Below are 115,343 nucleotides of genomic sequence, written 5' to 3'. Positions count from 1 at the left end.
ATGAGCTTTTGTCGCAGCATCCCTTAAATCGTCGGTTGCTAATAGTCAGTGGAGTTGTAGGAGGACTGGCCGCGATCGTGACAGCTTCAACGCAACTGGTTGAAAGTCTGAAAGACTTATTGAGTGCCACCCATGATCCGATCTCTCAAGCCCAACTGAAAATATTGATGCCTGCGAATAATAGCGAAGTGCCCATTCAGGTGAAGTTTCAAGGCACGTTTCACTCCCTGCCCGATCGCTACAGTCCTTGGTTGTGCATCTATGCTCCTGCCATCAAACGCTATTACTACGAGGAAATCATTCCTCCCGTAGGCCCCAAAAAAGGGGCTTGGCAATCGGGGCCGTTTCCGATCGGCGATCAATCCTCTAAAGGCATTGGATTTACGATCGAGGCGCGATTACTCGATCCTAAAGATTCTGAAATGATTCGTACCTTTCAAGAAGCAGTGGCCCGTCGCCAAGTTGAGAACGGTCGTAAAGAACCGTGCTTGGGTACCCCTTTAGATGCTGTGAACGTAATGCGGCAAAAGAACTGAGCGGCTGTTGGCGGATTCCTTCGGTGGCCTAGGGCGGGCTATTCTTGGTTGTACTCAGGGAACGCTTTCAAGCTAGCCGTTGCATCCCAAAATTCTTCGGCCATAATGGACAAGCATCATAGAAGACATCGGTATGGGACGAATCTTTCTTTCCGCAGCCCACGGGGGATTAGAAAATGGCAAATCCGATCCAGGCTCGATCGCTGGAGGCACCACAGAAGCGCGGGAAATGATTTTGCTGCGGGATACGGTCTTGACGGAGCTACGATCGCGCAAATTGGAAGTGTTGGCTGTCCCCGATGACTTGAGCTTGCAGCAAACCCTGGATTGGATTAACCTGCGGGGCCGCAATGATGATGTCTCCCTAGAAATTCATGCCGATTCGGCTAGCAATCCTTTGGTGCGGGGATGTAGCGCCTTTTACATCAACCAAAATGATCAACGTAAGCGCCACGGGGAATTGTTGTTGCTGGCGTTGACCAAACGGGTACCGCAGTTGCCCAATCGTGGAGCCAAGCCAGATACCACCGTAGGCGTGGGTAATCTTGCTTTTTGTCGTCAGTTGGTGACGCCTTCGCTGTTACTGCAAATTGGCTTTTTGACCAATCCCGACGATCGCTTCATTATCCAAAATCAACGGCGGGCTCTGGCTTTAGGTATTGCTGACGGGCTGCAAGCTTGGCTCAAGGATGTGGAATCCTCCCAACCGCCGCAACCCGCCTACCCGCCGATCACGATCAACATGAACGGCCAGAGTTATGGTGAACAGGGAATTTTGGTCAATGGCAATTCCTATATTCCCATCGACTTGGCCGATCGTCTAGGGATTGATCTGTCCCAGGTGCCAGTGGTGCGCCGGATTACCTATCGCAATGTGGTGTTTGTCAAAGCGATCGAACTGCGGGATTACAACGTTTCTGTAGGTTGGGATGCCCAAACCCGCACGGTCATCCTGAAATCGATTCTGAAGATTTGCCCCGGTTCCTTCGATCTCATCATGGAGCACGGCAAAACCACGGAACTGCAAATGATGATGTTCCTCAAGACGAATAATGAATTGGCGGTGCGCGATTACCCTGACATTGCCAAACTGTATCGCGAAGAAGGATCGATCGAAGGGGTGGATTATGACATTGCCTTCACACAGATGTGTTTGGAAACGAACTATCTGCGATTTGGGGGAGACATTAAGGCGAGTCAAAATAATTTTGGGGCGTTGGGCACTGTAGGCGGCGGGACGGAGGGGGCGTCCTTTCCCAGTGCACGGCTTGGGGTGCGGGCGCATATTCAACACCTGAAAGCCTATGCCAGTACGGAGCCCTTGGTGCAGGAAAATGTCGATCCGCGTTTTCGCTTTGTGACGCGGGGCATTGCGCCGTTGGTCGGTCAACTCAGCGGGCGCTGGCGGGAAGACCAGGACTATGGCGATAAAATCTTAGGAATTCTCCGCCGACTATATGAAACCGCAGGGTTGTTGTAGGTCGAACTGCGCACAAGACGCGATGAGAATTGAAGACAAGGACTATGGGGAGATCGATCGCTGAAGAGGGGTGTTTGCATCCGGCTTCAACCGAGCAATTCCCCCTCATCCTTGATGATTAGCCGTTGGGGATTTTGTCGAAGACTAGCTCAATGTCTAATCCTTCGATACCTGGCTATTATTCAGATGCGTCAGGCAAGCTGGGATTCTTGGTTCGATCGAGCCTCAAGATCACCGTTGCCAGTGGGGGTAAACAGAGGTCTAACGAATAGGGCCGGTTATGGTAGCCCCAATCCTCCGTCCATTTGCCGCCGAGATTGCCCATATTGCTGCCGCCGAATTCCCGAGAATCGCTGTTAAAGACTTCTTGGAAGAACCCTGCATCGGGAACCCCGACCCGGTAATGGGCATGGGGTTGGGGCGTAAAGTTACATACCACCACCACGTATTCATCGGAATCCTTGGCCCGACGGATAAACGACACTACACTGTGGCGATTGTCACTGCAATCGATCCATTCAAACCCAGGCTCCGCAAAGTCTTGGCTATAGAGGGCCGGTTCGCTGCGGTAGACCTGGTTCAGTGCGGACATGAAGGAAAGCAATTTCTTGTGCGGTTCGAACTGCAAGAGCTGCCACTCCAGATCTGCCCACACATTCCACTCGCTCCACTGGCCAAACTCCATGCTCATGAACAGGGTTTTCTTGCCGGGATGGGAAAACATGTAAGTATAGAGGCAGCGCATGTTGGCAAATTTTTGCCATTCATCCCCCGGCATTTTTCCGGGCATGTTGCTCTTGCCATGCACCACTTCATCGTGGGACAGCGCCAGCATGAAGTTTTCGCTGTGGTTGTACCACATGCTGAAGGTGATGTTGTTTTGGTGGAACTGGCGGAACCAGGGATCCATGCTGAAGTAGTCCAGCATGTCATGCATCCAGCCCATATTCCACTTCAGGTTAAAGCCCAGTCCCCCCACGTAGGTGGGCCAGGAAACCATCGGCCAGGAGGTGGACTCTTCCGCGATCGACAAAATGCCAGGGAAATAACTGAAGATCACATGGTTCATCTGCCGCAGAAAATCTGCTGCTTCAATGTTTTCCCGTCCGCCGTATTGGTTGGCGACCCACTCGCCGGGTTTGCGGTTGTAGTCCAGGTAGAGCATGGAGGCCACGGCATCTACCCGAATTCCATCGATGTGGTACTTGTCAAACCAGAACAGCGCATTGGCGACCAAGTAGTTGCGCACTTCATGGCGGGCATAGTTAAACACCAAGGTGCCCCATTCCTTGTGCTCGCCCTTGCGGGGGTCAGCGTGTTCATACAAATGGGTGCCATCGAAGAAGGCGAGTCCGTGACCGTCCTTGGGGAAGTGACCCGGAACCCAATCCACAATGATGCCGATGCCGTTTTGGTGGCACTGATCCACGAAGTACATGAAGTCTTGGGGGGTGCCAAAGCGGGAGGTGCAGGCGTAGTGGCCCACGACTTGATAGCCCCAGGAACCATCGAAGGGATGTTCCGCGATCGGCAGGAGTTCAATATGGGTAAAGCCTGCGTCCTTGACGTAGGGGATCAGCTTGTCGGCCAATTCTCGATAGGTGAGGAACCGTGCACCGGGCTTTAGGTCAGACACCACGACTACGGGTTCTGGGGTGCCATCGGGTAATACAGCGGGTTCGGACGAAGCGGCATGGAGCCAGGATCCCAGGTGAACTTCGTAGACGGAGATGGGCTCGTGCATGGGTTCCGAGTGCCGTCGTTGCTCCATCCATGCGGCATCATTCCATTGGTAGGTGTCGAGATCAGCCACGATTGAGGCCGTTTTAGGCCGCACTTCCTGCTGGAACCCGTAGGGATCGGACTTCTCGTAAATGTGGCCGTCTTGGTTTTTTACCTCATATTTATAGGCCGTCCCAACGGTCAGACTGGGGATGAAAAGTTCCCAAATGCCCGTGGGGCCTCTGCGCATCTGATGTTGCCGCCCATCCCAACTGTTAAAGTCTCCTAGAACGGAAACGTTGCGGGCATTGGGGGCCCAAACGGCAAAATACACCCCCTTAATGCCGCTCACCTCGGCCAGGTGCGCCCCCAGCTTTTCATAGATGCGGTGGTGGTTGCCTTCCCCAAACAGGTGGAGGTCAAAGTCAGTGAGGCAGGGCGATCGAAAGGCGTAGGGATCGTAAATGACGCGCTCGTGACTGCCTTCCTGAATCCGCAGTTGATAGTTACTGAGTTCCGGCAGATCCACTACACATTCAAAGAAATGGGGATTGTGCAGTGGTTGCATGGGGTATTCCGTCCGCTCTTCTGGACAGATGACCCAAACCTTGTCGGCAGTAGGCTGATAGGCCCGAATGACCCAGACGAGTCTGCCATTGTGTTCAATTTGATGAGCGCCGAGAACCTCGAACGGATCCTGATGCTGGTTACCAATAATACGTGCGACCTGTTCGGGGCTGAGGGTGCTTGTCATGCGGATCTACCTTACCAACGGAATTATCTCAAAGAACTCAAAAAAATCCGGATTCGGGGGAAACCCATCCTCCTTCAATTCGCTATGGAAATTAACTTAATCAGAATTGCTTATCGGATCGGTGCCATACCCCAACCTAGTTCTGTTGAATAGGTTGACCTCAAACTTACCAGGCTGAGTTGACATCAAACCTACCAAATCCTCTTGAAAGTTGAAAGTCTTAATGATTTCCTCCCCAGGATTCCGATTGAACTGCCGATCGATCTAACGGATTTTTTTCAAGTGGACTGTTCATAGGGAACGGAACGCTTCCCTTCAGATCGATCGATTGGGTGACATGGATAACCCGAAATGGGATCTGGCACTCTTAGATTACTTGGATTACGGGTCAGTGTCTTGGATGACTGGCCAATTCTATCGATCTGTTGTTCTTTTGCAGTCTGCCTTTAGTCAGTTTGGGGGGCGTTGTCACTGCTATGGCTAGCAAAATTGGGGCTAACAGAATTGGGGTCAATAAAATTGCTACAAGTGAAGCCAGTGTCGCGATCGTGGGCAGTGCCAAGCTCCGCCTCAAGCGCCAGACCCTGCCTCCAGTGCTTAAAAAACAAAGCCCCAACTCCAGCGGAATCAGGACTTTGCGACCCCTTGATTAAGTGAACTTTGGGTTGGTGAACCTCTCAGTTCAAAGGGGGGCAGTTCAATTTTGAATGCAATGGGGAGGCTCTTCAGCGTTTCAGTTGAGCGTTAGGCAGCAGAATTAGGCGCTACCGCTGAACATGACATCGGGGAATTTAGACTGAGCTTCCGTCACAGGGCGGCTCTTGCCCTCTTCTTGCCAGTAGTTGATGACTTCTGTTGCTTTGTTGAGCAATTCCACGCGATCGACTTCAGAAATCCAGTGCTTGGATTCCAATTCAGTCTTCATTTGTTCCCACGCATCATTGCGTGGCCAGAAGAAATAGCAGGTCAGCGGGCTAGAACCCTTTCCAACGACCTGATCAACGGCAAGTGCCACATCTTTATCGAGCCAAAGAACCTTTAAGATAAACTTCGACAAACCTAGCCTCCAGCGCAGTCCCAAGCTTTAAATAAGTACAGCCCATAATTGTACCAGGAATTTGCATGCTTGAATGTTCTAGAGACTGGAGTCGATCGAGGAATGGGCAATGATTTTAGTGTTTGATATTGATGGTGTGATTCGGGATGTGGCGGGTTCCTATCGGCGGGCCTTGGCAGACACGGTGGAACAGTTTACCCAGGGTGCCTACCGACCCACTCCCCAGGATATTGACGCCCTCAAGGGGGAAGGACTGTGGAATAACGATTGGGAAGCCTCCCAGGAGTTGATCTACCGCTATTTTGAGCAGCAGGGGCAAGCCCGATCGCAGGTGGATTTCAGCTATGAGACGATCGTTGCCTTTTTCCAGAGCAAATATCGCGGGGAGCAGCCGGATGGCACTTGGACGGGCTACATCACCCAGGAACCGCTGTTGGTGGATGCGGCCTACTTTGACGCCTTGACGGCGGCGGCGGTGAAGTGGGGCTTCTTTAGTGGGGCGACGACGGCTTCGGCGACGTTTGTGCTGACCCAACGGGTGGGGCTGCGATCGCCGTTGCTGGTGGCGATGGAAGATGCGCCAGGTAAGCCGGATCCCACAGGATTATTCGCAGCACTGACGCAATTGGGAGAGCATCCGGGCGATCGTCCAGTGGCCTACGTGGGGGATACGGTGGCGGATATGCACACGGTGGTTAAGGCGCGGCAACTCCAGCCCGATCGTCGCTGGCTTGGGCTTGGGGTGTTGCCGCCCCACATTGCCGCCGATGCCGATCGTCGAGAGGCTTACAGTGAGGGATTACGCCAAGCCGGAGCCGATCGGGTGGTGAGTTCTGTGCGGGAGATTACGCCGGACTGGTTAGCGGGAATTGTTTAGGACAACTTGAGGAACTTTTCTAGGGCGACGGTGATGTCATTGGGCCAACGGCGGACGGTTTTCACCCAATCGAGATCTTTGTACCGGGCATCCAGTTCGATCGCAGAGGCCCAGTTGCTTTCGGCCTCATCCCGTTGCCCGATCGCCCACAGGGCTGCCGTATAGGCCGCTCGCATATCGGCAAACCGGGGATACTTGCGAATAATATTGCGCATTTCCCGAATCGAATCTTTGATGTCGCCCATTTGATACATGGCGAGGGCGGCATTGGCGCGGGCGATCGCGAAGTCCGGGGCCAGCAATGATGCTTTGCGGTAGTCGGTCAGGGCTTCTCCCCAGCGCCGCAGCCCGCCCTTGGCGTTGCCCCGATTGTTGTAAGCAGCGGCATCATTGGGATCCAGTTCCAGCACATGGTCATAGTCGGCGATCGCGGCTTCGTACTGGCCTAATCCTTCCAACGCTGCCCCTCGGTTCAGATAGGGATCGGGGGCATTGGGCGAGAGGGCGATCGCGGCGTTGAAGTCTTCGATTGCGGCTTCTAGCTTGCCTTGGCTAACCCTTGCATTGCCACGATTACTGAGCAGTGCGGCATTGTTGGGCAGTTTTTGCACAAGGGTGGTCCAATAGTCCTCGGCTTGGGCAAATTTCCCCTCGTTGGTGGCAGTAAAGGCTTTTTCCCGCAGGTCGGCAATCTGCTTGAAAAACTCCTGGGGCGAAGCTTGCTCCAGCCCCTCCTCAGCCGCTTCTGCTTGGGCCGGAGCCGGACTGGGAGTTGCGGTTACCGCAGCGATCGAGGGCAGGGGGTGACTCCAGAATCCAACGATCCCCACCCACAATCCAAGAATCCAAGACAATAAACGACGCATGATCAAATTCCCCCACGGTGAACAAATCGGTAAACCAGTCAATTTGATATCACTGCCCCAACTCATGGGCGATCGCTAGAACCGCTGAGTCGATCTTTACAAATCTTTAAGATAGCAGGGTTAGTTGGCTGCTGGGGGGTTCGTAGCCCAGATGTTTCCAGGCGGCGGCGGTGGCGACTCGGCCTCGGGGCGTACGGCTGAGGTAGCCGATTTGCATTAGGTAGGGTTCGTAGACCTCTTCGATCGTTTGGGCATCTTCCCCGGTGGAGGCCGCCATGGTTTCCAAGCCAACTGGCCCGCCGTTGAACCGTTCGATCATTACCGTCAACATGCGGCGATCGGTCCAATCCAAACCGCAGGGATCAACGTTAAATAGTTCCAAGGCTTCCGCTGCGATCGCGTCATCGATCGGGCCACTGCTTTTGACTTGCACGTAGTCCCGTACCCGTTTGAGCAGGCGATTGGCAATCCGAGGGGTGCCCCGCGATCGACGGGCGATTTCCTCGGCTCCCGGTGGCGTGATGGGCGTTTCCAGTAAAGTCGAAGTGCGCAGAACAATTTCCGTCAGTTCATCCAGTTCATAGAACCGTAGACGCTGGATCAGGCCAAAGCGATCGCGCAGGGGCGAAGTCAAGGCACCCACGCGGGTGGTGGCTCCGACTAACGTAAATGGAGGCAGTTTGAGCGATCGGGTGCGGGCGCTCTGGCCTTTGCCGATCGTCACATCGATGCGAAAGTCCTCCATGGCGGGATAGAGAATTTCTTCGGTGACGCGGGGTAGGCGGTGGATTTCGTCAATAAATAGCACGTCCCCCGGTTGCAGGTTCATCAACAGTCCCACGATGTCCCGAGGTCGCTCCAACGACGGTGCACTGCTGATTTTGCAATTGACGCCCATTTCTGTGGCCAGGATCAGGGACATGGTGGTTTTGCCTAATCCCGGTGGGCCGTAGAGCAGCAGGTGATCGAGGGACTCGCCCCGCCCCTTCGCTGCTTGGATGGCAATATCCAGTACGTCTTTCAAATCCCGCTGACCCACGTATTCCCGAATGCTTTGGGGCCGAATCTTTTCCTCTTGCCGCAGGGTTTCCTCTGGAGCAGATTCTGGCTGTAATAGCTCGTTTTTCGATCGCTCAGAGGGCTGCGGGCGATCGACTTCCTGACGGGCAGGGCTAACGGTGCGCGATCGTTGCTCCGGTGCGATCGTAGACTCTGCTAGCGGTAATCGTCCCTGTTCAGGGGGATCGGCATCGGGGTGGGGTTGCTTGGAGGAGATGATCGCCATAGAGCCGGATCGCCGTAGAGTAAAAGGTCAGTGAGAGGGTTGCGCGGGAAAGGCCATAGTAGGATTAGGACAGACCTACTAATACCCTACACCACCGGACTCAAACTAGACTGCCGACTGGACTCCTGCCGATGCTGCCCCTTTGGAGAGAATTGAGCTGATAGCCATGGCCGATATTGACCTCACCTTTACCATTCCCCCGGATGTGACCTTTGAGCAGGCGATCGCGCTTTCCCAGGATCTCCTAGCAGCCCAGCCCTCGGATGATGTGCTGACAGCGGCGATTACGGCGCTGGTGGCCACGCCCAACGGTGCACGGGGCTTTTTAGTGACTTTTTTATCGGGAGAATTTGCCCTCGCCGATCGACCTACGGAGTCGGTGGCCCAGGGGTTACGCACAAATCCAGAACTGATTGCCGACTTGATGGCGAAAAACCTGGCCATGTCCACAGCTATGGAACTGACCCATCGGCGCAACGGCAATCTGGAGATGGCGGCGGGATCCCAGCAGACTCAACAGCGATCGCGGCAATTGATCCAATTACTTAACTTGCAGCGGCTGAACGATCGCCTGCGATCTATCCAACAGACTGTTATTCAAGGCGCTGGAGACGATACCGATTTCCTAGCGCGGTGGGGCTATGATGACGAACAGAAGGCTGCGATCGTGGCGGCGATTGAGCCATTAATCTCTCCGTAGCTTCTAAATCAGGGGGTGAAACGATGACGATCGCGACTCCACGACGGATGAGCCTTGAGGATTATCTAAATTACGATGACGGGACGGATACCCGCTATGAGTTGGTAGATGGGGTATTGGTCGCAATGGGTGCTGAAAGTCCAATTAACAACACGATTGTCATGGTTTTGCTGGGAGCCTTAGGGGCATTGGGGATTCCGTTCTATCGGTTTGCCACGGGCCATCAAATTCAGGTTGATTCCAACAAAGCCACCGCCCGACAACCTGACCTAATAGTTCACACGGAGGAGTCCATTCAAGCGATCCTGGGAGGAGGCAAGATTCTGCGATCGGAGATGCCTGCTCCGCTGTTGGTGGTTGAAGTGGTGTCCAATAGCGACAATGATCGCAGCAGCCGAGATCGGGATTACTGCGACAAATGGACGGAATATGCAGTACGGCAGATTCCAGAATACTGGATCGTGGATCCAAGTGCAGGATTGGTGATGGTCTGCGTTCTAGGCGGGGATGCTTACCAGAACGTTGAGTTTCGGGGCAGTGAGGCGATCGTTTCCCCCACGTTTCCAGCACTGAACCTAACGGCTAGCCAAATCCTGAATGCAGGGCAGGATAGGGAGGTGAAACCATGACGATCGCAACTCCGCGACGGATGAGCCTTGAGGATTATCTGCACTATGACGACGGGACGGATACCCGCTATGAGTTGGTAGATGGGGTATTGGTCGCAATGGGTGCTGAAAGCACTTTGAATAACTGGATTGCAGGTTTTTTATATGCTTACTTCCTGCAACACATGGGTATTCCCTTCTACCGCCTTGGGGTGAAACAAAAAATTCAGGTCAATAGCCGCTTTGCGAGTGCCCGTGAACCGGATTTAATTGTACATTCACCGGAATCAGCAGCGGCGATCGAAGGCTTATCCGAGGTCTACCTGAAGCTGACAAATGGAGTCAATCCTTGGGTTGTGATAGAAATCGGTTCCCCCGGTGACGAATCCAGTGATAACTACCAACGGGACTACGTTCAAAAGCCGATCGAGTACGCAGCGCGAGGCATTCCCGAGTATTGGATCATCGATCCGGAGCGGGCCGTGGTTTTAATCGGTCTTTTGCAGGAGGGCACCTACCCATTGCAGGCGTTTAGGGATAGTGAGGCGATCGTCTCCCCGATGTTTCCAGCCCTGACCCTGACGGCTAACCAAATCCTGAAGGCAGGTCGTTAAACCATCGTTAAATCAATGTGAGCCGATCGCAGGCGACTGATTTCTTGCTTACCTTCTTCTTACCCGATCGGCCTGAGCCATGAGCCTTGATGTCTTGATTATTCAGCTAGTGGCCTTTTCCTGTCTGGTGATTATTGCGCGGGCTGGACGGCGGCAAAGTTGGGCCTGGATTGCGTTGGTGATCCTGGCAGTGCTGGCGATCGGGCTGCTGCAACAGGCTCCGTGGACGGCAGCGGTGAGCGGTACATTGTGGGGATTAGCCATTGTGCTCCCAGGGCAGGGACTGCGCTATTTCAACCGGTTGCGCTTGCAGGAGCGCTATCAACCGGCACGCAACTGGGCTAGGGTGTTGCGCTGGTTGCACCCGTTCGATGGGTGGTGGCACTTTCCGGCCATTATGCAGGCCCAGGCATTTGCCCAGGCTGGCGATCGGGATTCGGCGCTGGCTCTACTGAAACGCTACCAAAACGATCGCTCGCCCACGGGCCGTTGGGTCACCGCGATTGTCTATCCCCTAGAAGGTCGCTGGGCCGATGCAGTGACCTGGGCACCCCGCTGTTTGTCGGAGGCCCAAATGTTGCGGGAATCGGCGGTGTTGGGGCTGTACCTGCGGGCCTTGGGGGAAACGGGGGATCTGAATCAACTGGTGCGGCTGGTCGATCGCTGTGCCCAGCAACGTCAGCGCCTTGGGGGAGCCCTTGCTCTGGAAGTCGCTTGCCTGTATGCCTTTGCTTTTGCGGGGCAACCGGAACCTGTGGCTTACCTGTTCAAAACTTCGTTAAAAACCTACAGTCCGCAAATCCAACAATTTTGGCAGGTGACGGCGGACTGGTTTGCAGGGCAGAGATCGGCGGCAAAATCGAGCTTTCAGGGATTACAAACTTGGCCCGATGCAGGATTACAACAAGCGATCGCCGATCGCCTGAATTCGCCCTATCGTGCCCCAGAAAGGATCCTGACCCTGGCCTCCTACGAACTGCTCAACCGCCTGCGCCAGGAACTCGACCAGGACAGGAAGTATAACCTCCGCCAAGTGGTGGCCTTTCAACAAGCCCCCGTCACCTATACGCTGGTTGGTCTGAATGTCCTGATTTATGGACTCCCGATGTTGCTGGCATTGCTATGGGACTTGGAACGGGATTTATCCCGCTGGCTCGATCGAGTTCAGGATCCCAGCTTATTCCCTTGGATGTTTCAGCCCGTTTGGATGATTTATCGATCGGGGGTGATGGTGCCGGAACTGGTGCAACAGGGCGAATGGTGGCGACTGCTGACCTCGACGTTTTTGCACATCGACCTGCTGCACCTCGGGATGAACATGCTGGGGCTGTGGTTTGTGGGAACGTTTGTGGAAACTCGCCTGTCGTCGTGGAAATTTTTGGCGGCTTATTTAATCTGCGGCGTGGGGTCTATGGCGATCGTGGCGTGGGGCGCGATTCTCTCAGGAGAGGCGGATATTTCAGCTCTGGGCGCGTCGGGGGCCATTATGGGGGTTTTAGGCATGATGGGCACGATTTTTTTCCAGGAATGGCGACGTCATCGTGCATCCCTGGCGGCCCGCTGGTTGCGAACGTTTGGTGTGGTTATCGTTCTCCAAACGGTTTTTGATGTGCTGAATCCTCGGGTGAGTTTGTTGGGGCACCTGTCCGGCCTCGTCTTGGGTGGATTCATTGGGTTACTAATGTTTCGCCGATTGCCCGCGCGATCGCCCCAGTCCCTCTAACAAACATCTACCAGTATTCGATGCCTAGTTGTCATTGATAGAACCTTGTGATAACTGTGGATAGGCTATTTCTACTGTCTTCAGTAACTTGTGACCTGCATGTCCCGAAAATTGGTTCAGCTTTTGCCCCATTCCAGTCAGCTGTGGGTCAAGATTGATTTGCTCAAAACGTTGGTACAGAGAGATCTGGCCGCTCGCTACAAAGGCTCGGTGCTGGGGAATTTCTGGACGCTGATCAATCAGCTTACCCAGTTGCTGATCTACACCTACGTTTTTTCGGTGGTTCTGCAAATCAAGTTGCAACAGAAGGGAGGATTGCCCCATACTGCCCTATCGAATAACAATTTGCTATTTGCTCTCTGGTTGTTTGCAGGGCTGGTGCCTTGGACGGCGGTGACCGGAAGTTTGATGGCGGCGGCGACCTCCGTGACTAATCAGCCGAACCTGGTCAAAAAAGTAGTTTTTCCGTTAACGCTTCTACCCTTAGTCCCGATCGTTTCCACCTTCGTAGACAGTGCGATCGGGTTAGTTGTGCTGATTGCCTTTCTTGGTTTTGCCACCCAAACCGTGCATGGGACGCTTTTGTTACTTCCGTTGGTCTGGATTCCGCAACTGATGTTGACCGCAGGTTTGGGCTACTTAGTGGCTGGTTTGACGGTGTTTCTGCGGGATATTCCCCAAACGATCGGCATTGTGATTAATCTGCTGTTCTACCTGACGCCGATTATGTACCCCGCTGACCTGATTCCCCAACCCTTTCGGGCTTGGGCCCTATGGAATCCCTTTACGGTGATTGCGGAGGTTTACCGAGACTTGGTGCTCTGGGGAACGGTACAGCATCTTGGGGAATGGGCCTATCTCTGGGCCGTTGCGACGATCGTCTTTGGCTTGGGTGCCTGGATGTATCGTCGCTTAACCCCAGCTTTTGCGGATGTGCTTTAGGGCAGGAGGACAGCAACCATGACAGACGATATTGCCATTTCCCTATCGCGGGTGTCTAAATGCTTCAAGCGTTACCCTCGCCCCGTCGATCGCCTGAAGGAGATTTTGCTACCTGGAAAATCTCGAGCGGAAGAATTTTGGGCGTTGCAGGAAATGAGCTTAGACATTCCCAAGGGGGACACCTTTGGCATCATTGGCCGCAATGGGTCTGGTAAAAGTACCCTGCTGCAAATTATTGCCGGAACCCTGCAACCAACCACGGGCGAAGTCAAAACCAAAGGCCGCATTTCTGCGCTGTTGGAACTAGGGAGTGGGTTTAATCCGGAATTTACGGGTCGCCAAAATGTGTTTTTTAATGGCCGTATTTTGGGCATGTCCCAGGTCGAAATTGAAGAACGGTTGGCCGCGATCGAAGCCTTTGCTGAAATTGGCGAATTTATTGACCAGCCCGTTAAAACATACTCCAGCGGGATGTTTGTCCGCCTTGCCTTTGCCGTCGCCATCAATGTTAATCCCGAAATTTTGATTGTTGATGAGGCCCTGGCAGTGGGAGATATCTTTTTCCAGGCCAAATGTCTCAAGCGACTGAAACAGCTACAGGACATTGGAACCACCATTCTGTTTGTCTCCCACGATCTGACATCGGTCCATGCCCTCTGCCGGGAAGCGATTTTGCTGAATCACGGCCAATTAATCCTGCGAGATACGCCCAAACAGGTAGGTAACTTCTATCACAAAATGGCACGGCTGGAATATGAGCTGACCGCAGACTCTGCCCAGCCGCAGGGGTCGGAAAATCTGGGGCAGGAGTCGGAATTGGTGGCGCTGCTTGCTGAACCCAATGCCGATCGGGGGGCCACCTTAGAAGGAGATCGGCCCTCCCCAAAAAATTCACAGGATCTGTCCCAAGTTGGCGTGGTTGATCTACGCAACACCCATCGGGTCAGCAATGGCCAAGCCACCATTCGCCAAGTGCGTGTTACCGATGGAGCTGGGCAACCCGCGCTGGCCTTCTCCGTGGGAGATTGGATGCAAGTGTCTATGGTGATGGATTTCCACGAAGATTGTCAGCATGTCAATGCTGGAGTAGGACTACAGGATCGCTATGGCCGTGTCATGGCGGGTAAGCATACCTACTATGGTGACGCCCCCGGCCCGATCGACCACATTGCCCAAGGGGAGCGGATAGAATTTGTCTTTCGGATTCATCTCACCCTGCAGCCGGGAGAATATCTAATCATCATGGGAGCCACCGCCAATCAACGGGAAGTGGAGGCAGACTATGACTCTCTGGATGTCATGTATGATGCTTTTGCAATCAATATCTTGGGCATATCGGGCAAATATGGCCATTGGGGCTTAGCAAAGGTCGATGGCGAGATTCAAGTAAAACGTGAGGCGAAGTGCAATGGGTGAGCCAGTTGATCTGGATTTGACATGGGAACGTCATATTCCTGCCTATGAAGGCCAAGGGTTGTTGCTCGCTCGGGTCAATGTTGATCATATGTTGCGCTATGCCCTAGTGGCTCCCTTTGTGCCGGGGCAGCGAGTGCTCGATATTTCCTGTGGGGCGGGCTATGGTTCCCAGTATCTTGCGATCCAAGGGGCACGAGAAGTGGTGGGCGCTGATAATTCGGAAGAGTCCATTCAGTTTGCAGCGCAATACTATCCGCATCCCAATGTGGCTTATCAGGTGGCCGATGCCCACGCCCTCACGACCTTTGAAGAGGCATCCTTTGATGTGATTGTCTCGTTTGAAACCATTGAGCACCTAGCCCGCCCCCGAATTTTTTTGGCAGAACTGCGACGCTTACTGAAACCGGATGGCAAACTCTTTTTGTCTTGCCCGAATGACTACCGCATTGCCCCTGCAAATTGGGTCAGTCCCTACCATCTCCATCGCTTTCGGTTTGAAGAATTTCGTAACTTATTCCTCAGCGTGTTTGGAGAAGGCGTTTTTCTGGGTCAACATTTTATGGTGGCGAGTTGCTTGGTTAAGCCCCAAGCTCCCGCTGCGGCGACGACTCACCAAGCGGCCTATTTAGCGCCGTTGTCTCCCCCGTTGGTTCAGCGCCAATACCTCGAAGATATTGCTGCGATCGAAAATGCCGATGGCTATTTCGCGGTCTATGGAGTCGCGGAATCCGAGATTGAAGCCCCTATGGCATTTTCCTGCAATGCCTACCAGTTCTTTGGAGACTACATTACCCAAGAACAGGCTGCCCACCAAGCCCTGCAACAAGAAGCTGCAACGCTACAACAGCAACTGGCCACTAACCATGCCCAGGGGAATTCCCAGCAGAATGATCTGGTTCAGGAAGTGACAGCGCTGCGGTTAAGAATTGAGGCGATGGAAACCAGTAAGTTTTGGAAATTGCGGCAACTCTGGATCAGCTTGAAACGATTGCTCGGCAGCAATGCTGAATAGTGGGTAAACCGCTGAATAGTGGGTAAACCATAGTCTGCAGTCCTGAAGGTGGAGCGATCGAAGAAGGTGGAGCTATCGAAGGTTGAAATCATGTCAGATTGGGCTGTCTGTACGATCGTCACCAAAAGCTATTTATGTTATGCGCGGGCCCTTACTGAATCGGTCAAACGCCATAACTCGGATGTATCCGTTTATGTGTTGCTTGCGGATCGTTTAGATGATGGTATTGATCCAGCCCAGGAAGACTTTCATCTCATTTCCTTAGAACAGGTGATTCCGGATCCCCTAAGGGAGCCGATGTGTTTTTATTACACCGCCTATGAACTCTGTTGTGCGTTGCGTGGCCATTTGCATGAATATCTGCTGAACAACACCTCAGTCCAGCGCTGGTTGTTTTTGGATGGTGACGTTTGGGTGACCCATTCCCTTGCGCCCATTTTTCAGCAGCTTGACCATGCAGATATTTTGCTCAATCCCCAAAACTACACCGCATCAACCACCTTGCCCGATCGTCTGTATGAACGCTCTCAATTGAAGTATGGGTTGTACAACGGGGGCTGTGTGGGGCTGAAGCGATCGCCCACGGCCCAGCAATTCATCCAGTGGTTTAAGGCAAGGCTCCAGACCGATTGTTTTGATGACATTGCGATCGCGGATTCTCGGGGACTGTTTCTAGACCAAAAATGGCTAGATCTTGTACCTATTTATTTTTCCAATGTGGGGTTGCTGCGCCATCCTGGGGCCAATGTTGCCCACTGGAACTTAATTGAGCGATCGCTGACGTTGGATGAGCAGGGTCAACTCTGGGTCAATCAGCAGCCCTTGATCTTTTTCCACCTAAGCGGGTGGGATATTGAACAGCCCGATCGCATCTCCCGTCATGCTTCCCAGAATCACATCACGGTGCCTGCTTGGTCTGCCATTGGTCAGTCCTATCGGGAAGCGTTGATTCGCCATGGCTATTTTGACTGCTTGCAATGGCCCTATGGCTTTGCAACCTTTACGAATGGTCAACCCATTACCCTAGCAATGAGGCGGTATTACTTTGAGTACTATTTGAAGGACGTCAATTCTAAAACGTCGCCCTTCGATCGTTGGGATGACTTTCCCAGGGATGTCGGTTTGCCTCAAAGTTTACAATGGCTGGAAGCTGAAGTACAGCGGTTGCAAGCGACTCTTGTCAATGTGCAACAAGAGATCCAGTCGGTACCTATAGGCCCGCCCGCTAACGAAATTGCTGAACTCAAGGCAGAATGCAAGCAACTCCTGCACCAACGCAATGAACTTCTGGCGCAGGTGGTCGCTATGAAAAACAGTAAATTTTGGTGGTTGCGTGGCCAATGGCTCAAAGCAAAAAGCAAGTTTGGGTTTGCGGGTTCTCCCCACGGTATTGATTAACTGCTTATGACAAAAACGCTGGTTTGTACCATTGTCACTAAAAATTACCTCGCCTACGCTCGAGCACTAGCTGTTAGTCTGGCAGCTCATAATCCGGGCTTAGAATTGTATGTGTTGTTAGCCGATCGTAACGATGGCGAAATTGATCCAGACCAAGAATCCTTTCACTTAATTCCCTTAGAAGCCCTAGCCGATCAGGCATCCGTGCAGCGCATGTGTTTTTACTACACTGCCTTTGAACTCTGTTGTGCCTTGCGAGGTCTGCTGCATGAATATATCTTGAACCACACGGATGCGGAGCGTTGGATTTTTTTAGATTCCGATATCTATGTGTGTGGTTCCCTAGAACCAGTGTTTGAACAACTGCGATCAGCCGCAATTCTGTTAACGCCCCATAGCCAAACACCCGCCTCGATCGAACAATCCGTCGTCTGTGAAGTGAATAATCTCATCCGGTGCGGTTTGTACAATGCGGGATTCCTGGGACTCCGCCGCTGTGAGACCACCCGTCAGTTTATTGCCTGGTGGAAAACTCGCTTAGAACATTTCTGCTTTGATGATGTTACTTACCAAAACCTGCGCGGGTTATTTGTGGATCAGCTATGGTTGAATCTTGTTCCCCTATACTTTGTAGGGGTTCAGTACTTATCAAATTTAGGGTGTAACCTAGGGTACTGGAATCTTTGGGAACGCCCCCTAAATGTCAAGACGAATGGGGCTATGTTTGTTGGCTCCGAGCCACTTCGATTTATTCATTTTAGCGGTTGGAATTTTGACGACCCTCAACGGGTATCGAAGCATAGTTTCTTGGACGACAATCTTGATCAACCTATCTGGGGCAAGCTAGGGTTAGCCTATCGAGATCTACTAGTATCCCAGGGTTATAAAACGCTGTGCAATCTCCCCTATAGCTTTACTAATTTTGCGACGGGTGAAACGATTACCCAGGCAATGCGGCGAGCTTACTACGACGATTGGCAATCTGGACAGGCGATCGATCAACCCTTTTCCCAAGCCTCCTTTTTTCTTTCCCGAACCTATGAGCCAGGGAATAGCGTTCGTCTGCTATGGCAAAAAATTGTGGAGATCCAGCAACAAGTTAGTCAAGCACAAACTGCAGAGGCCCAAGCTTGGCAAGAAGCGAGTCGCGCCCAGCAAAGTGAAAGTCAGGCATGGCAGCAGGTTGTGGAACTCCAACAACAGAGTACTGTTCAACAGCAGCAGCAACAAGAGGCTCTTTTGTTAACCCAGAAGGCATTGCAGGAATGTGAAAAGCAACTGTACGAAATGAGGTTTGCGATCGCGATTTTCCAAAAAGTAAAGTCTCTGTCCAATCTGCATCAGGTTTGGTTACAATTGCGGCGTTTGCTAGGCTTCGAGGCGAAATAGGTCCCAGGTTCCTGCTCGTTGTGATGGAACGAAATCAAATGGGCGGATCTTAGGTCATTGAGATGAATGACTAGAAGGTAATCACAATCCCGAGGATGGAGAGGTAAATCATGTCAGATTCTCAAACTCAGTCTGTCAATGTTGACCAAATTATTCAGCGGATTCGAGAGGAGGCTGCCCAACGCAGCAGTCAACCCATGCTGCGTAATGGTCAGATGAATGGGGTTTCTCGATCGACCTTCATGGCCTTGGCCAATGAAGTAGAACTGTTAACTAGCAATGCTGAACTGCGAGCCCATGTCAGAGCTAAGTGGCCTGATAAACTCAATCGCTTTCCCTTTAGTCTGAGTAAAAACTTCCAAAAGGGAATTTTGAAAATCCTCGATTTGGCCTTTCGAGATCAACGAGAAGTGAATTTGAATCTTGTGTATGCATTACGCAAGTCGTTGATCTTGCAACGGGCGTTGCTAAGCCAGTTGGAGGCTGCTCAAGCCCAGAACCAAACCCAAATGATGGTTCTGGAACAGCAGCTTTATCCAAGCCAGAGTCAGCCTATACAGAACCAGCCTGAATCCTAATGAAGATAGCCATTGCCACTGTCCAAGTTCCCTTTATTCGAGGAGGTGCGGAAAACTTAGCGGGAGGATTAGGGCAAGCTTTGCAAGCCGCAGGTCATGAAGTCGATCAAATCACCATGCCCTTCCAGTTTGCTCCGGTTCAAGCAGTTGAGCGTAGTATGGCTCAGTGGACTCAAGAAGATTGGACTCAGTTAAATGGCCATGTGCCCGATCGAGTAATCTGCCTCAAGTTTCCCACCTTCTACCTCAATCATCCTAATAAAGTTACCTGGATTCTCCATCAGCACCGCGCGGTCTATGACTTGTGGAATACCCCCTATACCCAAGGCTTTTCTAACTTACCGGAAGCCACCCGCTTAAAGCAGGCTATTACCCAGCAAGATACAGAGGCTCTAGGGGCTTGTCGCCATAACTTTACGATCGCTAAAAATGTCTCTAAACGGCTGCAACGGTTTAATGGTTTGGCGTCTACAGCGCTTTACCATCCGCCCAAGCTGGCTGATCACCTCTATACAGCAGAGGCTGAGCCTTACATTTTCTTTCCCAGTCGCTTAGAGCAACTGAAGCGGCAGGATTTGCTGATTCAAGCCTTTCGCTATGTGAAATCGCCTGTGGTGGGATTAATTGCAGGGGAAGGGGGACAAAAAGGAACTTTGCAACAACTGATTGCAGATTATGATCTGAGCCAACGTGTCCGATTGTTGGGACAAATTACCGAAGCTGAAATGCTGGCTTTCTATGCCCATGCCTTAGGTGTATTTTTCGGCCCCTACGATGAAGACTATGGCTACGTGACCTTGGAAGCGATGCTCTCCCAAAAGCCGGTGATTACCTGTCAAGATTCCGGTGAGCCTGCTGAATTTGTCGTCGATCAGGAAACAGGGTACATTGTGGATCCAGATCCTCAGTCGATCGCTGCAGCCATTGATCAACTCTACGCCAATGCCTCGCAAGCCCGTCAGATGGGACAAGCGGGGCTGGAGCGTTATCGGGCTTTAAATATTTCCTGGGACTTTGTTGTGGAGCAATTGTTAGGGTAGCTTTTCTCAGATCGGCACGATTTGCACGACTGGTTTACAATACCTGTCTAAAACACTTGTCTGAACTAAACCCGTCTAAACTCGCAGTCGTTCTAAATTCACGGTTGTATTGTGGTCAGACCTATTTTCCACGGCAGTATAGATGCAATTTGCAGAACTAATGGATACAAGGAACAGTTTTAGTGAGAAACTAGCCGGAACATCATCCTTGATCATCATTCGATCGCAGTACTGTGATTACATTGATCTATCGATGATGTATTGGTGATGTATTCTGTGATGTGTCTGTAAGGACTGGGTAGACGCAGGGAGCTTTTCAGTATTCTAGGAAACTATTTAAGGAGTGGCTATGAGTTATTTCCAACGGATTTTGAAATGGGTGAATAAAGCGCCTAGGGATAGTGGAACGGCAACCCTGGTTTCGCCTGCTTCAACTCCTCCAAATTCCGTTGCCACCAAGACACCTGACCCTTATATCTATCAGCCTCAGGTTGCACGGGTGAGCTTTGCTGAAGGCGTGACTGCGCTGCAATCTCAAGGCTATCGAGTTGTGCCCAGTCCTGTGGATAACACCTCTACCCAGTCAATTGCCGATATACAATCCCTAGCGGAAACGGTGGGTATTCACTTTACGCCCTACACCATTGACATTGAGGCGTATCGTACTTACTTTCAACAGGCTGGGTACGACTCGCAGTACGGGGATTACTATCGTGGCAATCAACCGGAAAAATCCTTAGAGCATTATCTGGCTCTGCAATGGTTGGGGTTGACAGCGGAGGATGTGTTTATTGACTTGGCCAGTGAACATTCTCCAGTGCCAGCGATCTATGCCAAGCTGACGGGGGCAACGACCTACAGCCAAGATATCATGTACGCGCCTGGAATCCAGGGCAATCAAATTGGCGGGGATGCTTGTGCTATGCCTGTTCCCGATGGTTTTGCGACCAAGGCAACCTTAACTTGTTCGATCGAACACTTTGAAGGCGATGGCGACACGCGGTTATTCCAAGAACTGGCTCGCGTGCTGCGGCCCGGTGGGCAGGTCTGTGTTGTTCCCTTCTACATCTACCGAGAAGCTGCGGCCCAAACTGATCCAACCATTAGTGTGCCTGCAGCAGTACAATTTGATGCGGATGCAACCCTCTATTGTGCCCAAGGGTGGAATAATCGCCATGGTCGGTTTTATAGTCCCCAATCCTTTTTGGAACGAATTTTGAATCCGGTGAGCGATCGCTTTAAATTTGATTTCTACTATTTGCAAAATCCGACCGAAGTTGATGCTTCTGTCTATGTGCGATTTGCCTTTGTGGCAACCCGGATCTAGAGGAAGGTTCCTAGTGGGCGTATCTCTGGGCGCATCTCTATGATCAATCGGGGTGCTCAATCTAGGGGCTGTATCACAGCACTCTATTAGAAATGGCTCGTGGCTGTGGTAGTAGCCCTTTGGGTTGGAGGTCTAGCTGACTGGTTATTTATAAAGCCTATCGTTCTTCAACTATTGAGACTGTCCCATGCGAATCGCGATCGTTGCGCCGAGCGGTGTGCCCTTTTGTATTGGAGGGGCGGAAAAATTGTGGTGGGGGCTGTTGGACGCCATTAACCAGCACACTTCTCACCAAGCGGAACTGATCAAAGTTCCCAGCCCAGAAATGACCGTTCCCGATTTGTTCTCCAGCTACAAAAAATTTTCCCAGCTAGACCTGAGTCATTTTGACGCGGTTATTTCCGGCAAGTATCCCGCCTGGATGGTGCGCCATCCCCATCACACTTGCTACATGTTGCACCGCTTGCGGGGTTTGTACGATACCTATCACTTGACAGGTTTGCCGGAAGCCTACCACAGCAACCATCGGTCGATTTCCGCGTTGCAAGCCTTTATGCGGGCTAACCCTGGTAATCCGCAGGCATTGGAAACAGTTTTTACCAAAGTCGAGCGGCTGCTCAAGGATTCCCATTGTCCCAAGGGTGCCCTCCAATTTCCGGGGCCATTGTTACGGGAAATCATCCATTTTCTCGATGATGTTGGTCTCTCTCCCCACCAAATTCAGCGCTACACCGCGATTTCCAAGAATCTGACGACACGATCGGGCTATTTCCCTGCCCATTGCCCAGTCGAGGTCATTTATCCTCCCTCCAGCTTACCTTTCTTTGAACAGGGGGATTACGACTACCTGTTTACGGTCAGTCGCTTGGATGGAGCCAAGCGGGTAAGGATGCTCATCGAGGCGATGCAGCATGTCCAGTCTCCTATTCATCTCAAAATTGCGGGGACGGGGCCCGATGAAGTGGCTCTCAAGGCGTTAGCGGCGGGGGACGATCGCATTGAATTTCTTGGTTTTGTTAACGATCGGGATGTTATTCCCCTCTATGCCAATGCTCTCGTTGTACCCTTCCTCCCCTACGACGAAGATTATGGGTTAGTCACGATCGAGGCCATGATGAGTGGTAAGCCCGTTCTGACCACAACGGATTCCGGTGGCCCTAACGAATTTGTCATTAACGGCGAAACAGGCTATTCCGTCGATCCCAATCCCCTGGCCTTGGCGGAACGCATTGATTACCTCTATCACCATCGTGGAGAAGCCCAAGCCATGGGCCAGAATGCCCGTCAACTCGTCTCAGGCATTACGTGGGAAAATACTGTCACACAACTTCTGCAACCTATGGCCTCTAGCTCAGCAGCCAGTTTCTCGAAGCCCAAGCTAGTTGCCCAGCCCCGTTCCCAGCGCATGACGGTGGCCCTGACCTATCCCATTTACCCACCCCGAGGCGGGGGACAGAGCCGAGTCTTTCACCTGTATCGCAATCTGACTCAGCGGTTTGAAATTGATTTAGTGGCTTTTACTGGGGTTGACCAGCCTGCATTTGAAGGAGAAATTGCGCCGAAATTACATGAAATTCGGATTCCTAAATCCGCAGAACATCAGCAACAGGAATCGTTAATTGAACAGAAAGTTGGCGTACCGATTACCGATGTGGTGATGCCGCAGCTCTACCCGTTGACGCCGGCCTATGTAGAAGCGTTGCAGCGATCGGTCGCGAGATCGGATGTGTTGGTGGCCTGCCATCCCTACCTTTACCCTGCCCTGCGGGCTTTAGCTCCCCATAAGCCAATTTGGTACGAGGCGCAGGATGTGGAAGTGGATTTGAAAGAAGGGATTTTGCCGGATAATCTAACTGCGCGGGAACTCCTAGCCGCCATTCGAACTGTGGAACAAGCTTGTTGTGATGGCAGTGACTTGATTTTTACCTGTGCTGAACAGGATTCTAAATTGCTCCATCGCCTGTATCACGTTCCGCCTTCCAAGATTGTGGAAGTGCCCAATGGGGTGGATGTTGAAGCAATCACCTACCTCAGTCAGCAGCAACGTCGGAGCAAAAAACAAGCGCTAGGGTTGGACAATACCTTTACGGTGTTCTTTTTAGGCAGTTGGCACGGCCCGAATCTAGAGGCGGTGGAGCACATTTTTCAAATGGCTCAGAAGTTACCCCAGGTGCAGTTTTTAGTTGTGGGTAGTGTGGGACTTGCGTTTCAGAATCAGCCCCATCCACCTAATGTTGGATTTATGGGCGTGGTGGATGACTCTGTGAAAGATGTGGTGTTGGAAGTTGTAGATGTGGCCCTTAATCCCATTACCTACGGGTCGGGCACTAATTTAAAAATGCTGGAGTACTTTGCGGCGGGCATTCCAGTGATTTCTACGCCCTTTGGGGTGAGAGGATTGGGAGTTCACAATCAAGAGCATTGTATGATTGCGGATCTGAATAACTTTCCCGCTGCGATCGCCCATCTGCAAACGGAAGCGATTGAACAACGCCAAAAGCGGGTTAGATTGGCTCATCAGCATGTAGAGACAGCCTTTGATTGGGCAATCATTGCGGATCAATTTCTGGCCCACATTGCTCAACGAGTGTAGGCAATGCCTGTTAGACTGCTCTAGAACAAGTTTTTCTCCTACCCCGGAACTGATTAGTTAACGGCTATGGCTAAACGCGCACTGATCACTGGACTGACTGGACAAGACGGCTCCTACTTAGCAGAATTGCTTCTGGAGAAGGACTATAACGTCTATGGATTAGTGCGTCGATCGAGTTCCGGTAACCTCGATCGCATTTCCCATCTCTGCGATCGGGTCAAGATTCTCTCAGGCGACTTACTGGATCAATGCTCTTTGATGGACGTGATCACAGAAGCGCAGCCCGACGAAATTTACAATCTAGCGTCCCAAAGCTATGTCCCGCTCTCTTGGACACAACCTGCTCTCACCGCAGAATATACGGCCCTCGGGGTGTCCCGCTTATTAGAATCCATCCGGCGCTGCAAACCCGATGCACGGTTTTATCAAGCGTCCAGTAGCGAAGTTTTTGGCCAGCCAGACGAGTCACCTCAAACAGAGCGCACAGCCTTTCGTCCCCGTAATCCCTACGGCGTGGCCAAAGCCTATGCCCACTGGATGACAATTAATTATCGCCAGCAATATAATCTCTACGCCTGCTGCGGGATCACCTACACCCATGAATCTCCCCGTCGCGGTGCGGAATTCGTTTTTCGCAAGATTACTCGAGGGGCGGCGATGGCGAAGCTGGGGTTACTTCAGGAGTTAAAACTGGGGAACCTGGATGCTAAGCGGGATTGGTGTTATGCCAAAGATGCAGTGTATGCCATGTGGCTGATGCTGCAACAGGACGTCCCGGATGATTACATTATTGCCAGTGGCGAAGTGCATTCAGTGAGAGATCTGATTGAACATGCCTTCGGTTTTGTCGGATTGAATTGGCAGGATTTTGTCTCTGTGGATCCCGCATTTTATCGCCCCGATGAAGCGGTGCAGCTCGTGGGTTCGATCGATCGAATCCACCATGATTTGCAATGGCAGCCTCAGTATTCCTTTAAGCAGTTGGTTGAGTTAATGGTGGAGTACGATCTGCAATTGCTTCAGGAGCAGTTTTCTCAGTCCGCTAATAGCTTAGGTCAAGTGCGGAGCGTGTCCTAGGGGAAGCAGAACCCCATTGAAAGTTTCGGTATCGCTAGCGGGACGGTTCAGAATTTGCTCAGCAAGGGAGTCCAATTCGGATTACATTGATTCAGGGAACAGGCTGATACAAGTTCTAGTTGATATTCAAGGCTTGAGCAAGTTACGTCGATCGTCCTCAGCGAAATATTTACAGCGTTTGCGAGACCATGGAAAACTTTAGCTGGACTGGAAAACAGGTTTTAGTCACCGGGGCAGGCGGTTTTATTGGCAGTCATCTATGTGAAGCATTGGTTGAAGCAGGGGCTGAAGTCACAGCCATGATTCACTATAGTTCTCGGAGCGACTGGGGGAATCTGGAGTTTTTGCCGCAGGACTATAGAAAATCACTTCAAGTCGTGGCTGGGAATATCGAAGACAGTGATTTTGTCATGCGCCAGGTCAAAGGTAAAGCCATCGTCTTCCACTTGGCAGCTTTGATTGGGATTCCCTACTCCTACGTCGCGCCCCGCAGCTATCTCAAGACCAACATTGAAGGAACGCTGAATGTAGTGGAAGCAGCGCGCCATTTTGATTTGGAGCGGATTGTCCATACTTCAACGTCAGAAACCTACGGGACGGCAATTTATACCCCGATCGATGAACAGCATCCCCTCCAAGGCCAATCGCCCTACTCCGCCTCAAAAATTGCAGCGGATAAAATGGCCGAAAGCTATCATCTAGCGTTTGGCCTTCCGGTATCAACCATTCGTCCGTTTAATACCTATGGCCCCCGTCAATCGGCTCGGGCGGTGATTCCGACTATTATCAGTCAAGCCTTTACCCAGCCTAGTATTCGACTCGGTTCCCTTGATCCGGTGCGCGACTTAAACTTTGTCAAAGACACCGTGTCCGGTTTTATCAAAGTGGCGGAGTCGGAAGACTGCATTGGTCAAGTGACGAATGTGGGCTATGGCAAAGGCATCACGATCGGGGAACTGGCCCAAACGATTTTGGCCTTGATGGGGGTTGATAAACCGATTGAAGCCGATCAAGCGCGGGTTCGCCCCAGCAATAGTGAAGTTTTTACCTTAATCTGTAATAATTCCAAAGCTGCGGAGATTGCAAACTGGCAACCACAATATTCCTTAGAACAGGGTCTTCAAGCGACGATCGACTTTGTGCAAGCCAATTTAAACTTCTTCAAAACCGATCAATATAGCGTGTGAGGTGCAGGATGCAGGCGTTAGTGTTGGCCGGGGGGAAAGGTACTCGGCTCTATCCCTATACCACGGTGCTGCCTAAGCCCTTGATGCCGGTTGGAGATTATCCAATTTTAGAAATTTTGCTGCGCCAATTGAAAGCAGCAGGCATTACTGAGGTGATTTTGGCCGTAGGCTATCTCAGTCACTTGATTGAGGCATTCTTCCAAAATGGTGAACGGTTGGGCCTCAAAATTAGCTATTCCCTGGAAGAGAAGCCCTTAGGAACAGCAGGGCCGATCTCCTTGGTGCTCGATCGATTGGAGCAAGACTTTTTAATCCTAAATGGCGATCTGCTGACGACCATGAGATTTGGTAACCTGATTCAGTATCACAAAGCGAACCAGGCTGCTGCCACGATCGGCCTTTACCAACGGGAAGTCAAAATTGATTTTGGGGTGATTGAAACCAACGATCAATCCCAACTCCTCTGCTATCGAGAGAAGCCGGTCTACCATTTTGATGTCAGCATGGGGGTCAATGTTTTAAATAAACAAAAAATCCTCCCCTATCTAAAGCCCGGTGAATATTTGGATATTCCCGAACTGATGATGCAACTGTCTCAGAATCAGCATCCCGTTTATTGCTATCGCGAGCCTTGCTATTGGTTGGACATTGGCCGAGTGGATGACTATCAGGTCGCGGTGAGCCGATTTGTCGAAAATCCCGAAGAATTTATTCCATCCGGCCTATGACGGCTCCAGCGATGACTCAAGCCACAACAACTCAAGCCACTATGACTCAAGCCACAACAAAGGTATTGATGACGGGGGCCGGTGGTTTCTGTGGCAAGCATTTAGCCACCTACCTGAAGTCTCAGGGCGTCACTGTCTACACGATGGGGACGCATCCACCGGAGCCATCCGACGAGACTGTCCAGCAGCACTTTGCGATCGCCGATATCACCAATTCCCAGGAACTCGCTAGCATTTTCGATCGAGTACAGCCGGACTATTGCATTCATCTAGCGGGGGTTGCTAGTTCGACAAATCCCGTAGACTTTTATCGGGTGAATGTCTCCTATGCGGCGGCCTTGCTCCATGCCCTAGACTTGAGCGGGCTATCAGCCAACTGTCCAACCCTACTGGTAGGAACCTCGGCGGAATACGGGGTGATTACGCCCGAACAGGTGCCGATTCATGAAAATAGTCCAGTGTCTCCCTACCACCACTACGGCATCAGTAAGCTGGCCCAGACTCATTTGGGAATGGCCGCTGCGAGAATGGGAAAACCCCTCGTGATGGTGCGCCCCTTTAATATCATTGGCCCTGGGATGCCCCGCCATTTATCGGTGCAGAGCTTTGCGACCCAAGTTGTCAAGATTGGGCTGGGGCAACAACCGCCGGTGATTGAGGTGGGGAATCTGGGCAGTTCTCGCGATTTTATTGACGTGGAATCCACGGTTCGGATCTACTGGCAGCTGATTCAAAATCCCCAAGCCCATGGAGAAGTGATCAATATCTGTTCCGGGCAGGGGGTGGTAATGGCGGACTTGTTGCAGCGCTTGATTCAGCTATCGGGGGTCGCGGTGGAAGTCAAGGTTGATCCCGATCGCTTTAAAAGCCTGGATATTCCAGTGCATTATGGCTGTACGCAAAAGCTCGAACGGTTTATCAAGGATGTGCCCCACCTGGATCTAGACGGGACGCTGCAGCGAGTATTAGACTACCTAACGGTCAACCCCTGCTTTGCCCTATGACCTGCTTTACTCTATGAAAACCCTAACAGTAATTAGCCCCATTTATAACGAAGAAAGTGTCATTGAGGCTTTTTACACGGAGCTTTCGGCGGTGCTGTCTAGACTGACAGGGTATCATTCAACGATACTCTTTGTGGTCGATCGCTGTACGGATCAAACCCTACCCATTCTGCGGCGCATTGCCCAGAAAGATCCCACGGTTCAAGTGTTGGCATTATCCAATCGGTTTGGTCATCAAATGTCTTTGCTGGCTGGGATTGACCACTGTAATGCGGATGTGGTGGTGATGATGGATGGGGATTTGCAACACCCCCCGGAACTCATTCCAGTCATGCTAGAAAAATATGAACAGGGCTACGAGATTGTCTATACGATACGGGAAGATGCAAGGCAAAGTAGCCTCTTTAAACGCTGGACCTCGCGATTATTCTATCGCTTCATTAATTGGATTTCTGAGATTCCTATTTCAGAAAGTGCGGCAGATTTCCGGCTGGTGTCTCGATCGGTGATTGAAGCCTTTCAGACACAAATTCGAGAACGCAATCAGTTTATGCGAGGGTTATTTAGCTGGGTGGGTTTCAATAGTGTGGGTGTAGGATTTCGTGCCCGCGATCGCTTTGCAGGAACCACCAAGTATTCTTTGCGGAGAATGGTGCGTTTCGGATTGCACGGAATTGTTGCTTTTAGCAAACGTCCGTTGCAGCTTTCAATTCTGGCGGGTACGATATTTGCATTTTTTAGTTTGATCTACGCAGTCATTGCGTTTGTTCAATACTTTTTTTATGCTTCGTTGCCCTCAGGGTGGACAACCCTGGTGATTATGATTGCCCTATCTACGGGGATCCAACTCATTTGTCTAGGGTTTATTGGCGAGTACATTGGCGCTATCTTTGACGAAGTCAAGGGTAGACCTCACTACCTTGTGTCGGAGAAGATTAACTTTAACCATGAGTAACTGTATTGTTTGTGGTCAAGATAACCCAGTCCCTCTGTATCGAGGCATTAACAAATGTCTGAGCTGTGGTCATGTGGCTGCGGATTTGTCGATTTCCAGCGAAGAATTGTTCAAGCTTTACCAGAAAGATTACTTCTTTGGTGAGGAATATAGTGACTACGTTGCCGATAAGCGAATTGCTCAAAAAAACTTTGCCTTACGTTTGAAGACATTGCAGCAATTCCTGAAGCCAGAACGTCATCGCAAATTGTTTGAGATTGGCTGCGCCTACGGTTTCTTTTTGGAAAAAGCCCAAGCATTATTTGGCCAGGTGCAGGGGATTGATATTACTGAAGATGGAATTCGGTATGCCCTGAATGAATTGCATCTGGATGTGGTACAAGCAGATTTTTTGAATCACGATTTGGGCGATCGCACCTTTGATGTAGCCTGCATGTGGGATACGATCGAGCACTTACCCAACCCCCACCTCTACATCGAAAAGTTGAGTCCGCACATGGAAAAGGGCTCACTCATTGCAATTACGACGGGGGATATCGACAGTTTCAACGCCCGGATGCGGAAAGAGAATTGGCGCTTGATCCATCCGCCCACCCACATTCATTACTTCTCCCAGAAAAGCCTCGCTCAAATGCTGAATAATTACGGCTTTGATGTGGTTTACAGTCGCCATTGTGGTTTTTATCGGAGTCTCGATAATGTTGCTTATAACATCCTGGTACTTCGCTGGAAGCAACCTAAGCTGTATCACTTTTTGAAAAAACTCCGGCTGACGGAACTGGATTTTTATCTCAATCTCTATGACATCATGTATGTCATTGCTCGTAAACGTTATTAATGGGAAGCACGACCCAAGAACCCATGCGTTTGGAATGCGGTTAGCGGCCTGTGACTGAATGCAATTTCTCCAGCCTAGTTTTTTGCGATTAGTTGACCAGCGCTAGAGTCACGATTAGAGCTTGCATAGACAGTAGTGTCTGTTTTTTTGGAGAAATATAGCATGCAGAGTACTAATGAGCACGACCAGACTCCTCGGCAGTCTGGCGTGAGAATTGCAATTCTTCATAGCTTGTTGGTTATTCTAGCGTTCTCATTACTATTTACGATTTTCTTTTCTCCTTCGTTGTTTTCTGGAAAATTATTGGCTCCTGGCGACGGAATTGGGTATTACTTACCTGCCTTCTATACACCTCTATCATTCTGGACTAATCAAGTCTTCGCAGGATATCCCTTGGTAGGTGATCCGCAGAATATGACGTGGTATCCGCCAGCGATGCTAATGCGGCTCATTCCAAATTCTTGGAATGCATATGTTGTGTTGGCCTATGTGCTAGCAGGTAGCTTTGCTTATTGCTATACCTATACCTTAACGCGCTTGAAGTTGGCTGCAGCAGTGACTGGACTGGTTTACAGTTTATGTGGATTTATGATGGCTCATTTACCACATACGACAATTATTCATGCTGCTGCCTGGATGCCCTTGCTGTTGTGTGCAGTAGAGAAATTGCGGCATCGCTTCGATCGATTGTGGTTTGTCATCGGTATTGCATCAGTGGCTTGTTGTTTTTTGGCGGGTCATCCTCAAATTGCTGTATACAGCTTGGGTTTAGTTTTTTTCTATACCTTGTTTTTGGGGGGAACGTCTCCCGATGGCCGTTGGAAATACTACCGTCGTGCCAGTCTCATGATCGTCCTCGGTCTCAGTCTCTGCGCGATTCAAATTTTGCCAACGATCGAATTCAGTCGTCTGAGTCTGCGATCGGCAATGACATTTGAAGAATTTTCTAGCTTTTCATTACCTCTCTGGCAAACCTTAAAGCTCCTGTTTCCCTACTTCTTTGGTCGATCTTTCATGCCCTCTGACGCTTTGTTCAATACGTACTGGGGCAAATATAATCAAGCCGAAGTAACAGGTTATGTTGGCTTAATGCCGATTATGCTTGCTGTAGTGGGTACTATTGTCTATCGTAATCGCCCAGTTGTTCGGTTTTGGTTTTTGACTGGATTGATTACCTTGTTGCTAGCGTTTGGCCCAGATTTAGGGCTGGGTGGTTTACTTTACTATGTTCCTATCTACAATAAATTCCGAGCGCAGGGACGGCATTTTATTGAATTTGCTTTGGCGATTAGCATATTGGCTGGCATAGGTGTGGCGGCAGTTCAGCGCCAGAAGGTTGATTCGCGGCTGATTGGGAAAACCTTGTCTACCAGTCTGCTGGTGATTCTAATATGCTTGATCAGTATGGTGGTTCTGCGTCCCAGTTTTCAGGAAAAAGCCCGCCCATTTGGGATTGAGACAATCCACTTGCTACCCTGGAAGAATTTAGCGATCGGCATTCCATTGGTGGTATTTGCTTTGGGATGTTTTGTTTTATTGCTCTGGAGTAAATTTGGGCATCGCCGCTGGAGTACTGGGATTTTATTGGTGATGCTTATTGTGGACTTATCCAGCTTTGGCTGGTTTTTAGGATGGGAAAGCCTTTCTCCGGTGGCCAAACAGCTCGAACCGAGCCCCCTTGTCCAGCAATATCGTTCCTTGTTGGCGTCGAATTATCAGCGGTTGTTTAGTCCCCTTGGAACTCCCATTTTTCCCAACTTGACCCGTTTGTGGGACTTGCCGAATGCGAGTGGTTATTCCCCATTAATGCTGTCTCGGTATAGTGAGATGATGGGTATGGCTTCCACTGGTATCTTGATCAGTCTGCCTGTGAAGATAGAAGAGCGGCAGTTAGATCTGATGGCGGTGCGTTATTTGTTAGACCTACAGTCAGAAATGACCGAGGTCCCGGGTGTGGCATGGGGAAGTCAGGAGTTGGGACTGACCCTAGGGGAGAATCGTTGTGGCCCCGCCAGTCTCCAGCCTTCCATAGATCTGTCGTTACCGGAACTTGCGCGATCGGTGAGTGAGATTGGCTTTGTAACAACCTTAGGCTGTGCAGTCACTATCCCAGAAGGGAAATCAGTCTTACAGGTTAAGGTGACAGATGTGGATGGCAATGTAGAGAGCCATTCTTTATTGGCAGGGCGCGATACGTCTGAGAATGTTTACGACTGCCCTCAGGTAAAACCGGAGGTGAAACATGGTCGAGCGCCGCTATTTAAGAGCATTGCGGTAACGGGATGTGACGTGCATGATTATGTCAGTACGGTGGCGTTAACCCGATCTCAGCGAGTCAAGAAGCTGGAGTTGGCGTGGAGCGATCGTGGTTTGGGTGGCGTCATCGCGATCAAGCATATCAGCCTGCGGAATCGGGCCCAGAGTATTTCAATGCCCGTAACAGCAATGAGTATTTCACCCAAGTGGAAGAAGGTGGAGCAGACGGAAGTAGGCACTATTTACGAAAATCAGGATGTAATGCCGAGAACTTGGTTGGTTTCACAAACGCTTCAACTATCGCCGCCGGAGATTTTGGCTGCTATTCAAACGTCGAACTTACCCGATGGGCGGAAGTACGACCCCAAGGAGATAGCGTTAGTTGAAAATAAAAGGGCTCGTTTCCAGTCATCTGCCTTGCAGCCGAGGGATCGGGCAACTGTGCTCAAGATGGCGGATACCCAGATGGAGGTGCAAACCCAAACGGCTGCTCCTGCATTTTTAGTGCTGAGTGATGTGTATTATCCGGGTTGGCAAGCGACGATCGATGGGAAGCCGACTCGTATTTTTCAAACCAACTACATTCAAAGGGGAGTCAAGGTTCCCGCGGGAGAACATGTGGTTCGGTTTGAATTCCACCCTTTGAGTTTCAAGATCGGCGTTGGAATTACGACCGCAACGTTAGTGGTCGGAGGGTATGGATTGTGGCGGCTGGGCAGGAAGCCATCGTCCCTGAAGGAAATGGACTCGGGGATGCCCCTCTAGATGTTGAGTCATCGTGAACGCAAAACAAGGGTATGTAAAAATAGAGGGTTAATGTTTGCGGTAGGCCGTCGATCGCTGAGATTGACGACCCATTGTGCTGATTCCCGTTGGGTGTCACTACCTTGTACCAAAACATACCCCATTGCTTCAGTAACCGCAGGACAATATCCAGGAAATCCATCGTAGGAAGCGCCATGACTGTTCCCGCCAAGATTGTTTACACCTTTACCGACGAAGCTCCAGCTTTGGCGACCTACTCGTTTTTGCCGATCGTCCAGGCATTCACAAAGGCGGCCAATGTGACGATCGAAACGAGCGATATTTCCCTGGCGGGTCGCATCATCGCCAACTTTCCAGAAACCCTACGGGAGGATCAGCGGCAGCCGGATGCGCTGACTTTGTTGGGGGAACTGGCAAAAACGCCGGAAGCCAATATCATCAAACTGCCGAACATCAGTGCTTCGGTTCCCCAGTTGGTTGCCGCGATCGCGGAGTTACAGTCCCAGGGTTATGACATTCCTGACTACCCAGCGGAACCGAAGGACGAGGCGGAAAAAGCCATCAAAGCCCGCTATGCCAAGGTGCTGGGCAGTGCGGTGAATCCGGTGTTGCGGGAAGGAAATTCCGATCGACGGGTTGCAGCGGCGGTGAAGCAATACGCCCAAAAGCATCCCCACAAGGTCGGGGCTTGGACGGCGGATTCGCGATCCCACGTGGCTCATATGCAGAGTGGCGATTTCTACGGCAGTGAGCAGTCCGTGGTTGTGGAGCAGGCGGGCAATGTTCGGATTGAGTTAGTGGCAGCGGACGGGGCTGTTACGGTGCTGAAGGAAAAAACGGCAGTCCTGGCGGGCGAGGTCATCGATGCGGCAGTTATGAGCGTCAAGGCGCTGCGATCGTTCTACGAACAGGAAATTAAGGCCGCCAAAGCTGATGACATTCTGCTCTCCCTGCATGTCAAAGCCACGATGATGAAGGTGTCTGATCCCATCCTGTTTGGCCATGCGGTGACAGTGTACTACCAGGATGTGTTTGCTAAGTATGGGGAAACCTTTGCCAAACTGGGCGTGAATCCCAACAACGGTATTGGAGACGTGTACGCCAAGATCCAAGCCCTGCCCGAAGCGGAACAGGCGGCGATCGTTGCCGATATTAATGCTGTGTATGCCCAGCAGCCTCGGTTGGCGATGGTGAATTCCGATCAGGGCATTACCAACCTGCATGTCCCCAGCGATGTGATCATTGATGCCTCCATGGCCGCTGCGATTCGTAATTCCGGCAAGATGTGGGGCGCGGATGGTCAGGCCCACGATACCAAGGCGATGATCCCCGATCGCTGCTATGCCACGATATACCAAGCTTGCATTGAATTTTGCCAAACCCATGGGGCGTTTGATGTGACGACGATGGGTAATGTCTCCAACGTGGGGCTGATGGCGCAGAAGGCTGAAGAATATGGCTCCCACGATAAGACCTTTGAAATTCCTGCCGACGGCACGGTACGGGTGGTGGACGAGCAGGGGCAGACCTTGCTGGAACACGCGGTGGAACGGGGCGATATCTGGCGGATGTGCCAAACCAAGGATCTGCCGATTCAGGATTGGGTCAAGTTGGCGGTCAACCGGGCTCGCTTAACGGGGAATCCGGCGGTGTTTTGGTTGGATGCCGATCGTGCCCATGATGCCAATTTGATCTCTAAGGTGAACGCTTATTTGCTGAACCACGACACGTCGGGCTTAGACATTCGCATTCTGTCTCCCGTGGATGCCATGACGTTTACCTGTGAGCAGATCAAGGTGGGGAAAGATGTGATTTCTGTGACCGGGAACGTATTGCGGGATTATCTGACGGATTTATTCCCCATTTTGGAGTTGGGCACCAGTGCCAAAATGCTGTCGATCGTGCCGTTGCTGGCGGGCGGTGGCCTGTTTGAAACCGGGGCGGGGGGATCGGCTCCGAAGCATGTGCAGCAGTTCCTGAGCGAAGGGCATCTACGGTGGGATTCCCTCGGGGAGTTCTTGGCCTTGGCGGTGTCATTGGAAGATTTGGGCCAGAAGACGAATAATGCCGATGCGTTAATTTTGGCGGCGACCCTCGATCGGGCCAATGGCCAGTATTTGGAACAGGCCAAATCTCCTTCGGCAAAGGTGAATGAGTTAGACAACCGGGGCAGTCATTTTTATCTGGCGATGTATTGGGCGCAGGCATTGGCGGATCAGGATCAAAATCCGACCTTGGCGGCGAAGTTTGCGCCCTTGGCCCAGCAGTTAAGGGCACAGGAGTCTCAAATTTTGGTGGAGTTAAATGGAGTTCAGGGGCAACCTGTGGATATTGGCGGCTACTATCATGGGGATTCTGTGAAAACGAGTCAAGCCATGCGACCTAGTGCCACGTTAAATGCAGCGATCGCGGCGCTAGGATAGCCTACTGGGAGAGGTTACTGAGATCCAGGAGTTCATTGGGGGGAAGGTGGTCGGGCGATCGGCTTCCCCGCGAGGATCAGCGATAAAGTTCCTCTATAAACCACTAGGAAACCGCGTGACAGTTCAAGAACAGGAACAATTCCCATGCGCTGCTGTAATTAATTCGCTGATACTAAAAACATCAGCTCACAAGATTCGCATCCTCAAGATTCACACATCCGAAGATTCGTCTATCCCAGATTTGTAGAGTCAAGATTCGCGTAATCTCAAGCGATATTCCGTATATTCCACTTAGTAAAGACTGCCCCGGGGGTGGTTTTGGTGAAAAAAATTCTAGTTTGGACATTAGCTCTCACATCGCTTGTTGGCGTGGTTCACCCAGGACTGGCTCAGAATCAAGATCAGGTGATTCGGATTGCACCAAATAGTCCGGTGCAAACTCGTACTGGTAGTTCAGTCAGCGCCCATAAAGACTCCAGCTGTGCTGGGTTTATTCCCGAACAGCCGAACTACGAAGTAACCTTGACAGAAGACATGGATCGCCGCTTCACCGTTCAAGGCAATTCGAATATCACGCTGCTAGTCATCAACAGCAAAGGGAAAAAGTTCTGCGTGCAAGCTGACAGTACTTCTAACGGTAAAGCTGAAATTCCGGGTCGCTGGGCGAAAGATACCTATCAGGTATTTATTGGAACTCGATCCCAGGGACAAAATCCCTATAAGTTGACGATCGAACCTGTCAACTAATCTAGCTTAAACGGGTGCGATTACCTGCGATGACTTTACATCCGATTACGATCGGTAGACTAAACCTGCGTTAGCTAAACCTGCATCAGCCAGTGTAGTTGGGCTACTCCATCTATGCTGGCTTTGCTGATTGTTGCCATCTGCTAGGTGGTAATCTGCTCGGTTGCAATCAGAACTGTTTGAGTACAGTTGTTAGCTGTAGTATTAGTTGTAAGTAATGAGCTGCAATGGATTTAGAGTAGTTGCAGCTAATGAGATCGGTTTAATTTAAACTCTCTAGAGAGGGTAAATTAAAAAACGGGATATTCCACAAGAGGCTGGCTCAGGAGTTTTGCCTTTGACAGAATTTCTGTCATAGCCGTGTCTTTACGACAGAAAATATCGATCGTGCCGTCCTGGATTAATCGCTCAATCCGAGGTTCTTCCAATGAGGAATAGGCCATGATCTGAACCGATGGTGCGATCGTTTTAATTTGTGCTGCCGCACCGGGCCCATCTAAAAGGGGCATTTGCATGTCTAAAATCACGACGTCAGGATGGTGGCGTTTCACCATCTCGACCGCTTGAACTCCATTCTCAGCCACATCAACAAGCTCTATCCCCGGTTGCCCCTTGAGCGCAAGCTTGAGGGTGAACCGAGTCAGTTCATGGTCATCAGCAATAAGAATCCGCAACACTGATCGCTCACAAGAACGCATTTCAACCTGATCAATTTGATGGAACACTTACGTCGAGTGTAGGCCGCAGATCTGAGATTGGTCGTCTACCCAGAGGCTTAAGCAACCTAAGAGTTTTCTGCTTCTCAATCAGGGGAATCACACACCTCGGTGAAATAGTGGCAGGAATTTGAGGTAAATAACTAGCGCAAATTTACGGAAGTCTAAATCCCATGCCCGTCTCATTCCGATCTTTGGATGCGCTTAAGCCCTTCTGTCTTCCGTAAGGTCTCTTACAATTGCCAAAAACCATCCCCGTAGTGATACAGAGATGGTAAAACGCTGATTTACATTTTTTGAGTTAATTTTTCAAATAAGTGAACTTTGTAAGTAAGCGAACTTTTCAAGTGATGGCCTGAGGGCGTTTATCCAGCAGGAGAGGGTTGGCTGATGAAAATCAACGGTGGCAGTCCCGTTGCATGAGAAATCGTGCCTCTGTTCTGAGTTAGACCCAATCCTTAAGCAGTGCTTGGCGGCGGGGGTGACGTAACTTTCGCATCGCTTTGGCTTGAATTTGGCGTACCCGCTCCCGCGAAAGGTCATAGATTTTGCCAATTTCAGTCAGGGTATAGTGCTGCCCATCTTCTAACCCGTAGCGTAGACGAATGATTTCTCGCTCTCGATCGCTTAGATGTTCTAGAACGGAATTCAAGCGATCACTCAGAAGTTTACGATCGAGATTTTCGTTGGGTGCAATGTTGTCGGCATCTTCGATCAGCTGCATAAGCTCAGTGTCTTCGTCCTTGCCCACCCATGCATGGAGAGACAGCGTTCGTTGGCTGACATCCAGCACCTGATCTAGTTTGTCCTCTTCCATATCTAGCGCCGTCGCCAATTCCTGTTTTGTAGGACGCCGCCCTAGCTCCTGGGAGAGGGTCTGACGAACCTTACGCACTTGGTTTAGCTTTTCCACCATATGGACGGGTAGGCGAACGGTGCGGGATTGGGAGGCGATCGCCCGCGTAATTCCCTGCCGAATCCACCAGTAGGCATAGGTGGAAAACTTATAGCCGCGCTCGTAGTCAAACTTTTCTGCCGCCCGCATGAGGCCCATCGATCCTTCCTGGATGAGATCAAGGAAGGGGACACCCCGATTGAGGTACTTTTTCGCGATCGACACGACAAGACGGAGATTGGCCCGCACTAGCTTACGTTTGGCTCGTTCCCCCACAACGCCACCTTTGGCGATTTCCCGTGCCAGTTCAATTTCTTCGGCTTGATTCAGAAGGGGATAGCGAGCCATTTCCCGCAAAAACATGCCCACGGAGTCATCGGATAACCCCAAATAGTCACTTGAGTTTTTGGGGAGTGCCTTGGCGATCGCTTCGGGAGTCAGCTCTTCATCGCTGAGAACTTCAATTTCATTCTCGTCGATGGGAAAGTCGTTGGGGATAGCCTCGGGCACTGGATCTTTCTTTTTGGAATACTTAGATGCCATAACTCAAGTCACACAATGGTTTCAGCGTTTTTTAGAAAATTTTGCCTCCAACTTTAGCGCAAGTTGTGAAAAAAATGACACCAATGTTGGAAAAATTTCATTCTTTTTACAGTTGATCTTTTCGGGAGTCTAGGATTTGCTGTCTAGCATCACAGAAGAAACTGGCTCTAAACCAGGATTTCTGCTAGTTGTCTGCAAATGGGCTCTGCGAATAGGAGAGCAGCTTGCGAACATTTGTATGCAAACATTAATCTGCCAAGACGGAGCCTTTCAGCCAGTGCCGCTGAGCAGTAGATCAGGGCTCATTCTGCTACTCAAGCAACGATCGCTGCTTTTAGAAACCCGTAGCCGCACCACAAAGGAACTACGACACTAGATATAGCGTTTTTCTGGATTTGTCAACACCAGAGTTCAGAAAAATTCAAGTTTATTGGCCACATCCTCGTTGGCTGATGGTGGCCAAAGCCAGATGGAGCAAGGATTATTGCTCAATGGGTAGCCGTTTGGTGCTGTTAAAATCTTGGTGTCTAATTCATGCCTCTCCAGCCCAGGATTGGTCTAGTGATTTATCCGCCAGGGTTATCTCCTGGTTGGGGCTGGTTTGCGGCTCAGGACTTAGTTGGGCCTAGGGGCTTGGTTGGGGCTAGGCAATCTGTTGGCTAGGAATTTGCTTGTTGCGCCATTTCACAAAACAGTTTTTGGGAGGGCTGTTCATGACTGCCGTTACTGGGCCGACGCTGGACATAGCGTCCGTCAGATTGCAACTCCCAAGCTTGCCGATTGTCCGCCAACATGACCCCCAGCATTTCCTGCAAATCCAAGATTAACTCCGGATCTTCCACTGGAACCACTGCTTCCACCCGCCGATCGAGGTTGCGGGGCATCCAATCTGCACTGCCGATCAAAATTTCTTCTTCGCCGTTGTTCCGAAAATAGAAAATTCGGGAATGCTCTAGGAATCGTCCAATGATGCTGATAACCCGTATGTTTTCGCTGACCCCCGCTATGCCTGGTTTCAAGCAGCAAATCCCCCGAATAATCAAATCGATGCTGACGCCTGCTTGGGAGGCTTCGTACAGGGCCCGAATGATGCGGGGATCGACGAGGGCGTTCATTTTGGCGACGATGCGGCCCTGATTGCCGGCCCGTTGATGGTCAATTTCGCGCTGAATCAAGGTCAAAATGTGATCGCGCAAATTCACTGGAGCAACCACCAGCTTGCGGTAATCCCTTTGGCGAGAATAGCCCGTCAGGTAATTAAACAAATCCGTCAAATCTGCGCCAATGTCCTCTCGGCAGCTAAAAAGGCCCAAATCTGTATACAGACTGGCGGTTTTAGGATTGTAATTCCCCGTGCCGACGTGGGCGTAGCGGCGGATTTTGCCCGCTTCCCGGCGCACTACTAAGACCAACTTAGTATGGGTTTTTAGCCCTACCAGTCCATAAACAACGTGGACACCAGAACTTTCTAACTTCTTGGCCCAAAGAATATTGTTCTCCTCGTCAAATCGCGCTTTGAGTTCGACCAGGACGGCGACCTGTTTACCATTTTCTGCGGCTGTAATCAGCGCTTGAATGATGGGAGAATCACCCGAAGTGCGGTAGAGGGTCATTTTAATCGCAAGTACATCGGGATCGTGGGCGGCTTCTTCAATAAATCGCTGTACGCTGCAAGTAAAGGAATGATAGGGGTGATGTACTAGCAGATCCTGTTTACGCACAACTGCGAAAAAGTCTTCTTCTTTACTGCTGGACGGATCAGTGACATCACTTTCTACGACTCGGCGCAAGCGAGGATGAACTACGGATTTCCATGGGGCATCTTTTAAATCTGGTACGGGCAGTGACAGAAAGTTCATTAAGTCCCGCAGACTCAGTAACCCGTCAATTTCATAGACGTCTTCTGGCACCACGTCCATTTCTTCCATGAGCAGCGATCGCAGGGCATTGGGCATAGCTGAAGGCGTTTCTAACCGAACCACCGATCCGCTGACCCGCCGCTTGCGCAGTTCCTGTTCGATCGCGAGCATCAGGTCGTCAGCTTCATCTTCTTCCACTTCTAGATCGGCGTTGCGCGTGACCCGGAAGGGATAGTATTCCTGGATTTGCATGCCTGGAAAGAGGTTTTCCAAATTGTGGGCAATCACCTGTTCTAGTGGCACTCCGGCCCACACTGTGGGTTTGGTTTTGGTTCCAGTTGGCCCATTGGTTTCGATCGGCAGTTGAATGAAGCGAGGTAAAACTTTGGGGGCTTTTACACGAGCGTAGAGTTCTTCCCCAGTTTCACTATCTTTAATCACCACGGCCAGGTTCAAACTGAGATTAGAAATGTAGGGAAAAGGATGGCTCGGGTCGATCGCTAGCGGGGTCAGAACGGGAAAAACCTGCTCATCAAAATAGTTTTTTAGATAAGCCCGTTGCTCCTGATTGAGATCCATATAATCCAACAGGAAAATGCCATGGCCTGCCAATTGGGGACGCAGAGCTTGCTCAAAATGGCGATGTTGCTTGGTGACTAACGGATGAAGCCGTTTGCGAATCAGGCCAAGTTGTTCCTGGGGTGTTTTCCCATCGGCACTCAGCTTGCGCACCTCCGCCTCGATCTGTTGCTTAAGGGCGGCGACGCGCACCATGAAATATTCATCGAGGTTCGAGCTAAAAATGGCGAGAAACTTGAGCCGTTCCAGCAAAGGGGTTCTGGGATCAAACGCTTCATGGAGCACGCGACTATTGAATTCAATCCAACTTAATTCGCGATTGAAGTAGTATTGTGGATCCGTTAGATCAATTTCAATGGGTGTTTTTCGCCGCCGTCGCATCATAAACCTACAGTCCTTGGCCGAAGACCTCGTGCTCCCGTCCAACCCACCATTCTCCCAGATTCATCAAGTCTTGGTGAATGTCGGCTAAAGTCTCCTCATACTCTTCCGGCGTCATTGCGTCCCGTTGTTCCTGAAGTTTGACGAGGCGCAGTTGCACCAATAGCCAAGGCTTAGTGATTCCGTTGGTGGATTCCAGATATTTTGCGAAGTCATGACTATTCATAGCGTACTGGACCACAAAAGGTGAGTGATGCACAAAACAGTTGCGATCGAGTTTGGAAGATTCCCTACGATCGCAACTGCTAGGAAAGGTTAATTGAGCGCCGATCTACCCATCAACGGCGAAAGGTAGATAGCAATGCAATGGGATAGGGATCCACTAGGGTCTGACTAAGCAGCCAAGTTGGCGGCTACAAAGTCCCAATTCACCAGCTTGTCCAAGAAGTTGGCAATATAGCCAGGACGGGCATTACGGAAGTCAATGTAATAAGCATGTTCCCACACGTCCAAGGTTAGCAGGGGCTTTTGACCCTTGGTCAGCGGGTTGTCTGCATTGGCTGTTTTGGTGATTTTGAGGGTGCCAGCGTCTTCAACCAGCCAAGCCCAGCCGCTGCCGAATTGGGTGGCTGCTGCATTGGCGAATTCAGTTTTGAAGTTGTCATAACTGCCGAAAGCTGCATCAATTTTTGCGGCCAAGTCACCGGTAGGTGCACCACCGCCACCTGCTTTGAGGCTATTCCAGAAGAAGGTGTGGTTCCACACTTGGGCTGCGTTGTTGAAGATGCCAGCCTTATCTGCATCACCCGCCGTCATGCGAATGATATCTTCGAGGGATTTCCCTTCGTATTCCGCCTTACCTTCGATCAACTTATTCAGATTATCCACATAGGCTTTGTGGTGTTTCCCATAGTGATACTCAAAGGTTTCAGCCTTCATCCCAGATGCTTCTAGGGCATCCGCTGCAAAGGGCAGAGGGGGTTGTTCAAATGCCATGTTTGTTCTCTCTCCAGTCAGGACGGTCGGACTAGGATCCTAGCGCCAAAAGTTTAACTTGCGGTTGATAACTGCTTAGCGCTGCTTTCAGTCACACGCTCTAATTGTCCCACCAAGTTGAGGATATATTACAGAGCGTAGCCATATCCAGTTCAACTTAGGGGGCTGTTTGCATGGTAGCAGATACCTTTTGAATTCGGGTGCAACGCAGCAAACTTTACTGGGGGCATCAGGGAGCGGTCGATGGTCAGCGATCGCGAGATTGGCGGTAGCGGTGGCAGAGTCGGTTGCTGGATCGGATGTAGATAGGCCGACTTAATTGACTGCCTAGAATCCTTCATAATTCGTTATTATTTTTAGAATTGAAGTGTAATTTTTCAGAATTAAAGTGTGACTGACGAATTGCTTGTTCTATCGTGTAGATCGGTTGCTAACTTGCCCGAGAATAGTATTTCTTCCTGGATCGGCGCTAGGATTAAGTCTGACTTGTGGTTGCTTTCCTCCTCTGCCTATGCATCTGCTGTGTTTTTTCAAGGAGTTTAAGCGTTGAATCCCAATCCATTGATGAACCCTTCTGGTGCAAGGCTAGTTCTGATTGTTTCAGCGGTTGCAGTGGCGATCGCGGGCATCGGCACTTCCATCGTTTTGATGAAGCCCAATCAACCCACCCCGGCGGAAACGACCAACGCAGCAAAGGCGGAAGAGAATAAAGATGCGATCGGAGCGTTGGGGCGTCTAGAGCCCGCTGGAGAAATTTATAAAGTGGCTGCCCCTGCGACGGGCTTTAGCTCCCGGATCGAGAAACTCTTGGTGAAGGAAGGGGATAAGGTCAAAGCGGGGCAGCCTTTGGCGGTGATGGATAATTACCCGTCCCTCGTGGCCGCTGCTCGGCAAGCTGAAGCCCAGTTGATTGAAGCGCAAACCCGTCTGGATCAGGTTCGGGCCGGGGCGAAACAGGGCGACATTAGAGCGCAGCGGGCGGAAGTGTTGCAGGCAGGGACGGATTTGGAGCGATCGCGGGCGGATTTGAGCACCGCAGAGCTCGAGCGACAAAAGGCGATTTTTGAAGCAAATAAATGGGAGGCAGAGTTTAAAAAAGCGGAGTGGGATTACGAACGCTACAGCCAATTGCGTAAGGAAGAAGCTATTTCTGAAGCGGAGTTAAAAAGTCGCGAACTGAATTACATTACAACCAAGCGACAGTTTGACCAAGCCCAGAAGGCCGTGGGCCAAGCGGAACAAACCGTGCAGCAGCGGCAGCAGGCAATTGCTCGGGCCAATCTGGCGATCGCCAAGGAAGATCAGCGGCTCAGTAGTGTGGCGGAGGTTCGCCCAACGGATCTTAAGCAAGCAGAAGCACAAGTCTTGGTGGCCAGAACCAATTTTGAAAAAGCCAAGGTGGAACTGGAAACGGCGGTGGTGAAGTCGCGCATTGATGGTCAGGTTTTGGTTGTGCATGCCAAGGACGGAGAAACGGTTGGCACCAGCGGCATCATGGAAGTGGGTCGCACGGATCAAATGTTTGTGGTAGCGGAGGTCGATGAAAATTACATTGGCAAGGTGGCCTTAGGGAACAAAGCTAGGGTTAAGAGTGATGCGTTTCAGGGCGAGATTAGTGGTACTGTGACGGAAATTGGCCGACAAGTTCGTCAAAATGCGGTGACTAGTGCCGATCCTGCGGAAAAACAGGATTCTCGGATTGTGGAAGTCAAAATTCGGCTAGATGACAGTAAGCCGGTGGCAGGGTTAACCAATCTTCAAGTCAAAGTTGCAATTAATCCCTAGTCACGTCTGCTGGGCAATTGCCTAAATTAGTTGACTCATAGACTTACCAATCGGTTTATCAATTAGTTTGCTAGTTGCTTTGCGAGTGGATTGGCTAACGGTTTGACGAGTCCGCTTACCGATCGCTGGATCAACAAATGTACTCAGGGAAGAGCGTATCAATCAAATCCCAAGTGGATGGGTCTGGGGGTGGATGGGTCGATGGGTCGGTGCGTGGATCGGGGATATTGTTTCTTAGACAATCCCTAGTTGGTTCAGAGTGTACTCATCAGTGAGTTTTCCTGTGTGCTTGCTAGCATTATTTGTCAGTCTGTTTGTCAGTCAGTCTGTTTGTCAGCGAATTGATCAGTGAGTTTACTAATAGTTTCCCCGTATGTTTGCAATTCCCCTTGCCTGGCTTCAGTTGAAACGTGAAACGATCCGTCTTTTGGTCGCGATCGCGGGTATCAGTTTTGCGGTTATTTTGATGTTTCTGCAACTGGGATTCCAGGATGCGTTATTTGAAAGTGCAATCACCTTTCACAAAAACTTGAAAGGGGACATTTTTATCATCAGTTCCCAATCCACTGCATTGATTGCAATGGAAAATTTTCCAGAACGCCGACTGTATCAAACCTATGGAGTTCCTGGAATCAAAAATGTGAGTCCCATGTATATTGGCTTTGGGACTTGGAAGAATCCATTTTGGGAAGGCTTGCCGAAATCTCAGACGCGTCAGTTGATGGTGACCGGGGTTAATCCTAGTGATGATGTGCTGGAGATCCCAGGATTTACGGTACAGGCTCGTAATGAAATTCGCTTAGAAGATCGGTTGCTGTTTGATAGTAAGTCACGGGAAGAGTTTGGACCGATCGCGCAAAAATTTCCTGAATATCAAGCGAAAGGTGAACTGATTCGCACTGAGATTTCTAATAAGCAAGTGAAGATTGCTGGTTTGGTTGAACTTGGTGCGTCCTTTGGTGCCGATGGTAACGTGATCACCAGTGATGATAATTTCCGTCGAATTTTTGATCAACGGGAAAAGGGTGATATCAATGTTGGGATTATTCAGTTGGAACCGGGAACGGATGTTCTCAAGACGCTAGATACGCTGAAAGCCACGATGCCGGGTTCTTTAAGAGTGAACCCTAAATTAACCCCAGAACAGGCGCGGGAAGATTTTATCATTGGGGATGTGCGAGTTCTGTCAAAGAAAGGCTTCATCAATGTTGAACTGAAATATTGGCAAGAAGGGACTGCGATCGGCTTCATTTTTGGTTTGGGTGTCGCGATCGGATTCATTGTAGGGATCGTGATTGTGTATCAGATCCTCTACACTGATGTAACGGATCACTTAGCAGAATATGCAACGTTAAAAGCAATGGGCTACAAAAACCGCTATTTGCTGAAAGTTGTGTTTCAAGAAGCAATGATTTTGGCAGTTATGGGCTTCATTCCCGGTTATCTACTTAGCAGCGGTATGTACGTTTTGACCAGAAATGCCACCGCATTACCCGTTGGTATGACCACCAATCGTGGTGTTTTTGTATTTTGCCTTGCGGTGATTATGTGCTTAATTTCTGGCGTTATTGCAGTGCGCAAAGTGCAAGATGCTGATCCGGCTGATATTTTCTAAGCGATCGCTGCTTTCTAGCCGATCTTATTGCCGATCTTATTGAGTGGTTAGTCCGTTTCTAATAATTGCGATTGTTCTTAATCCATCATCCTTGTTTGTAACCCATGGCTCACCCTAATCTGTGGTATCCCTACACCCAGGCAAAAACAGCTCCCGATCCACTTAAGGTTGTTGCGGGCCAAGGGGCTTGGCTGGAGCTAGAGGGTGGCCAACGGATTTTAGATTGCATTTCCAGTTGGTGGGTTAACTTGTATGGCCATGCCCATTCCCACATTGCAGAAGCGATCTACAACCAAGCTCGTACCTTGGAACAAGTGATTTTCTCGGGCTTTACCCACCAGCCAGCGGAAACCTTAGCGGAACGGTTGACTACGCTGTTGCCAGAACCCTTGACGCGAGTGTTTTATTCCGACAATGGTTCTACGGCGGTGGAAGTAGCGCTGAAAATGGCCTATCAGTATTGGCTGAATCAAAAACAGCAACGCCGTACGTTTATCGCCTTTGAAGGTGCTTACCACGGGGATACCTTTGGGGCGATGGCGGTCTGTGCTCGATCGACCTATTCCGATGCCTTTGCGCCAATGCTGTTTGACGTGGAGTTTATTCCCTTTCCCGATACGTTTTTGGGAGATACGGCGATTGAAACCAAGGAAGCCGCAGCCTTGGCAATTCTACAGGAAAAACTCCAGCAGAACCCCGATCTCTATGCTGGGGTAATTGTGGAGCCGTTAGTGCAGGGAGCCTACGGAATGCGCATGGGGCGGCCTCAGTTTTTGCAGCAGGTACAGCAATGTTTACAGGAATGGGGTGTGCTACTGATCTTCGATGAGGTCATGACGGGGTTTGGGCGTCTAGGCACAAAATTCGCCTGCGAAAGGGTGGGAATTAGTCCCGATATTATTTGTTTATCTAAAGGGATTACAGGGGGCTTTTTGCCGTTTTCCGCTACGGTTTGCACAGAGGCAATTTACGAAGCCTTTTACAGCGAAGATCTCAGTAAGACGCTGTACCATGGCCACAGCTATGCGGGGAATCCGTTAGGTTGTGCCGCCGCGATCGCGGGGTTGGATCTGTTGCCACAGTATGAACCCAGATTTGCCGCGATGGAAGCCCAGCATTTGGCGCATCTCCAAGTCCTGCAAGACCATCCCAAAGTCCAACGGTTGCGGGTGACAGGCACGATCGCTGCCATGGACATTACCACCGTGCCCGAGGGATATCTCAATTCGGTTTCGGTTGCGGTGCGGCAGTTGGCGATCGAGCACCATCTCCTCCTGCGGCCCTTGGGTAATGTGCTGTATCTCCTACCGCCCTACTGCATCACTGATGGGGAATTGGCGTTTATCTATGATAGTATCCAGGCAATTTTAGACAAACTTGCTTAAAATTGAACATATCTCTTGATCGGTGGTTTGTCTTAGGCGAGGGATGCTAGTCGATTTATTCAGACACTTTATTCAGACCCCTTGTTTAAATACTTTCTTTAGACCTTTGTTTCAGACGTTATTGTTCAGAATTGTTCAGATCTTCTACACCCTCTGGATATTGGCTTGCAATTTTTTCTTGCTGTTTTCTAAACCGGATTGAATTCCATGACTGAGCCTATTATCGCGATCGACAAAGTGAATCATTACTTTGGTAAGGGAAATCTTCGTAAACAGATTCTCTTTGAAGTAACGACAACGGTTGATCCGGGGGAAGTGGTGATTATGACGGGGCCATCGGGTTCAGGGAAAACTACGCTTTTGACGCTGATTGGTGCCCTGCGATCGACCCAGGAAGGCAGTATGAAGGTGCTAGGTCAGGAGTTGCGGAATGCATCGGAGGTTCAATTGGTGTCACTGCGGCGAAATGTGGGCTATATCTTCCAGGCCCATAATTTGCTCAATTCCCTGACGGCTAAACAGAATGTGATGATGTCGTTGGAACTCCACGACCAAATTACGCCTACCGAAGCTAAGGAGATGGCCGAAGGCATGTTGGAAGCGGTGGGATTGCAGGAACGAATGAATTACTATCCCGATGAATTATCCGGCGGACAAAAGCAACGGGTGGCGATCGCGCGGGCGTTAGTCTCCAACCCGAAGTTAGTCCTAGCCGATGAACCCACTGCAGCGCTGGATAAAAAATCTGGACGGGATGTGGTGGAAATTATGCGTAATTTGGCCAAGGAGCGGGGATCTGCTGTCGTACTAGTGACCCACGATAACCGGATTTTGGATGTGGCCGATCGCTTGATCCACATGGAAGACGGACGGTTGGAATCCTACGACTTGGATCAGGAACCCGCGCCCGAAAAAGCGATCTCGTTGGGCTAACCCAATGAATCATCTAGACCGTAGAAACTCCTTTGTCTGTGTTAATACAACTAGCAATCATAAATGGATAGCTACGTTAATCCTGGACTGTATTGATTAAAAGTTGCTGTGCACTTGGGCCTACAATCAGTTATGGTTACTAGTGGATATGTGACAAAGATCACATGTCACCCAGTAGGATGAATCGATCGGATGATGTTAAATCACCGACTTGGATGAAGCAAGGTAGCCGGGTGAAAGCTTAATGTAGAGGGGTATAGAGCACAAGACTTCGGGCTAGCTGGGCGGGGCTTTCCAGTTGACCCGAAGTTTTTCCCGTATTGGCCCCGGTGGCACCAAAAAAGCATTTTGAACGGGGATATGCAACGGAAGATGTTACTAGGTGAGTTATGCCAAACTCATGGCCATTAACTCATCACTAATTTCAAAATTAGCGGTTACCGTTTGCACATCATCTAAGTCTTCTAAGGCATCAATGAGTTTCAAGAGCGATCGGGTTTGATCGGCATCCTCCAATTCCATGGTTGTGGTTGGGATCCAGCGGAATTCTGCCTGGGAGACGATATAGCCCTGCTTTTGCAACGTCTGACTGAGATTTTCTAGATTGGTAATATCCGTGAAGACTTCCGCGAGTTTCCCGATCTCCATGTCCTCGGATTCCGACAGGTCGCTTAACTCATAGGTGTCTGCCCCCGCTTCTAGACAAGCCTCCAGTAGGGCTTCTTCGTCCAGGGTGGCAGGAATGCGGTTGCGGCCTCGTCCGATCGGGGTGAGATCAAAAGTGAGCGAAACCACGCCTTTTTGTTCAAACATCCAGCCCACGCAGCCCGTTTCCCCCAGGTTGCCCCCGTTTTTGCTGAAGGCCGCTCGCAAATCGGCGGCGGTTCGGTTGCGGTTGTCGGTCAGGGCTTCGATTAAAATTGCTACCCCCCCAGGCCCGTAGCCTTCATAGCGAATGGCTTCCAATGCATTTCCATCGGCTTCCAAGGTGCCGGAGCCCTTCGCGATCGCTCGATCAATATTGTCATTGGGAATCCCGGCTGCCTTGGCTTTGTCGATCGCGGTGCGCAATTGAAAATTTCCTGCGGGATCGGCTCCGGCACGGGCGGCAACAATAATTTCCCGCGAGATTTTAGTAAAGACATTGGCACGTTTTGCATCCACTCGGGCTTTTTGTCGTTTAATGTTAGCCCACTTACTATGTCCTGCCATTACTATGTCCTGCCATAGGTTCAGTGCTTGTTCAACAGTTTTCTAGGATAGACGATGAACTGTATCCCTGAGGAGCACTTGACGGGGAGTCGGGTCGCCTGAATGGAAAGAAATGTAAAACCTCGCAACCATTTTCTAGAAACCTGAGTCACGATCGAAGGGAATAGGATAAGGAACACTAATTATTTCCGGAATTAAAATTAAGGAATCCCTATCCTAGGAGGATCGATCTTGCACGGCTCAATTTCCTAATCAGTGGGAGCAACTGTACGCCGCTATTGTGACTTGTGAGGGATGCTTCTATGAAACTTTTAAGCTTAATCCAAGCGGGTGTTACGACGGTTAGTGTGGTTCTCTTGTCGGCGGTGGCCGCGTTGGCAAGACCGGCCTATGTGGTGAATGTGCAGCCGGGAAATATTGTGAATGTGCGATCGCAGCCAACGACCCATTCGGAAGCGTTGACCTATGCAACCTTGGGGCAAAAGTTGGAAATTATGGATGGGCAACGTGGCCAACAGGGATACATCTGGTACATGGTGCGAATTAATCCCGACGATCGGGGTTGGATTCGGGAGGATTTTCTGCAATTTCCAGGGGTAGGTGGCGAATTTTTCCCATCCCTAGCGATTTTGGATGCAGGCTTGCCTGGAGAACGGTTGAATGTCCGATCGGGGCCAGACACTCGCTACAATGCGCTATTTGCTGGCCTCCATGGCGATAAAGTGTTTGTTAATGAAATGACGACCGATCGAACGAGTCAATACACCTGGTATCACGTTCAATATTTGGGGCAATCCCACCGTCAGGGATGGGTGCGAGGTGATTTGGTGCAATTGCTGTTTTGATGCACTGGTTGATAATGTACCTGTATTTGAATGTGCTTCTGTGATAAAGCACCTATGTTAACCTAACTGTATTGACGTGTTTGCATGGAAGATTTGCATTAATGCTGTATGTGAGGTGATGAGCGAGTTGTTTTTAATGTGTTGCTAGCTGTAGTTTTGCGTGTTTTTTTACCTGTAGTTTTGGGATCAGATAGTTGGGTGGCTGAGCGGCGATCGCTGGGCTGACCGGGCTGGCAGCGGGGGCAATAGTGGGCCGATCGACCCGCTAGCTTAATTCGTTCGATCGTCGTTCCGCAAACCCGACAAGCTTCCCCATCTCGGCCATACACCCACGCTTGTCCACCATAGTTACCATTCACCCCTTCCACGGTGCGATAATCCCGTAGGGTGGTACCCTTGGCAGCGATGCTGTCTTCTAGGACTTGAATGACATGGCGACGTAACGTGTCTAGTTGCTGGGGTTGCAGATCAGCGCAATGGGTCGTCGGATGCAGATTGCTTAAAAACAATGATTCATCGGCGTAAATGTTGCCCACCCCAGCGACTAACGTTTGATCGAGTAAGGCATTTTTAATGGGACGTTTGCGATCGCGGCACCAATCAGCTAAATAATCGGTGGAAAAGGCGGCATCAAAGGGTTCTGGCCCCAGATTTTGCAAGCCGTGCACGATATCTTGGGGCAAGCGATCGGGCGGCACCCACCAAATTTGTCCAAAGGTGCGTGTATCGATGAATCGCAATTCCCGATCGTTCTGGAAAAAGAAGCGAACTCGGGTATGTTTTTCTACGGGCCGATCGGATGGTACCCAGAGCAATTGTCCCGTCATGCGCAAATGCACACCTAAATAGCCCTGGCAGCCGGCCTCTCCTAATTCTGCCAGTAAATATTTACCCCGGCGCTGCCACTGGGTAATCGTGCAATTGACTAATTTGTGGGGAAAATCTGTGGGATCCGGATAGGCGATCGTGCGAGGCAACAACACCTCAGCGCCAGTCAGGATCTGGTTCAGGGTCGTCTCATTCAATCCCCGACGCACGGTTTCCACTTCAGGCAACTCAGGCACGATCGTTGTCCTCACAAAGCAACTGGGCAGCGCAATGGCGTCTCTTGTAACCCACGGAAAAAAAAGTCATGTTCTCATACCAAACACCTCGCTCAGTTGCTTGTGCCTCAATATCCTCAACATAACTCGCTATCAAGATATTCAACTGCTCAAATGTCAAGGCCGAAAGTGGATTCTCAGTCGGATGAAACCAGCCTCCATTCCACTGTCTAGCTTGCTCAACAGATTTATAGAATCCCATTTGCTCGGATTTTACTTTGATATCTTTACATCCAACATCTTCTAATAACTGTTGGCATCGTTCCGGGGTTCCGGTTGGCTCGTTGATATTGGGTACAGTGACTCCATGCCTAGCAGCAACTTCAATGATAAGGGGTGCTTCACACGACTGATTCGAGCAAGATGAAAAGCCAATAATACCGCCACCTTTGAGCCAACGATACCAGTTTTGTAATGTTGTCTGAATGTCCTTAAAGTAGACAATAGCTGACGAACAAAGAATTACATCAAAGCTTTCATCCTCAAAATCGATAGTCTCGGCATCTGCCTCAATTAGCTGCACGTTTTGCAAACCTAATTCTTGAATTTTTCGCTGGGCTTGACTGAGCATTCCGCTAGAAAAATCGACTCCGATGACTTGACCTTCCCTGCCTACTGCCTGCGCCGCCGCGATCGCGATAATTCCTGTACCTGTTGCAATATCTAGCACCCGTTGTCCAGGTTGAAACGGAATCAAATCGAGAATTGGAAGGGAACGGCGAATTGTGTAGTCATTGTCATAGCTTGTTCTGCCGTTAAAGAAATCAATCACAGTTTGTTTGTATTGCGTTTCGTACTCAGCACTTTGCATGACTACAATCTTCTGCTCGAATCTCTACCTCTCAATATACTGCTGTAACCAACAATGGAAAGCTGCATAACTCAAGCTGCATAACTAATGTATTGGTGCGGTTAGTGAGAGATCTGGATACTGAGTTCATCATCCTAGCCCATGAATACAAAAATGGAGTAGATCAATTGATCTACTCCAGATGGCTTGTGACTGCTGAAATATCTTCCAAGAGTTGGCTTGAGTAAACCTCAAACACAATCTCTAAGAGAATAAACCTTAGCCCTCTTTCTTAGCCTTAGCGGGAGGAGCTTCAACTTCCACCAATTCGCTCACCGCAAAGTTGTTGGTGTTGACGCCACTGGCACTACCGCTGAAGCCGGTATAATTCACTTTGTCAAAGCGCACCACTACGTTGTACTTAATGCCGCTTTGGTCAATGGATGCCACGGTACCAATATCATTGTACCAATAGGATTCTGGACGCAGGATGCGAACTTTTGAACCACGCTGAACCATGAGTGTTTTTCCCTCTTTTTATCAAAGCTAAACTCATACAGCTTTATTGATTCCCACTTTACTATGGGAGGGAAAGGTTGCTACGGAACTCACCAAGGGTTGCAACAAACTGAAACATAACCGCAACTTTTGTCATTGATTTGGCATTGATAAGGGTTCGATCGCCCAATTACCGATCGAACCTGTCTTGACCACTACAAATTCAGCCAGCGCTGTAAATCCTGCCCCGCCACTGGGTTGGTGTGCGGCTAGAGGACAGCCAAATTCGCCAGACAGCTAAGGGATCCGCTAAGGGGGATAGCCAAAACCAAAGTTTCCCCTGGGCTTGACTGAAATCGTAGGACGGCGCGATCGCGAATCCTAGGGCAAATCGCATGAGCACTAAAATGCTATTGCCAACCAAGCTGCCAAGCACAGGTAACGAGGTATTGCCCGCGAAATAGCAAATTGCACTGAATAGAAGTAGTGAGATCGGGAGTCCCTGGGTCATGGTGAGAAACCAGAGATCACCCCAAACTTGCTCTGGGGAAGCGGCATCTTTGAGATCCAACGATCGGCCCCATTCTTCCCAGGTTTCCCGCCAGCCTTCATACATCCGTACTTTCAGCACCTTGGCCCCATCTAAAAATCCCACCTTGGCCCCCAAGGCTGCTGCATTTCGCGCCAGTGTCACATCATCACAAAAGGATTGGCGAGCGCTACTGTAACCGCCCAGATCCGCCAGCAGCGATCGACGACAGAGGAAGCATTGGCCATTGGCCATGACCCGATCGGCCTGGTTACCTGTTTCTCCCGCTGCCCCAAAGCGGTAGACCAAGGTCATCAGCAGGGCGGGTTGTAGCCACAGTTCCCCAGCGGATTTCAAGATGAACCGAGGGGATAGGGAAATCAGGTCATAGCCTTCCGCTTCCGCAGTGGCGAGTAAGCTGGCGACTAGGCCGGGTTGGGGTTGGGTATCGGCATCCACCCCCAAAATCCATTCACTCTGCTCGGAACTAGCGAGAAATCCGCTGTGCAGTGCCCAGGGGCGTCCCACCCAGCCGTTGGGTAGGGGATCGTCCTGCATTAGTTGAACGCGGGGATCGTTCATGGATGCGGCTTTGACCAGATCGGGGGTGCCATCCGTCGATCGGCTATCCACGACCACGACTTCCCGCACTTCCGGCCCTTGGCGGGTCAATCCATCCAAACAGGGTTGCAGCCTTGCCGCCTCGTTCAGGGTGGGAACCACGACGCTGACTTTGCCAATTTGGCTGGGATCTGCCGATCGGGGTTGCAGGGGAGGATGGCGGAAAGGCCCGCGCAGCAACCGGGAGAGCAAAATCGCGATCGCGGGCAGTTGCAGTAACAGAATCAGGGCAAAGGTGGCATCTAACACAGGCAAAACCGTAACGGAAAGGGCGGACGAAAATTAGCTAGCGGCGATCGATTTAGCCACAGGTTCAGTGGGATCCGGAGCAACGGTGGGCGTCTCAACCGGAACCTTGCGCCAGAGAACGATCGCGGGGACGACGCCAAAAATGACCGAAATGGCCATCATGACCCAGAACCGTTGATCCAGTTGCGCCAACGTAATCAAGGCCCCAAAGGCAAAATTGATCAGGTAAATGGCCAAGGGGGTATTCAATTGATCGCGACGTAGACCGATCGTGCCCTTGCCCCAAAACAAAGAGGCGGCAGTCATGAAGACAATTCCGGTTCCTAGCCATCCGGTAATGTTGCGATAGGGCATCCCGAAAAATTCACCGACATCTTGGAATTGCCAGAAGGGATAGGGGGTTTGGCTCATGGCGGGATCGAGCACAAAGTCCCAGGCGGTCAGGAGGCCAGCGCCAATGATAATGCTGCCGATGATTCTAGCCCAGGTGGGAAGTTTCAGTTGTTCCAGGCCCGATCTCGCGATGACATAGCAGGACAGCCCGACGTAAAACCAAGACAATGGAATGGTGAAGGGGACTAAGCCCGCAATTTTGTAGCCCAATCCATCCAGATAGCTATAGGCTCCGAAGGGAAACCCTGTACTAGTGCCCAGCAGTTCGCTACAAAGGGACAACCCCACCGCAGGAATCATGAAGGTGAGCCAGCGCTGATACCCCAGTACCCGATAGGCATAGAGGGAAACGGCGATCGCCCCTAGCACAATGTAAACCACGCCTCCGCCCGCCATGCTGTAGGCAAAGGCTCGTTGTCCAAAGGCGGGTAAGAGGGCAATAAATTCGGGATTAGGCAGCACGAGGAGCAAGCCCGCTAACCCAAAGGCGAGGGACAAACAGTGACCCAATAGACAAGCCCGCTCTGCGATCGCAATTCGTCCCATAGCTTTCTCCATAGATGTACTCAACGGATGGACTTAGATAAATGGACTTCAAGAAATGGACCAAGGTCATCAGACAAAGATAATCAGATAAAAAGTATAAATTTATAGACTGATTCTTAGTTTACGAATCTTTATGAAAAAAAGTAACAAAACTGACGACGGTTCCTGAAATTCTCCCCTAAATCGATCGAACTCGGTTGTTGGGAAGCGAAGGATGATCCACAGGCATGATCCAGCCAATAGCTCGCGGCAGGGGAAGGGATAAATCCTTAGAATAGGATCTACTGGCTCCGTGTAACCGTTCATTACGCTCAGTTTGCTGAGTAACCCCGATGTCTCAACCCAATCCCTTGGAAAATTTAGGTCGCTTGGTCAAGACGCTGGATTACTTTGAAGTCATTCCGATCGTCAGTTGGATGCAAAAAATGTTTCAACCCAATTTACCCGTTCCCCAACCGCAAGTGACCCGCGTGACCTCCGGGCAGGCTGTGGTGTTTGATTTCACGACGATCGACAATCTGCCGCAAACTTGGGGCCCGGTGGATGATGTGGTGATGGGGGGTGTCAGCGCTAGTTCGTTGATTCGGACGATCGAGGGAGCGCTGTTTACGGGCAATGTTTCCACAGCCAATTCCGGTGGGTTTGCTTCGGTGCGCACGCGCAACTTTGAGGCTCCGTTGAATTTGGCTAATTATCAAGGGCTAGAACTGCGGTTAAAGGGTGATGGCAATCGTTACAAATTCCTTGCCCGTAGTGATATGGGCTGGGACACGATCGCCTATGCCTATGCTTTTGATACCCAGCCCAACGAATGGATGACAATCCGCATTCCCTTTGCAGAAATGATTCCGGTATTTCGGGCTAAGACGCTGCAAAATACAGCCCCGATCGACCCGAGTCAAATTCGATCGTTGCAATTGATGCTGAGTAAATTTGAATATGACGGCCAACTCAATCCAAAATTTACTCCCGGACAGTTTCATTTAGTGATTTCTTCTATTACTGCCTATTGAGGCGCGATCAGTCATTTCACAATCAAATGATATTGGGTGGTGTCACTTGTTTTCGGGTGGCACTTCTTTTGTTTTTGCAACAGTTGTCTTTACAACAGTTGTCTTTACAACAGTTGTCTTTGCAATAGTGGATAGCTGTGACCAAAGCTGGATGATGATGGGGGAAGACTGGCCCTGTGACTGTCTGCCGACTGAAGGGCTGATATTGAGATTCATCAAGATTTAGATAGTTTTGCCTCCCATCAGGGCACTCTGGCAATATATGGTGTTTCTTGCTCTACCTTCCCTATTAGGTGTCTCCCCACCGTTGTTGCAAGTCCATCGATCGACCGTTGGGCTAGGGATAACTGGTTCTATGCAACACTTAACCAGAGTAGATATGTTCCATTTAGTGGAATTTGACTAGTTAATATTTTGCCTGGGGCATTGGTTTTATCACCTATGAAATTTCGGCATTTGCACTTCGAAGGTAGGGAGAAGGCAGCGGCCATGTCTCTCCAGAAAAAGTTGCTGGTCACCTTTTTACCCATGAGCCTCCTACCGATCGGACTTGCAGGAATGATGGTGTGGGGCTTGACCTACCAGCGGGCAGCCCAACAAGCGGAGACCAGACTCAAATCCCTATCCGGTACAATCTCAGAATTAACCCATCGAGATTTAGAAAGTAAACTAGCTTTACTGAAGACAATTACGGCGAATCCCTTAGTGATGGATAGTGTAAAATCGGGGGCTTTGCAGACGGAAGCGATGGATCTTCCCAAGTTACCCATTGCACAGGTTGAAACCCAATTTCGCCAGACAAAGTTAATCCAGCCGAATCTATCCCTAAACCAGTACTTAAAAGATAGTGCTGAGAGTAGTCAATTTGCTGAAATTTTTATTACAGAGCGCAATGGCTTCAATGTGGCCTATAGCCAGCCAACTAGCGACTTTGTGCAAAGTGATGAAGCTTGGTGGCAGAACGGCAAGCACAAAGAACATTGGATAGGGATTCCTAAATTTGATCAGTCCAGCCAAAAGGTGACGATCGAAATCGTGACAGCTATCTATGATCCACAAACCAAAGTTTTCTCGGGCATTCTGAAGGGAGGCTATGATGCAGCTCAATTGGAATATTTGAAAAAGGATGTCCAAAATCTTCAACTGCTAGGTTCTGAGCAGCTTCAACTGATTGCGATTGGAGCGCAGCCTACGGTCATTGCAACGGTGCGGCCTAAGGGGATTAGTAGTTCTCAAGAGATTCCTGACCAAGCGGAACTGCTTAAACAGGTGCGTCATTTAGCAAATGGGGCTGTTCTATCCGATCGGTTGTCCTTTGAAGATCATTATTCAGTGTATTGGGCTGCGGGCGATCGTCAATATGCGCTGACGACCATTCCGGATACCAATTGGGTGACGGTGACCTCGGTGAAACTGACGCAAACTCAGGCCGCCGGGTATCAAGTCGCTTCCATGTTTACCTGGTTTTTCCTGGGGCTAAGCATTGCTGTGACGGCTGGAATTGTTCAGTTTTCCCGAACGATCGCGGCTCCGTTAAATCACTTGGCCTCCGTAGCCCAACAAGCTACAGAAAAAGCAGATTTCACCCTCCAAGCTGCGGCTGCAAACAATACCCATGAAGTCGGGGTGTTATCCCAATCTTTTAATCAATTACTTCAACGGGTACAGGAATTACTACAGGAACAACATAATGCCCGGAATGCTCTTGAGGACTATAATCAAACGCTAGAACAGAAAGTTCAAGAACGAACGCAACAACTTGAAAAATATAGTCAAACCTTAGAACAAAAGGTTGAGGAACGCACTCAAGCTTTACAGGAAAAGACTATTCATCTAGAGCACACCCTACAAGAATTGCAAAGCACACAGACTCAAATGGTGCAGGCAGAAAAAATGTCAAGTTTGGGGCAACTGGTTGCGGGGATTGCCCATGAGATTAATAATCCTGTTAACTTTATCCATGGGAACCTGATTCATGCCCATCATTACGTGCAGAATTTACTTGAGGTGTTGGCTGTATATGAAGCACAATATCCGAATCCCACAGTATCGATCGTAGAGACCAGAATAGACAATGATTTAGATTTTCTGAGGGATGATTTGCCGAAGTTATTAACGTCGATGCGAACCGGCACCGAAAGAATTCGCGAAATTGTCCAATCCCTCCGCAGCTTTTCGCGGTTGGATGAAGCGGATGTGAAAACCGTAGATATTCACGACGGAATTGACAGCACACTGATGATTTTAAGCCATCGCCTCAAGCCCCAAGGCCAACGTAAAGGAATTGAGGTGGTACGGGACTACGGGATATTGCCTCCTGTGGAATGCTATGCGGGGCAACTTAATCAGGTTTTTATGAATGTGATTGCGAATGCGATCGATGCGATCGAAGATAAACCGCTGCAGAATTTTGCAATCATGGGGCGGATTACAATCCGTACATCAGTGATTCGATCGAACTGGGTAGAAATTGCGATCTCGGATACAGGCAGCGGCATTCCCAACGAGATTCAGCAACGTATTTTCGATCCCTTCTTTACGACTAAACCCGTGGGCCGGGGGACTGGCATGGGGATGTCCATCAGCTATCAAATTGTCACAGAAAAGCACAAAGGGTATCTCAAATGCTGCTCAACGCCTGGGGTGGGTACTGAGTTTGTGATTCAAATTCCGATCCATGCAGAGATTTGAGGGTGGGGCGGAGGCTGGCGGCTTGCAGAAAATAGCGGCTTGCAGATTGCAGAAAATAGTGGCTTGAGAAAATAGCGGCTTGCAGAAAATAATGGACTGCGGCCCCCGTAATTGTGCGAGGGTTTGAAAATTTTGCGATCGCCTGTTCGGTGGTTTCCCTCATTGGGCATCCTAGGCCAAGCAGGGTTGCCTCTCTAAGGCTTCGTCATCTACATCTCACTACCGTTCTTTTGTTCCGCGTATCGTCATGCCTTCCTAGTTCGACTAGTTCAATCACGCTTGAAAGTGGATCCACCGATCAAGAGTTACTCTGTCTGGGGACCCTGGCATGCTGGTTGTGGGTAGCCATTAGGATGGACTCCAGTTTTTAGAGGGCACCCTGCTAAACGTTTTTTCCTCACAACGTTGATTTTCCTGCGGGTGCTATGGCTACTTCCAATCTGCGATCGCTATTCTGGGTAATGCAACTGAGTGCCTGGTGCATCATGCCCATTGCGCTGGTGACTTCGCCCCCGGCCTGGGCCAGTGCCCGACTGGTGGCAGAGGTGCAAAAACTGACGAATGAGGCTAAGCGGGACAAAGCCGTACAAATGTTGCAACAAGCGGGTTCTGCTGCCATTGAGCCACTGCTGGAAGTGATCGAGAATCGCAAAGCCCCCCTGAAAAATCGCCTAGCGGCGATCGCAACGCTCTCCGAACTAGGCTCCGACGCAGAATTAGCCGTTCCGGCCCTCAGCGAAGCTCTCAGCGATCGCAATGCAGAAATTCGGAGTCAAGCTGCGCGCACCTTGGGTGAGATTGGCCCAAAAGCTAAGGCATCCATTCCTGAATTGATTGTGGTTCTGAAGGATCCCAACGAAGGGGTTCGGATTAGTGCAGCCAATGCCCTCAGCCGCATGGGATCCGCAGCTAAGTCTGCCGTACCGGCCTTGCTTGAGGCGTTGGAAGATTCCAGTCAAGGGGTCAAGTCTAATGCGATCGCGGCCCTGTCTGGCCTAGGCAGTGACGCTAAGAATGCAGTTCCTAAATTGGTTGAAGCCCTCGCTGATGATGATGAAGGGGTCAGGCAAAGTGCCATTACTGCCTTGGGGCGTCTGGGGCCTGAGGCCAAGACTGCTGTACCTGCCCTCAGCCAAGCGTTGCACGATCCCGATAAGGACATTCGCCTTAGTGCCATTACCGCCCTAGGCCGTATTGGGGAAGAAGCAGGCGGCTCGGTGGAAGAGCTGGTCAAGTTGTTGCAGGGCAACGATCGAGAATTGCGATCCTTTGCGGCTCTCTCCTTAGGTCGCATGAGGGAAGCCGCAGCCCCCGCTGTCCCCGACTTGATGAAAGTTTTGGCCGATGCAGATAAAGACGTGCGGTTAAATGCTGCTGCTGCTTTGGGACGGATTGGCTATGAATCCCAGTTGGCAGTGCCCGCCCTGACCGAGACGCTCAAAGATACTAATATGGGCGTGCGGTTGAGTGCGGCGGCAGCGCTGGCCAGAATTGCTGGGGGGTTACAGGATCAGGCAACGCAGCTTTCCCGCGCAGATCTCACTGATGCCATGGAGTCGTTGGAAAAGACCTTGCCGATTTTGGAGGATCCCAGTAACGGCTTCAATGATGAAGTCATCGTCGCGGTGAAACGATCGCTCACCGTGTTGAAATCCACTAAAGATTCGCAACTGTTTGAGCGCACGTTGGATTGGTCTAAGGACAATCCCGCGATCGCCCTAATTGGGCTGTATGTGCTAGCGACCCCTGCCTTTTGGGTCTTCATTTTACTGGTGCGTCCGCTGTGGCTACTCAAGCTCAATGATTTGCTCAAACCCTATACGGATTTTGAACTGCCCACGCCCCTCGGCAATACGATTAAAGTCCCCCTGCGGTTTGTCATGTTCATGGGTTGGTTTCATTACCATCCTCGGGTTCTGGATGCTTGGGTCGAACAACAAGTGCCGATCGCACGGGATGCCTTTGCCCACAAGACGACCGTCAGCGATCGCGCGGTTTACATTCCCATCCCAGTCGTCATGCAAGGGAATACGTTCGCAGAACTGACTAGTCAGGATATGCATTCTACTTTTTGGGATGGGCGGCAGTGCTTGCTGATTTGGGGGGAAGGGGGGATTGGCAAAACCAGTTTGGCTTGCAATATGGCGAAGTGGGCCATGGCTGAGCAAAAAGAGCAGCGCCTCTGCCGCCATCGCATGATTCCAGTATTGCTGGAACAGGAACTAGATTTTAAAGTGCCGGAGGATAAGGATCCCTTCCGGGAGGCGATTCGGGGGCAGTTGCAGGCGCTGGTGGATTCGGCGGAACCCCTGTCCGATGAGTTTATTGAAAAGTTATTGCGCCAACGCCGAATTTTAGTGATTGTCGATCGCCTGTCGGAACTGAGTGAGGCGACGCGGCAGGAGATTCGTCCCGGCCATCCTGATTTTCCGGCCAATGCGCTGATTGTGACGTCGCGGGTAGAGGAAACGCTGGATGGCGTGCCGAAGACGATCGTACGTCCAATGCGGATTGAAGGCAATCGCCTCTCGTCTTTCCTAGAAGCCTATCTGACCCAATGTAATAAACGGGAATTGTTTAAGGATTCAGAATACTTCGATGCCTGTAGCCAATTGTCCAAAATGGTGGGGCAGCGCAATATCACCGTCTTGCTGGCGAAACTCTACGCTGAGCAAATGATTTCGACTAAAGATCACGATCGGGAAGAAAATCTGCCGGATAATATTCCCGATTTAATGCTGAGTTACTTAAACGAACTCAACCGTAACCACAACGAAGATGAACCGGATAATCCCACCATTCACCAAGACAGCAAAATTATTGCTTGGGAATGCTTAAAGCAATCCTTCCGTCCGGCTCCTGCAAGGCGAGAAACCATTTTGATGGAATTGGAAACGCAGTTAGGGGTGGATAGTGAAACGGCCAAAGCTCGGCTCAAACATTTGGAAAAACGCTTACGCATTCTACACACCGTTGGCCCAGCCCAGGATCAAATCTGCTTTGCCCTTGATCCCTTAGCGGAATGTTTGGCTGCATTACATTTAGTCGAATTGTATGGCAACGAAGCCTATTTATGGGCTGACTTATTGCTGCAAGCAGACGCGATGCCCGGTGCGCCAGAAAGTATCCAAGGATTTCTCTTAGCGTTGCGGGATTGTTGTCTCTCCCGTGGTGTGGATATGGATATCCCAGAGTTTATTCTGGATGAATTGGGTCGGCGTGTGGGCTTGAGTGCGGAGTTGTTGCGGCGGGCGCAGGTGGAGCAACGGCTGGCACGACTCGCGCCTAGATTGCAGGATGAATTATTAGACAGTCGGTTACGGGCGATTCGCGAACTGAGTGATTTGGGGGGGGCGGCGAAACCGGTGTTGCCGGGATTGGTCAAAGCCTTCCAGGATGATCATTGGCAAGTGCGCCAGGAAGCGATTAGAGCCGTAGGTCAGATTGGTGCTGAAGCTCGCAGTGCAATCCCGGCGTTGGTGGAGCGGATTCGGGATTCCGATCGCCGCATTTCCGGAGAAGCGATCGCGGCGCTTGGAAAAATTGGGACTGTTGCGATTCCTGCATTGATTAGTGCGTTGGAATCCAAGGTGCCCCATGTGCGCAGTAGTGCCGCTTGGGTGCTGGCCAGTTTTGAATCCAATGCCAAAATTGCGGTACCAGCCCTGACCCGCTGTTTGCAGGATGAGGATTGGCAGGTGCGGTGGGTGGCAGCCTATGCCCTAGGCGCGATCGGGGCAGAGGCGAAGGAAGCGGTTCCGGCATTGATTGCAGCGTGCAAAGGGGAATTATCCCTCGTGCGGCAGGAGGCCAGTCGAGCGTTGTGGCGGATCAATGGTGAGGAGGCTTCGGCGATCGTAACTGCGCTGAGTTAGTAGTGAAAATGAGCTAGTAGTCGCAATGAATATCTCTAGTGCATAGGGTTTATCCCGGTGTACTAGGGATTCATCGAGGGCAGAAGGGTGGTAGTTGGATCATATAGGAGTTGGATCATACAGAAGTTGGATTATACAATAGGCAGCTGAATTACAAAGGTTGATCCTTGCCCTACCTGAGATTCTACGGCTAGCAGCCCCCCATGCTTTTCTTCCACAATTTGCCGCGCTATCGCCAAACCTAGACCCGTTCCTTGGCCCACACCCTTGGTGGTAAATAAATGGTCGAAAATTCTGGCTTTCACGTCTTCATTCATGCCTTTGCCATTGTCCTGAATTCGAATTTCTACAGTATTTTGTCCTTCTAGTTTCGTTTGAATCGTAATCTGTTGTGGATTGAGTTGTAAGTCACTGTAGGTGGTTTTCTGTGCCATTTCATCGAACATGTCGATCGCGTTAGCAATAATGTTCATAAAAACTTGGTTGATTTGTCCTGGAAAGCATTGAATCTCAGGAATATCTCCATAGTTTTGAAGGACTTCGATCGCAGGACGGTGCTCGTTGGCCTTCAGGCGGTATTTAAGAATGAGGATCGTACTATCAATGCCTTCATGCAGGTTAGCACTAACCTTATGTTCCAGGTCTGCCCGCGAGAAGGTACGGAGGCTAGTACTGATCGATTTAATGCGATCGGTAGCTCCGTGCATGGAGTTGATGAGTTTTAAGAAGTCTTGGCGCAGGAATTCCAAATCAATGTTTTCCGCATGGTCTTGAATTTCCGTTGCGGGATTGGGATAGTGGGTTTGATAAAGATTCAAATGCTCTAGCAAATCTTTGAGATAGTCCTTGCCATTGGTAATGCTGCCATTCAGAAAACCGATCGGGTTGTTAATTTCGTGGGCGATTCCTGCTACCAAGTTACCTAATGAGGCCATTTTCTCACTTTGAACCATTTGTAACTGAGTATTTTGTAATTCCTGTAAGGTTTGTTCTAAGGCTTGGGATTTTTGTCGAATGGTAGCTTCCGCAGCGATTCGATCGCTGACATCTTGAATCATGGAGAAGATACCAATGGCGTTGTCTTGAGTATCTCTCAACGGTGTATTAATCCATTCACAAGTGATGAGGGTCTGATCTTTGCGAATATTTTGGTTCAAGCTGAAAAATCCACCTTCTTGCTCAAGGAGTGCCTGCATAACTAGGGCAACATGAGGTCGATCACATTCGGGCACAATTTGATTGGCGTGCTGTCCTAGCATTTCCTCTGCGGTATAGCCAAAAATCTTCTCGGCAGATGGATTCCAACTCATCACTTGAAATTCAGTGTTCCATTCAATAATGCCAATGGGTGTTTTCTGAATTAAGAAGGTGAGTTTTTCTTGGAAAGCCTTAGATGCCGCTTCTGCAGCTTTGCGATCGCTAATGTCCCGCATAATGGTGGAGAAATTTTGCACTTCTCCTGATTCAGACTTGTGGGCAATAATGACTTGAGAAACGGGAACTTCTTGATTATGGGTATCCAGCAGCACCACCTCTCCGCTCCAACTCCCCTGCTGGATGGCAATGGGCAAACCCTGCTCTCGGATAATTTGGTTCGTCCATTGGGGATGGCATTCTGAAATATGCTTTGGGTTACTGGGATTAAATAAATCTGGACGAAATTCACAGAAGCTTTTGTTGTGCCATAAAATCTGCCCCTGAGCACTTGCTAAACCCACAAAATCTGGTGTGGCGTCTAAAATATCTATAAATTGTTGTTGCTCTCGTTCCAGTTTTTTGCGATCGCTAATATCCCTGACTAAGCAATGGAGAATCGTGTCATTATCATAGGGAATAGCAGTTAAAGTGACCTCTGCAAAAAAGTGTTGGCCGTTTGGTCGTTGGTGTAACCATTCAAAGCGAAGATGCCCTATTTCTAGGGATTTTGCAAGGATCAGTGCTTCCTTCTCTTGGGATGAAATTCCATCTGGTTGAAATTCTGGGGAAATGGCAGAGGGATAAATATTTAGGAGTTGAGATTTTTCGGTGTATTGAAAGAGATCCAATGCTGCCTGATTGCAATCGATAAATCCGTCTTGGTTTAGGAGAAGAATTGCATCGGTTGCTTGTTCAAAAATAGCTTTGAGCCTGAGTTCTGAGGCTTTCAACTGGTCACTCTTCTGTTGCTCCAGGGTATACAGCCGCGCATTCTCTAACGAGATAGCAGCTTGGGTGCAAAGGAGATTGAGAACGGAAACACGCTCTTGGGTGAATGTACCACTGGTTGCTTGATTCTCTAAGAGAAGGATCCCGGTGAAATGACCTTGATTGAGCATCGGTAAACACAGCACGCTTTTGGGTTGGTGCTGTCTGAGATAGTCGCCAATCACGGGTAAATCGGTCTCTAGATTGTCAATCACAACCAGTGCTTGGGTGTTTTTGACGTACTGAATCAGTTTGATGGGAAGCAGTGGGTGATTGGTCAGTTCTTCAGTGCAAAGGTGAGTGTGCTCGGCAGTTGCGATCGCCCGTACCTGCCATTCTTCAGAGGGATTGGGGAGAATTAAAGCACAGCGATCGGCCCCAGAGTTTTGCAGAATAATTTGGGTGAGGTGATTTAACAGTTCTTCTAATTGAATGCTACTAGAGAGGGCCTGTGAGGCTCTGAGGATAGCTGTAAAGTCCAGGGTTTGGTTAATACTGCTGCTGGAACTTTTGCGATAATGCGAATGCACAGTGACGTTTACTGGGGCGATCGTCATCAAGGGATTTAATCGGTGTGTGGAGGGATCTGGGGGCTCCAAGATTGGATGCAGTAGATGAGGATAGCGAATTTCTAAGTCTGCTACTTTAGCTTGGGCACCCCAGCGAGCATAGCAATAGTAGGCTTCTTGCAGGTAGCCTGCTGCAACTTTGTCTTTGCCCCAATTTAAGTAGAATTTGGCGGCCAGTTCATTGGCGAGTGCCTCATCTTGAATAAAGCCATTCTCTTTGGCGCTAGCGATCGCGCGATCGTAATACTCGATCGCTTCAGTTTTGTTGCCCAATATTTGATAATGCTCGGCAGCCACTAATTCCCAACGATGCTGATGATTCATCGGAGCAAAAGTTGCCCAATTTCGTAGTTGGTCTTGATGTTGTTGAATTCGCTGAAGAATTGACGGACGAACTTCTGGTTCAGCACTCGTGTATTGGGCGCATTGAATGAGAGCATCAAATAAAAAGTAAACAGGAATAGCAAATGTTGCAACCACTCCATCTAGATATTGAGCCGTTGTGGCAGAATTTTGTGCGGCACGAGTCTGTTGCTCAAACAGGTAGTAAAGGATGGTTTGATTCAAATGCCACCGAAATAAGGCTCCTCTTTGATTTGTTGTCTGTAAATCAAGAAGCCTTTCTTGGCTAAAAATGGTGCCTGTCAAAATATAAGGAACTTCTGCTTTCCCTAATAAATTGAGCAGCATTTGTTGAGAAATTTCTTGAAAATGTAATGGTGCGATCTGCTGCTGCTGCTGGATCGCTTGACGATAGGTATCCGTTGTCTTTAATAGATTTGCTAATTCTTGTCCTGCTAGATAAGTGCCATAACAGTAGTCTACGGCACTCAAGCAAGCAATATCGAGATCTCCCGTTTCTAATCCACGCTGGTAAGTCTCCTGTAACTTAGGAAGACTCTCTGAGAGACTACTTTTCCAATGCTTAATATACTGGTTAACTATATAAAAGCTTCGACATTGAAGGGATGGAATTTGTAGCTGCTCTAATAGCTTTAAAGCTAATGCACCAAATTCGTAGCCATTTTCTATATCACCGATAATGCCACAAAGAATTAAACCATAGTCGGCGTATGAAAAAACTGAAACCGGACAGTTGCCAAATTGAATGGAGAGTTCTACCTGTTTGAAAATCAAGAGTGGCATTATACTAGGTGCTGCTTTATAAGCAGGTGACACCAAAATACTCAAAATTTCCATGGCCGCTAAAATCTGCGGATTTTGCATCGGAGGAAGATCTAGCAAACGATTCAGCGATCGCTCATTCCACAGAGATCTCGTAACACTAAAGGCTTGACCAATCTCGGTTTGGGTGGGGTGTTCCGGAAATTCGAACCCCAACTCACGAAGCACTTGTAAACCAAGTTGGATTCCCTCCAGCAGTTTACCTTCAGAAGTAGAACTCAAGATTCGGGTTTTCTGTACCCGAGTGGTATCTATCTGAGTGCGGGCATGTTTCAAGGCAATCATGGCCCACCTTTCCATTTCCCTATATTGAGTATTTAGGTAACTGGATTCAGTGATTTCTTCGTGAAGTGCCAAGCTGAGGTCATAGTGGGTCTGCCAGCTATCTTGAGGCAAAAGTTGGATGCCTTGCTCAAAGTACGCGATCGCGGCTTGATAGGCGGTAGCAGTTTTTGCTTTGCGTCCTGCTGCTAGGTTTAAATTAGCTAAGGTTTCTCGTTCTTGAGGTGATGTAATGATTGTGCTGCCAAGGTTGAGGTGATTGACAATGGCAAATAGTCGCTCTTCCCGTTCCTGCGGAGAAGCCTCACCCAGGAGTGTCTGCCCCATCTTGAGGTGTATGTTCTGTTTCTGATCGGTGGCAATGAGTGAATAGGCAGCTTGTTGGATACGATCGTGCAAAAACCGATACCCTGGATTCACAGGAGTTTGGGAATTTTGCTGATCGAACTGCTCAAGATCGATCGACTGGAAAAAACGATAAACTTGCGTGACTGGTATAATCAGCCCTTCATGTAGTGCTTGCCAGAGCGTTGCGGCCACAGCAGTTTTGGATTGTTCACCTACGATCGCTAGTGTTTCCAAATCGAACTGAGCACCAATACAAGCCGCCAGTTTCAAAATCTCTTGCGTTGCTTCCGGCAGCTTCTGCAACTGCAACGCCATAAATTCCACCACATCATCCGTCAATGCCGCATCCCGAACCTGTGCAATATCACATTGCCAATGGCCCGCAGCTGCATCAAAATTAATCAGCTTATCTTGATGCAAGGTTTTGAGAAATTGGGTGGTAAAAAAGGGATTACCCTGGGTTTTCTGCATCACCAGTTCCGTTAACGGCTCTGCCAACGGCTCCGCACAGTGCAGCGTATCCGTGATCAACTGATTTAAGCTATTTTGGCTCAGGGGTTGAAGGGCGATCGTATTTACCATTTCCCCCGCTTTTTGGATTGTGTCGAGGGTCAACATTAACGGATGCGCCGCAAACACTTCGTTATCCCGATAGGCTCCAATCAGCAACAAATAACCCAGCGATGCTTCAGTCATCAACACTTGCATCAAATTTAATGAAGCAGAATCCGCCCACTGCAAATCATCCAGAAACATCACCAAGGGGTGCTCTGGGGTGGTGAAGACTTGAATGAAGCGTTGGAATAGGAGATTAAACCGATTCTGAGCGGCGGTTCCCGACAATTCAGGCGCAGGCGGTTGGGCACCAATAATCCGTTCTAGTTCAGGAATCACCTCAATCATGACTTGCCCATTGTCACCCAAGGCATTCAGAATTTGTGTTTTCCACGTTTGCAACTGCCTATCGCTTTCACTCAGCAATTGCCCCATCAAATCCCGCAAGGCTTGCACAAAAGCTGATAACGGAATGTTGCGGTTAAATTGGTCAAATTTACCCTTGATAAAGTAGCCGTTTTGTCGGGTGATCGGTTTATGGACTTCGTTGACGATCGCCGTTTTGCCAATCCCAGAAAATCCGGCTACGAGCATCAATTCTGTTGCTCCCTGGGAAACTCGTTCAAAGGCATTCAGAAGTGTCTCTACCTCTGCTTCACGCCCGTAAAGTTTTTCAGGAATGGTGAAGCGATCGCTGATATCCCGTTGCCCAAGGGAGAATTCAGGAATGGTGCCCGTTTGGTTCCATTGTTCTAAACAATGTTTTAAATCATGTTTAAGACCTAGTGCGCTTTGGTAGCGGTCTTCGGCATTTTTGGCCATCAGCTTAGCGACGATCTTTGCAACCATGACAGGGATGTCTGGATTGACCTGATGGACGGGAATGGGCTGCTGGGCGATGTGGCAATGGACTAATTCGAGGGGGTCATCGGAGTTGAAGGGTAAACGGCCTGTCAGGAGTTGATAGAGTGTGACCCCGAAGGCATAGAAATCGGTGCGATAGTCAATGGCGCGATTCATGCGTCCGGTTTGTTCCGGGGCGAGGTAGGCGAGGGTGCCTTCGAGGCTGTTGGGATTGAGGAGTGTTTGGGTTTCTTTGGGCAGTAAGGAAGCAATGCTGAAGTCGATGAGCTTGACTTGCTTGGACTCTGGGTGAATGAGGATGTTAGCGGGTTTAATATCTTTGTGGACGATTTGGTGTTGGCATAACCCATGGAGAATGTCAGTGATTTGCAACCCGATCGTCAACACTTCAGAAATTTCCAGTCCGGATTGCTGAATATATTTTTCAAGGGAGATTTCTCCATTATCCTCCATGATTAGGGCATAGCATCTTCCCACGGATTCTAAGCTCAAAGGTTTCGCAATGCCAGGAATCGCTAGATTTTTAGTAATCGTATACTGGTTGCAAAACTGGACTAATTCATTGAAGCTAGGATATTCTCGCCGCAGTACCTTAATGACAACTGGCTCGCTGCCTTCGGCTTTCAATGCCCGATAGACCGCTGTGCGAGTACCAAGATACAACAGTTCCCCCAAGGTATAACCAAAGACTTGAGGCAACAAATCATCGGAGATCGGGGTTGGACATAACATAGGTTTGATGGCAGCGGTGATCCTAATTGGTTGACTCACCCATTAGGATGCCCAATCGCTTATACAATCTCATCATAACTTCATAGAGATCTGTGGAATGTCAGTAATCACCGAAACCGGATCACGCAGTCTAGAGTGTAGCGTCAAAAGTGTGGATTGAAAGTGGATTAAATCAGTTTTTGATCCATTTCCCCGGAAATGCTGCTCATGGTCTGATTACGCTTACCCTAATTTCCACGATCGTCTCTAGTTGTTGCTAGCGATTTTCCGATTATTTATCTTTTATGTAGTGATCTCTGACCATGCATGAAGTACAAATTACCGAAAATATTTGACTATAACTAATGCGGATCAATCTAATGCGGATCAATTGTAGTTCGTATTTTTGATCCGCATTAGAAATATAGAAAAGACGTGGATGATTACACTATAGAGCCTAAAACTCTCCTAGGTGAATCTGATCATTTGCTTAATCAATGTAATCGGCAGATGAGTTCTCCGCCATGGCTCCGTTCCCATTGCGTATAGTTCTCTAAATTAATTCGCTCAGATGATACTTGCCAAATATCCTTCGCGTATTCTTCGATCGACCGATCGGAGGAAAATTTACCCATCCGAGCCGCATTCAAAATTGACATGCGAGTCCAATGCTCACTGTCGCAATAACTTTGACTGACTTGGGTTTGACAGTCGAGATAGGACTGGTAATCCGCCAACAGCATAAATGGATCGCTCGTGAGTAGCTTATCCAGCAACGGTTTGAACAGATCCCGATCGCCATGGGAGAAATGTCCCGATGCAATTAAATCGATCGCATCCTTCAGGTTGGGGTTCATGGCGTAGTAGTCCCAGGGGTTGTAGCCTTGGGACTTGAGGGCTGCAACTTGATCGGTGGTCAAGCCAAATAGGAAGAAGTTTTCTGCTCCGGCTTCTTCTCGAATTTCGATGTTGGCTCCGTCCAGGGTTCCGATCGTGAGTGCACCGTTCATGGCAAACTTCATATTGCCCGTGCCGGATGCTTCGAGGCCAGCGGTGGAAATCTGTTCTGACAAATCCGCTGCGGGATAAACCCGTTGGCTGTTGGTCACGTTGTAATCTGGCAAAAAGACTACCCGCAGGCGATCGCGCACGTCGGGATCTTTGTTCACCATTTCTCCCACTGCAGTGATGAGCTTAATCATTAGCTTAGCCATGAAATAGCCCGGAGCCGCTTTTCCGCCAAAAATGAATGTGCGGGGTGGAATCTCCGATCGTGGATTTTGCTTCAACTGGTTGTACAACGTGACGATGTGTAAAACATTCAGATGTTGTCGTTTGTATTCGTGAATCCGTTTTACCTGCACGTCAAATAGGGATTTGGGATCAACCAGAATATCCAGGGTTTTATGGATATGATTCGCCAAATCTTGCTTGATCGCTTGCTTCATCGTGTGCCAATCGTGGCGGAAAGCAGGATCATCGGCCAAGGGCTCTAACTGCTGGATTTCACTGAGATGCTTGATCCAGCGATCGCCGATGTGGGTCGTCACCAACTGGGTCATGCGAGGATTGCTCAGAACGATCCAGCGCCGAGGGGTCACACCATTGGTTTTGTTGCAGAATTTGTGGGGAAAGAGTTGATAAAAATCCTGCAAAACGGTTTCTTTCAATAGCTCACTATGTAACTCTGCAACCCCATTGATCCGATGACTACCCACACAAGCCAGATTTGCCATGCGGACATAGCGCTCCCCCGTTTCGTCAATCAAAGACATGCGAGCTAGGCGATCGCCATCCTTAGGAAACTTCATCCGCACCTGTTCTAGAAAGCGAGAATTGACTTCGTAAATGATCTCTAAGTGGCGGGGCAGCAGGCTGGCAAACAAATCGATCGCCCATTTCTCCAATGCTTCCGGCATTAGGGTGTGATTGGTATAGGCAAAGGTTTTTTGGGTGATGTCCCAGGCTGTATCCCAGTCCATAGAGTATTCATCCACCAATAACCGCATCAGTTCGGCCACGGCGATCGCGGGATGGGTATCGTTCAGTTGAATCGTGAACTTCTCATGGAATTGCTCGATCGGAATATTCTGTCCTTGCAAAATACGGAACATATCCTGCAATGAGCAAGATACAAAAAAGAATTGCTGTTCTAAACGCAATTGCTTGCCCGCGACCTTTTCATCATTGGGATAGAGCACCTTGGTCAAATTTTCTGAACTGACCTTTTGCTCCACTGCGCCGTAGTAATTGCCTTGATTAAATACCGCAAAATCAAAGGATTCGATCGCCTCCGCTTTCCACAACCGTAGGGTATTGGCCGTGTTGACCTTGTAGCCCAGGATCGGCGTGTCATAGGGAATGCCCAGCACTTCCCGATCGGGAATCCACCGGACTCGGTACCGATCGTGTTCATCGCGGTAGGCTTCGGTATAGCCACCAAACTTGACTTCCACCGCCCATTCCGGTCGGGCAATTTCCCAGGCATTGCCATAGCGCAACCATTTGTCCGTCAGTTCCACCTGCCAGCCATCGCGAATCACTTGGTCGAAGATGCCAAATTCGTAGCGAATGCCATAGCCCAGGGATGGAATTTCCAAGGTTGCCATCGAGTCGATATAGCAAGCCGCAAGCCGCCCCAAACCGCCATTACCTAGCCCTGGTTCTTCCTCCTGCGCCAGCAATTCCTCAAAATCCAAACCCAGTTCTTTGATGGCCTGATTAACTTGGTCAAAGATCCCCAAGTTAATCAGGTTATTGCCTAAGTGGGGGCCCATCAGAAACTCAGCGGAGAGATAGCAAACGGTTCGGGATCGTTTCTGGGTATAGGTTTCAGCGGTACTATTCCAACGCTGCAACATACGATCGCGTACAGTATAAGCCAACGCCATATAGTAGTCATGCTGGGTCGCGAGCGCCACAGGTTTGCCCTGAAGGTAAAACAAGTTATCCAAAAAGGCCCGTTTGATGGTCTCTACGCTTAGACCCGTACGATCGGCTTCGAGCTCGTGCAGATCCTCGGTAGCAATATCCTCTACTGAGGAATTGTATTTTGGCAAATTCATAGTGCTGTGTGCGTTTGTTGTAGCGGTTGAAGTGACCTAGATTACACCTTTCATCAGACTGGAGAAGTAGGGTTAATTTTGTGTGTAATCATACAAACTTCCTAAAGTTTGTGGGAAGCTGGTATCACAAGTAACGAAAGTTGCATTAAATTATGCAACGGTCTAAGGGGTGGAAAGACGGCTCACAGCGCTAGCTTATAGTTTTGGCCCGCAATTTTGGCCCACAGTTTTGGCCCGCAATTTTGGCCCACAGTTCTGGCCCACAGTGGGCTCCTAGACTTGAGTAGATCCCAGTGCCCAGTGGATCCCAGCTTTGGATATTCTGCAATAATAGAGACTCCATAGCGCCTTGCAGAGAAGTATCGGTTGTCCTGTCCTGGGATAATCTCTCCCTAGGTCAAGCAACCTTCGCTAGAATAATCGTCAGGATTTTATCCGTGAGGAGTAGACCAGTGGACGAACTACGGGCAGCTTTGGAGTTGGCAACCGATGACGAACTGCGCGAGTTAACCGAAATTTTATTCCGCCCAAAATTTAATCCTCTGGATTACTTGAACAAAACGGATCCACTCGATATCCAAGCCCTCGATCGGGAAGATTGGATGGATGAGTTGGAAGATCGGTTTCGGTTTTTGGCGGCGGATGGGATGACGGTGCTTCAGCGCAAAACCCACTGTGTCAGTTATCGTCAAGCGTTGTTGCAAGTTTGCCGTTATCTGCGTCTGCCCTACCAAGTTTCAATGTCTACGATGGAACTGGAGGCGGAAATTTTCCTGCACCTGCTCAACCGAGCTTGGAAGAAGCTCCCCGAAGCAGAACAGGTCAGTTTGACCAAGCGGGTGCAGCGATCGCTGTCCCACACCAGTTTGATTGATAAATTGCCCCAAGCCCTGCAAAAGGATCCCATGAGTTTGGTGATCAAAGGCGGCAGTGCGATCGCTGTTAGTTCTGTGGTTAAGCCCTTGTTGCTGCAATTGATTGCCCGCCAGTTTGCCCTACACTTTGCCCGGTACCACGTTGCTAATTCCACTTTGGCAGCGGGGGGATTGGCCACCGTTTCCCAGTTACAAACCCAGTTCACAATGCGAATGGCCCAATATGGCATGACCGTCAATGCGGCTCGCTATGGGGCAGTGAGAACGGCTTTTTCGTTCCTTGGCCCTGCGATGTGGACTTGGTTCATAGCAGACCTGGGCTGGCGCAGTATTTCCACCAACTATGCCCGCATTATTCCCACAATTTTCGCCCTTGCCCAAATTCGCCTGACGCGGGGCAATGAAGATGGCGGTATGGTGATGGCCTATAGTTCGTAGCGGTTTCTGGGGAGATGGGGATTAGCAGTTGCGATCGAGATGCGCCAAATGCTATTAATCCGAACCGCCTGCGCCCTAAAATGGTGCAATGCTTTTTCAACCCCATCCTGATCCTAACCTTCGTCGCCACTGGTATGTTACGCAGATCGGCCTTGTTCTGCTACCGTTTAGCATCTTGCTAGGTGGTGTGACGCTATTAATCAATTCCTGTGTCCTATGGGCTAAGTATGCCAATCAGTTGGTGCAGAATTTGGTCAACCAAGTCCTGCTCATGCTGGGCGTCTGGATGATCATCATTGCCCTGTTTGCGCAGTATAAGGGCTATTCATTACCCGGTTTATTTAACTTTCTGCCCTTCTTCATTGTCTTTGTGGCGCAGAGTCGATTGATCGAGTCACCGCAGCAACTACGACGCATGGCTTGGCTCATGGTGTTACCGTCGATCGCGATCGCGGTGATTGGTCTAGGACAATTGTTTTGGGGGTGGGAGTTCCATCTTAAGTTGTTGACTGTAGAAAATCCCAACGGTGCAGATTCCGACGGGATCATTCTGGATTGGTTAGTCCATCGTGGAGGTCGCCCAGAAGGGCGGATGTCGTCGTTGTTTTATTACGCGACGGTGTTGGCCAGCTATTTTGTCACAACGTTTACGCTGTCCCTGGGGTTATGGGTGGAGGCCATCTTTACCCGACGCGATCGAGGTTGGAAGCGATGGCTGTCGATTCTGGGCTTAGGTGCGATCGTGGCGCTGGATGGGGTGGCACTGTTTTTAACCAATTCTCGCAATGCTTGGGGGATTGCGCTGGCGGCTTGTGTGTTGTACGCAGTGTACGTGGGTTGGCGTTGGGTCTTGGGGGTGGCTGCCTGGGTGGTGGTTGCAGTATTGGAAGCAGCCTATGCGCCACCGCCATTGCGGGATTGGTTTCGGGTGATCGTACCTCGGCTAATTTGGGCCAGAATTAACGATGAGTTGTTTCTCGATCGCCCGATCGCATCGCTACGAACAACCCAATGGAAGTTTGCTTGGTCGATGATTCAGCAGCGGCCTTTAACGGGGTGGGGGTTGCGGAATTTTACGCCCATGTACGAAGCGGCAATGAACTATTACATTGGCCATCCCCATAACTTACCATTGATGCTAGCAGCAGAGATGGGAATTCCTGCAACGTTAATTTTCTATTCGTTGATTGGGTGGGTCATGTTTAAGGGAGTGATGTGGCTACGAGAATCACAATACTCTTGGGATGATCATTACGCGATGTTTTCGATCGTGTTAACGTTTGCCGCCTGTAGTGTGTTTAGTTTGTTTGATGTCCCGATTTTTGATGCACGGATTAACCTGATGGGCTGGCTGTTACTAGCTGGGATCTGGGGCGTTGTGTTGCGCAAAAAGTAGGAAGGGATTATGCCGCGTATTTTTGACGATATCAATTTGAAGTTGTTGCCCATTCTGAAAGATACGGGAACAGCGCATAAATAAAATCCCAATTGGGTAGGGGTAGGAGAGTAAAAGGGTAGGAGAGTAAAAGGGTAGGAGGGTAGGGGAATGAAGAGGGGATATTATTTCTTTGCAAATCCCTTAGTCAATCCCTGGGAGCAAAACTTAGCGTTTTGCCAAGGTACAGTCTGACCATGACGCTTGTGATTGTAAAGTAGCATTTACTCCCGTTGCTCCCTTACCACCAGAATCATCAGCCAATACACTAGAAACATCCCCACCAGCATTGTCCACAGCATTCCCAATGGTATTTCCAGACCCATCGGAAACCCCATTTGTCGGAATTAGCCCCACCACATGGGGCACCGGACGCGGCGTATAGGCCACCAACGATTCTCCCTGAAACGCCAACGACGTACTTGCACCGGAATCCAGCATGACTGCATCGCGATAGCCCGCCTTCAGCAATTTCTGCCCCAAATTCACCGAGCCGATCGGATCTTTGGACACTCCAATCATCGGCTGTCCCGCTTGGTTAACGCCCCAAAAAGCCCGATGCCGTTCCGCATTGAAATCAAACAAATTACCAAAGGCCGCTTCTGGTTGCGCCTGCCCATCCCGCACCAGCCATGCCGCCGCCACAAACGCATCCGTCACCTTGGGCATCTCCGCCTGAATCCCCGCCAGGGAATTATGCTTCGCCGCATCAAAGGGCACATAGCGCACCTCATCCGGACTAATGAGTACCAAAGGCCGACCATTTAAGCGTAAATTTTCCCGATCGTTCCCCGGCACAAATTCCCCAGAGGTTTGACTATAGACCGGGCCGATCATTTTATTAGAATCGAGAAATTCCAAGGAAAAGAAGCCGCCATCTACCCCCGCGATCGCTGGCGTTCCCGCTAGAATCGCAGGCACCTGATCCCGCGTCTTAGCATGGATCGTCATGGGTTGGCCGCCGGAGATAAAGACAAATCCAGTATTGTCGATCGTGGGTTCCTGCTTCTGGATGGGTGACTTGAAATCAAAGCCCACATTCCACTTGGGCAACGGTGCACCGCCCCAAGCCTGATCCAGCATTTCCGCAATACGCGACTGGCCAATGCGCCCGATCGCCAACAAACTTTCCGACTGTCCCGCCAAGCGCTCATCCAAGTCATTCATCGTCAGCGCCGCACTGTAACCCGCCTGCTGCACTAAATTGGCCACCTGCTGGTTATAGTTGCCCTCGGGATAGGTGAAATAGTGAATCGGAATGCCGAGTTCCCGCTCCAACACTTGCTTCGATTCAGTAATTTCTGTTTTCAGTTGTTCCTCAGGAATCTTGGTCAGATCCGGGGGATGGGTGACGCTATGGGCGGCGATCGTAATCAGTGGATCCTTAGCCATTTCCCGCAGTTGCTCCCAACTTAAACTCGATCGACCCATTTTTTTGCCGACCTTAGCGGTATAGATCGAGAACGCCGCAGGATAGTTGTACTTTTTCAACAGCGGATAGACATGGGTATAGTGCCCTTCATAGCCATCATCAAAGGTCAGCAGAATGGGCTTGGGGGGCAAAGGCATGCCTGTGCGGAGGTGCACCATCAACTGATCCAAGCTGATAGGGGTGAGGTTTTTATCCCGAATCGCTTGCAGATGGGCTTCAAACTCAGCCGGAGTGACATCAAAACTGACTTGTTTCTCCGGCAGAATGTCGTGGTACATCATCACAGGAACCCGTGCAGCTCTCGCCCGCTCATGGATTTCCGGAAAGGGTTTCGGATTGAGCATTGCGCCCAAGTTGGGAATCAATTGATCTGCTAGGTAATTTAACGCGATCGCGGACGCCCCTACAGCCGTTGTATCCTGTACCAACGGTCTGGCCAAGCTAACCCACTTGGCCGAAGGCATCCCGATCGAGGTGCATTGCGTGGGTGCAGACTGGCTGGGAGTCGCCTCTAAACTAGGTTGGGCCACCGCAGAATTGCTTAAGGAATAGCCCCCAACACTACTGGATAACAAGCTGATACCCAAACTTAGGAGAGAATTTCGACACACCAGAAATCGCGATCGCACAACAATCATGGGAGATGATCCGGGGGTAATGGCAGAGGGGCAAACACGCACTTCATCCTCATTAACGCGGGCAATCTCGATTGTTCCGGTCAAATTTGCTTTCAACCCTAGAATTTTCTACAGCCTAGCAACTGCAGGGATGGATAAACTTCTGGATTGCCCTAGCGACACCCTGGGAAACTAGAGCGACGCCCTGGAAGACCAGAGCGACGCACTGGGAAACCAGAGCGTAACAAGTCGGAAGCAAGAGGACAATGAGATTGAGAAGGGCGTTTGAAAAGACGTTGGCAAAGGCGTTCGGAAATGTATTCTATTACGTCTGGGAAAAAGAATGGGAGCCGAAAAGTCTAAAGAATTTGTTTCAAATTTAGAAACTTTATGAGGCTTTCCACAAATTCAATGGCAGATTGATAGGACATAGGATTTTTGGAGATGAATACTTATGCTACCCAATGCTGCCCGGAAGTTGTCTCAGCCAATGTCTCGATCGATACCCTCCTCCTTGTCCAATGCTGCCCGAGCTCGATCGCCTCGATGGGCAATTTTGCCGATTCTACTGGGGATCATGCTCTGTGGTGTGACGCAACCCGCGATCGCGGCGGAAAAGTTACTGCGAACGTTAACCGTTACGGGGCGGGGAACTGAACGCATTCCCTCAACCCTGACCCAAGTCCGCCTCGGCGTTGAAGCGCAAGGAAAAACCGCCAATGAAGTCCAAGCAGAAGTGGCACGGCGGGCCAATGCGGTGGTAGACCTGCTGAAGGCTCGCAATGTGGAAAAACTGGAAACCACGGGGATCAACCTCAGTCCCAATTACGACTATCGCGATGGCAAACAAATTCTCGTGGGCTATGTTGCATCGAACATGGTCAGCTTCCGCATCGCCACAGCCAAGGCTGGAACGATTATGGATGATGCGGTCAAAGCCGGAGCGAGCCGCATTGATGGCGTGAGTTTTATTGCCACGGATGCTGCGATCGCCGAGGCCCAAAAACTGGCCCTCCGCAAAGCCACCCAAGACGCCCAAACCCAGGCCAATGCAGTTTTGGGCTCCCTGAATCTGACCCCGAAGGAAATTGTGAGTATCCAGGTGAACGGAGCCACAACTCCACCGCCTAGAATGTACGCAGCCGATAGCTTTAAACTACGAGCCGAGGCTGCCTCCAGCCCCGTGATTGATAACGAGCAACCTGTGGAAGCTTCCGTCACGCTGGAAATTAGCTACTAGAGGTTTAGTCGGGGCGACCATCCCGTCGATCGCCCCGATTAAGCCTAGTGGAGCGTCAAGCTTAAAATTGTGAGTGACATTATTCCAAATCGACTATTCCATAAGGATTCTGGAGATCACTAACGCACAAAATCAAAATTGACAGACCACTAGCCAGTAATTGCAAAATTAATCCGCGATCCTGGGTAGTGGGTTTTGCGGCAAGGTAGCGTTCTAAATCTTGTCGAGCTTCCACCCAGCGATTCATTTGATAGTAAATAATGCCGCGATCGCGCAGTTCCGTTGGCGTATCAGGAAACAGCAGTAGAATTCGCTCGATCGCAGCTAAGGATCTTTGACTATTCCCAGAATTAATGTAATTGGTTTTCAGGTTACCTAGCATTCTTGACAGGAACTGACGATTACTGACGGGAGCAAACCAATTGGCAGCAATCATAAAGGTGGGATTGTCCCCTTGCCCGAGTAATTCTGCACAGTCTTCTTTGAATAACACTGCGCCTCGGTTAAATGCATCGATATAAAGATCCATCTCCTCCACCACTGGCCGAATCAGAAAATGACCGGGGAACCCAATGCCCACCATGGGAAAGTCAATGCGTTTGGCGATCGCGAGGTAAACCAACGACAGGGTGATGGGAATCCCTAAGCGGCGATCGATCACCTGGTGTAAATGGCTATTGCGTGGATCATAATAATCCGATCGATTTCCCGAAAATCCTAAATCATCGTACAGGTAGCGGTTAATAGTTTGAATGATTCGTAGCGGATACAACTCTTTAGGTAATCGGGCTTGGACTTCTTCAGCCATGACATCGAGGGCATTGAGATATTCCTCAACATCCAGCGTGGGATCTTCTTCTTGGGCAATGTATAGGGCAGCACGTTCTAAGCAAATTTGCTCATCGGATTGGCAAATTTCTCGAATAAAACACTGCCGCGCAAGCGAAAATTGCATAGAGACTACAAGCAAGGACGAACAACGACTGGCGATCGATCAGGCAGGACAGTGAGATAGGGCGTAAGTTACGCACAACCGAATCAAGTTTAAAGCATGAACTCCAGGGTGCGAATCAATCGCCTTACAACTTTACGAACCATTGATAGGCGATGAATGGGCGACTAATGAGCTATTCATGGGTTAAATAACTCGCTCATAATTTAACGTTTTTTCCATGGAACTACGGGCTACTTACCTAATCTTTGCACTAGGTCGTCAGCCTGCCCAGTCTAGCCTGCCCAGTCTAGTCTTCATAATCTGCCCCAGATCCATATTTCCATGCGGCGAGACGACAATGCCAGAAATATTGGCGATCGGGGGGTAAAGTCGCGATCCAAGTCTGTAAGGAATTAGCAAACGATCGACTCCACCAGTGCAAAACGGTATAGATCGCTAAATTCCCATAATGCCCCAACCAATCAAACAATGCAGGAAAACCCACTTGGGGCAGGATTTTGAGAATCAGTAACGGATGGGCGATCGCGGCTTGAGCCAGGGTTTTAAATAAGGGGACGAACTGCACGACGTCCTGCAAAAAGGGTTTAAGAACCGGATCTCCCAGTCCTTGCATTTCCTGAAAAATATCGCGTAGCAATTGATTAATTTGATCCGGTTCTAGGGTTTGATTGACCCCAACACTCATGGATTTTTGGAACAGCCATGTCACTTGCAAGTTGGGCTGGTAGGGCTGCAACCGACTGAGCGATCGCCGATCGAGCACATCGGCCTGCAATGCTTCATCTAATCCCTGGGTCAGGCGTTCCAAGTGCCGCACCATGGCTCCAAATCCGCCAAAGCTCAAGGGCGACTGCGCTCCGCTGCTATCCCCGATCGCTAAAATTCGATCCCAGGTTGGTTGCAAGGGGCTGTTACGGTAACAGGGAAACATGCCAAACAGAGCCCGCTGGAATTGCAAGGCATCTAGGTCGATCGATTGGTAGCTAGGTAGAAGTCGGAAATATTCATCAAACAACGTTTCCAGAGAAATCCGATCGGGTTCCGCATCCAGATAGGTAAACAGATAGGTGGTGCGACCATCCCGCGCCGGAAAGGCTTCCCAAAAATATTGGCATTGATTTTGAATCGGCGTGAAGGAGGCAATAAGGTCTCCGGCGGGATTATCGGGATAACCCGTGGCACAGGTACCCACGACCAAACAGACGGCATCGGGTTTCTGGCCGTTTCTGGCTTGGCGCGTCACCGGGGAAAAATGCCCCATCACATCCAGCATTAAGCGGGCAGTCAAGGGGGGAGCCAATTCGTTGGGGCTAGATTGCAGGGTGCTAGATTGTGGGGCGATCGATGGATTGGTCGATCGCACAGCCACCCCATTGGGATGCACTGTACAACCCTTAAACGGTGTCTGTTCCAATAAATCTCCGCCTGCATCGAGAAATTTCTGTTTCAGGATAGCTAATAACCTAACGGGATCAACCCCAATATTTAAAACATCCTTAACCCAGATATCCTGTCCCGCAAAACTGATACGAATGGGATTAAATTCCGTGGCGATCGTGGTTGCTAATTCTGCTTCCGTTAGTAATCCCAATTGCACAAACTTCTGTAATTCCTGGCGGGAAATATTCCACTCCTGCGATCGCCCTTGCAGAATGCCCTGTTCCAACACCGCCACCCGATAGCCCCGCTGGGCCAACACCGCCCCGACCAAAATGCCCAACGTTCCCCCACAGATCAGCACATCCCATCCGATCGTCGGTAAGGCTTGGTCACTGGTTTCCACCACCTGCGGCGTAGAAAGAGTGCCTTCCCTCAGGGATTGCCAAAGCTGGTCGGCCCGCTGCAAACCGGGATAGGAGCCGAGGGAGGTGAGGATCGATCGGGTTAGGGACATGGCATTCAAGGCAGGCAGATTGCCCAACCAACAAATAACAGCCCTATTGTAGATTGCAAGATTTCTAAAGGTACCCGTCTAAGCCACCGAGCCGTGGAGTTGCTCGGAATGCCGATCGGCGGATTGTAGGTACTCCACCAGCCATTCCTTAATCAAATGCGTGGCGCGACAATCATCTTCGTTATAGACCAGGATGGAGTCTAAGAAGGCTCGATCGCCCGTTTGCAACCATTGGGCGTACCAGTAAATCGACTGGGCACCGTTGGCGCTAGAATCTCGCCATTCAAAGCCAATCCAGCGGGCAATATTTTTCAGCGCATAGCTTTCCACGGGCAAGGTGGCCACACGGGTCACCACATCATGCAAATCAATAAACCGAGGCAGCATGGGTTGAATCAGGTGCTGCGGTGTGTCATAAAGCTTGGCCAACTTGTTGACCGTCTGGACTTCGTAGGGGCAAAAATGAAAAATGGGCGCATCGGGATACGCCCATACTAAGTCTAGAAGTTCCTGCCACACTCGCATTTCATGGTCTGGATGGTCAGCCAGAAAAGCGTGAAACTGCTGGGTCTGTTTCTGTCGATCGACCACTAGGACGCCGTGCAAATAGATGAAATCTAAGGAGGGTTCGGATTCAATGTCGAAATAGAGTTCGATCGATGAGGTAGGAAGGAATTCGTTGATGAAGCGATGGCGTTGATGGGTTTGAGGGAAGTCAGTGGTGGGCAGGGCTTGGTTCTGCAACGTGGCTTGGGCCTGCTGGGTAATTTTCTTCGCCATCTCTAACCCAAAGCCCGGTATGGTTTCCAAAACCTTCGGCGGCGTTTTGGCCAATGATTCTAACGAGGTCAGATTGAGGGATTGTAGCTCTCGGTAACGGCTTTGGGTCACACCCGGCAGCAGGGATAGGTGCTCCGTTTCTTTGGCGGTTTCGTAGCAGCGGCTGTACCAATGGCAAAGGCTGCAACGATTGCGGGAGATAAAGACTTCAGGGCTTGTCTCATCCTGTAGGCTGGCGATACAACTAGCCAGTACTTCTTCCATGCGGGGAATCATTTCCCACAGGTCGATCGTGTATTGCCCTTTTTCCCGTAGCAGTAAATACGCTTCTTCCGGCCAATTGCCCTGAACGGCAGCAAGGACTTTGACATGATAGGCGGTAACGATTTGATATTCCGTTTTGGAGCGCTTACTCAGCTTAATTTCAACGGGAGCATAAATCCAATCTCCCAAGTCTGAGGTCCCCGTTTGTTTGACGAGCAAATCTGGGTTGCTCATCAAAGTAGCACCATCCCCTTCAGCCAGCAACACGCCTTGATAGATAAAATCTGCACCCTGTTGCATAAGTTCGAGGGTTTTGGCGGCGGCGATCGTCCAATTGTGGCTGGGGTAGACGGGTCGCACGTAGTCCAAGGTTTCGAGAACTTCGCGGTGGTGGGCAGCACTATCCTGCATCAGCTTGACCACGTAATCATTCATGGGGTCACGCTGAAGCGGGTCGCCGTGGATATCAAGGAAAGCGCGGCGGCTGCATCGTTGATGATTCAACAAAAGCTCTGCCGTTATGAGCATGGAAATCGATCGAGGGAATTAGGGTGGACTCGAGCCGGAAGATGCTAGTGAGACTTTACAAGGGGACTTTACAGGGATTCACTTATGCTCTAGTTTAGGCCAGAAAGTTGCTTCTGCGTGTATGACCCTCGATCGGATTCTCACCCATCGCCAAGAATTTCCCTTCCTCGACCAGTACGCCTACTTCAACTACGGCGGCCAGGGGCTAATGCCTCGGCGAGCGTTGGAGGCTGTGGCCCAGGCCCAGGAAACGTTACAACGAATCGCGCCCTTTTCCCAAGCGGCCTATGACTACAGTTTGCAACTGACGGATGACCTGCGGCGGACGATCGCCCAAGAGATTGGTACAACACCGGATACGGTGACTTTGACGGAAGATACCACGGTGGGGTGCAATATTGCCCTGTGGGGACTGGATTGGCGATCGGGGGATCATTTACTGATTACAGATTGTGAACATCAGGGTGTCTTGGCGATCGTCCAGGAGCTTCAGCAGCGGTTTGCCATTGAGGTATCAGTCTGTCCGCTGTTGCCGACGCTGAATGGAGGTGATCCGGTGGCGACGCTGGCGAGCCATTTGCGCCCGAATACACGCCTAGTGGTGCTGAGCCATATCCTGTGGAATACGGGGCAGGTGTTGCCGTTGGAGCGGATGGTGGCTGTTTGCCGCAGTCACAGCGATCGGGTACGGATTTTGGTGGATGCGGCGCAGTCGGTGGGCGTCTTGCCGCTGAATTTGACCACATTGGGAGCGGATTACTACGCCTTCACTTGCCATAAATGGTGGTGCGGTTCAGCGGGGGTGGGCGGATTCTACGTGCGGCCTGAGGTGCGAGAGGAGTTGCGTCCGACGTTTATTGGCTGGCGCAGTATTCGCACCAATGCCCAGGGCAAACCAATGGCTTGGGAAGGGGGTGGAAAGCGCTATGAAGTGGCAACGTCAGCGGTGGTGTTGTATCCCGGTGTGGCTACAGCCCTTCAGGTGCAACAGGAGTTGGGCTCAGCAGCGGAACGCTATGGGTTAATCTGCGATCGCAGTCGCTATCTTTGGGAACAATTGCAAACCATTCCTCAGGTGACAACGCTACGCACAACACCCCCGGAATCGGGACTGGTATCCTTTCAGCTAGCCTCCGGCCAACACAAAGGATTAGTGGCTAGTCTAGAATCCCAGGGCATTTTAGTGCGGCTACTCCTCGATCCTAATTGCGTCCGAGCTTGCACCCACTATTTCACTACCGAAGCAGAAATCGATCGTTTAGTCAGCGCGATCGCAAACAACTAACGCTGGACATACTCCACGATCGGGGTATTGCTGCAATGCTGTATTCACCACAGTCCAAACCTGAATACTGCCGTCCATTCCCCCTCAATCTCGAAGGTAAAAACGATGATTGGGGGGTTTGCAATTTTAAAAGAACCTTGCTATAGTACAGAAGTACTAAGTACGCGAGTACTGGTACTCAATGTTTCGTAAGGGGGACTTTTGGGAAATGGGCGTTAAGCATGTAGCCACTGAGTCACTGTCATCACCACAGGTATTGCCACAGGTATTGCCACCCGTCTTACCACCAGTACTGCCAGCCCAGGCATTACCTACAGAACCTGCCAAACCCGCTGCCCGTCGAGGCCGCTCCAGTAAAAAGACGACCACCCCAAAAACGATCGACAAACGGACGATCGACAAAAATGTGACGGAGGCCACCCTGGCGAATTTGAATGGGGCGGAGGCGATCGAGGCGAACATGTCCCCAGGGAAAAGCTCCCGTGCAATGTCCACCCCCAAAGCCCCAACCCAAAAGACTCGCCGACCCACGAAACCGCTCCCCTCCAGTCCCGCTCCAGTCGTGTGGACAGCTCCCTCTAGTCAAGTTCTCGAGCAAATTAAGGATTTTCGGCAGCAGTTAGAAGTTATGCAAACGCAAATTGCGACCATGAATCAGCAGTCCGCAGCGCTGGACTCAAACCTGGGAGAACTACGCAAACTCTCCCAGCAAATGCAAGCACTCTCTCGATCTCATACAGTTCAGCAGTCCCAAGTTGCGAAATCCCCGATGCCCCATCCACGCCTTGATGATTGGAGCTCTGCCGATCGCCCGTCAGCACCATCCAGTGCAGCCCAGCCCACAGCAGCCCATGGGTCCTCCAGTGTAAAAACGTCCGAGGTTCCCAATTCCTCAGATTCGCAACCCCTCGCTAAACCGAGCTTTGTTTCCCGATCCCAGCCGATCGCCCCCTATTCCGCTTCTGCCCACGCTAGCAAAGCGGTTAAACCCTCCCTAATTGTCACGGCTGCTACGGTGATGCCTCCTTCTATTGCCCATTTCCAAGCAGCCTGTCACGATTGCGATCGATGCTCTACTGTGGACATTAACTGCTACGGGGATTCGACTGGGCATTCAAGGCATCATCGTATTCATCCCAAGCTTGGCAGTGCCGTTAACCCTGGTGATGTTATTACCCGCGATCGTGGCAGCTTACTTAGCATTTTTCGTCCCCCAATCGAGTACTACCGTAATTTATCGATTGTTGCTGGTGACATTAGGACTATTTCTAGGTTCAAAAGTCTAGCGCAATCCTGAGCAGTCTCTTTTCGTCAGTTTTAGTTTCGCTACGGAGGGTTTTTCAATGATGCGATCGCGAATGGAACAATCAACTTGGAGATCATTTCACTGGCAATCCCTTTTACACAAGCCAAATTTAGCCTGGAGCCCAAAACAACTCTTGGCTGGAGGGACTGCCATTCTCACGCTGGGCCTTTGTTTGGACTCAAAACTCTTTTTCGCAGTTGGACAATCTTCGATCGCCGATCGTTGCGTGCAAGTGGTAGAGCCCAAAGCACAAATTTCTCGGCAACAGTTGGGACAATTTTTGACGATTCCTGAAGGGACTACTCGGCCTCAAGTGACAAAAACTCTGCCGAAACCCTACTGCTATCTTGCCAGTCTACAAATCCGCACAGGCACCAAAGCCGAGCGTGTGGTCTATCCCTTGGCCTCTGATCCTAAAACGTGGCTCATCGTGTTGTATGAGGGCGATCGCTACATGGGCTATCGCTTCCTGACCCATTAACATCCTAATCCATTCGTTCTTTGAAACCTTTGCGTTCTAATTGATTTCAAGAGGACTTTTCAACCGCCTGAATCAACTTTTATCAGGAGCATTCAAGCATTCCAAACTTATTTCTGTTTTGTTTTCAACCTGTTTCTAGCTTGTTATCTATCTGTTTATGCCACCTTCGTCTGTATTGATTATTCTTATAATTTTCGTCGGCTTTTTAGCTAGCTGTGCCAAAGAAACGCCCCTTCCTATTGTCGATATTAAACTGTACCAAAATTGGGAGTTAAGTCCTGGAGATCGGGTTGCAGGGTACGAAGTCACAGGTGGGTTGGGTGATATTTCGATCGCACTGCAAGGCCGATCGATTTATGCTCCATTCAATGGTGATACTCAACTCGATCAACGTCGTTGTTTGTACTTCGATAGCCCAGAAGTCCCATCCTATAAATTTCGATTTTGTGGTATCCAGTCTCCAAAACTAGGCAAGGTGCGTCAAGGTGAAACGATCGGGAGTGGTGAAACGCTCCAGTTTGCTGCCCTCCGTAAACAACCAAATGGCACTTGGGCCATTGTGGAACCCTCAAAAACAATTTTAGAGAAAACGCTAAAAGCCTCATGAAATGGATTATCGACTGGCAAATTGTTCATGGCAAAGTACAGCAATCGTTGTTAGTATTGCTCAGTTGTTGGTCGTTATTTCTAGGAACTAGCTATTCCGCTCGAGCAGAGGGCATTGTCGGGTTTGATGCGACTGACTTTGAGCCATCGGCTGCACTGCAACAACCGCGGGCACAACTCACGCCCCCGTATCCATCCAATGGGACACCACTCCGACCCACACCACAGCCCACACCAGTTGTTCGGCAATCATCTCCCCATCCATCCATCCCTTCTGATTCCGAAGTGGTCAGCTTTCCAACGGAGTCCAGTTTACCCATTGCTCGTGCCGATCGTTCAACCGTCCAATCATTGCCCAGAGCCGATCGTACAACTGCCCAACCCGTAGAATCGACGACAGCCAGTGATGATAATGCCATTTTTGCGGGTGGTGAGAACTCGCTGGTGGCGCGGGCGGTGGGCAGCGCCGAAGGAACCCGCCGTCCCGACGGTGGCAAGAATCCAGCCTACTACGGCCATGTTGACCCCGGCAATGCGCAGTGGAATCTGGGCAGTTTTTCCTATCAGCACGGCGCAGCATCTCCGGAAAATGCCGACGATCGCCAACTGCGTCGCCTGCAACGACAAGACCAAATCATTCGGGAACGGGCAGTGCAGTATGGGATGAAGTTGGGGTTGCAGGAACGGTTGAATGCCATTGACTTAGCCAACCAAGCCCCCCTAGCGGCCCTCGATCGAGGTGGCTATGTGGAGCAGCTGAAAGCAGCCAAGCAGGACGGATTATCCGGAGAAGCGGCCATTCTAGAGGCACGGGTCAATTCCTATCGGCACCCAGATACACAGCAATGGGATGCCCCCGGTTTGGGTAATAATGAGTCGTTTATTCGCCATGACCAAGCTCGCCGCATGGACGCGATCGCCCAAGCGATTGTGGTTGATCAGACCTGGACGCGCCAAAAAGGACAGTTTCGGCGAATACCCCGATCAACGGGAACGGAAATTGCCCAGGTTATGCAAATGGATCAAACCTGGACACGTTAAGGAATTTGCTGAGACATTAGATTCCTGTGCATCTACCCTGCCCCGTCCACTCCCGTTTCCTGGGGATTTTTTTGTACGCTGTTCCCTAATCTCTTGTGTAGTAGCCTAAACCGTGAGAGATCTCCCTTTGGAAGGGTTGAGACCGAAACAGTCATTCACAAGCATCCCAAACCCACGATCGCAAAAATACATGGGCTTCAATAAAAAAAGGGGCTAGCCCCCTTGGATGGTGATTTATTAATCCACCTAAATCGCAATTTTTTAAACCACTCTGTCAGGCTGGTCGCCCTTACAGAACTCGGAAAATGAAGGGATAGCGGAAGGGTTCGTCGGGATTCGCCAAGGTTTTGACAATCGCGACGATCGACCAACCAAAGTGCCACAGGAATCCAAAGGCAATCATTGGAAAGAGCAAGATTCCCAAAATTCCAAATGTCAGGAATGACAACACACCATAAATTCCACCAATCACACTGGCCCAGAACCAAATATTCAAGTGGAAATTGATCGACTCCTTGGCATTGGCTTTCACAACAGGATCGTCAGAAATCATCAAAACCACGATCGGGGCAAAAATGGTGATGACCGAAACCCCAGCCAAGGTAAATCCATGACAAATCAGGGAAAGTAAGCTGCGTTTACCGGAATCATATGAGCTTTGCATTCTTAAAAATTCCTCCAGTGCACCAACAGCTTCATCCTATCGGAATTCTCCCTAGAAACCGTAGAGGAGTTTACCGTACTTCATGGTTGAGCTCAAATTGGACGCTGATCGCCTCGATCCCACTATTCCGGTCAAGGCGCATTCGTAAATCCCGATAGGAGAGTCATTGATCTGGCTTCTAGCGCTTCTAACCGAGTCAATACCCTCGCATCGCAACCCATCACAACACTGTGTTGGCATCATGACTATCGGGTTTCCTCGGCTAGATCGGGATGAGGGATTGCTGCATTGGAGGGATTCGATTGGGGGGTAGGATTGGCTAGGCGGTTCGCTAGGTTAATGACATCGGATGGAATCATCACGATCGTCGTTGTGTTATTCTCCGTACCCACTTCCGTTAGCATTTGTAACCGGCGTAACTCTAGAGCGGCGGGATTCAGGGCAATGTTCTGGGAGGCTTCTGCTAGCTTAATCGAGGCTTCCTGCTCAGCCGCGGCCTTAATTAACCGTGCCCGTTTCTCTCGAATCGCTTCTGCCTCCTTCGCCATTGCCCGTTGCATACTTGTTGGAATTTCCACATCCTTGATTTCTACCCGTTCAATGACAATCCCCCAAGGTTCCGTGACTTCATCTACAATTTCCTGAACCCTTAAGTTAATTTTGTCGCGATTCTGCAAAACATCATCCAAAATGTTTTGGCCTACAACATTTCTCAGTGTTGTCAATGCTGTTTGATAAACGGCTAATTCATAACTCTGTACCCGGTTGATAGCCTTGGCTGCATCCAAGATTCGGTAATACAACACTGCATTGACCCGGATGGTCACACTATCGGCTGTCACTGTTTCCTGGGGCTCAATACTGACCGTGCAAGTGCGCACATCCACCCGAACCTTCTGATCAACCATGGGAATAATCCAGTACAGTCCCGGCCCCATCACACCCTTTGATCGTCCCAACCGAAAAATAACGCCCCGTTGATATTCCCGATCGATCTTAAAACCTGATAAAGAAGCGAGCAAAACCAGCCCAATTAAATAACTCAGAAAGCTGACCATAATTAACAACTGATTAAATGGAAAATACCACCTACCCATCTTGCAATAGGACAATTGATTGAGGTGCGGGTTAAGCCCATGCCCTACAGATGACGTGGATGATTGGATAATCTGATTGTAGACATGGCCTGAGATCGATCGTCAGTACCAAAGCTAAACGTAACCTAAAGATTCCCTAGAATTTCTTGATGCCCCTATGACTAACCCAATTCCTGCCTACGAACTCAATCCCACCGGACGGTTCAGCGATCGTGCCAGCGACTATCACCACTCTCGCCCCAGTTATCCTGCTGCGGTGATCGATCGAATCTTGAGCCACCTTGCCCTAGATTTCAGTGCCTTAGAAAACGCCGCCACCCACCCCCAACCGACTGCCGCCGATATTGGTGCAGGGACTGGAATTTCCGCACGGTTATTGGCCGATCGAGGTTTGCAAGTCTGGGCCGTAGAACCCAACGCCGCCATGCGCGCAATGGGACAGCAGGCCACGGGGCAGTTCAATGCATCAGTCGATTCCGCTGGCCCTGCCAGCCCTCCCATCACCTTGTGGGACGGGACTGCCGAAGCTACAGGACTGCCCACAGCATCCATGGACGTGGTGACAGCCTTCCAAGCCTTCCATTGGTTTCAGCCCGATCGGGCCTTGGCAGAATTTCACCGGATTCTTAAACCGACGGGGCGTGTAGCCATTGTTTGGAACAACCGCGATCGATCAGACGAGTTCACCGCACTGTATGGCCAATTGGTCAAACAGGCTAGTTCAATCCCTGACCTAGCGGAACGCCGCGACAATCCTCAACCGCTCTATCAATCTCCGCTCTTTACCCACACGCAACACTACGCCATTGCCCATGCTCAATCGTTAGATCTTGTAGGTTTATTGGGCCTTGCAAAAAGTCGTTCCTACGTGCCGCTGACGGGGGAAACCCACGATCGGCTCATGGCTGATCTGACGCAGTTCTACCATCGATTTGCCAACCATCAAGGCCAAGTCCATATCCAATATCAGACTAACCTTTACCTCGCTACCCCCCAGCCCGCAGATCCATAAAACTCTCCTAAAAAATTAGGATAGAAAGCGACGTTTCCCATCTACTTCCTATCCCAGAACTGCGGGTTTGATCATTCCCGTTCTAGTATCTGATTTAGCCTCGGCCCTATCCTCGGCAACCTAAGGATTCTCGAGTATCCACACCTGTCTGTGAGTTTGTCCCAGCGGCGATCGCGCACAGTTGCTTCACTTGCAACGCCGTTAGAATCGCTCCGGTAAAATCGGCTCCGGTAATCGTCACATCATTAAACTCTGTCCGTAGTAACATGGCATCTGTCAGGTTCGCATCTTGCAAATCCACGTTATATAAGCGGACTTGGTCAAAAATTGATTGAGTCAAATCTGCCCCCCGAAACACAGTTCCAGTGAACGTAGAGGTACTAAAGACAGCGCCTACCAAATTGGCTTGGCTAAAATTGGTATCATTTAAATTCGCATTGGCAAACTCCGCTTGTTCCAGGTTCGCTCCTGTCAGATTGCGTCCTGCTAAGGTTGTCCCTTCTTCTGCCAAGGGATTTCCACTCGCTGCTGCTGAAGCTGCTGCTTGAGCGGAGGGACTCCAACCCAAGCAACCCACTACCATTATTCCGATCGCGATCACTGCACAGAGCTGTTGCCGCCAGCGATCGCAACCCACCACTAAGAGATTCGAGAGCAACCTAAACTTCATGACGCGATATTAAGAGAATTCGTCCTCTCCCAGTGTAGTGGGCTATTGCGCTGGGATGAAGAGGCAACGATCGCAGAATTTTCCATCATGTCAGTGGAGGATGTCCACGACGATCCCGCCAAAGGAAAATGGTTGGGGATCTTTGTCGCAAGAGTCGTTGAGCCTCCAGACAGGAGCCCATCGGGCATAATTGGTTGGATCAGCGACCCCATGACAGGGAGTTCAATCCGAAACTCCGTCCCCTGACCCAGAACAGAATGGCAACTTAATTGGCCTTGGTGAGAATCAATGATTTGATAGCAAATTGACAACCCCAAGCCGGTTCCTTGCCCGATCGGCTTTGTGGTGAAAAAGGGATCAAACACCCTCATTTGCACGGATTCGGGGATACCTGGGCCATTGTCACAAATGCGGATAACGACCCGATCGTGTTGTACTGCGGTATGGATCGTAATGGTTGGAGGAGATTTTTCAGAATAGAGTTCCGGCCTTTGCCTACCATACTCTTCTAGGGCGTCTAAAGCATTACTGAGTAGATTCATAAAGACTTGATTAATCCGGCCAGGATTACAAGTCACTTCTGGCAAGTCTGCATAATGTCGCTGAATTTGAATCCCTGGCCAGCGCATGACTGGTTTGCAGCGATGGCGTAGAATCAACAACGTACTTTCCAAGCCTTCGTGGAGATCCACATCTTTTAACTCTGCTTCATCCAAGCGGGAGAAGTTGCGTAGGGATAAAACCAACTGACGAACCCGATCGGTTCCACTGTACATCGAGTTTAAAACTTCAGGTAAATCCGCTTTGAGAAATTCAAAATCGATTTCATCCCGATGGGCTTGAATTTCGGTAGTGGATGAAGATCGCTCATAGAGTTCGATTAACGCTAGCAAATCCTTTGTATACTGCGAAACATGAGTGAGGTTGCCATGGATAAAATTCACCGGATTATTAATTTCGTGGGCAATTCCCGCCACCAATTGCCCTAAACCGGACATCTTTTCAGCTTGCAAAAGTTGGGTTTGCGTCTGATGCAAATCAGTTAAAATCCCTTCCAATTGCTTGGCCTGCTGTTTAGCCGTTTCTGCAGCACTCAAACTACTTTGATAGAGATACACTAACTGATCTGCGATCGTTGCCTGTTCGATATCACTTTCTTTTTCATATTGATGGACAACACAATCTAGGGCAGTTAATAAATCATTGTTTGCGGTAGCGAGAATTTCTTGTAGAAGAGGATGTTCAATCGAGCGTTGCTCTTCAGGTAATAACAAGAGCGTACGGACATTGGTAATATATGTATAGATCAGATGATGCAGTTGTACCGGGGGCTCAAAATACAGCGCCAAAACCGCCTCAGAAGGGGAGCCAGGTAAATTCAATTGTGCATCGCCGTGCAGGAGCCCAAGGTGCGATCGCTCCATCAAATCCATCGAATGGTGAAGATCTTGCTGTAAGGCAGCAGATTGCTGAGAATCAGTTGCACAGATCCACTGCAATGCCAGACAGGCTATGCGCTGGGTCAACATACGTTGGCGACCACTGACATTGACGATCGCTGCATTGATTTGCCGAGAAAGATTGATGGGATTCACGGGAGCCTAGCCAAGGGGAAGAGAGTGACGATAGGCATAAGAAGCGGAGTTTAAAAATTATTTAATTGAAACATTTTTGCAAACTCCTCCTTTGTACCGAATCTCTTCAAACAACAATGTAAAGTAAGGCACAATTGCCCCGGCAATCTTGCATCCCCTGCCAAGCTCATGGCCCCTCGTAGTCGCGCGGTAGTCGCGCGCGCCCCCTGGCACTCTCACATTAGGGACATCAAGTTCAACCCATCGGTTCAACCTACGCTTCGGCCATTGCTGCCGCCAAGTTTACGATCGAAGCAAATCTGGTCAGGGGTGACCGGCAGCGTGAAATACCGCACCTACTGTCAATACCACACCTACTATCTGGTGAGGCATGTTACTGGAATCCTAGGTATCCACGTGGGGTAATCACCCAGCCTTGGTAAAAACGGGTACTTTGATTGCCGATAATCACGGTGGTTAGCATGTCGATCGGTGCATCCAGCATCTGTGCCAAGGTTGTAATCCGAATTTCCTCATCGGGGCGATAGACTGATCTCACTAGGGCTACAGGGGTCTCCGGCGATCGAAATTTTAGAAAAACGCGCTGGGCAATTTCAATTTGTTCCGTCCGCGTTTGGGATTTGGGATTGTAGAAAGCGGTCACAAAGTCAGCCTGCGCCGCTGCCGTTAACCGTTTTTCAATTACATCCCACGGGGTGAGCAAATTGCTTAAGCTAATGGCACAAAAGTCATGCATCAACGGGGCTCCCACCCGCGAAGCTGCCGCTTGCAGGGCACTAATGCCTGGAAACACCTGCAGCTCTGGCGTGACGCCATCCCAACCCTGTCCCTGCAACACCTCCAGTACCAATCCCCCCATGGCATAGATCCCACAATCCCCTGAGGAAATGATTGCCACGGTTAAGCCCCAATTGGCTAGTTCAATCGCCCGCTCTGCCCGCTGACGTTCCTGGGTAATGGGTGAAGCCTCTACGATTTGTCCAGGCCGTAATAAGGGCCGAATTAGGTCAATGTAGAGCGAATACCCAATCACGACATCTGCTTGACTAATAGCGCCCTTCGCCGCAGGCGTGATTTGATCCAAATTGCCAGGGCCCGTTCCCACCAACCACAGTGTCCCGAGGCGTCCGGTATATTCTCGATCGGCAACCGCAATTGCAATCGTCACGGCTCCCGGTTGACCTTCCTGCCGAAAAATCTGTTTCTTGACTAGTAAATTCGCTAAATCTGTCGTTTGAGCTGCCAATAGCGCCGCTGCTTCTGCCACGCTGGGTGTTCCAACTTCAGCAGCCACGATGTCTGATGGCGTTGGGACTTCTACTCGTTGTAACTGTTCCGCTGTAAAACACTGCAAGGGATAGGAACGATCGGTCGCTAATTCCATCAGCCCCCCCTCATCTGCCTTCAAGTCGATCGTTGCCAATCCCGCGATCGCCCCTTCCGCCAGATGATTTGCTTGTAGTACTTTCTGTATCCCTGCTTCAATGACCGATCGCGGGGTTCCCCGTTCACACCCAATCCCGACCCAAAGAACTCTAGGATGCCATTGCACCTTAGGGAAGTCAGACTTAGGTGCAAACTGCCGTTGGCGATAGCTGATCCATACTCGTGCTTGCGCTGAAAAGTCCGGTTGGGTTTCGGCGCTATATTCCGGTTCTCCCCAGACAAAGGGATGATTTTCTGGCAAACTCCCTGCCCATAAATCGCAACCGGAATCCTGTAATACTTGCACCCGATCGCCTCGCGCGATCGCCGCACTCACCCCCGTCCAATCACCCGTACCTTTCTGCCACCCAAAGGGCTGTCCTATCACATCAATGCCGGGTAAATCTGCATTGTTTGCACTTCCGGTTAATACGGGCGTTGCCCCTAAGGTGTGGGCCAGGAACCGAGTCAGTTGATCGGCCCCGGCCTGATGCCCTCCACAAAGGCTAATCACAAACTGTCCCGATTCGTCCACAACCACGATCGCCGGATCGATCGCTTTATCTTGTAACAACGGCGCAATTAATCGCACCACTGCACCCGTTGCTAATCCAAAAACAAAACTGCGGTACTGCGACCAAATTTTGCCCACATGCTTGCGCAGGGAGCCTTCATAAAAGCCAATAGTTCCCCCAGCCAGATCTGTCTCCGTTATTTGGGATTGCAGCGTTTGCGGTAACCATAGGGTGATTCCTGCCCTAGATCGGACAAGCCCTAACAAACAACGAGCCGCCGCCGGAGTCGTCGCGATCGCTGCTATAGGCTGAAGATCTTGAAGCACCACAGGTTATTCCCTCAAAAACACACGGACTGTCATTAAAGCACTCCTGAAGCCAGAAAAATAGGGGACACCCATTTGGCGTCCCCTAAGGAAATGCGTAGACTTTACTTCAACAGTTTGACTAAGAAGCTGTTCATGGTCTAAGAAGCACTTAAGTTCATTTGGAAGCTAGCAAAATCGATACCTAGACCTTGGCTAAAGTTGTTGTCTTCCACCGACTCTTCAATCAAGTTGCCGCTATCAATCCTCATCCCTATATAGACTGTCTGGGTACCACCACCACTATATTGGTTCCAGAAGGCATCCCCAGAATCGGGTAAGAAGATAATTCGGGTTTGAGGACCTGAGGTTCCAGGGCCAGAGGAGGTACTTCCTGGGAGATTTCCAAGCTCAGCCACCTCACTAGCTAGGATGCTATCATCGCTATTCCCAATAATATTGTCCTTCGAGAGAACAAACTGGATATTGAACTTGTTGTTGTCAGTGATTGCGCGACGGCCTTGGTTTTGCACACTATAGTTGACTGTGAAGAAGCTATTCACGAAATCATAGACTGTTGGGTTGGCTAGACTAAAGGATTGCCCCACCAGTTCAAACACTTGTACATTATTTGCCACAAAGCTCGAAGAATCCAAGAAGTTGCCTCGGTTGCTATTGTTCAGCTCACCTTCAGCTCCTTCTACCAGACTGTCATCGGCATCAATGACGGCACCAATGTAGTAGGTACCCGCATCTCGAGTCCAGAATTTCTTCGGATCAACGTTCTGGCCATCCGGTAGGACTAAGTCTTCTGTAAGAGTAATGGTTCCAGTATTTGGATCTTGGCTTCCTGCAACTGCTGGATCAACACCATTGGTGACATCAACCGTTTTCAACAGAATAGTGCTGGTATTACCTGGATCGATCGTCGCAGTCCGAGACAGATAGTACTTCACCGTAAAGCTACCCGTCTTCACCGTTCCACCATTCTTGATGGTTAAGAACGATCGTACTGTCTTCTGTTCCGGAGCACTGGTATTGGTCACCGTCAGAAGATCCGTTGAGAAGATCGTATTATCGGTTGGGGCTGTCGTTGCTGTAGTTTCTGCAAGCCTAAAGTTGATCCCAAAGACATCAACGGTTCTCGGGATCCCTTCAATATTTAACGTATAGGGCAGCAAACCATTGGCAACCCCGCCTGCATTCACCTTAAGGTAGTAAGTTCCTGTCTCCAATGTGATGGTACTCCCTTCCGTTGGATAGGGAACAGCTGTAGTCGTCAGATTGCCATTGGCATCCGCCTTAAAGAGTTCCAGGGAGATAGAACTATTGCCATCCGACGCCTTAAAGTCCGTTGACTGCAGTACCTTGAATTTGTACCAGTCAGTTTTATTGTTGCGGTTGCTGACGGTATCTTGATAGGCTCCCTTATTATTTAGAACGCCAATATCGAAAGCCTCCGCAGCACTGGAACCCCCAATCGTCTGGAAAGTACTATTAATTTGAATGGAACCGAATTGAGGATCCTTATAGGCTCCGTAATTCATACTAGGCAATTGAAACACCGTTCCAACAGCCCCCGTAGGTGCAATTTGTTTATCCTCAACTAACGTCAACCCATTCATTTTCCAGATGTAAACATCCCCACCGCTACCCCGCCACAGAATACTGGTCGTCGTATTGCTGGAACCATCAAAGTCCTGCACCCCCATGACTTCATAGGCAGAGCTGGGAGAGGGGATACTACCATTAGATCGAGTAATCTGGCCTTCTGCTTTCCGACTCAAGCCATCTGTCCCACCACCCATCAACCAACCGTAGGTGATGGTAGCCCCATTGGAGGTATTGCGCCAAAGGATATCCGAAATTCCATCACCATCCAGATCCTTCGTAGCCACAACTTTATAGGCGGCTGGAACAGAATAGGTAATGTCCTTCTCCCGGGTATTACCATTCATTTTCCAGATGACTAATTGATTGCGCTGTTCACTGCGCCAGATAATATCTGCCTTACCATCCCCCGTAACATCCGTAAATCCAATCACCTTATAGTCCAAGGGGGGCTGAACCGGCAAAACTGGACGATCGAGAATCGAAGTACCTGTCAATGTCCAGATAGCAACTTGATTAGAGAATCGATTGAGCCAGAGAATATCAGAACCGTACTGACCATCTATGTTATTGACGCCAACAATATCCCAGCCCGCCGACTCTGGCAAAGAAAACCCTAGCCCTTGGTTCAAAATAGCTCCACCACTAATTCTGGGTCCTCCAGAAGTGGAATCCTTACTGAGTAACCAGGTCACCACATCCCCAGAAGCCAAGTTACGCCACAGAATATCTGCAGTCCCATTTCCATCTAAGTCCTGCAGTGCTTGAACAACCCATTCTTGGCCCACCTTAATTACATTACCCAGGCTATCTCTAATGGGGCCAGAGCCAACTCCTTCGCTCATGCCATCCCGAGTCCACCAAACTACAGCAAGCCCATAATCAGCAGATTTGGGGTTCAAGTTCCGCCAGAACAAATCACTGACTCCGTCCCCATCAAAATCCCCTGAGCCGATTAGGGTGTAATCGCTACTGATGGTGCGAGGCGCAGCTCCGACTACCGTTGTATCTTGAATCTTCCAAGGGGAAAAGAAGTTTCCCGCTTGATTCCGCCATAGAACGCTACCAGAAGAGTCTGAGCTACTGGTCACCACGGATAAGTTATAGTCCGCAGAAGTTGCACTCGGATCAAGATCAACTTTGAGGTAGTAAGTTCCAGCAACCGCTGCTGCATCGTTCAAAACAATTACATCACTGAGGCGACCTTGATTGTTAGTCGGCAGGTTTTGGACCGCATCACTCTCTGTAGCCACTGCTCCAGTGGTGCGGTAGAGCGACAGTTTGGCATCTCCAGTCAACCCGTTCAAAACAATTTTCAGGTTGCTACCACTCGACAGCGAAAAGCGATAATAGTCAACCGGATCGCCCCCAGTAGCACTGAGAGAACCTGAAAGTGGCGAAGATCCTGCCGTAGTAGCAATATCAGTAGCAGTAGCAAAGGAGTTATTGTTCAGGTTAGAAGGCATAGCTGTGGCCTTGTAAGATGGCAGATGGTTCGACGGCTTTCCAAGGGTTAGTGTGCCCCAGGAAGAAAGATTTATTTCAAAAAGGGACGCAAATACTCCCAGAAGAGCAGCAAATCTACTCTATGGTTTATACATCTTCAGGGCACGCGCCTTATTGTCAAGACAACGTTGCCCGTTATTGTAATAGCAGCCAATCATCCGATTAATCAGCGTTAACTCGGAATTTGATTTGTAGATATTTTGAAGTTGATTGGTAAAGGTCTTGAAGTTGGGAAGACCACGATCGGAATTATTACTGCTCCCATTTCCGTAACTTTCCCCAATTGTTAGCTCGAACTGAACGCTCGTACCAATTTAGGCGAAATTTTATCCGAAGGCATGAAACCATGATGACAAACTCAGTCCCTAGAACTCAATTCCGGGCTGTGCCTTTACCCCTTGTTCTTTAAAAGGGTGCTTGACCAACGTCATCTCTGTCACCAGATCGGCTGCATGAATGATCTCATTAGGCGCACCCCGCCCCGTCAAAATGACATGTTGATCGTATAGTTTGTGCTGCAATCCTTGTAGAACCTGCGTACCACTCAGATAACCTAGCTTCAGAGCAATATTAATTTCGTCCAGCAGCACCAACTGATAATCCGGATGGCAGATAAATTCCTGAGCCTTTTGCCATGCAGCCTGAGCCATTTGGATATCCCGATCGCGATCTTGGGTTTCCCAGGTAAACCCTTCTCCCATGGCATGGAACTCCAATTGCTCTCCCCAAGGGGCAAAGGCTGCTTTTTCCGCAGGCTCCCAAGCCCCTTTAATAAACTGCACGATCGCGACTTTATACCCATGGCCCAGCGATCGTAAAACCATCCCCAAGGCCGCCGTTGTTTTCCCTTTACCGTTCCCGGTATGAACAATAATCAGTCCTTTTTCTCGATTTTTCTCTGCAAGTCGCTTTTCCTGCACAGCTTTACGGCGCTGCATTTTCCGCTGATACTGCTCTTCAGTCAGCTTTAAATCCGCTGCAGTTTGTTCAAGATCCTGGGGCAAATCCGATGAGTGCATGACGTCCTTCTCAATCAAGTTAGGGAGAACATAAAAATATGACAAGCTTGTTCAAATAACGCTGTCTACAGATAACGCTTTGCTCAAACAACACTTTGTTCAGAGCGGTTTGCTGGGATTGGCTCCTTGGCAATTCCCAGCAATTTTCCATAAAAAAAGGACACCTCGTAATGAAGTATCCCTTAATCTGAACAACGAGACTAGTCTTCAGCGGTCACTTTGGAGGCAAGACTAGGCTGCATTTGGGTTAGTAAGTCTCAACGTGCCAACGCTCTTCTTTTTTCATCTGGCGGACATATTCCTTCCAGACGATGCCTTCTTTAGCAGCTTCAGCGCCCAAAGCCTCTTCAATCCCTGGTTCCATACCACGTAACCCACAAATGTAAGTATGGGTTTTGGGATTCTTTAGAAGACTCCAAAGTTCAACCGCGTTTTCAGCCACTCGGTGTTGGATGTACATCCGACCACCCTCTTGGTTTTGTTGCTCACGGCTGATGGCGTAGGTGAGACGGAAGTTTTCGGGATAGCGGGTTTGCATTTCTTCCAACTCTTCCCGGTAGAGAATGTTGGGGCTAGTCGGAACCCCGAAGACCAACCAAGCAAAACCCTTAAATTGGTAATGGGGGTTGGCTTCACGCTCTTTATCTTTGAACATCCGCCATAGGTAGGCTCGCATAGGTGCAATCCCTGTACCCGTTGCAAACATGATGACGTTGGCATCTTCATCGGGGGGGAGAAGCATTTCTTTCCCAGTTGGGCCAGTAATTTGCACCTCATCCCCTTTCTTCAGGTTACACAGGAAGGTAGAACAAACACCGTAGATCGTTTCTCCGGCTTCATTCTTGTATTCCAATTGACGAACGCAAAGCGAAACGGTTTTGTCGTCTACGTCATCTCCATGGCGGGTAGAGGCGATCGAGTAAAGGCGTAGCTTATGAGGCTTGCCCTTCGCATCGATTCCCGGCGGGATGATCCCGATACTTTGCCCTTCAACGTACTTCAGATCGCTACCATCAATATCAAACTTGATGTGTTGCACAATTCCCACACCACCGTTACCCACCAAAGCCTCATTGGAGACGACTTTGCCAGTAAGCGGATTATTCGGACGATAGGTGTTAACCCGTACCTCTTCGTGTGCCACGGCTTTTTTCTCTGACTTAGGCGCTTCTGCCTTAGTTTCAGACACCACAGCAGGAGTTGTCTGTGCAGCAGGAACAAAAGTAGACACCGCTGGCCCCTGAGTCCCATCCAAAGGCTGGATACTCACGATTTTGCCACCACGACGGGAAATCTGCTGCACGAAGCTGGACATGCGATCGTAGGACACATTGAAGAACGTAGAACCGCTTTCGCGTCCACCGAGCAGCCCTACCACTTCGTATCGATACATCCGACTGCCAGCCGACTGGCTGCCGCTTGCGCTGGAATTAAACATTTCGAGAATTTCTCCGAACCTAACCTAAGTCTCTTATTTCTTATTAAGTATTGTGACTCATTGTGGTACTACGACCAAGACCTCCAAGGCACACCTTAAGAGATCTTGTGGGATCATGCGCTCAAATTTCGTGAAGTTCCCGTAAATCCCCTCGGCAAACTTTCTGTCAATCTTGTGACCATGAATAAGCTTCTGGTAAAATCTGGCCTAGCTCGTAGTACTAAATACTTAGTAAAGCTTGTAAAGAACTGGAGGCCCAGTTTTGTTCTAGGTAGCCTCGGTTCTGAACAGAATTGCCATCATGAACAGGCTGACTTCTGTTGTAGGCTTATTAAGGTGACGTTGGCATACCGTTAGCATGCCAGTTTTGGGATTTTGTTCCCCAGTGATACCAATTTAACTGATTTGGATTGTCAGTTGAGCAGACGACTTCGTGTTTAGAGGAAACCTATGACTAAGCCAGACCGTGTGGTACTCATCGGCGTTGCTGGAGATTCCGGCTGCGGTAAGTCCACGTTTTTGCGCCGCATCACCGATCTGTTCGGGGAAGATTTTGTAACGGTGATCTGTCTCGACGACTACCACAGTCTGGATCGTAAGCAGCGCAAAGAAACTGGGATTACCGCTTTGGATCCCCGTGCGAATAACTTTGATCTGATGTATGAGCAGATCAAGACGCTGAAAAGCGGCAAGAGCATCATGAAGCCAATCTACAACCATGAGACTGGCGAAATTGATCCGCCCGAAAATATTGATCCGAACCACATTATTGTGGTGGAAGGGCTACACCCTTTGTTTGACGAGCGTGTAAGAGGCTTGTTGGACTTCAGCGTTTATCTTGATATTGACGATGAAGTCAAAATTGCTTGGAAGATTCAGCGCGACATGGCTGAGCGTGGCCACAGTTACGACGATGTGCTGCAAGCCATTAATGCCCGGAAGCCTGACTTTGAAGCTTACATTGATCCGCAAAAGCAATACGCTGATGTGGTGATCCGAGTACTGCCGACGAACTTGATCAAAGATGACAAGGATCGGAAGGTTCTGCGGGTTCAAATGATCCAACGGGATGGTGTGTCAGGCTTTGAGCCGACTTACCTGTTTGATGAAGGGTCTACGATCGATTGGATTCCCTGCGGACGTAAACTAACTTGCTCCTATCCCGGCATCAAGATGCACTACGGGCCAGATGTATACTATGGCAACAGTGTATCGGTACTGGAAGTAGATGGCCAGTTCGACAAGTTGGATGAAGTCATTTACATTGAGAAGCACCTGAGCAACACCTCTGCGAAGCACCCCGGCGAAGTCACAGAACTGCTTTTGCAACACCGTGAATATCCTGGTTCCAACAATGGAACGGGTTTGTTCCAAGTGTTAACCGGTGTGAAAATGCGGGCCACCTATGAACGGCTGATTCAGGAAGCCAGCAAGGTCGCTGCTAGCGTGTAACGGACTGCAGGGAGAGATGGAATCGCGAGTAGCGTGACGATTTGCGAATCTCGGTTCACTTAGGCTATTGATGTAGCTTAATGCAGTAGTAGAGTTGCCTCACTCGCAGTTTTAATGACTTGCAATCATCCCTCAGGATAAGGCTGAAGTAGACAGAGTTTTTCTCTGCTGACTTCAGCCTTTATCATTTAAAGTTTTTTGCCATCCGGATGCCTTGTCAGCTTATCCCATAGGCATTGATTTAATTGGATGATTAGTGCAATAAGATCTGCTACGCAGTCACGATCGCAGGAGCGTACCGCTTTATCTTTATAATGTTTGATTAAACTGCATTTGAGAATTTGCTCTCATAATCGTTGTTTTTAGCTCAGTCGCATTTTAAGAAGGAAGGGGCGATGGCGACCAATCGTAGAACTAGATCTGCCAGTACCAGCCGCAGCAAAACAGCCAGTACCTCTGCGGCAAAAGCCGATTCATCTTCTACGGATACATCGGAAGCACCAACCCCAGAACAACCTACTACGGAAAATGTGGCAGCTGAAACATCTGAAGAGCCCATTGCAGTCGATTCACCCGTAGCTCAGTCTGTTGATTTTGCTCACCCTGAAGAGAGTGCTGCTTCTGTTGAAGAACCTCAACAGGTAGACGAACAACAGGCAGCAGCAGAATCCCAAGAACCCCAAGCTGTTACCCAGGCATCCCAAGGAGAAAAGGCGATGAGTCAAGAGGAAACCGTCCAAATTACGCCCCAACCTGTCCAGGAAGGAACGGCGATCGTCAGTAGCCCGTCCACATCCTATATGGATCGTCCTGTTATGCCCAGTGAACTTGAAGTAGCAGGCACGATTCAGTCCGCAGGAATCCGTCCGATCGCATCCAGCAACCTGGCTATCTTCGGCACCATTCTGAACGGTCGTCCCATTATGGCCTCCAGATTGAAGGTTGCAGAGCTCCTCCCTGGAAATAGCCCCATCTTTTATGATGAGGTGAAGTACCTGTCCGGTGATGCAGGGTTGCCTGGAAACCGTCCCATTTTGGTGAGCCCTCCTGCCCTTCTCTCGGCTGCCATGTTGATGAGTAATCGACCCATCTTTTCTAATGAAAACATTGATCCGGAACCGGCTGTTCTGATGGGTTACTTAGACTAAAACTAGACTCTCACCTTAGGCATTACCGACTTGTATAGAGATCCTGGTGTTGTCAAATTTTTGACAAGTCCAACGATCGTGAAGTCAGCCTACTGTAATTGAGCCTATATTCAATAAAGTGAGGAGGGAGAGTCACATTGCTGACCTGCCTCCTTTTTTCATTTGTATTGTCTTATTTGAATTTTTTCAGATGTTGCTTGAGAGATAACAGGCTCAGGGTTTGCCCTAGGTCGATCGGCAGGAGCGATATCCCTTCAATGCGAGACTGAACCCAGCCGTCGCCCCAAGCCCACTCATGGAATCCGTCAATGCTCTGGCCCAACAGTAGACAGAGACGATGGTTTTCTACACACTGAACAGTATGGCGGACGGGTAACAATCCACCCGCTAAGGAGAGAAAGGTAGAGTTCAGTTCTAGGGTGGGGGGAAGATCGATCGGAAATCGTTGAAACCGCAACCATTGCACAAGTTCACCACTTTGGGTTAAACAGCGCTGGAGGACTTCGGCTGAGGCATCTACTTCAATGCGTAACGTACTCTGCTGAAACGAGCCAAACATATTGTGTTAGATCCCCTCAAGAGTGCTGAATTGATTGTAAATCGAGCAAGATGGATGGATGAAGATACGCACAAAGAACTTCGGTTAATCCCACCTGATCCCTTTGTCCCCTTTCCGCCTTCCCCCTACAATGAGAAAAGGATGTAACAAAAGGTAAAAGAGAACCCATGGCCGACCAGCTAATTCGGGCAACGGCAGCAGATGGCGGAATTCGGGCGGTAGGCATCATCACCACCCATCTCGCCCAAGAAGCACGGGAACGCCATAGGCTTTCCTATGTGGCCACTGCTGCATTGGCACGGGCGATGACGGGTGCGTTGTTGCTGGCCTCGAATATGAAGAAAGCGGGCTCTCGGGTCAATATTCGGCTGAAGGGCGATGGGCCACTACGTAGCGTGACGGCGGATGCGGGCGTAGATGGTACCGTACGAGGCTATGTTACGGATCCAGGGGTGGAAATTGCCCTCAGCGATCGGGGTGGCTTGAACGTGGGAGGGGCCGTGGGACGCAGTGGTTATGTGCATGTCATGCGGGATGAAGGCAGCGGCACGCCCTACACAAGTACGACCGAATTGGTTTCTGGGGAAGTGGGTGAAGATCTGACTTACTACCTAGCGAACTCTGAGCAAACCCCATCTTCGATGATTTTGGGTGAATTCATCAATGCCGATGGCGTGGTTGCAGCGGGTGGATTGTTGATTCAGATTTTGCCGAAAGCAGCAGATAACGATTTGCTGGTAACCATTTTGGAATCGCGGATTTCAGAAATGCAGTCGTTTACCGCGATGCTGAGATCGGGCCAGCAATTACCCGATATTATGGCGGAAATTCTGGGTGATTTGGGCTTGGAAATCTTCCCAGAGGTGCAGCCTGTCCAATTTCGGTGTCCCTGTAGTCACAAACGAGTGTTAGGGGCACTGAAGCTGTTGGGGCAGGATGAATTACAAGACATGATTAACCAAAACGAAATTGCTGAAGCGACCTGTCATTTTTGCAATACCGTCTATTACGCGGATGTGGACGAGTTACAAAAATTGCTAGATGAGTTGCGATCGCGTGCAATTGAAGCGAGCTAACCTGCCGGGTTCCCGAAGTCTGACCGATTACACCCGATCGATCAGACTTTAATCGATCAGAACTCCTCGTTTTCCCCGCGACTGGTACTCATCAGCTACAGAGGCCCAACGGCTACAATCTTTATAAATCTGGCAGATTGTACTACACGCCCCTCCTAGGCAATGCAGTCTTAAATGAGACTCTTAAGACACGCGATCGGGGCAGGTCTTTGGGCCTTCATGGTAATGCTTAGGATCCAATCTTGTTATCCGAAGTACCCCGATGACAGGCCTAATCCCATTTTTAATAAAAGTTTGATGACATTTAGAGTACTCATTCCGTATATCTACTTATTCAAAACGAGAAAAAATTATAAAGAACCGCTGAAATCCACAGAACTTAAAGCTTCCCCGGATCTTTTTCGAAGAAGTCCGAATAGAATGAATCATTGAAAACTCGAGCTCGTGCGGGTTTCAGCACTTCCGCTGGCTGTCTTGGCTTTTAATCTTAAACCTATCTCACTTGAGATTAAAACTAGCGGTAGCCATCGAAAAAGTTCCCCCATGCTCGAACCTTCTAGTCAATCTTAAGGAGAGTGTGACGATGAACAAAGGTGAATTAGTGGACGCGGTTGCTGAAAAAGCTAGTGTCACTAAAAAACAAGCCGATGCAGTCATTAGTGCCACGATCGAAACCATCATGGATGCGGTCGCCCAAAATCAAAAGGTGACCTTGGTGGGCTTTGGGTCGTTTGAGCCTCGCCAACGTAAGGCGCGGGAAGGGCGAAATCCTAAAACGAACGAAAAAATGATGATTCCCGAAACCACGGTGCCAGCATTTTCTGCGGGTAAGTTATTCAAAGAGAAGGTTGCCCCCGCCGAAGATTAATTTTTGAGCGGCAATTTTTGAGGGTGAGCGCTTCTAGGCGTTAATTATAGAAACCAGCATCGATCGTCATAGAAGATAAACTAGGCTTGATTTTGAACCGTCCGACGCATGGGGGAAATTTGCAGTGGGCAGCGACTCTTGCTGGCTGCGAACCCCATGCTATTCTCGATTTTTCCGCCAGTATTAATCCTTTGGGCTTGCCCAACAGTGCGATCGCGGCACTCCAATCCCAAGTTTTATCCCTCACCAGTTATCCCGATCCCAGTTATCGCAGCCTACGGCAGGCGATCGGCCAGCACCACAGGATTGACGCCGATTGGATATTACCCGGTAATGGTGCAGCGGAGTTGATTACCTGGGCCTGTCGAGATTTAGCAACGCACTGTTTAGAAACGATTCTCTTTACTCCAGCCTTTAATGACTACGGACGAGCGCTGCGGGCGTTTCAGGCAACGATCTATCCCTGCCGCCTGCTAGACCCTTTGCTAGGTAGTGCCACTGGCTCAGAGCCTGACGACATCTCGAGTCTCCGCACTGACCAGTCCCTTCTCGAAACTTTACCGAGTCCTAATCGTCGCGGGGTTTTGCTGAATAATCCCCACAATCCTACGGGGAGGCTGTTCGATCGTTCGTTTGTGGAAGCATTGGTGACAAACTTCGACTGGGTAGTGATTGATGAAGCATTTATGGATTTTGTGCCGCCCGATCGCCACGATCAATTCAGTGCGGTGCCTTGGGTGGAGCGCTATCCTAACTTAGTAGTGATTCGATCTCTGACAAAGTTCTACGCCATGCCGGGACTACGCCTAGGCTATGCCATTGCCCATCCCGATCGGCTACGGCAATGGCAACAGTGGCGCGACCCTTGGACGGTGAATAGTTTAGCTGCTGCCGTAGGAGAAGCCGTTCTTCAAGACATAGCCTATCAGCAGGCAACCTATGCTTGGTTCACTGAGGCTCAACCGTTGCTAGAAGCGGGACTGAGCCAATTGCCAGGATTACAGGTGTTGCCCAGTGCCGCCAATTTTTTCCTCGTTCAGTGCGATCGGTCTGTTCCCGGCCTTCAACAACAGTTGCTCCAGCAGTACCAAATCCTGATTCGAGATTGTCTCAGTTTTCCAGAATTGGGCGATCGCTATTTTCGGGTGGCTCTGCGCACAATTGCTGAAAATCAAACATTATTGGAGGCTCTCAAGCCTGTTTTAGATGGCTAACTTTCTAGACGACTAACTTGCAAGCAAGCTGTTTACAGCAAGATCTTGGAAGCGCCCTGCTAATTGCCTTACTCTGCCATTAACCCTATGCCCATTGAGTACGATCTAGTTGTGATTGGAGCCTCCGAAGTAGGGATTGAAGCTGCCAAAATTGCTGCCCGCTATGGGGCTAGGGTAGCCTTGGTGCAACAAGGGGAACTGGAAACTTGGCCGCTGGCCCAACGAATTTTTTTAGAGCGCATCTTTGCTGCAACGGATCAGCCCTTAGACGCTGATGATTGGCCCAAGCTCCAAACAGCACGATCGCAGCAGTCGCAGCGGATCGCTCAATTGGTTCAAACCGCGATCGCGGACTACCAGCGCATCCATTCCCCAGCAGCCCTTGGAATGCTAGGCATTGAGGTCATTCCCGGTCATGGTGAATTTTGTTGCAGACCCAAACCCGGTTTCCGGATTGAAGATCGACGGCTCCTACGATCGCGGGCCTTTCTATTAGCCTTACCACAACAAATCAGCGTCACCATTCCGAACCTTGCGGAAGCGGGCTATTGGACGATCGAATCGTTACTCACGCAACTCACGTGCTCCACCACAGCCGAGGGTTTAAAACAATCGTTAACCATCATCGGTGAGGACGAACAAACTGTTGCATTGGCTTGGGGCCTACAGCGATTAGGCAGCCAAGTCACCCTAATCACGGGATATTCCCGCATTCTCCCCCAAGCCGATCCAGAGGCCGCCTTTCGTTTCCAAGCCATTCTGGAAGCACAGGGTATCTGCATAATGACCGATACCGACATTACCCAGGCGAGTCGTCGCCACGATCGTCTCTGGTTACAACTCAATCCAAGCCAACAGAATCCTCCCGCCATGGCCACCGATGCCGTGGTCATCACCTCCCGCCGAGCTCCCCTCCAGTCTTTAGATTTACAGGCTCTCGGGGTGCATCTACCGTTGAAATTGGATGGGCAATTACCGCACACCACTTTCCAAACAGCCAGATGTGCGGTCTATGCCTGCCCTTCCAACACAGCCCATCCCTACGGCATTGCCCATGACTGGGTTCAGCGGATTCTACTAGCTCCTTGGCAACGATCGCCTATCCATCCGTTGGCGCTTTATGAAGTCAATACCCCCATTCCGATCTCAGGGGTGGGATTGACGGAGCCCCTAGCGAGGAATCAATATGGTCGAGATTGTGCGATCGTGGAAGCCGTTTTTCCAGCCCCTGACCTAGACCATCCTTCAGGCCAGCTCTCAGGTCATTCCTCGCCCTTATATTGCAAGGTCATTACCCGCCGAAATGGTGAGCTCTTAGGTGCCCATGGGGTTGGAGCAGGCGCAATCTCAGTGGTCGAACTGTTGCACCAAGCCTTACAACTGCGAGTAAACATTAAGACTTTGCGCAATCTCTATAGCTTGCCCACGAGCCAAGGCGCGATCGTACAGCAGTTAGCAGAGCAGTGGCATCACCAGCAGCGCTCTCACTGGCAACAGGAATTTTGGCTCGATTGGTTTGCGATACGACGGGTCTGGGCCATGCGCCGGGGGCAATAATCCTGACTGCAATCTTGATCAGCCCGTAGCCTGAATGATGCCCCCCTCGCGACTCATGCTCCAAGGAGAGCGTTACTTGCGTTCGGGGTGTTGGAAATCTTCCGCCGTGGGATCTCCCATTCGATTAATCACTCGAATCATTTGATAAAGGCGGCCTAAATCCCGTTGATTAAAATGCAGCACTAACCGAGGCAACATATAGGTTTCGTCGTGGGCTTCCTTGGAGAGAGCAGCGCTTTTTTCAATCTTGCCCTTCACTAGAATGTCGCTAAAGCGCTCATTCAGTTCCGCCAGATTGTCCTCCGTCAGTTCTGTTTTTAGCCGTAGAACCAGTTGATGATCAACGTAGCGGCTGGAGTGGTAGACCTGGTAGAAACTCGCGATCGCATTGCAGGCCACGTCTAAGCGATCGGTAATTGTATATAAACTGGTGTCTTCGGGGCTAATCAAACCATTGGCTAATAAGTTTTTTTCAATGTATTCCGCCCATTCCTGCCAGTAATGGCCACCCGGTTTATCCACTAAAACCAGCGGCACTGGAACTGATTTGCCCGTCTGGGTCAGGGTGATGCATTCAAAAGCTTCATCCAGCGTCCCAAATCCACCAGGAAAGAGGGCCAAAGCATCACTTTCTTTCAGGAAAAAGAGTTTTCTCGTGAAGAAATATTTAAAAGAAACCAGCTTCGGATCACCGGCAATAAACGGATTGGAACCTTGTTCAAAGGGCAATTGAATATTCAGACCAAAGGAATTCTCCAGTCCAGCCCCTTCATTGCCTGCCTGCATAATACCGGGGCCAGCCCCGGTGATCACCATAAACCCTTGGGCAGTGACACATTGGGCAAATTCCTTAGCCATCTGGTATTCCGGCGTATCTGACGCAATCCGAGCTGACCCAAAAATGGCAATTTTGCGGACATGTCGGTAGGGATAAAAGGCCCTGAAGGCCCGATCCATATCCTGCAATGAAGCAGTCAAAATCTTCCAATCCAACCGATCGATTTCTGCATCGCTCAAATTGATCAAGGTTGCTAAGGCATTCAGAATAACGTCACCATTCGGGGATCCTGGCAGTTGATCCAATAAATGATTAATCTCAGCGCGTAGAGCCGCAATTGCACCAGGCGAAGGATATGCAACCATTCATATCTCCATATTCGGGTTTCCATTCTATCTAGATTTCCCAAAGAAATAGGTTAGCCCGCATACAGAAAGCGCCTCAGACATTTGCCTGGGGCGCTTTTGGGTCAATTAAAAAATTGTGAAGGGGACTGGATTAAAGATATTTTTCCAGTGTGTTGGCTAGCGTGGTTTTGGGAACAGCCCCAACCACCATGTCTACCCGCTGGCCACCCTTGAAAATCATCAGTGTTGGAATGCTGCGAATGCCATACTTATTCGCAACACTAGGATTTTCATCTGTGTTAACTTTTACGACTTTTACTTTGTCTGCGTAATCTTTTGCAATCTCATCCACTACGGGAGCCACCATGCGACAAGGGCCGCACCAGGGAGCCCAGAAGTCAACGAGTACCGGCACGGTGCTCTCTAGCACCTCTTGATCGAAGGTGGCATCAGTAACTTGTGCGGCTTCTGACATGCTCAAAAATCCTTGCCTAAAACTCTAGGAGTTGATTTTATCACAGGGGAACAGGTCTCGAAGTCCTTCTGCCCATCGCCCCTTTGGAAGAAGACCTTAAAAAACAAAGAACCCAAAAATAAGGAACCGCCTAAACCTAAGTTCAGGCGGAGTGTGGTGTGAGGAGTGAACGGAAACATGCGTCTCCGCTACTTATCTATTGTAAGTTAGGAATTCAAATTTTCCCAGGCCAGAACGGTTGACTCAGGGAAGTTTTTATGGAGCAGAAACGACTCGATCGTTGAGGGTTCAGGTTGCGTCGGAAGCCCGCCAACGGCCCTATTGTAGTCAACTACCAGTGAACTGCAACGGAGCCGTTGACTAAACCAATCGGGGCTGATGGGACGGCGATCGACCTAAGTTTGATCAAAAATGCAGCAGATCTTCATGAAAGACATAATATTCTGGCATTTTACTTAATAAACTTGGCCAACCCCCACCAGACTGTTGCACGAAACTACTTACCCATCCCCAACTGCTGAGCTTTTTGGTAAACCTTTCCTTCCGTTAACAGCGAAGGCGCGATCACAACTTCCACCTGCTGCATTTCCTTAATGGTTCCAGCACCCAGCGTCCCCATACTGGTTTGCAAGGCCCCTAGCAGGTTGTGGGTACCATCATCCAAGCCCGCTGGCCCCCGCAAAATCTGCTGCAGGGTTCCTGTGGTACCGACCCGAATACGAGTACCGCGAGGCAGCACAGGACTTGGGGTTGCCATGCCCCAGTGATAACCTCGACCCGGCGCTTCCGCCGCACGGGCAAAGGGCGAACCAATCATCACTGCATCTGCGCCACAGGCAATGCACTTACAGATATCGCCCCCGGTTACCAAGCCCCCATCAGCAATGATGGGAATGTATTTACCGGTTTCCTTCTCAAAGTCATCCCGAGCTGCGGCACAATCTGCAACGGCAGTAGCTTGGGGCACCCCTACGCCCAAGACGCCACGGGAAGTACAAGCGGCACCGGGGCCAATCCCAACCATGATGGCCGCTGCGCCTGCCCGCAGGAGTTGCAAGGTGACATCATAGGTTACGCAATTGCCCAAAATGACGGGAATGGGCATTTCTTCGCAGAATTTAGCCAGATCTAAGGGCTGAATTTCCGCTGGGGAGAGGTGATTCGTAGACACCACCGTTGCCTGGATGAAGAACAGGTCTGCTCCAGCGTTCGCTGCCACCCTGCCAAATTTGGCTGCTCCCGCAGGCGTGGCACTGACGGCTGCGATCCCACCTTGGCTCTTAATTTCCTGAATTCGCTTTTCGACCAATTCTGCTTTGACCGGCTCTTGGTAGATTTCCTGCATCAAGGGGACAAATTCGTCCTTACCCACGGAGGCAATCTTGTCCAGCACCGGGTTGGGGTCTGCGTAGCGAGTTTGAACGCCCTCCAGATTGAGCACCCCCAAGGCCCCTAACTCCGACAAGCGGACTGCCATTTTGACATCTACCACGCCATCCATAGCACTGGCGATGATGGGAATTTCCCGCTCAATTCCCCCGATCGTCCAGCGGGTGTCCGCCAAGCTAGGATCGAGGGTGCGAGCCCCCGGAGCCAATGCAATTTCGTCGAAACCATAGGCCCGACGTGCAGTTTTACCTCTGCCAATTTGAATGTCCACGCTATCTTTCCCAAGACTATTTGGACTAGGTTATCAAATTTGCGGTGCTGTTTGCGTTGCGGTTCCCAAGGTCAATTTTCAGGAAAATTTTAGGGAAATTTGCGGCGAAACGATCGTCCAATAGCAGGGGTTCGACAAAAGTTGCTCCAACGTCGTCTCAAAATTTTTGCTTGCCGATTTTGTGACTAAACAACCAGTTGCTAAACACAACCAACTGGTTGCTAAACAAACATAAGTTCGATGAATTCAGAATGTGGTTCGATCGTCGGGACTGCTCAGTAGCAGCGATCGGAAAACGTCTCCACCCTACAAGGTCATGGAACTCGCCCACCCTGATACCCATGTAAATTTTCCGTCCAAGGACGGGGAGATGATTTGCGAGAGATAATTTTGCTGGTCGAATCACGCTACACAGAGACTAGATACATGAGTGTCTACAGCATTTTTGCCAGGATCTTTGTAGCCTATCGAACTTGACGACTGGCTCTGCTCCGCCGCCATGGGCCTTTGCCTGATAGGATGAAATGAGAAAATTGTGATCCTATCTTGCCGGAGACGACCCCTTCGATTCCATGCTTTCCACAGAACAACTTACGCAAGCCGCCCAGTGGCTAGGTATTAGCACGATCTGCCTTGCAGGATTAACAGCACTTGCCTTTGCCCTGCAATGGAGTTTACGTTTTCGGATGGTCGGAGTAGCAAGCTTTACCGGCCTCCTGACTGCTGGAGTCTTTGCGTTGAGCCTTGCATGGTATCAACGGCCAGAAATTCCAGGAGTCGTTCAATTCTCACGGGTGTTCGACAATTCGACGGATCAAGTGGTCATTGCGGTTCCCCCGACGATTACCCCTGAGCAACTAGAGGCCACCCTTAAGCAAGCCTCCTTTGACCTTTACTCTCCGGGTCGGACATCTCCCGATGGCATCCTAACCATTCGAGCCAGAACCATTATTCATCCCCAAGCAGGACTCTCCCAACCTGTTTACTTAGGGGCGGTTCGTCGCTCTTTGGTGACCCGCAACGACGAGAATCAACAAATTGAAGTTGATCGAGACACATTTGCAGATTTGCCCAAACATTCAGTGGGCTAGGGTATTCATTGCAGGTTGAGGTTTGATCATGGCAACCACATCATCCTCTCTTCTGGTTTCTGCGATCGCACCGGCCCAGGTCATCCGTGGCTGGAATGCGTTGGAACAGATGGGAGCCCCGATCGCGCGATTAGGCAATCGTCCTTTGCTGGTGGGTGGAGACACGACTTTAGCGGTGATTGAATCTCGGCTAAATCCTGTGTTAGACCAACAGAACTTGGTTGCAGCTTGGGGACGGTACGGTGCAGACTGTAGCGAAACGGCATTGGCGAATTTACACACGACTGCAGATCAGCATCAAGCAGATCTGATTATTGGCATCGGTGGTGGCAAGGCGTTGGATCTGGCTAAGCTACTGGCCTATCAGCGTCATTTACCGATCGTCACCATTCCCACTTCGGCGGCCACCTGTGCCGCTTGGACGGCCTTGTCCAATGTCTATTCCGAGGCGGGAGCCTTTCTCTACGATGTGGGGCTGCCCACCTGTCCGGATTTGCTGATTTTGGACTACGGGCTAGTGGTCACTGCGCCCCGTCGGACTCTAGTAGCTGGAATTGGTGACGCGATCGCCAAGTGGTATGAAGCCTCCGTCAGTAGTGGCCATTCAGAGCGTACTTTTTTGGTCGCTGCGGTTCAGCAGGCGCGGGTTTTGCGAGATCTTTTATTCCAGAAGTCTAAGCAGGCGATCGACCAACCAGGTAGTGAGGTTTGGCAAGATGTCGTGGATGCTTCAGTGCTCCTAGCGGGGGTGATTGGCGGCATTGGCGGGGCCCAGTGTCGTACCGTTGCGGCCCACGCAGTGCATAATGGCCTGACTCACCTGCCCGATGCCCACGGAGTACTCCATGGGGAAAAGGTTGCCTATGGCATTTTGGTACAACTGCGACTGGAAGAACTGTTGCAGGGCAACCAATTAGCCGCCACCGCTCGCCAACAGTTACTGAAGTTTTACGAAGACTTGGGGCTGCCAAAGACCTTAGCAGATCTAGGACTCGACAGCATTACGATCGCGGACTTGGAACAGGCAGCGATCGTGGCCTGCAATCCCCAATCGGATATTCATCGTCTGCCCTTCCCCGTAGAACCTAGCCAGCTACTAGCGGCCATGGTTTCCACCACTGCACCCACTGCCTTTCCCGCCGTTGAACCTGCCGCTTTCCTTGAAGAGGTATCCCTATGACCCCTAGTTGGATTTCCACCGCCGATCGTCTCAAAGCACTTCCCCAGTACGTCTTTGCCCGGTTGGATGAACTGAAGGCCAATGCCCGTGCCCAAGGGGTCGATTTGATTGATTTGGGGATGGGAAATCCAGATGGAGCCACGCCGCAACCCGTGGTCGAAGCGGCGCAACGGGCCTTACAGGATGTCAAGAACCATGGTTATCCGCCTTTTGAAGGTACGGCCAGTTTCCGTACCGCCATTACCGATTGGTATCAGCGTCATTATGATGTGCAGTTAGATCCCGATGGAGAGGCTTTACCCTTACTGGGATCAAAGGAAGGATTAACACACTTAGCGCTGGCTTATATCAATCCCGGTGATACGATTTTGGTGCCCAGCCCCTCCTATCCGCCCCATTTCCGGGGGCCGTTGTTAGCGGGGGCAGATCTGTATCCCTTAATGCTATCGGCAGAGAAAGATTGGCTGATTGATCTAGGGGCCATTCCCGACGAGGTGGCCCAACGGGCGAAAATTCTCTATTTCAATTACCCCAGTAATCCCACCACTGCAACAGCTCCCCGTGAGTTCTTTGAAGAAGTGGTGGCCTTTGCGCGGAAGCACGAGATTTTGCTCGTGCATGACCAAGCCTATGCAGAATTAGCCTTTGATGGCTATCAACCCACCAGTTTGCTGGAAATTCCCGGCGCGAAGGACATTGGTGTTGAGTTCCACACCCTGTCCAAAACCTACAATATGGCAGGCTGGCGGGTTGGGTTTGTTGTGGGCAATCGCCATGTAATTCAAGGGCTGCGCACCCTCAAGACCAATCTGGACTACGGTCTTTTTTCGGCTTTGCAAGCGGCGGCGGAAACGGCACTTCGGTTGCCGGAACCCTACATTCAAGAAGTGCGCGATCGCTATCGGATGCGGCGGGACTTTTTGATTGAAGGCTTGGGTAAGTTGGGTTGGACAATTCCCAAACCCAGCGCCACGATGTATCTTTGGGTGCCCTGTCCAATCGGGCAAGGCTCAACGGACTTTGCGCTCTCTGTGCTGCAAACCACGGGGGTCGTGGTGACACCGGGGAATGCCTTTGGCACCGGGGGCGAAGGCTATGTGCGGATCAGCTTGATTGCGGAGTGCGATCGCTTGCAGGAAGCCCTCGATCGGTTGGCCCAAGCTGGAATTCGCTACGATACTCCGGCTTTAGTTGCAATGGAATCTTAAGCTGGGTTCCTTGACCCCCCAGAGCGAAACAAACCAGAGCGAAACAAAAGAAATCGGAATCAAAGAAAAGGGGCAGCATTAAAAGCTGCCCCTTTTTTCATCAGTTAACTCTTCACAACCCTAACCGTCTTAGTTATTGCTCTTTTGCAGAACCTGCTGAGCTTCCTTACTGGGGTTGTAACCAAAGCCAAAGGTGGAACGATCGCTATCGTCGATAATCTTCGGCGTCACCAAGACGACCACTTCTTTGCGTTCATTTTGTCGTTCTGTCCGACGGAACAAGGCACCCAAAAGGGGTAAATCACCCAAAATAGGAACCTTCCGAACGTTGGATCGATCGGCCTCTTGAATCACCCCAGTTAGGAGCAAGGATTGACCATCTCTTACCCGCACCAAACCTGTAGTGACTTCGCGGCTTTGCAGGAGCGTCACCTGCTGTTGAGCAATTTGGCCACCCGCAGGTAAACTCACACTTTCCGTCCGTTGAGGAGATTTGATAACGGGTTTAATCCGCATTGAGATAAACCCATTATCATCAATCCGATCCACAGCCAGATCCAGGGTTAAGCCGGCTTCTTGCTTCTCAATCGTGACAGTTACCGTTGGCGGAGACCCAGCCTGGGTTTCTACTTTGAAGTTGGTAATCACTTCTTCAGTCAGCTTCACCTGAGAGTTCTGACCTTCTTGCACCACCAGCGTTGGATCAGTCAGAATTTTGGCATTCTGATTCACGATCGCCGCTTGTAGTTGGCCTAACCAACGATTACCAATATCAAAAGACACTGGAGACGTCACTGAAACGGGAGCCAAACCCACGGATTGATCAACCAATGTTGCAGGAGCAGAGGCAGGACTGCGACTTCCCAAGTTGATAATGGCAGTAAGTAGCTAGGCTGAATTAAATATAAAACGTTCAACCTTATAACCTTTGGGAAAATAGCGGTTTTCTACCCCAGCGATAACGGCCATGGCTAAGTCATAGGA

Annotated in this window: 86 protein-coding genes (1 of these 86 running past the window's edge); 52 read left to right on the top strand and 34 right to left on the bottom strand. The window is 50.1% G+C overall.

Annotation, left to right across the window (positions count from 1 at the left end; translation table 11 throughout):
- Together ACN4EG_RS01160 and tftA are read left to right on the top strand one after the other, a co-directional pair.
- Window positions 1-536, top strand: the 3' portion of a protein-coding gene (locus ACN4EG_RS01160) for a hypothetical protein (RefSeq protein WP_431627317.1). Its footprint begins 94 nt before the window's first position; 536 of the gene's 630 nt are visible here — the last part of the coding sequence; the start codon falls outside the window, past its left edge; its stop codon occupies window positions 534-536.
- A gap of 133 nt (window positions 537-669) precedes the next feature.
- A complete protein-coding gene (gene tftA / locus ACN4EG_RS01155) occupies window positions 670-2,016 on the top strand; it encodes a hormogonium tapered terminus morphoprotein TftA (RefSeq protein WP_431627316.1) in 1,347 nt (448 codons plus the stop codon).
- Window positions 2,017-2,194: 178 nt separating this feature from the next.
- On the opposite strand, the gene glgB is transcribed toward tftA, so the two are convergent.
- Together glgB and ACN4EG_RS01145 are read right to left on the bottom strand one after the other, a co-directional pair.
- Complete coding sequence (glgB, locus tag ACN4EG_RS01150; protein ID WP_431627315.1) at window positions 2,195-4,492, bottom strand: 1,4-alpha-glucan branching enzyme; 2,298 nt, start codon at window positions 4,490-4,492, stop codon at window positions 2,195-2,197.
- A 757-nt stretch (window positions 4,493-5,249) separates the two neighbouring features.
- Window positions 5,250-5,549, bottom strand: a complete 300-nt coding sequence (locus tag ACN4EG_RS01145; protein WP_190573886.1) for a 30S ribosomal protein PSRP-3 — start codon at window positions 5,547-5,549, stop codon at window positions 5,250-5,252.
- Window positions 5,550-5,658: 109 nt separating this feature from the next.
- Here ACN4EG_RS01145 and ACN4EG_RS01140 point away from each other — a divergent pair, with 109 nt between their 5' ends.
- A complete protein-coding gene (locus tag ACN4EG_RS01140; protein ID WP_431627314.1) occupies window positions 5,659-6,426 on the top strand; it encodes a TIGR01548 family HAD-type hydrolase in 768 nt (255 codons plus the stop codon).
- Here the strand turns inward: ACN4EG_RS01140 and ACN4EG_RS01135 are convergent.
- Both ACN4EG_RS01135 and ruvB read right to left on the bottom strand, forming a co-directional pair.
- The gene (locus ACN4EG_RS01135) at window positions 6,423-7,292 is read right to left on the bottom strand and encodes a tetratricopeptide repeat protein (protein ID WP_431627313.1); all 870 of its coding nucleotides are present in this window, start codon (window positions 7,290-7,292) and stop codon (window positions 6,423-6,425) included. The two genes, ACN4EG_RS01140 and ACN4EG_RS01135, sit on opposite strands and share 4 nt — an antisense overlap.
- Window positions 7,293-7,398: 106 nt before the next feature.
- Window positions 7,399-8,577, bottom strand: coding sequence for a Holliday junction branch migration DNA helicase RuvB (gene ruvB / locus ACN4EG_RS01130; RefSeq protein WP_431627312.1), 1,179 nt, complete (start codon window positions 8,575-8,577; stop codon window positions 7,399-7,401).
- A 166-nt stretch (window positions 8,578-8,743) separates the two neighbouring features.
- On the opposite strand from ruvB, the gene ACN4EG_RS01125 reads away from it, so the two are divergent.
- The 22 genes from ACN4EG_RS01125 (at window position 8,744) to ACN4EG_RS01020 (ending at window position 35,897) form a co-directional block, all read left to right on the top strand.
- The gene (locus tag ACN4EG_RS01125) at window positions 8,744-9,277 is read left to right on the top strand and encodes a hypothetical protein (protein ID WP_431627311.1); all 534 of its coding nucleotides are present in this window, start codon (window positions 8,744-8,746) and stop codon (window positions 9,275-9,277) included.
- A 23-nt stretch (window positions 9,278-9,300) separates the two neighbouring features.
- On the top strand, window positions 9,301-9,906 hold the full coding sequence (locus ACN4EG_RS01120) for a Uma2 family endonuclease (RefSeq protein WP_431627310.1): 606 nt from the start codon (window positions 9,301-9,303) through the stop codon (window positions 9,904-9,906).
- Window positions 9,903-10,499: a Uma2 family endonuclease gene (locus ACN4EG_RS01115; RefSeq protein ID WP_431627309.1), complete on the top strand. Its 597-nt coding sequence runs from the start codon at window positions 9,903-9,905 to the stop codon at window positions 10,497-10,499. Before ACN4EG_RS01120 ends, ACN4EG_RS01115 begins: the two co-directional genes overlap by 4 nt.
- Before the next feature lie 79 nt (window positions 10,500-10,578).
- Window positions 10,579-12,222, top strand: a complete 1,644-nt coding sequence (locus tag ACN4EG_RS01110; protein WP_431627308.1) for a rhomboid family intramembrane serine protease — start codon at window positions 10,579-10,581, stop codon at window positions 12,220-12,222.
- Between the two features lie 99 nt (window positions 12,223-12,321).
- Entirely contained in the window at window positions 12,322-13,164 is an 843-nt protein-coding gene (locus ACN4EG_RS01105; protein ID WP_431627307.1) for an ABC transporter permease, read from the top strand.
- 18 nt (window positions 13,165-13,182) lie between these two features.
- Window positions 13,183-14,580, top strand: coding sequence for an ABC transporter ATP-binding protein (locus tag ACN4EG_RS01100; RefSeq protein WP_431627306.1), 1,398 nt, complete (start codon window positions 13,183-13,185; stop codon window positions 14,578-14,580).
- Complete coding sequence (locus tag ACN4EG_RS01095; protein WP_431627305.1) at window positions 14,573-15,592, top strand: class I SAM-dependent methyltransferase; 1,020 nt, start codon at window positions 14,573-14,575, stop codon at window positions 15,590-15,592. The genes ACN4EG_RS01100 and ACN4EG_RS01095 overlap by 8 nt, the downstream gene beginning before the upstream one ends.
- A 90-nt stretch (window positions 15,593-15,682) precedes the next feature.
- Window positions 15,683-16,990, top strand: a complete 1,308-nt coding sequence (locus tag ACN4EG_RS01090) for a hypothetical protein (protein ID WP_431627303.1) — start codon at window positions 15,683-15,685, stop codon at window positions 16,988-16,990.
- Window positions 16,991-16,996: 6 nt separating this feature from the next.
- On the top strand, window positions 16,997-18,379 hold the full coding sequence (locus tag ACN4EG_RS01085) for a hypothetical protein (RefSeq protein WP_431627301.1): 1,383 nt from the start codon (window positions 16,997-16,999) through the stop codon (window positions 18,377-18,379).
- Window positions 18,380-18,489: 110 nt separating this feature from the next.
- Window positions 18,490-18,957 (top strand): hypothetical protein, encoded by a 468-nt coding sequence (locus tag ACN4EG_RS01080; RefSeq protein WP_431627299.1) that lies wholly within the window; start codon window positions 18,490-18,492, stop codon window positions 18,955-18,957.
- A complete protein-coding gene (locus tag ACN4EG_RS01075) occupies window positions 18,957-19,997 on the top strand; it encodes a glycosyltransferase family 4 protein (protein WP_431627297.1) in 1,041 nt (346 codons plus the stop codon). The genes ACN4EG_RS01080 and ACN4EG_RS01075 overlap by 1 nt, the downstream gene beginning before the upstream one ends.
- Window positions 19,998-20,346: 349 nt before the next feature.
- On the top strand, window positions 20,347-21,324 hold the full coding sequence (locus ACN4EG_RS01070; RefSeq protein WP_431627295.1) for a class I SAM-dependent methyltransferase: 978 nt from the start codon (window positions 20,347-20,349) through the stop codon (window positions 21,322-21,324).
- Between the two features lie 187 nt (window positions 21,325-21,511).
- Window positions 21,512-23,917: a glycosyltransferase family 4 protein gene (locus ACN4EG_RS01065; protein WP_431627293.1), complete on the top strand. Its 2,406-nt coding sequence runs from the start codon at window positions 21,512-21,514 to the stop codon at window positions 23,915-23,917.
- Between the two features lie 66 nt (window positions 23,918-23,983).
- Entirely contained in the window at window positions 23,984-24,994 is a 1,011-nt protein-coding gene (locus ACN4EG_RS01060; protein ID WP_431627291.1) for a GDP-mannose 4,6-dehydratase, read from the top strand.
- Between the two features lie 188 nt (window positions 24,995-25,182).
- Window positions 25,183-26,181 (top strand): GDP-mannose 4,6-dehydratase, encoded by a 999-nt coding sequence (locus ACN4EG_RS01055; RefSeq protein WP_431627289.1) that lies wholly within the window; start codon window positions 25,183-25,185, stop codon window positions 26,179-26,181.
- Between the two features lie 8 nt (window positions 26,182-26,189).
- Window positions 26,190-26,909 carry a sugar phosphate nucleotidyltransferase gene (locus tag ACN4EG_RS01050; RefSeq protein WP_431627287.1) on the top strand — a complete coding sequence of 240 codons (720 nt, stop codon included), beginning with the start codon at window positions 26,190-26,192 and terminating at the stop codon, window positions 26,907-26,909.
- Window positions 26,906-27,913, top strand: a complete 1,008-nt coding sequence (locus tag ACN4EG_RS01045; RefSeq protein WP_431627285.1) for an NAD-dependent epimerase/dehydratase family protein — start codon at window positions 26,906-26,908, stop codon at window positions 27,911-27,913. The genes ACN4EG_RS01050 and ACN4EG_RS01045 overlap by 4 nt, the downstream gene beginning before the upstream one ends.
- Before the next feature lie 13 nt (window positions 27,914-27,926).
- Window positions 27,927-28,868: a glycosyltransferase family 2 protein gene (locus ACN4EG_RS01040; RefSeq protein ID WP_431627283.1), complete on the top strand. Its 942-nt coding sequence runs from the start codon at window positions 27,927-27,929 to the stop codon at window positions 28,866-28,868.
- Window positions 28,861-29,706 carry a class I SAM-dependent methyltransferase gene (locus ACN4EG_RS01035; RefSeq protein ID WP_431627281.1) on the top strand — a complete coding sequence of 282 codons (846 nt, stop codon included), beginning with the start codon at window positions 28,861-28,863 and terminating at the stop codon, window positions 29,704-29,706. The genes ACN4EG_RS01040 and ACN4EG_RS01035 overlap by 8 nt, the downstream gene beginning before the upstream one ends.
- Before the next feature lie 162 nt (window positions 29,707-29,868).
- Window positions 29,869-32,727, top strand: a complete 2,859-nt coding sequence (locus ACN4EG_RS01030; protein WP_431627279.1) for a YfhO family protein — start codon at window positions 29,869-29,871, stop codon at window positions 32,725-32,727.
- 194 nt (window positions 32,728-32,921) lie between these two features.
- Window positions 32,922-35,150, top strand: coding sequence for an NADP-dependent isocitrate dehydrogenase (locus ACN4EG_RS01025; RefSeq protein WP_431627277.1), 2,229 nt, complete (start codon window positions 32,922-32,924; stop codon window positions 35,148-35,150).
- A gap of 321 nt (window positions 35,151-35,471) precedes the next feature.
- Window positions 35,472-35,897 carry a hypothetical protein gene (locus tag ACN4EG_RS01020; RefSeq protein ID WP_431627275.1) on the top strand — a complete coding sequence of 142 codons (426 nt, stop codon included), beginning with the start codon at window positions 35,472-35,474 and terminating at the stop codon, window positions 35,895-35,897.
- Window positions 35,898-36,187: 290 nt separating this feature from the next.
- On the opposite strand, the gene ACN4EG_RS01015 is transcribed toward ACN4EG_RS01020, so the two are convergent.
- Both ACN4EG_RS01015 and ACN4EG_RS01010 read right to left on the bottom strand, forming a co-directional pair.
- Complete coding sequence (locus tag ACN4EG_RS01015) at window positions 36,188-36,574, bottom strand: response regulator (protein WP_431627273.1); 387 nt, start codon at window positions 36,572-36,574, stop codon at window positions 36,188-36,190.
- A 484-nt stretch (window positions 36,575-37,058) separates the two neighbouring features.
- The gene (locus ACN4EG_RS01010; protein ID WP_431627271.1) at window positions 37,059-38,051 is read right to left on the bottom strand and encodes a sigma-70 family RNA polymerase sigma factor; all 993 of its coding nucleotides are present in this window, start codon (window positions 38,049-38,051) and stop codon (window positions 37,059-37,061) included.
- A 238-nt stretch (window positions 38,052-38,289) separates the two neighbouring features.
- On the opposite strand from ACN4EG_RS01010, the gene ACN4EG_RS01005 reads away from it, so the two are divergent.
- The gene (locus ACN4EG_RS01005; RefSeq protein WP_431627269.1) at window positions 38,290-38,427 is read left to right on the top strand and encodes a hypothetical protein; all 138 of its coding nucleotides are present in this window, start codon (window positions 38,290-38,292) and stop codon (window positions 38,425-38,427) included.
- 283 nt (window positions 38,428-38,710) lie between these two features.
- Here ACN4EG_RS01005 and ppk1 read toward each other — a convergent pair whose 3' ends face one another.
- The 3 genes from ppk1 to sodB form a co-directional block, all read right to left on the bottom strand.
- Entirely contained in the window at window positions 38,711-40,873 is a 2,163-nt protein-coding gene (gene ppk1 / locus ACN4EG_RS01000) for a polyphosphate kinase 1 (RefSeq protein ID WP_431627267.1), read from the bottom strand.
- A gap of 4 nt (window positions 40,874-40,877) precedes the next feature.
- Complete coding sequence (locus ACN4EG_RS00995; RefSeq protein WP_431627265.1) at window positions 40,878-41,096, bottom strand: hypothetical protein; 219 nt, start codon at window positions 41,094-41,096, stop codon at window positions 40,878-40,880.
- A 167-nt stretch (window positions 41,097-41,263) separates the two neighbouring features.
- Window positions 41,264-41,866, bottom strand: coding sequence for a superoxide dismutase [Fe] (sodB, locus tag ACN4EG_RS00990; RefSeq protein ID WP_431627263.1), 603 nt, complete (start codon window positions 41,864-41,866; stop codon window positions 41,264-41,266).
- A 546-nt stretch (window positions 41,867-42,412) separates the two neighbouring features.
- Here sodB and ACN4EG_RS00985 point away from each other — a divergent pair.
- The 4 genes from ACN4EG_RS00985 (at window position 42,413) to ACN4EG_RS00970 (ending at window position 47,584) form a co-directional block, all read left to right on the top strand.
- Complete coding sequence (locus ACN4EG_RS00985; RefSeq protein ID WP_431627262.1) at window positions 42,413-43,651, top strand: HlyD family efflux transporter periplasmic adaptor subunit; 1,239 nt, start codon at window positions 42,413-42,415, stop codon at window positions 43,649-43,651.
- Window positions 43,652-44,024: 373 nt separating this feature from the next.
- Window positions 44,025-45,266, top strand: coding sequence for an ABC transporter permease DevC (gene devC, locus ACN4EG_RS00980; RefSeq protein WP_431627260.1), 1,242 nt, complete (start codon window positions 44,025-44,027; stop codon window positions 45,264-45,266).
- A gap of 104 nt (window positions 45,267-45,370) precedes the next feature.
- Window positions 45,371-46,651 carry an adenosylmethionine--8-amino-7-oxononanoate transaminase gene (gene bioA, locus ACN4EG_RS00975; protein WP_431627259.1) on the top strand — a complete coding sequence of 427 codons (1,281 nt, stop codon included), beginning with the start codon at window positions 45,371-45,373 and terminating at the stop codon, window positions 46,649-46,651.
- A 207-nt stretch (window positions 46,652-46,858) separates the two neighbouring features.
- Complete coding sequence (locus ACN4EG_RS00970) at window positions 46,859-47,584, top strand: DevA family ABC transporter ATP-binding protein (RefSeq protein WP_431627257.1); 726 nt, start codon at window positions 46,859-46,861, stop codon at window positions 47,582-47,584.
- A gap of 387 nt (window positions 47,585-47,971) precedes the next feature.
- On the opposite strand, the gene ACN4EG_RS00965 is transcribed toward ACN4EG_RS00970, so the two are convergent.
- A complete protein-coding gene (locus ACN4EG_RS00965; protein WP_431627255.1) occupies window positions 47,972-48,796 on the bottom strand; it encodes a YebC/PmpR family DNA-binding transcriptional regulator in 825 nt (274 codons plus the stop codon).
- Window positions 48,797-49,098: 302 nt separating this feature from the next.
- Between ACN4EG_RS00965 and ACN4EG_RS00960 the strand changes: the two genes are divergently transcribed.
- Complete coding sequence (locus ACN4EG_RS00960; protein WP_431627254.1) at window positions 49,099-49,641, top strand: SH3 domain-containing protein; 543 nt, start codon at window positions 49,099-49,101, stop codon at window positions 49,639-49,641.
- Between the two features lie 98 nt (window positions 49,642-49,739).
- On the opposite strand, the gene ACN4EG_RS00955 is transcribed toward ACN4EG_RS00960, so the two are convergent.
- From ACN4EG_RS00955 to cruF, 5 genes are all read right to left on the bottom strand, one after another.
- Entirely contained in the window at window positions 49,740-50,705 is a 966-nt protein-coding gene (locus ACN4EG_RS00955) for a DNA-formamidopyrimidine glycosylase (RefSeq protein WP_431627253.1), read from the bottom strand.
- On the bottom strand, window positions 50,698-51,555 hold the full coding sequence (locus ACN4EG_RS00950) for a class I SAM-dependent methyltransferase (RefSeq protein WP_431627251.1): 858 nt from the start codon (window positions 51,553-51,555) through the stop codon (window positions 50,698-50,700). Before ACN4EG_RS00950 ends, ACN4EG_RS00955 begins: the two co-directional genes overlap by 8 nt.
- 258 nt (window positions 51,556-51,813) lie before the next feature.
- Window positions 51,814-52,053 carry a photosystem I reaction center subunit IV gene (locus ACN4EG_RS00945; RefSeq protein WP_431627249.1) on the bottom strand — a complete coding sequence of 80 codons (240 nt, stop codon included), beginning with the start codon at window positions 52,051-52,053 and terminating at the stop codon, window positions 51,814-51,816.
- A gap of 202 nt (window positions 52,054-52,255) precedes the next feature.
- Entirely contained in the window at window positions 52,256-53,431 is a 1,176-nt protein-coding gene (cruG, locus tag ACN4EG_RS00940; protein ID WP_431627247.1) for a 2'-O-glycosyltransferase CruG, read from the bottom strand.
- A 33-nt stretch (window positions 53,432-53,464) separates the two neighbouring features.
- Window positions 53,465-54,382, bottom strand: coding sequence for a gamma-carotene 1'-hydroxylase CruF (cruF, locus tag ACN4EG_RS00935; RefSeq protein ID WP_431627245.1), 918 nt, complete (start codon window positions 54,380-54,382; stop codon window positions 53,465-53,467).
- A gap of 320 nt (window positions 54,383-54,702) precedes the next feature.
- Between cruF and ACN4EG_RS00930 the strand changes: the two genes are divergently transcribed.
- The 3 genes from ACN4EG_RS00930 to ACN4EG_RS00920 all read left to right on the top strand — a co-directional run bounded on the left by ACN4EG_RS00930 (window position 54,703) and on the right by ACN4EG_RS00920 (window position 61,949).
- Complete coding sequence (locus tag ACN4EG_RS00930; protein WP_431627244.1) at window positions 54,703-55,383, top strand: CIA30 family protein; 681 nt, start codon at window positions 54,703-54,705, stop codon at window positions 55,381-55,383.
- A 441-nt stretch (window positions 55,384-55,824) separates the two neighbouring features.
- Window positions 55,825-58,074, top strand: coding sequence for an ATP-binding protein (locus ACN4EG_RS00925; protein ID WP_431627242.1), 2,250 nt, complete (start codon window positions 55,825-55,827; stop codon window positions 58,072-58,074).
- A 425-nt stretch (window positions 58,075-58,499) separates the two neighbouring features.
- Window positions 58,500-61,949, top strand: coding sequence for a HEAT repeat domain-containing protein (locus ACN4EG_RS00920; protein ID WP_431627240.1), 3,450 nt, complete (start codon window positions 58,500-58,502; stop codon window positions 61,947-61,949).
- Window positions 61,950-62,080: 131 nt separating this feature from the next.
- On the opposite strand, the gene ACN4EG_RS00915 is transcribed toward ACN4EG_RS00920, so the two are convergent.
- Both ACN4EG_RS00915 and ACN4EG_RS00910 read right to left on the bottom strand, forming a co-directional pair.
- Entirely contained in the window at window positions 62,081-68,668 is a 6,588-nt protein-coding gene (locus tag ACN4EG_RS00915; RefSeq protein WP_431627239.1) for an ATP-binding sensor histidine kinase, read from the bottom strand.
- A 473-nt stretch (window positions 68,669-69,141) separates the two neighbouring features.
- Window positions 69,142-71,712: a glycogen/starch/alpha-glucan phosphorylase gene (locus tag ACN4EG_RS00910; protein WP_431627237.1), complete on the bottom strand. Its 2,571-nt coding sequence runs from the start codon at window positions 71,710-71,712 to the stop codon at window positions 69,142-69,144.
- 452 nt (window positions 71,713-72,164) lie between these two features.
- Between ACN4EG_RS00910 and ACN4EG_RS00905 the strand changes: the two genes are divergently transcribed.
- Together ACN4EG_RS00905 and ACN4EG_RS00900 are read left to right on the top strand one after the other, a co-directional pair.
- Window positions 72,165-73,025 carry a YaaW family protein gene (locus ACN4EG_RS00905; RefSeq protein WP_431627235.1) on the top strand — a complete coding sequence of 287 codons (861 nt, stop codon included), beginning with the start codon at window positions 72,165-72,167 and terminating at the stop codon, window positions 73,023-73,025.
- Between the two features lie 88 nt (window positions 73,026-73,113).
- The gene (locus ACN4EG_RS00900; protein ID WP_431627234.1) at window positions 73,114-74,421 is read left to right on the top strand and encodes an O-antigen ligase family protein; all 1,308 of its coding nucleotides are present in this window, start codon (window positions 73,114-73,116) and stop codon (window positions 74,419-74,421) included.
- Between the two features lie 207 nt (window positions 74,422-74,628).
- Here ACN4EG_RS00900 and ACN4EG_RS00895 read toward each other — a convergent pair whose 3' ends face one another.
- Window positions 74,629-76,614, bottom strand: coding sequence for a polysaccharide deacetylase family protein (locus ACN4EG_RS00895; RefSeq protein WP_431627232.1), 1,986 nt, complete (start codon window positions 76,612-76,614; stop codon window positions 74,629-74,631).
- Window positions 76,615-76,963: 349 nt separating this feature from the next.
- Here ACN4EG_RS00895 and ACN4EG_RS00890 point away from each other — a divergent pair, with 349 nt between their 5' ends.
- Window positions 76,964-77,749 carry an SIMPL domain-containing protein gene (locus tag ACN4EG_RS00890; RefSeq protein ID WP_431627230.1) on the top strand — a complete coding sequence of 262 codons (786 nt, stop codon included), beginning with the start codon at window positions 76,964-76,966 and terminating at the stop codon, window positions 77,747-77,749.
- Window positions 77,750-77,828: 79 nt separating this feature from the next.
- On the opposite strand, the gene ACN4EG_RS00885 is transcribed toward ACN4EG_RS00890, so the two are convergent.
- From ACN4EG_RS00885 to ACN4EG_RS00875, 3 genes are all read right to left on the bottom strand, one after another.
- Complete coding sequence (locus ACN4EG_RS00885) at window positions 77,829-78,704, bottom strand: SirB1 family protein (RefSeq protein ID WP_431627228.1); 876 nt, start codon at window positions 78,702-78,704, stop codon at window positions 77,829-77,831.
- 286 nt (window positions 78,705-78,990) lie between these two features.
- The gene (locus ACN4EG_RS00880; protein ID WP_431627226.1) at window positions 78,991-80,598 is read right to left on the bottom strand and encodes an FAD-binding oxidoreductase; all 1,608 of its coding nucleotides are present in this window, start codon (window positions 80,596-80,598) and stop codon (window positions 78,991-78,993) included.
- 78 nt (window positions 80,599-80,676) lie between these two features.
- Complete coding sequence (locus tag ACN4EG_RS00875; protein WP_431627225.1) at window positions 80,677-82,170, bottom strand: TM0106 family RecB-like putative nuclease; 1,494 nt, start codon at window positions 82,168-82,170, stop codon at window positions 80,677-80,679.
- A gap of 121 nt (window positions 82,171-82,291) precedes the next feature.
- Here ACN4EG_RS00875 and ACN4EG_RS00870 point away from each other — a divergent pair, with 121 nt between their 5' ends.
- The 5 genes from ACN4EG_RS00870 (at window position 82,292) to ACN4EG_RS00850 (ending at window position 86,889) form a co-directional block, all read left to right on the top strand.
- On the top strand, window positions 82,292-83,455 hold the full coding sequence (locus tag ACN4EG_RS00870; protein WP_431627223.1) for an aminotransferase class V-fold PLP-dependent enzyme: 1,164 nt from the start codon (window positions 82,292-82,294) through the stop codon (window positions 83,453-83,455).
- 181 nt (window positions 83,456-83,636) lie between these two features.
- Window positions 83,637-84,752, top strand: coding sequence for a hypothetical protein (locus ACN4EG_RS00865; protein ID WP_431627221.1), 1,116 nt, complete (start codon window positions 83,637-83,639; stop codon window positions 84,750-84,752).
- Window positions 84,753-84,798: 46 nt separating this feature from the next.
- On the top strand, window positions 84,799-85,242 hold the full coding sequence (locus ACN4EG_RS00860; protein ID WP_431627220.1) for a hypothetical protein: 444 nt from the start codon (window positions 84,799-84,801) through the stop codon (window positions 85,240-85,242).
- A 157-nt stretch (window positions 85,243-85,399) separates the two neighbouring features.
- Window positions 85,400-85,849, top strand: coding sequence for a hypothetical protein (locus ACN4EG_RS00855; RefSeq protein WP_431627219.1), 450 nt, complete (start codon window positions 85,400-85,402; stop codon window positions 85,847-85,849).
- On the top strand, window positions 85,846-86,889 hold the full coding sequence (locus ACN4EG_RS00850; protein ID WP_431627217.1) for a hypothetical protein: 1,044 nt from the start codon (window positions 85,846-85,848) through the stop codon (window positions 86,887-86,889). The genes ACN4EG_RS00855 and ACN4EG_RS00850 overlap by 4 nt, the downstream gene beginning before the upstream one ends.
- A gap of 289 nt (window positions 86,890-87,178) precedes the next feature.
- Here the strand turns inward: ACN4EG_RS00850 and ACN4EG_RS00845 are convergent, their stop codons facing one another.
- Both ACN4EG_RS00845 and ACN4EG_RS00840 read right to left on the bottom strand, forming a co-directional pair.
- Entirely contained in the window at window positions 87,179-87,553 is a 375-nt protein-coding gene (locus ACN4EG_RS00845; protein ID WP_431627216.1) for a DUF4870 domain-containing protein, read from the bottom strand.
- Window positions 87,554-87,798: 245 nt separating this feature from the next.
- A complete protein-coding gene (locus ACN4EG_RS00840) occupies window positions 87,799-88,611 on the bottom strand; it encodes a slipin family protein (RefSeq protein ID WP_431627214.1) in 813 nt (270 codons plus the stop codon).
- Window positions 88,612-88,807: 196 nt separating this feature from the next.
- Between ACN4EG_RS00840 and ACN4EG_RS00835 the strand changes: the two genes are divergently transcribed.
- Complete coding sequence (locus tag ACN4EG_RS00835; RefSeq protein ID WP_431627212.1) at window positions 88,808-89,662, top strand: class I SAM-dependent methyltransferase; 855 nt, start codon at window positions 88,808-88,810, stop codon at window positions 89,660-89,662.
- Between the two features lie 106 nt (window positions 89,663-89,768).
- Here the strand turns inward: ACN4EG_RS00835 and ACN4EG_RS00830 are convergent, their stop codons facing one another.
- From ACN4EG_RS00830 to petH, 6 genes are all read right to left on the bottom strand, one after another.
- Entirely contained in the window at window positions 89,769-90,332 is a 564-nt protein-coding gene (locus ACN4EG_RS00830) for a pentapeptide repeat-containing protein (protein WP_431627211.1), read from the bottom strand.
- Complete coding sequence (locus ACN4EG_RS00825) at window positions 90,329-91,927, bottom strand: ATP-binding protein (RefSeq protein WP_431627209.1); 1,599 nt, start codon at window positions 91,925-91,927, stop codon at window positions 90,329-90,331. Before ACN4EG_RS00825 ends, ACN4EG_RS00830 begins: the two co-directional genes overlap by 4 nt.
- 373 nt (window positions 91,928-92,300) lie before the next feature.
- Window positions 92,301-94,196 carry a precorrin-3B C(17)-methyltransferase gene (gene cobJ / locus ACN4EG_RS00820; RefSeq protein ID WP_431627207.1) on the bottom strand — a complete coding sequence of 632 codons (1,896 nt, stop codon included), beginning with the start codon at window positions 94,194-94,196 and terminating at the stop codon, window positions 92,301-92,303.
- Window positions 94,197-94,333: 137 nt separating this feature from the next.
- Entirely contained in the window at window positions 94,334-97,249 is a 2,916-nt protein-coding gene (locus ACN4EG_RS00815; protein WP_431627206.1) for a pre-peptidase C-terminal domain-containing protein, read from the bottom strand.
- Window positions 97,250-97,654: 405 nt separating this feature from the next.
- Window positions 97,655-98,308, bottom strand: a complete 654-nt coding sequence (gene cobO, locus ACN4EG_RS00810) for a cob(I)yrinic acid a,c-diamide adenosyltransferase (protein WP_431627205.1) — start codon at window positions 98,306-98,308, stop codon at window positions 97,655-97,657.
- Between the two features lie 247 nt (window positions 98,309-98,555).
- Window positions 98,556-99,746: a ferredoxin--NADP reductase gene (gene petH / locus ACN4EG_RS00805; protein ID WP_431627203.1), complete on the bottom strand. Its 1,191-nt coding sequence runs from the start codon at window positions 99,744-99,746 to the stop codon at window positions 98,556-98,558.
- A 450-nt stretch (window positions 99,747-100,196) separates the two neighbouring features.
- On the opposite strand from petH, the gene ACN4EG_RS00800 reads away from it, so the two are divergent.
- Both ACN4EG_RS00800 and ACN4EG_RS00795 read left to right on the top strand, forming a co-directional pair.
- On the top strand, window positions 100,197-101,198 hold the full coding sequence (locus tag ACN4EG_RS00800; protein WP_431627202.1) for a phosphoribulokinase: 1,002 nt from the start codon (window positions 100,197-100,199) through the stop codon (window positions 101,196-101,198).
- 395 nt (window positions 101,199-101,593) lie between these two features.
- Window positions 101,594-102,346, top strand: a complete 753-nt coding sequence (locus tag ACN4EG_RS00795; RefSeq protein ID WP_431627200.1) for a hypothetical protein — start codon at window positions 101,594-101,596, stop codon at window positions 102,344-102,346.
- A gap of 172 nt (window positions 102,347-102,518) precedes the next feature.
- Here the strand turns inward: ACN4EG_RS00795 and ACN4EG_RS00790 are convergent, their stop codons facing one another.
- On the bottom strand, window positions 102,519-102,905 hold the full coding sequence (locus ACN4EG_RS00790) for a hypothetical protein (RefSeq protein ID WP_431627199.1): 387 nt from the start codon (window positions 102,903-102,905) through the stop codon (window positions 102,519-102,521).
- Window positions 102,906-103,072: 167 nt separating this feature from the next.
- Between ACN4EG_RS00790 and hslO the strand changes: the two genes are divergently transcribed.
- The 4 genes from hslO to ACN4EG_RS00770 all read left to right on the top strand — a co-directional run bounded on the left by hslO (window position 103,073) and on the right by ACN4EG_RS00770 (window position 107,620).
- Window positions 103,073-103,981: an Hsp33 family molecular chaperone HslO gene (gene hslO, locus ACN4EG_RS00785; protein ID WP_431627198.1), complete on the top strand. Its 909-nt coding sequence runs from the start codon at window positions 103,073-103,075 to the stop codon at window positions 103,979-103,981.
- Window positions 103,982-104,507: 526 nt separating this feature from the next.
- On the top strand, window positions 104,508-104,849 hold the full coding sequence (locus tag ACN4EG_RS00780) for an HU family DNA-binding protein (protein WP_431627349.1): 342 nt from the start codon (window positions 104,508-104,510) through the stop codon (window positions 104,847-104,849).
- A 92-nt stretch (window positions 104,850-104,941) separates the two neighbouring features.
- Window positions 104,942-106,063 (top strand): threonine-phosphate decarboxylase CobD, encoded by a 1,122-nt coding sequence (cobD, locus tag ACN4EG_RS00775; RefSeq protein ID WP_431627197.1) that lies wholly within the window; start codon window positions 104,942-104,944, stop codon window positions 106,061-106,063.
- 87 nt (window positions 106,064-106,150) lie between these two features.
- A complete protein-coding gene (locus tag ACN4EG_RS00770) occupies window positions 106,151-107,620 on the top strand; it encodes an FAD-dependent oxidoreductase (protein ID WP_431627195.1) in 1,470 nt (489 codons plus the stop codon).
- Between the two features lie 72 nt (window positions 107,621-107,692).
- Here the strand turns inward: ACN4EG_RS00770 and ACN4EG_RS00765 are convergent, their stop codons facing one another.
- From ACN4EG_RS00765 to ACN4EG_RS00755, 3 genes are all read right to left on the bottom strand, one after another.
- A complete protein-coding gene (locus tag ACN4EG_RS00765; protein ID WP_431627194.1) occupies window positions 107,693-108,763 on the bottom strand; it encodes an LOG family protein in 1,071 nt (356 codons plus the stop codon).
- Between the two features lie 133 nt (window positions 108,764-108,896).
- Entirely contained in the window at window positions 108,897-109,220 is a 324-nt protein-coding gene (gene trxA / locus ACN4EG_RS00760) for a thioredoxin (RefSeq protein WP_190573799.1), read from the bottom strand.
- A 496-nt stretch (window positions 109,221-109,716) separates the two neighbouring features.
- A complete protein-coding gene (locus ACN4EG_RS00755) occupies window positions 109,717-110,880 on the bottom strand; it encodes a GuaB3 family IMP dehydrogenase-related protein (protein WP_431627192.1) in 1,164 nt (387 codons plus the stop codon).
- A 572-nt stretch (window positions 110,881-111,452) separates the two neighbouring features.
- On the opposite strand from ACN4EG_RS00755, the gene ACN4EG_RS00750 reads away from it, so the two are divergent.
- From ACN4EG_RS00750 to ACN4EG_RS00740, 3 genes are read left to right on the top strand one after another with little or no spacing between them, the layout of a single operon-like run.
- A complete protein-coding gene (locus ACN4EG_RS00750) occupies window positions 111,453-111,971 on the top strand; it encodes a Ycf51 family protein (RefSeq protein ID WP_431627190.1) in 519 nt (172 codons plus the stop codon).
- Window positions 111,972-111,999: 28 nt separating this feature from the next.
- The gene (locus ACN4EG_RS00745; RefSeq protein WP_431627188.1) at window positions 112,000-113,151 is read left to right on the top strand and encodes an iron-containing alcohol dehydrogenase family protein; all 1,152 of its coding nucleotides are present in this window, start codon (window positions 112,000-112,002) and stop codon (window positions 113,149-113,151) included.
- On the top strand, window positions 113,148-114,359 hold the full coding sequence (locus ACN4EG_RS00740; RefSeq protein ID WP_431627187.1) for an aspartate aminotransferase: 1,212 nt from the start codon (window positions 113,148-113,150) through the stop codon (window positions 114,357-114,359). The genes ACN4EG_RS00745 and ACN4EG_RS00740 overlap by 4 nt, the downstream gene beginning before the upstream one ends.
- Before the next feature lie 129 nt (window positions 114,360-114,488).
- Here the strand turns inward: ACN4EG_RS00740 and ACN4EG_RS00735 are convergent, their stop codons facing one another.
- Window positions 114,489-115,190: a type II secretion system protein GspD gene (locus ACN4EG_RS00735; RefSeq protein WP_431627185.1), complete on the bottom strand. Its 702-nt coding sequence runs from the start codon at window positions 115,188-115,190 to the stop codon at window positions 114,489-114,491.
- Window positions 115,191-115,343 lie beyond the last annotated feature (153 nt).

This window comes from Alkalinema pantanalense CENA528, assembly GCF_050753345.1.
GTDB classification, from domain to species: Bacteria; Cyanobacteriota; Cyanobacteriia; order Leptolyngbyales; family Leptolyngbyaceae; genus Alkalinema; species Alkalinema pantanalense.
The sequence above is the reverse complement of the archived record's forward strand: the minus strand, read 5'-3'. Positions and strand labels throughout refer to the sequence as shown.

Bases quoted from the DNA above. Each gene is read 5' to 3' on its own strand.
- tftA (WP_431627316.1), top strand. From the start codon at position 670: ATGGGACGAATCTTTCTTTCCGCAGCCCACGGGGGATTAGAAAATGGC.
- glgB (WP_431627315.1), bottom strand. From the start codon at position 4,492: ATGACAAGCACCCTCAGCCCCGAACAGGTCGCACGTATTATTGGTAAC.
- ACN4EG_RS01140 (WP_431627314.1), top strand. From the start codon at position 5,659: ATGATTTTAGTGTTTGATATTGATGGTGTGATTCGGGATGTGGCGGGT.
- ACN4EG_RS01135 (WP_431627313.1), bottom strand. From the start codon at position 7,292: ATGCGTCGTTTATTGTCTTGGATTCTTGGATTGTGGGTGGGGATCGTT.
- ruvB (WP_431627312.1), bottom strand. From the start codon at position 8,577: ATGGCGATCATCTCCTCCAAGCAACCCCACCCCGATGCCGATCCCCCT.
- ACN4EG_RS01125 (WP_431627311.1), top strand. From the start codon at position 8,744: ATGGCCGATATTGACCTCACCTTTACCATTCCCCCGGATGTGACCTTT.
- ACN4EG_RS01120 (WP_431627310.1), top strand. From the start codon at position 9,301: ATGACGATCGCGACTCCACGACGGATGAGCCTTGAGGATTATCTAAAT.
- ACN4EG_RS01115 (WP_431627309.1), top strand. From the start codon at position 9,903: ATGACGATCGCAACTCCGCGACGGATGAGCCTTGAGGATTATCTGCAC.
- ACN4EG_RS01110 (WP_431627308.1), top strand. From the start codon at position 10,579: ATGAGCCTTGATGTCTTGATTATTCAGCTAGTGGCCTTTTCCTGTCTG.
- ACN4EG_RS01105 (WP_431627307.1), top strand. From the start codon at position 12,322: ATGTCCCGAAAATTGGTTCAGCTTTTGCCCCATTCCAGTCAGCTGTGG.
- ACN4EG_RS01100 (WP_431627306.1), top strand. From the start codon at position 13,183: ATGACAGACGATATTGCCATTTCCCTATCGCGGGTGTCTAAATGCTTC.
- ACN4EG_RS01095 (WP_431627305.1), top strand. From the start codon at position 14,573: ATGGGTGAGCCAGTTGATCTGGATTTGACATGGGAACGTCATATTCCT.
- ACN4EG_RS01090 (WP_431627303.1), top strand. From the start codon at position 15,683: ATGTCAGATTGGGCTGTCTGTACGATCGTCACCAAAAGCTATTTATGT.
- ACN4EG_RS01085 (WP_431627301.1), top strand. From the start codon at position 16,997: ATGACAAAAACGCTGGTTTGTACCATTGTCACTAAAAATTACCTCGCC.
- ACN4EG_RS01080 (WP_431627299.1), top strand. From the start codon at position 18,490: ATGTCAGATTCTCAAACTCAGTCTGTCAATGTTGACCAAATTATTCAG.
- ACN4EG_RS01075 (WP_431627297.1), top strand. From the start codon at position 18,957: ATGAAGATAGCCATTGCCACTGTCCAAGTTCCCTTTATTCGAGGAGGT.
- ACN4EG_RS01070 (WP_431627295.1), top strand. From the start codon at position 20,347: ATGAGTTATTTCCAACGGATTTTGAAATGGGTGAATAAAGCGCCTAGG.
- ACN4EG_RS01065 (WP_431627293.1), top strand. From the start codon at position 21,512: ATGCGAATCGCGATCGTTGCGCCGAGCGGTGTGCCCTTTTGTATTGGA.
- ACN4EG_RS01060 (WP_431627291.1), top strand. From the start codon at position 23,984: ATGGCTAAACGCGCACTGATCACTGGACTGACTGGACAAGACGGCTCC.
- ACN4EG_RS01055 (WP_431627289.1), top strand. From the start codon at position 25,183: ATGGAAAACTTTAGCTGGACTGGAAAACAGGTTTTAGTCACCGGGGCA.
- ACN4EG_RS01050 (WP_431627287.1), top strand. From the start codon at position 26,190: ATGCAGGCGTTAGTGTTGGCCGGGGGGAAAGGTACTCGGCTCTATCCC.
- ACN4EG_RS01045 (WP_431627285.1), top strand. From the start codon at position 26,906: ATGACGGCTCCAGCGATGACTCAAGCCACAACAACTCAAGCCACTATG.
- ACN4EG_RS01040 (WP_431627283.1), top strand. From the start codon at position 27,927: ATGAAAACCCTAACAGTAATTAGCCCCATTTATAACGAAGAAAGTGTC.
- ACN4EG_RS01035 (WP_431627281.1), top strand. From the start codon at position 28,861: ATGAGTAACTGTATTGTTTGTGGTCAAGATAACCCAGTCCCTCTGTAT.
- ACN4EG_RS01030 (WP_431627279.1), top strand. From the start codon at position 29,869: ATGCAGAGTACTAATGAGCACGACCAGACTCCTCGGCAGTCTGGCGTG.
- ACN4EG_RS01025 (WP_431627277.1), top strand. From the start codon at position 32,922: ATGACTGTTCCCGCCAAGATTGTTTACACCTTTACCGACGAAGCTCCA.
- ACN4EG_RS01010 (WP_431627271.1), bottom strand. From the start codon at position 38,051: ATGGCATCTAAGTATTCCAAAAAGAAAGATCCAGTGCCCGAGGCTATC.
- ACN4EG_RS01005 (WP_431627269.1), top strand. From the start codon at position 38,290: ATGCAAACATTAATCTGCCAAGACGGAGCCTTTCAGCCAGTGCCGCTG.
- ppk1 (WP_431627267.1), bottom strand. From the start codon at position 40,873: ATGATGCGACGGCGGCGAAAAACACCCATTGAAATTGATCTAACGGAT.
- ACN4EG_RS00995 (WP_431627265.1), bottom strand. From the start codon at position 41,096: ATGAATAGTCATGACTTCGCAAAATATCTGGAATCCACCAACGGAATC.
- sodB (WP_431627263.1), bottom strand. From the start codon at position 41,866: ATGGCATTTGAACAACCCCCTCTGCCCTTTGCAGCGGATGCCCTAGAA.
- devC (WP_431627260.1), top strand. From the start codon at position 44,025: ATGTTTGCAATTCCCCTTGCCTGGCTTCAGTTGAAACGTGAAACGATC.
- bioA (WP_431627259.1), top strand. From the start codon at position 45,371: ATGGCTCACCCTAATCTGTGGTATCCCTACACCCAGGCAAAAACAGCT.
- ACN4EG_RS00970 (WP_431627257.1), top strand. From the start codon at position 46,859: ATGACTGAGCCTATTATCGCGATCGACAAAGTGAATCATTACTTTGGT.
- ACN4EG_RS00965 (WP_431627255.1), bottom strand. From the start codon at position 48,796: ATGGCAGGACATAGTAAGTGGGCTAACATTAAACGACAAAAAGCCCGA.
- ACN4EG_RS00960 (WP_431627254.1), top strand. From the start codon at position 49,099: ATGAAACTTTTAAGCTTAATCCAAGCGGGTGTTACGACGGTTAGTGTG.
- ACN4EG_RS00950 (WP_431627251.1), bottom strand. From the start codon at position 51,555: ATGCAAAGTGCTGAGTACGAAACGCAATACAAACAAACTGTGATTGAT.
- ACN4EG_RS00945 (WP_431627249.1), bottom strand. From the start codon at position 52,053: ATGGTTCAGCGTGGTTCAAAAGTTCGCATCCTGCGTCCAGAATCCTAT.
- cruF (WP_431627245.1), bottom strand. From the start codon at position 54,382: ATGGAGAAAGCTATGGGACGAATTGCGATCGCAGAGCGGGCTTGTCTA.
- ACN4EG_RS00930 (WP_431627244.1), top strand. From the start codon at position 54,703: ATGTCTCAACCCAATCCCTTGGAAAATTTAGGTCGCTTGGTCAAGACG.
- ACN4EG_RS00925 (WP_431627242.1), top strand. From the start codon at position 55,825: ATGAAATTTCGGCATTTGCACTTCGAAGGTAGGGAGAAGGCAGCGGCC.
- ACN4EG_RS00920 (WP_431627240.1), top strand. From the start codon at position 58,500: ATGGCTACTTCCAATCTGCGATCGCTATTCTGGGTAATGCAACTGAGT.
- ACN4EG_RS00915 (WP_431627239.1), bottom strand. From the start codon at position 68,668: ATGTTATGTCCAACCCCGATCTCCGATGATTTGTTGCCTCAAGTCTTT.
- ACN4EG_RS00910 (WP_431627237.1), bottom strand. From the start codon at position 71,712: ATGAATTTGCCAAAATACAATTCCTCAGTAGAGGATATTGCTACCGAG.
- ACN4EG_RS00900 (WP_431627234.1), top strand. From the start codon at position 73,114: ATGCTTTTTCAACCCCATCCTGATCCTAACCTTCGTCGCCACTGGTAT.
- ACN4EG_RS00890 (WP_431627230.1), top strand. From the start codon at position 76,964: ATGCTACCCAATGCTGCCCGGAAGTTGTCTCAGCCAATGTCTCGATCG.
- ACN4EG_RS00885 (WP_431627228.1), bottom strand. From the start codon at position 78,704: ATGCAATTTTCGCTTGCGCGGCAGTGTTTTATTCGAGAAATTTGCCAA.
- ACN4EG_RS00880 (WP_431627226.1), bottom strand. From the start codon at position 80,598: ATGTCCCTAACCCGATCGATCCTCACCTCCCTCGGCTCCTATCCCGGT.
- ACN4EG_RS00875 (WP_431627225.1), bottom strand. From the start codon at position 82,170: ATGCTCATAACGGCAGAGCTTTTGTTGAATCATCAACGATGCAGCCGC.
- ACN4EG_RS00870 (WP_431627223.1), top strand. From the start codon at position 82,292: ATGACCCTCGATCGGATTCTCACCCATCGCCAAGAATTTCCCTTCCTC.
- ACN4EG_RS00865 (WP_431627221.1), top strand. From the start codon at position 83,637: ATGTTTCGTAAGGGGGACTTTTGGGAAATGGGCGTTAAGCATGTAGCC.
- ACN4EG_RS00860 (WP_431627220.1), top strand. From the start codon at position 84,799: ATGATGCGATCGCGAATGGAACAATCAACTTGGAGATCATTTCACTGG.
- ACN4EG_RS00855 (WP_431627219.1), top strand. From the start codon at position 85,400: ATGCCACCTTCGTCTGTATTGATTATTCTTATAATTTTCGTCGGCTTT.
- ACN4EG_RS00850 (WP_431627217.1), top strand. From the start codon at position 85,846: ATGAAATGGATTATCGACTGGCAAATTGTTCATGGCAAAGTACAGCAA.
- ACN4EG_RS00845 (WP_431627216.1), bottom strand. From the start codon at position 87,553: ATGCAAAGCTCATATGATTCCGGTAAACGCAGCTTACTTTCCCTGATT.
- ACN4EG_RS00840 (WP_431627214.1), bottom strand. From the start codon at position 88,611: ATGGTCAGCTTTCTGAGTTATTTAATTGGGCTGGTTTTGCTCGCTTCT.
- ACN4EG_RS00835 (WP_431627212.1), top strand. From the start codon at position 88,808: ATGACTAACCCAATTCCTGCCTACGAACTCAATCCCACCGGACGGTTC.
- ACN4EG_RS00830 (WP_431627211.1), bottom strand. From the start codon at position 90,332: ATGAAGTTTAGGTTGCTCTCGAATCTCTTAGTGGTGGGTTGCGATCGC.
- ACN4EG_RS00815 (WP_431627206.1), bottom strand. From the start codon at position 97,249: ATGCCTTCTAACCTGAACAATAACTCCTTTGCTACTGCTACTGATATT.
- cobO (WP_431627205.1), bottom strand. From the start codon at position 98,308: ATGCACTCATCGGATTTGCCCCAGGATCTTGAACAAACTGCAGCGGAT.
- petH (WP_431627203.1), bottom strand. From the start codon at position 99,746: ATGTTTAATTCCAGCGCAAGCGGCAGCCAGTCGGCTGGCAGTCGGATG.
- ACN4EG_RS00800 (WP_431627202.1), top strand. From the start codon at position 100,197: ATGACTAAGCCAGACCGTGTGGTACTCATCGGCGTTGCTGGAGATTCC.
- ACN4EG_RS00795 (WP_431627200.1), top strand. From the start codon at position 101,594: ATGGCGACCAATCGTAGAACTAGATCTGCCAGTACCAGCCGCAGCAAA.
- ACN4EG_RS00790 (WP_431627199.1), bottom strand. From the start codon at position 102,905: ATGTTTGGCTCGTTTCAGCAGAGTACGTTACGCATTGAAGTAGATGCC.
- hslO (WP_431627198.1), top strand. From the start codon at position 103,073: ATGGCCGACCAGCTAATTCGGGCAACGGCAGCAGATGGCGGAATTCGG.
- ACN4EG_RS00770 (WP_431627195.1), top strand. From the start codon at position 106,151: ATGCCCATTGAGTACGATCTAGTTGTGATTGGAGCCTCCGAAGTAGGG.
- ACN4EG_RS00765 (WP_431627194.1), bottom strand. From the start codon at position 108,763: ATGGTTGCATATCCTTCGCCTGGTGCAATTGCGGCTCTACGCGCTGAG.
- trxA (WP_190573799.1), bottom strand. From the start codon at position 109,220: ATGTCAGAAGCCGCACAAGTTACTGATGCCACCTTCGATCAAGAGGTG.
- ACN4EG_RS00750 (WP_431627190.1), top strand. From the start codon at position 111,453: ATGCTTTCCACAGAACAACTTACGCAAGCCGCCCAGTGGCTAGGTATT.
- ACN4EG_RS00745 (WP_431627188.1), top strand. From the start codon at position 112,000: ATGGCAACCACATCATCCTCTCTTCTGGTTTCTGCGATCGCACCGGCC.
- ACN4EG_RS00740 (WP_431627187.1), top strand. From the start codon at position 113,148: ATGACCCCTAGTTGGATTTCCACCGCCGATCGTCTCAAAGCACTTCCC.